This window comes from Acidovorax sp. FJL06 (assembly GCF_003852545.1).
GTDB lineage: Bacteria > Pseudomonadota > Gammaproteobacteria > Burkholderiales > Burkholderiaceae_C > Acidovorax.
Genome location: NZ_QAJR01000029.1, coordinates 110,862 through 217,102, shown reverse-complemented (window position 1 = coordinate 217,102; position 106,241 = coordinate 110,862). Strand labels below are relative to the sequence as shown.

Sequence of the window (106,241 nt, the reverse complement as noted above, 5' to 3'; positions counted from 1 at the left end):
GGTAAGTCGCTAATCAGGTGTTTTTATTCATATTCCCCCTTGTAGCGCGGCACCGGCGCCTGCTTGGCTTTCCGCGCGCCACCGGCCCTTCCCCACTCGCCCGAGAACCCACGCAATAAGCCGGTGAACCCGCTTCTTTTTGGGTTTTAGTTCTGGCCCTGGCCCACCACAATGGATGCCATGAAAGCCTTGTCCCACTCCCGTCTGCCGCGCCCCGCGCGCGCGCTGTGGCTGCTGCTGGCCCTGGTGGCGGTCGGCCTGGCCCTGCCCGCCCAGGCCCTGCGCATCAAGGAAGTGGCGGCCGTGCAGGGTGTGCGCACCAACCAGCTGACCGGCTACGGCCTGGTGGTGGGGCTGGATGGCACAGGGGACCAGACCACCCAGATGCCCTACACCACGCAGGCCATGTCCAACTACCTGCAGCAGATGGGCATCAGCCTGCCGCCCAGCGCGGCGGGCCAGTTGCAGCTCAAGAACGTGGCGGCTGTGATCGTCACGGCCCAGCTCCCTGCCTTTGCGCAGCCGGGCCAGCAGATCGACGTGAACGTGTCCTCCATGGGCAATGCCAAGTCCCTCAAGGGCGGCACCCTGATCGTCACGCCCCTGCGCGGCGCCGACGGCGAAATCTATGCGCTGGCACAGGGCAACATGGTGGTGGGCGGCGCCGGGGCCTCGGCGGGGGGCAGCAAGGTGCAGATCAACCACCTGAGCGCGGGCCGCATCCCGCTCGGTGCACAGGTCGAACGGGCCGTTCCCACGCCGCTCAACGAGGGCGACACCATCAACCTCGGGCTCAACGCCTCTGACTTCCAGACCGCCCGCCGCGTGGCGCAGGTGATCAACGCCAAGCTGGGCAGCGGCCTGGCCACGGCACTGGATGGCCGCACGGTGCAGGTGCGCGCGCCGATGGACCCCGGCGCCCGCGTGGGCTTCATCGCCGACCTGGAAGAGCTGCCGCTGGAGTCGTCCGCGCCCTCGGCCAAGGTGGTCATCAATGCCCGCACGGGATCGGTGGTGCTCAACCAGTCGGTCACGCTGGGGCCCTGCGCCATCGCGCACGGCAACCTGTCGATCACCATCAGCTCCACCCCCGTCATCAGCCAGCCCGCTCCGTTCTCGCAAGGGCAGACGGTGGTCACGCAAAAGAGCGACATCACCATCAACCAGGAGCCGGGCAATGTCATCCAGATGCCCGCCTCGCCGCAGCTCGCAGACGTGGTCAAGGCACTGAACTCGCTGGGTGCCACGCCGGGCGACCTGCTGGCCATCCTGCAGGCCATCAAGGCCGCCGGCGCGCTCAATGCCGAGCTGGAAGTGATCTGACCGGAGGCGCACCCATGGCCCTCACCCTGCCTTCTTCGTCCAACGCCAGCAGCACCCCGAATGCGCTGGCGGCCGACATCCGCTCGCTCAACACCCTCAAGTACGACGCGGGCACGGTCAACAACGCGCAGACCACGCGCGAGGTGGCCAAGCAATTTGAATCGCTGTTCATGCGCGAGCTGATCAAGAGCATGCGCGACGCCACCATGAAGTCGGGCCTGATGGAAGGCGGCGGCGCCGACCTGGGGCAGGACATGCTGGACCAGCAGCTGTCGGTGAACATGTCGGGCCAGCAGGGCGGCCTGTCCGAGGCCATTGCACGCCAGCTCTCGCGCCAGATGGGCGGCGCCGACACCAACTTCTCGGTGCCCTCCACGCTGAGCCTGCAAAAAGCCATGCCGCGCGTGGCCGCAGCCACATCGCCCGCCGCCGAGAGCACCCTCCCCGCCCCCAAGGGCCGCGATGGCTTCGTGCAGCACCTGAGCAGCACGGCCGAACGCGTCTCGCAGGAAAGCGGCATCCCCGCCAGCTTCATGCTGGGCCAGGCCGGCCATGAGACCGGCTGGGGCAAGAGCGAGATCAAGAATGCCGATGGCTCCAACTCCTTCAACCTGTTCGGCATCAAGGCCGGCAAGGGCTGGACGGGCAAGGTCGCTGAAGTGACCACCACCGAATACATCAACGGCACCCCGCGCAAGGTGGTGGCCAAGTTCCGTGCCTACGACTCGTACGAGGACTCGTTCCGCGACTACGCGCGCCTGATCAACGAGAGCCCGCGCTACGAAAAGGCCCAGGCCACCGCCCGGACCGGCTCGGCCGTGGCCTACGCGGCCGAGCTGCAAAAGGCCGGCTACGCCACCGACCCCGAGTACGCCAAGAAACTCAGCGGCGCCATCAACAGCGCGCTGCGCGTACAGCGGGCCCAGGCATGACGCGCGGGAAGAACCGAGGTAAGCCATGAGTCTGCTCAACGTCGGCGCCCGCGCCCTGCTGGCCAACCAGGTGGCCCTGCAGACCGCAGGCCACAACATCGCCAATGTCAACACGCCCGGCTATTCGCGCCAGACCGTGGTGCTGCAGACCGTGCAGGGCCAGTTCACGGGCGGTGGCTACATCGGCCAAGGGGTGGATGTGCAGACCATCCTGCGCAACCAGAGCGAGCTGCTCACGCGCCAGTCGGCCGCTGCGGGCTCGACGCAGGCCGCCGACGCCGTGCGCGCCGAGCGCCTGAGCCAGCTGCAGGAGGTGTTCAGTGGCGGCACCGAGGGCCTGGGCGCCGCCATCAATGACATGATGAACGCGTTCTCGGACGTGGTCAGCGCCCCCACCGACATCACGGCGCGCACGGTGGTGCTCACGCGGCTGGACGAGACCGCTGCGCGCATGCGCACGGCCGCCGACCGCCTCAACGAGATCCAGTACACCGTCACCGAACAGCTGCAAAGCAGCGTCACGGCCATCAACAGCCTGGCCACGCAGATGGCCAGCATCAACGAGCAGATTGCGCGCGCCAAGGGCAACGGCCAGACGCCCAACGACCTGCTGGACCAGCGCGACCAGATCATCCGCAACATCAACCAGTACGTGCAGACCACGCAGATCCCGGCCGACGATGGCACCGTGGGCCTGTTCGTGGCCGGCAGCCAGCCGCTGGTGCTGGGCACCACGGCCACCAGCCTGTCCATCGACGATGCCACCCAGTTCCCCGCCAGCGGGCAGACCAAGCTGTTCTTCAACCGCCCCGGCGCCTCGCCGGTCGAGATGGACGAGAACGTGCTGGGCGGTGGCTCGATCTCGGGCCTGCTGCGCTTCAACAACAACGACCTGACCGAAGGGCGCAACCTGCTGGGCCGCATGGCGCTGGCCATCGGCATGACGATGAACGACCAGCAGAACCTGGGCCTCACGCTCGATGGCGTGCCCGGCAAGGACCTGTTCGCGCTGCCCACCAGCATGCCGGGCTCGACCAACGGCGCCGGCGTGGGCACCGTGTCGTTCACCGGCCCCACGCAGTTCGCGGCCTCGGACTACGAGATCCGCTTCACCGTCGGCACCGCCGGCCAGGTCGTGCGCCTGTCGGATGGCAAGTCCACCGCGTTCACCAGCGCCGCCAACCTGGCCACGCTGCAGATCGACGGCCTGAACTTCAACCTGACCACGCCCGGCAACCCGGGCGAGCGCATGCTGTTCAAGCCGTTCAGCACGGCGGCCAACAACATCCAGGCGCTGGTGTACTCACCGCGCGACCTGGCCGTGGCCAACCCCATCAACGCGGCCATGGGCACGGCCAACGGCGGCACCATGCAGCTGGCCGGGCTCAAGGCCACGGGCCTGCCCAACCCGCCCGGACTGGTGCTGCCGGCCAATGCCAACCCCGCCGCCCTCCCGCCCATCCTGGGGGGGGTGCAGCTGCAGTTCACCGCAGGCCCGCCCACCACCTATGACGTGCTCGACCGGGGCACGGCGCCGCCCACCGTGCTGGCCGCCGCACAGCCCTACACCTCAGGCGCGCCGATTTCCATCAACGGGTGGGAGATCAAGCTGCAGGGCAGCCCCAAGACCGGCGACACGGTCGTCATCGGCAATGCGCTGGACCCGCAGTACGGCGACGCCTACACCCGCAACTCGGGCAACGCCAACGCGTTGATGAGCCTGCGCGATGTGAAGATGTTCGACGAATCCACGCTGAGCGACGGCTACGCCGGTGCCATTGCCCAGGTGGGCACGCGCACGCAGAGCGCCAAGTTCGCGGCAGACCTGTCCACCACCATTGCCTCCAACCTGGAGCGCGACCGCACGGCCGTCTCGGGGGTGAACCTGGACGAGGAGGCCGCCCGGCTGATCCAGTACCAGCAGGCCTACCAGGCTTCGTCCAAAATGATCCAGATTGCGCAGAACATCTTTGACTCGCTGATCCAAGGCATGGGCCGCTGACCGCGCACCCGCGCGAGGAGTTCGACATGAGCACAAACATCTACCGCCTTGGCACGGCCAACATGTACGACAACGCCCTGCGCAACCTGGGCGCACGGCAGACCAGCCTGTCCAACCTGCAGGAGAACCTCACCTCAGGCAAGCGCGTGGTGCGGGCCAGCGACGACCCGGTGTCGGCCGCCCAGGCCGAGCGCGCGCTCAACCGCCTGTCGCGCATCCAGACCGAGCAGCGCGCGCTGGAGACCCAGCGCAACGCCATCGCCCAGGGCGAATCGTCACTGGGCGACGCCGTGAACCTGATCCAGAACTTCCGCGAGCTGGTGGTCAGCGCGGGCGATGCCAGCATGACGCCCAACGACCGCGCCACCGTGGCCCACCAACTGCAGGGCCTGCGCGAACAGCTGCTGGAGGTTGCCAACCGCAAGGACACCAACGGCATCCCGCTGCTGAGCGCGCTGGGCAGTGCGCTGGCCCCCTTCCTGGGCCCGCTGAGCAGCTCGCCCGACTACAGCTTCCAGGGCCAGCCTGGCCAGACGGCGAGCACGGGCGTGACCGTGCCCGGCACGCTCGACGGCGACTCGGCCTTCATGTTCGACCCCAACCGCGACGGCGTCTACACCGCCGGCGTGAGCGCCATCCCGGTCGGCCGGCAGCTCACGACCACGGCGGTCACGCCCACCAACCTGGCCCTGGTGACGGGCGACAACTACAGCATCACCTTCAGCGCCGTGGGCCCGGGCGCCACCGCCGGCACCAGCACGGCCACCTACACCCTCACCAACACCACGACTGGCGCCGTGTCCGCCCCCGTGGTGGTGCCCGACTACCCCACCGACAAGCCGGTCACCATTGCCGTCGCGGGCATTCCGGGGCTCGCCTTCGACATCAAGGGCAACCCCGCCAACGGCGACACCGTCACCCTGCAGCCCAGCGCCAGCATGTTCAGCACGCTGGACAGCGCGATCAACGGCATCCGCAATGCCCCCAACAACAACGCAGCCATCCAGGCCGTGGGGCAGGCGCTGGCCAACATCGACACCGGGCTGGAGCGGGTGCACAACATGCGCAGCTACGCCGGCGAGCTGCTCAACCGCGCCGACCGCATCACGGGCGACCAGGACAAGCGCTCCATCCAGCTTGAAGGCGACCGCTCGCGCGCCGAGGATCTCGATATGATCAAGGGCATTTCGGACTTCCAGAACCAGCAGGTGGGCTACGAGGCAGCGCTCAAGTCCTATGCCCAGGTTCAGAAGTTGTCGCTGTTCAATTTCATCAGTTAAAGCGGGTTTTCCCACGCCGCACAGCCCAGGCGGGGAGAGCCCCCAACGACGAGACAACGCCTGAGAGCACATGGTCCAATCTGTCCTTGGCAGCCTGATTCTGGGCTACCGCCCTTTGTGGAACCGGGCCCGCAAGCTCGCGGGCATCCAGCTGTATGCGCACAACGAGGCAACGGCCGTGGTCGATGCCGGCCACCTGCTGCGCACCCTGCAGGAGCTGTGGTCCGCCAGCTCGCCGCCCCTGCTGATCTCCGCCCAGACGCGCCAGCTGCTGTGCGACCTGCTGGAACACGCGCCGCGCGGCGCCCCCTGGATCGAGGTGCGCGGCGACTGGCTGTCAGACTCGGCCATCTATTCGCGCGTGAAGGCTGCCCACCAGCGCGGGTTGCGGCTGGTGTGGCGCGGCGACGCCGGCAAGCTCCCGGAGCCCGAGGTGGCGCGCTGCTTTGACAACAGCCTGCTGACCCTGCGCCCCGAAGATGCCGTGGCAGCCCTGCAGGCAACCCCCGCGCGCCTCGGGGCCCCTGCCGCGCCAGCCCGCGCGGCCAGCCCCGTGCTGGCCGGGCAGATGTACGAAAACGTGGCCAGCCGCGCACTGATGGAGCACTGCCTGGACCACGGCAACGCCATGGCCCTGGCGGGCTGGCCGTCGGAAGACGTGCTGTACAGCCAGCGCCACCACCCGCAGCAGCCGTCCCACGCCGTGATCTTCAAGCTCATGAAGGCCATCGACGCCGAGCAGTCGCTGGAGACGTTCGAAGACATCATGGGCGAAGACCCGCTGCTCGCGTACCGCTTCATGGTCTACACCAACTCGGCCGCGTTGGGCCTGCGCACCGGCATCGACTCGCTGCGCCGGGGCCTGGTGATGATGGGCTACAGCTCCATCAAGCGCTGGCTGTCCGACCAGTTGCCCCACGCCAGCACCGACCCCAACATGCTGCCCGTGCGTGCCGCCATGCTGATCCGCGCCCAGCTCACCGCCCACCTGCTGGACGCAGGCATCGAAAACGACCTGCGCCGCGAGATCTACCTGTGCGGCCTGTTCTCGCAGCTGGACGAGCTGCTGGGCGAGCCCCTGGGCACCATCCTGCGCCGCCTGCCGCTGTCCGAGCGCATCTACGACGCCACCGTGCTGCGCACCGGCCCCTACGCCAGCGGCCTGCAGATGGCCTGCGCGCTGGAGACCGACGACGCCAGCGCGATCCGCCAGCTGTGCGAGACCTACGAGCTGGACCTGGAAGAGGTCAACCGCGCGCTGCTGCGGGTGCTGGCCGATCTGGAAGTGGAACGCCCTCCCGCCGGGCGCTGAGCGCCCCTACTCACCGCCCCTGCTCCGCCCGCACGCGCTCGAAGATGCGCCAGAACGCCGCGTCCTGCGTGGTCGCAAAGTTGATGCGCATCAGCGTGCTGGGCTTGCGCTCGGCATGGAACAGCGCACCGGGCGCGAGCAAGTAGCCCTCGTCCAGCATGCGCTGCGACAGCGCATCGGTGTCCACCCCCGTCTCCACCCAGCCAAACAGGCCCACGGGCTCGGCGGCAAACGTGCAACCCGCGCCCAGCGCCAGCTTGACGCTGCGCGCGCGCGCCGCATCCAGCCGGGTGCGGATGCGCTCGGCGTGGCGGCGCAGCTGGCCCTGCTCGATGCACAGCGCCAGGGCCTTTTCCAGCAGCGCGGGGGTGGTGAGCGTGGCCAGCAGCTTGGTGTCGAGCAATTGCTCCACCAGCGTGGGCGGTGCGGCCAGGTAGCCGATGCGCCAGTTGGGCGCGAGGATCTTGGCAAAACCGCTCACGTAGATGGTGCGCTGCAGGCCATCGAGCGCCGTGAGGCGCGTGGCGTGCTCGGGCGCGATGTGGCTGTAGGTGTCGTCCTCCACCACATGGAAGTTGTGCTGGTTGGCCAGCTGCAGGATGCGGTGCGCGCTGCCCGGTGTGAGGCAGTAGCCCGTGGGGTTGTGGAACACGCTCACGCTCACGTAGAGCTTGGGCTTGTGCACCTCGCAGTATTTGGCCATCACCTCCAGGTCGGGCCCGTCGGCGCGGCGCGGCACGGGCAGGATGTGCATGCCCAGGGCGGCCAGGCGCGCAAATTCCACCGCCCAGCCGGGCTCCTCCACCATCACCGGGTCGCCCGGGCGCAGCAGGGTGCGGCTCACGATGTCGAGCGCATGCGTGGCCCCCACGGTGGTGATGATGTGCTCGGGCGCGGTGTGCACATTGAGCGTGGCCAGCTTCTTGGCCAGCAGGCGGCGCAGGCCGGCGTCGCCCAGCGGCTCGCCGTACTGCAGCGAAAAATCCTGCAGGGCGCGCGAGCTGGTCACCTTGCGCACGGCCGCAGGCATGAAGGTGGACTCCAGCCAGTCCGGCGGAAACACGCCCATGCCGGGCTGCGGCTTGTCGCTGACCTTGTGGAACATGCCCCGGATCAGCGCCGTGGCATTGACGGGCGACACCCCGCGCGCACCCCGCCCGGCGGCGCGCGCAGCAAACCAGTGGGCCGTGCTCCAGTTGGCCGCAGCACTCTCCAGCGCCGGGTCCACAGGGAGGGCGCCCTCGTCTTCGGCCGCGCTGGCGGCACGGCCACTTTCGCGCACAAAAAAGCCCCGGTTCTTGCGCGCCTCCACCAGCCCCTGCGCCAGCAGCTGGTCATAGGCCGCCACCACGGTGGACGGGCTCACCCCGTTTTGCTGCGCGCACTGGCGCACCGACGGCAGGCGCGCGCCGGGCGCCAGCAGGCGGTTGCGGATGCGCTCGGAGATCCGGGCCGATAACTGCTCGGTGAGCGACTGGGTGGAGGATTTCATCAGCATGGCAAAGGCCCCGGGCGGTGTATTGTCTTCGCAACCAATACAGATTCAGCACTGCGCTGACTGACTGTACTGGTGATGTATTGGTTTGCAAGATTACATTGAACCCACGCAACCCACAAGTCCGCCCCGAACACTCCCCACCATGAGCGCCGCCGAACTCACCACCCTGCTGCTGTTTTGCACCGCCATGAGCTTTTCGCCGGGGCCCAACACCACCTTGTCCACCGCGCTGGCCGCCAACCTGGGCCTGCAGCGCGCCCTGCGCTTTTGCCTGGCCGTGCCGGCCGGCTGGACGCTGCTGATGCTGGGCAGCGGCCTGGGCCTGGGCGCCCTCATCACCGGCGTGCCCGCGCTGCGCTGGGCCGTCACACTGCTGGGCGTGGCCTACATGCTCTGGCTGGCGTTCAAGCTCAGCCGTGCGGGCCAGATGACAGCCATCGACACCTCGCGCCTGAACGTGACCTTCTGGCAGGGCGTGGGCCTGCAGTTCGTGAACATCAAGGCCTGGATGCTGGCGCTCACGCTCAGCGCCGGCTGGGTGGTCAATGCCGCCGGGCAGCCCGCCACCAACCCGGGCGAGCGCCTGGCCATCATCTGCGGCGTGATGGTGGTGTTTGCGTTCACCAGCAACTTTGTCTATGCCCTGGTCGGATCGCTGCTGCGCCAGTGGCTGGCCCAGGGCCAGCGCCTGCTGTGGTTCAACCGTGCCCTGGCGCTCGTGCTGGTGCTCACCGCCTATTGGATGCTCACGCTATGAACCGTGCCCAGGAAAAAGAAGCCCTGCTCTGGGGCCTGGTCGGCGTCACGCTGTTTGCCGCCACCCTGCCCATGACCAGGCTGGCGGTGGGCTCCACCGATGCGCCCCAGCTCTCGCCCTGGTTCGTCACTTTTGGCCGTGCCGCCGTGGCGGGGCTGCTGTCCATCGGCTACCTGCTGTGGCAGCACGCGCAGGGGCGGCTGAACCGGCCGGCCCGGGCCGAGTGGCCCCTGCTGGGCATCACGGCCTTTGGCGTGATCGTGGGGTTCCCGCTGTTCCTGGCGCTGGCGCTGCGCCATGTGCCCAGCACCCACGGCGCCGTGGTCACGGCCCTGCTGCCGCTGTCCACCGCCTTGCTCGGCGCGCTGTGGTATCGGCAGCGGCCCTCGGCCGGCTTCTGGGCCTGCGCGGTGCTGGGCAGCGGGCTGGTGCTGGGTTTCATGGTGTGGCGGGCAGGCGGCCTGTACCTGGGCGCGGCCAACATCTACCTGCTCATTGCCATGACCACGGGCGCCCTGGGCTACATCGGCGGGGCCCGCCTCACGCCCCGCCTGGGGGCCGAGCAGGTCATCTGCTGGGTGCTGGTGTGCAGCCTGCCGCTCACGCTGCCGGTGGCCTGGTGGTTTGCCCCGGCCGTGCCATCCCGCATCGCGGCCATGAGCTGGGCGGGCTTCCTGTACGTGGCGCTGTTCTCGATGTGGATCGGTTTCTTCGCGTGGTACCGCGCCCTGGCGCTGGGCGCCGTGCGGGTCAGCCAAATCCAGCTCATCCAGCCCTTCCTGAGCCTGCTGTTTGCCGTGCCGCTGCTGGGCGAGCACCTCGATGCCGTCACCCTGGTGTTCGCCGTTGCCGTGATTGCCACGGTGTTCATTGGCAAGAGAATGCCCGTCCACACCGCACAAAGGCCCGCCACATGAAGATGCACAACATTCCTTTTGCCACCACCGACTGGGCCGCCGTGCCACGCGAAGAAAAATCCGCCCAGGCCGGCCAGGCGTTCTGGCGCACCCAGCAGTTTGGCGATGTGCGCGTGCGCATGGTCGAGTACACGCCGGGCTACGTGTCAGACCACTGGTGCGTCAAAGGCCATGTGCTGCTGTGCCTGAGCGGCGCGCTGCACACCGAGCTGGCCGACGGCCGCCAGTTCACCCTGACAGCGGGCATGAGTTACCAGGTGGCGGACAATGCAGAACCCCATCGGTCCACATCGCCACAGGGCGCCACCCTGTTCATCGTGGACTAAGAAGGTGTGAACGAACCCGCCATGACCGCTCGTCCCGCTAAAACGCACCCCCTCGGCGTTGCCAATACTCGCCATGGCCCGAGCTATGGCTGCGCTTTGCGCCTTGATGGGGCACGTTTTAGCGGCTCGCTCGGCCACGCCGGACTCATTCACACCTTCTGCCGCAGCGCCCACCAGGGCTGCTGCACACCCATTTTTTGACGACAACTTTGCAACCGTAGCGGCCCAGGCGGCCGCCCGCAGGAGACGAGAGTGAAACTGAACGACCTTCCATCCACCAGCAGCTGGACCCTGGCCCGCCGTGCCGAGCGCATGAACCCCTCGGTCATCCGCGAAATCCTCAAGGTCACCGAGAAGCCCGGCATCATCAGCCTGGCGGGTGGCCTGCCCTCGCCCAAGACCTTCCCGGTGTCGGCCTTTGCCGCCGCCTCGGCCGCCGTGCTGGCCAACGACGGCACCGGCGCACTGCAATACGCAGCGAGCGAAGGCTACGGCCCGCTGCGCCAGGCGATTGCCGACTTTTTGCCCTGGGACGTGGACGCCGACCAGATCCTGATCACCACCGGCTCGCAGCAGGCGCTGGACCTGATCGCCAAGGTGCTGATCGACGAAAACAGCCGCGTGCTGGTCGAAACCCCCACCTACCTGGGCGCGCTGCAGGCCTTCACGCCCATGGAGCCCAGCGTGGTGGCCGTGGCCAGCGACGACGAAGGTGTGCTCATTGACGACCTGAAAGCCAAGGTGGGCACCGGTGCCGACAAGGCGCGCTTCCTGTACGTGCTGCCCAACTTCCAGAACCCCACGGGCCGCACCATGAGCGAAGCCCGCCGCGCCGCGCTGGTGAAGGCCGCTGCCGAGCTGAACCTGCCCCTGGTGGAAGACAACCCCTACGGCGACCTGTGGTTCGACAACCCGCCGCCCAAGCCGCTCACGGCCCGCAACCCTGACGGCTGCATCTACATGGGCTCGTTCTCCAAGGTGCTGGCCCCCGGCCTGCGCCTGGGCTTTGTGGTGGCCCCCAAGGCCGTGTACCCCAAGCTGCTGCAGGCCAAGCAGGCCGCCGACCTGCACACCCCCGGCTACAACCAGCGCCTGGTGGCCGAGGTGATGAAGGACGGCTTCCTGGACCGCCATGTGCCCACCATCCGCGCGCTGTACAAAGAGCAGTGCGAGGCCATGCTGGCCGCGTTGACGAAGGAAATGCAGGGCCTGGACGTGCACTGGAACCGCCCCGACGGCGGCATGTTCCTGTGGGTGCGCCTGCCCGAAGGCATGAGCGCCATCGAGCTGCTGCCCCAGGCCGTGGAGCGCAACGTGGCGTTTGTGCCCGGCGCGGCCTTCTATGCCGACAACGCCGACCCGCGCACGCTGCGCCTGTCGTTCGTGACCTCGACGGTTGAGCAGATCGCCACCGGCATCGCGGCGCTGGCCGCCGCCATCCGCAGCCACAAGGGCTGATCCGGCATGCTGAGGCTCTGGGGCCGCCTGTCGTCCATCAACGTGCGCAAGGTCGTGTGGGCCGCGCAGGAGCTGGGCATCACGCTGCAGCGCACCGACGCGGGCGGCAAGTTCGGCATCGTGCGCGAGGCCCGCTACCTGGGCCTCAACCCCAATGGCCTGGTGCCGCTGATCGAGGATGAGGACACGGGCGTGGCGCTGTGGGAGTCCAACCCCATCGTGCGCTACCTGTGCGCCCGGCATGCGCCGGGCGGCCTGTACCCCGAAGACCTGCCCACGCGCTTTGCCGCCGAGCAGTGGATGGACTGGCAGCAGACCACGCTCAACCCCGCCGGGCGCGATGCCTTCCTGCAGTGGATCCGCACGCCCGCCGCGCAGCGCAATGACGCACTCATCGCCGCCTCGGTCGCCCTGACCGAGCCGCTGATGGCGATGCTGGACGCCCACCTGGCGCGCCAGCCCTTCATGGCGGGCGAGCGCTTCACCATGGCCGACATCCCCGTGGGCTGCGAAATCCACCGCTGGTGGGGCCTGCCGCAAGACCGCGCCGCACGTCCCCACCTGGAGCGGTGGTACAACCTGGTCAGCACCCGCCCCGGCGCACGCGGGGTACTGGACCAACCCCTCTCCTGACCGCATACCGCCATGCACCAGCGCCCCTTCAAGCAGATCGACGTCTTCAGCGACCGCCCCGGCTACGGCAACCCCGTGGCCGTGGTGCTGGATGCCGAAGGCCTGAGCGACAGCGACATGCGCCGCTTTGCCGCCTGGACCAACCTGTCGGAAACCACCTTTTTGCAGCCCCCCACCGAGGCCGGGCGCGCGGCCGGGGCCGACTACCGCCTGCGCATCTTCAGCCCCAACGGCGAGCTGCCCTTTGCGGGTCACCCCACGCTGGGTACTTGCCACGCCTGGCTCCAGACCGGCAACGCGCCACGCCAGAGTGGCATGGTGATCCAGGAATGCGCGCTGGGCATGGTGCGCATCGCGCAGGCAGATGGCACCCTGGCGTTTGCCGCGCCGCCGCTCAAGCGCAGCGCACCCAGCCCGGCCCTGGTGCCGCTGATCGCCAGCGCCCTGGGCCTGCGCCCGCAGCAGATTCTGGGCGCACAGCTGCTCGACAACGGCCCCGTGTGGCTGGGCCTGCTGCTGGACAGCGCCGACACCGTGCTGGGCCTGCACCCCGACCACGCGCGCCTCAAGGACCTGGGCCAGGACGTGGGCGTGATCCACGTCAGCCCCACGGCCAGCAACACCCGCCAGCCGGGCGCCGTGGTGCGGGCCTTTGCCGCGCCCATGGGCAACCCCGAAGACCCGGTGACCGGCACCCTCAATGCCGGCCTGGCCGAGTGGCTGATTGCCGACGGCCTGGCCCCCCGCAGCTACCTGGTGGCCCAGGGCGAATGCCTGGGCCGCGCGGGCCGCGTGCACATCCGCCAGGACGACAGCCACCAGCTGTGGGTGGGTGGCCGCGCCGTCACCTGCATCGAAGGCACGGTGCTGCTATGAGCCCGCGCCGCCCCGCACCACGCCCCAGCGGCTGATTTTTCTCCTCGGCCTCGCCAGAGCGCCGGGCCACAACAACCCCTTGGCACACCGGGCCACACCCCGGTGAGCCCCCGGCGTGCCCGGCCGCCGCCTTCACCACATTGTTTGACCCCCAGGACTGTGACCACCATGCACCAACGCCCCTTCCAGCAAGTCGATGTTTTCACCGCCACCCCCTACCGCGGCAACCCGCTCGCCGTGGTGCTGGACGGCTCCGGCCTGTCCACCGAGGCCATGCAGGCGTACACCAACTGGACCAACCTGTCCGAGGCCACCTTCCTGCTCCCGCCCACCGCCGAAGGCCGCGCCGCCGGGGCCGACTACCGCGTGCGCATCTTCTGCCCCGGGCGCGAGCTGCCCTTCGCGGGCCACCCCACGCTGGGCAGCTGCCATGCGTGGCTGAAGGCCGGCGGCCAACCGCAGGTGGCGGGCCAGGTGGTGCAGGAATGCGGCGTGGGCCTGGTCACGCTGCGCCAGGACGGCGATCGCCTGGCCTTCGCCGCGCCGCCCCTGATAAAAAACGGCCCACTGGCCGAAGACGATGTAGCGCTGATCGCACGCGGCCTGGGCGTGGCGCGCTCCGACATCCTGCACCACGCCTGGTGCGACAACGGCCCCAACTGGCGCGGCGTGATGCTGGCGAGCAGCGCACAGGTGCTGGCCCTGAAGCCCGACGCCAGCCTCCTCGGCCAACTCGATGTGGGCGTGGTCGGACCGCGCGGCAAGGTCGGCGTGATCGGCAGCACCGATGCCGACGGCATCGCCTTTGAAGTGCGCGCCTTCTTCCCCGGCAACAACGGCCTGGCCGAAGACCCCGTGACCGGCAGCCTGAACGCCGCGCTGGCGCAATGGCTCATCGGCGCAGGCCTCGCCCCCGCGCAGTACGTGGCCAGCCAGGGCACCTGCCTGGGCCGCGCCGGGCGCGTGTTTGTGGAGCAGGACGGCGGCACGATCTGGGTCGGCGGCAGCAGCGTGACCTGCATGGCCGGCGAGGTGCTGCTGTGACGCGCATCGCCAACGCCCCCTGCGTGGACCACCTCGTCGTGCTCGCGGCCGACCTGGCCAGCGGCGTGGCCTGGTGTGAGCGCACGCTGGGGGTCACGCCCACGGCGGGTGGCGAGCACCCGCTGATGGGCACGCACAACCGCATCTTCAACGTCTCCAGCCCGGCGCATCCTCGCGCTTACCTGGAGATCATTGCTATCAACCCAGGAGCATCCAAGGCAATATCCACTAGCGCAAGGCGCTGGTTTGACATGGATGACGCCAATTTGCAGGGCCATGTGGCGCAACACGGCCCCCAGCTCATTCACTGGGTGGCCAGCGTGCCCGACGTGGCTGCCGCGTGCACCGCGTTGTCAGCGCTGGACATTGATCGCGGCGCCGTCGTCACCGCCAGCCGCCCCACGCCCCATGGCGTGCTGCAATGGCAGATCACCGTGCGGGACGACGGCCTGCGCCTGATGGACGGCTGCCTGCCCACCCTTATCCAGTGGGGCCCGGCGCACCCCTGCGACAGCCTGCCTGCCAGCGGCGTGCAACTGGAGCAGCTTGCACTGCAGCACCCGCAAGCCGCCACATTGCAGGCCGCGTGCACCGCCGTGGGCGTGGCCGCTTCCGTCCTCGCCACGCCGGGCACCGCACCGCGCCTCTCCGCCCAGCTCCGCACGCCACGGGGCCCCGTCACCCTCACCTCAGTCACCTCTCAGGAGTAAACCGCCATGCTGTTTTCGTTGCAGGAACTGCTGCTCTTCGCACTCGCCGCCCTGGTGCTGGTGCTCACGCCGGGCCCCAACATGGTGTATTGCGTCTCGCGCAGCCTCACCCAGGGGCCGCGTGCCGGGCTCATTTCGCTGGCCGGCGTGGTGCTGGGCTTTGGCGTGCACCTGCTGGCGGCGGCGCTGGGCCTCACCGCCTTGCTCGCCGCCGTGCCGCTGGCGTTCGATGCCATCCGCTACGCCGGCGCCGCCTACCTGCTGTGGATGGCCTGGCAGGCCGTCAGGCCTGGTGGCGCGGCGCCGTTCGAGGCACGCAACCTGCCGCACGACCGCCCGCGCACGCTGTTCCTCATGGGCTTCATGACCAACCTGCTCAACCCCAAGGTGGCCATGTTCTACCTGTCGTTCTTCCCGCAGTTCCTGCACCCCGAGCGCGGCCAGCTGCTGCTGCAAAGCCTGACGCTGGGCGGCGTGCAGATCGCCACCAGCGCGGCCGTGAATGCGCTGCTCATCCTGTTCGCCGCCCGCGTGGCGCTGTTCCTCAACCGCAATGCCGCATGGATGCGCGCCCAGCGCTACTTCATGGGCACCGTGCTCGGTCTGCTCGCCCTCAAACTGTTGACTGAAAAGAAAGCCGCCGCATGAACACCCGCCTCGACCCCGCCACCCTGCTGCCCACCCTGGGCGACATCGAAGCCGCCGCCCAGGTGGTGTACCGCGACTTTGCCGCCACGCCCCAGTACCGCTGGGCGCTGCTCAGCGAACGCCTGGGCACCGACTGCTGGCTCAAGCACGAGAACCACACGCCCGTGGGCGCGTTCAAGATCCGGGGCGGCCTGACCTACTTTGACCAACTGGCCCAGCGCGGCGCGCTGCCCGCCGAGGTGATCAGCGCCACACGCGGCAACCACGGCCAGAGCATGGGCTGGGCCGCGCGCCGCCACGGCGTGGCCTGCACCATCGTCGTGCCGCGTGGCAACTCGGTCGAAAAGAACGCCGCCATGCGCGCCCTGGGCGTCACGCTCATCGAGCATGGCGACGACTTCCAGGAAGCCCGCGAGCACGCTATTCAACTGGCGGCCCAGCGCGGCGCCCACATGGTGCCCAGCTTTCACCCCGACCTGCTGCGGGGCGTGAGCACCTACTGGTGGGAATTTTTGCGCGCCGTGCCGCAGCTGGACGTGGTGTACGTGCCCATCGGCCAGGGCTCGGGCGCGTGCTCGGCCATCGCCGCCAAGCGGGCGCTGCAGCACCCCGTGCGCGTGGTCGGTGTGGTCAGCCGCCACGCCACCACCTATGCCGATTCGCTGGCAGCAGGACGCGTCGTGGAGGCACCGGTGACCACCCAGCTCGCCGACGGCATGGCCTGCCGCGTGGCCGACCCCGAGGCCCTGGCCGTGATGGCGCCACACATCGACCACATCGTGCAGGTGAGCGACGCCGAAGTGGCCGCCGCCATGCGCGCGCTGTTCACCGACACGCACAACGTGGCCGAGGGCGCGGGCGCCGCCGCTCTGGCGGCCGCCCTGCAGGAGCGCGATGCCCTGAAGGGCCAGAACGTGGGCCTGGCGTTGACGGGCGGCAACGTCGATGCGCCCATGTTTGCAAACACCCTCGCCAAGCACTGACAGTCTGCTGGACAATGCCCCTCGCACGGCCGCCGCCACGGCGGCCGTGACATAACAAATCCGTTGAGGGAGTGTCCATGGCAAGCCAAGCACCGTCCGGCTACCGCTGGGGCCTGCGCGCGGTCATCGCGTTGCAGTGCCTGCTGATTCTCGCGTTCGTCTACCGGGGCGTGTCCGCCCCCGGCCCCTTCGGACCCCGGCTGCCCGCCGTGCAGGGCGAGACACTGTGGCTCGAAAGCCACGGCGCGCTCCACCAGTTCGATGCCGCGGGCCGGCGGCTGCAGCAGATCCCCCTGGCCGCACTGAAACTGTCCGACAGCCCGACCAGCCTGCAGTTCACGCAGGAGCATGTGGCCTGGGTGCATGACGACAGCCGCGTGCACCGGTGCGACCTGCGGCAACGCCTGTGCCTGCCCGTGGAGCTGGCCGAGCTGGACAGCCGCCGGGGCTACCGCTGGGTGCGGGTGAGTGACGACGAATCGGAAATCATCGTCTCCGACGCCTCCCACCACCGGGTGCTGGTGTACCGGCGCGATGCGATCACGGACCGCTACGCCCTCGCGCGCACCGAGGCCGAGGGCATGCGCTTTCCCAACCAGACCCTGCAGGTCAAAGACGCGATGTGGGTGGCCAACACCAACCGCCACGAAATCCTGCAGCTGCGCGCCGGCCCGGACGGCAAGACGGTGCGGCAGCAGCACCCCATCGCCCACCCCGACCTGCGGCCCGGGCGCGCGTTCCCATTTGCCATGGCGCAGGACCCGCGCGGGCAGCTGTGGGTGCTGGTGGCCGGCACCAGCATGCAGAACGCCGACCTGCTGCTCATGAGCCCGCAGCTCCAGCCCGACCGCGTGATTCCGCTCGCCGCCAAGCAGGACCCGAACGCCATCGCCCTGTTCCAGCAGCACATGCTGCTCACCGACATGACCCACTTCCTGGTGCGCCGGCTGGACCTGTACGGCCGCGTGCTCGGGCCGTTTGGCGATGCCGGCTTCCAGGCCGAGCTGGAGGCGGCGCGCAACCAGGCCCAGTGGGCGGGCCGCTTGCCCACGCTGCTGCTGTCCGGCATGGGCCTGCTGATGCTGGTGGGCGTGTGGCTGGCCTGGAAGGCGGGCGAATTGCGGCAGCTGCGCGGCACGGCGTGGCGCAACGACCCCGCCGAAACCATTCTGGAGGATGGCGACCCGGCCCCCGCCCCGACCACAACCACACCCCCGTCGCCCACCGCCGAGCGCGGCCGCGTGACGATGGTGAAGGCGCTGCCCGGCAGCACCCGCACGCGCCGCCGCATGCTGCTGGTCACCGAGGCCATAGCGCTGGTGGCCGTGGGGGTCATGCTGTACTGGATATGGCCTCAGTTCTACCAACAGGACTGCGCGCCAGGCAAAGCGTGCCCCGCATGGTTGCCCTACGCTCTTTCCGCGCTGGCCCTGCTGCCGCTGGCCATGTCCGTGGCCGCACGGCGCAGGCTGAAGGCACTGGAGGGCATCCGCATTGGCACCGACGGCGAACAGGTGCAGGCCCGGGTGGGCAAGAAACACTACCAGGCCCCGGCCCACCAGGTCACCTGCACGCGCCAGCAGCTGCTGATCGGCCTGGGCGCCGTGCCGCTGCGCCTGAACGGCGAGGCCCTGTTCGACGAAGAAGCGCTGCGCCGCGACATCATCCGCCGCCTGCCCCAGATGCACATGCATGACAGCGCCTGGGACCAGGGCTGGCTGGGCCACTACTGGAAACGCGGCGGCTGGCAAGGGCGCGCCATCGTGATCGGCCTGGGCGCCCTGTGCGGGCTGTCGGTGTGGCTGATGCTGCTGCGTTAGCGGGCATTCCACTGCTGCAGTGCAGCATCAAAACTCCCGAATTGATAGCACCGGTCGCAAGTGCGACAAGCGCCACGCGCGGGGGTCATCACAATCCGCCGCATGGGAACCCTCTACCTCGTGCGCCATGGCCAGGCCTCGTTTGGCGCAGAAAACTACGACCAGCTCAGCCCCACCGGCCACCAGCAGGCGGTGCGGCTGGGCCAGTTCTGGCGCGAGCGCGGCCAGTGCTTTGACGCCGTGATCACCGGCACGCTGCAGCGCCATGTGCAGACGCTGGACGGCATTGTGGAAGGCCTGGGCGCCGCCCCCGAGGCACTGCGCCTGCCCGGCCTCAACGAGTACGACAGCCACGCGCTCATCGCCGCCATCCACCCCCAACCGCTGGGCAAGGCCGACACGCCCGAGCTGTACCGCCAGCATTTCCGCATCCTGTGCGACGCGCTGGCGCAGTGGATGGCCGGGGTCATCAGCCCCCAGGGCATGCCCAGCTGGAACGAATTTGCGGCCGGCGTGCGCGCCGCGCTCGACCATGTGCGCCACCACCATGCGGGCCAGAATGTGCTGCTGGTGAGCAGCGGCGGCCCCATCTCCGCCGCCGTGGGCGAGGTGCTGGGCACCGCGCCCGAGGTGACGATTGCGCTGAACATGCGCATCCGCAACAGCGCGGTGACCGAGTTCTCGGTCTCGCCCAAGCGGCTGATGCTGCAGACCTTCAACACCTTGCCGCACCTGAACGATGCGGAGCATGCAGGGTGGATAACGCATGCGTGAGCGAAACATCAAGCCTTCTTGGCACCTAGCGCCCGCTGGATAAGCGCAAACAGCTATCCAATTGATAGCATATTCACTGTGATGCCCCGGCACGTACCGAGGCCCGGCCCTTGGGAGCCCCCAACGTGAGCCTCAGCGCGGCTCCTGCTGCGTGGTGCAGTGGATGCCCCCGCCGCCTGCGGCTATGGCGTCGATGTCGAGCTGCACCACCTCGCGCTGCGGGAACAGCTCGCGCAGCAGCGCGCGGGCATTGCCGTCGGCGCGCGCATCGCCAAACTGCGGCGCGATGACGGCACCATTGCACACGTAGAAATTGACGTAGCCCGCCGCAAATTCGTCCGACTCGAAGCGCCTGCGCACCCGGCTGGGCGCCTTGAGCACCTCCACGCGCAGCGCCTGGCCGCGCGCGTCGGTGGCCTTGCGCAGGATCTCCAGGTGGCGGCGCGTCACGGCGCTGTCGTACGAGTCCGGGTCTTCGTCCAGCCCCGCCACCACCACGCCGGGCGCGGCGAAGCGCGCGTAGAAGTCGGTGTGCCCGTCGGTGATGTCGCGGCCCGCGATGCCCGGCAGCCAGATGATCTTGCGCAGGCCCAGCAGCCGCGACAGCTCGGCCTCGCAGGCGGCCTTGCTGAGGCCGGGGTTGCGGTTGGCGTTGAGCACGCAGCTCTCGGCGATGATGGCCGTGCCCTGCCCGTCCACCTCGATGCCGCCGCCCTCCAGCACCAGCCGGGTGCGCAGCCGCCGCGCCTCTGCGGCCTCGGTCACATACGCGGCCACCCCGGCATCGCGCGCATGGGCCTGCTTGCCGCCCCAGCCGTTGAAGTTGAAGTCGATGCCGCCCCACTGGCCCGCCGCGTTGCGCACAAACACCGGGCCGGTGTCGCGCATCCAGAGGTCGTCCACCGGCTGCACCTCCAGCTGCACGCGGCTGCCACACAGGCGGCTGGCCAGGTCGTATTCGTCCTCGCGCACCAGCATGTGCACGGGCTCGAACGCGGCAATGCTGCGCGCGATGCCGGCCAGTTGCTCGCGCACCGGTGCCAGCAGGCGCCGGCCCCAGACCTTTTCGCTGGCGCCGAAGGACATCCAGGTGGCCTGGTGCGGGTCGCCCTCGTCGGGCATGCGCCAGGTGTCCTGCGCCCCGGCGGGGGTTGCATCCGCCACGGACGCAGACGCGGCCCAGCCCCAGGGCGCCAGGCCCAGGCTCAGGCCGCCCAGCAGGTGGCGGCGGGTGGGGGAAAAAAGCATAGGGGTCACGCTCCTCATGAAGATCCGGGCAGGTCCGGGGAAATCCGCACGGATCAGGCGGGCTCTTGCTGGGTGGTGCAGTGGATGCCGCCCCCGCCCGCCGCGATGGCGTCGATGTTGAGCTGCACGATCTGGTGCTGGGGCAGCTCGGCCGCCAGCGCGGCGCGGGCGGCCTGGTCGGCCACGGCATCGCCAAACTGGGGCAGGAACAGCGCCTTGTCCGTGAGCAGGAAATTCACGTAGCCCGCCGCAAACTCCTTGCCAGCATACGCCGGGCGCACCTGGTTCGGTGTTTCCAGGGCCACGATCCGCAGGGCCCGCCCGCGCGCGTCGGTGGCCTGGCGCAGCAGCTCCAGGTGGCGCCGGGTCACTGCATGGTCAAAGGAACGGCTGTCGTTGTCCAGCGCCGCAGCCACCACGCCCGGCTTGAGAAAGCGCGCATAGAAATCGGTGTGGCCGTCGGTGATGTCGCGGCCGACAATGCCCGGCAGCCAGACGATCTTCTGCAGACCAAGCAGGCGCTTGAGTTCGTCCTCGGCCGCTGCCTTGCTCACGCCGGGGTTGCGATTCTCGTTGAGCACGCAGCTCTCGGTGATGAGGGCGGTGCCCTGCCCATCGACCTCGATGCCGCCGCCTTCCAGCACCAGGCGGCTGCGCAGCAGGGGCACGCCCGCCAGTTCGGCCATGCGGGCGGCCACCGTGGCGTCGCGGGCATGGGGCTGCTTGTTGCCCCAGCCGTTGAAGTTGAAGCCCACGGCGGCCCGCTCGCCCCGGGCGTTGCGCACAAAGACGCAGCCCGTGTCCCGCATCCAGAGGTCGTCGATGGCGTGCTCGATCAGCTGCACATTGGAGCCGCACAGCTGCCGGGCCGTGGCCGCGTCGGCCGGGTTCACCAGCATCTTGACCGGGGTGTAGACGCTGATGGCATTGGCAATGCGCGCCAGCGCCTGGTGCACCGGCGTGCGCAGCTCGCCCGACCAGATGAACTCGCGGGCCGCAAACGCCATCCAGATGGCGCGCTGGGCGCTGCCTTCGTCCGGCATCTGCCAGGAAGTGCCGGGCGCAGGCGGCGGGGCAGGCGTGGGCAGGGGCACGGAAGGGTCCGAAGGGTCATCGCCGCCGCCACAGCCGCTCAAAAGTCCATTGAAAAGTCCCAGGCCACCCAGGCCGAGGAGAGTGCGTCGAGTTGTCATGCAAACCAGGGTTACGAAACAAAGAAACCCGATTTTGCGGAGCGCCAACCATCCACACAACTGATGTTTTTTAACGAAATTGATCCATGCAGCTCATGTATTAGCAAAATCAGCGGACGCACGGCCCCCCTGGGCAAACTGCAGCAGGCTGTCGAACACCTCGCGCACCAGGGGCAGGCGCGGCGCGCCTTCGGTGCATGAGATCCACACGGTGCCCAGCGGCAGGGCTGGGTACTGCGCCAGAGGCACGAGCTGCCCCCTGCGCAACGCCTCGTCGGCCAGCAGCCGCGACACCAGCGCCACGCCCCGGCCGCGCAGCGCCGCGTCCAGCACGAGGCGCGGGTCGTCGTAGATGGCGGTCTTGCGCAGGTGGCCCCAGTGCGCGCGGATGAAGGGGCCGATCCGGTCGCTGGTGAGGTCTTCCTCCAGGCACAGCAGGCCGGCGCCGTCGGCCAGCCCCGGTGCGGCCACGGCCACCAGCGCGTCGGTGAGCAGCGGCATGTCCAGCACGCCGCTTTGGCGCAACGGCTCGCGGGTGATCGCGATGTCCACGTCCAGCTCGTCGATGAAACGGGCGCTTTCGTCGACGGAGATGATCGGGCACAGCGCGGGGTGCGCCTGCAGCAGCAGGTCCAGGCGCGGCTGCAGCCAGCCGCTGGCAATCGGCGCGGGGCAGACCAGCGTGACAAGGCCTTCGTCCAGGTAGGTGTCGATGCGGCTGAGCCCGTTGCGGATCTGCTCCAGCGACTTGCCCACGCTGTCCTGCAGCAGGCTGCCCGCCACGGTCAGCTCCACGCCCCGCCCCTTGCGCCGGAACAGCGGCTGGCCGATCTGCTGCTCCAGCTGTGCAATCTGGTGGCTGACGGCGGACTGCGAGACGCACAGCTCCTCGGCCGCGCGCGAGTAGCTGCCCAGCCGCGCCGCCGCCTCGAAACCGATCAGGAACTTGAAGGAAGGCAGCTTGGTGTTGGACATGGGGCGCACGCGGGCTAGAGCGGCCCCACGCCATCCACCAGGGTCGACAGCGGCAGCGCCTGCAGCTCCTGCAGCAGCGCCACCAATTGCCCCGCCGCTGCCTGCACCACCGCCTGCCCCTTGCCGGCTGTGGCGGCGGCGGCATCGCCCACCGCGCCTGCCGGGTGGTAGTCCTGCATCTGCCAGCCCAGCTTGGCGGTTTTGCCGTTGCCCAGGATGGCGTAACGCTCCGACCGGTCCTGCGAGGTGGAGCGGAAGTTTTGCGCATGCGCCATGTGCACCGTGCCGGGCGCCAGGTGCAGCATCATCGAGGTCTCGATCTCGCCCGCGTGGATGCCAAAGCGGTGCTCCTGCGCGCTGAACTGCCCGGCTACCGCATCGGGCAGCGGCAGGCTGAACCAGCTGGCGCTGTAGACGATGAGGTTGCAGCGCGTGCGCAGCTCGCGCGCCACGATGTCCATCACGCTCACCTGGCCGCCATGGCCGTTGAACAGCAGCAGCTTTTTGACGCCCGCGCGGGCCACGCATTCGCCGATCTCGGTCCACAGCGCGATCACCGTGGCGGGCGAGAGCGTGAGCGTGCCGGGAAAGCGGATGTGCTCCGGGCTCAGGCCCACGTTCTGCGGGGGCAAAAACAGCACCGGCAGGCCGGCGGGCAGCAGGGGCAGCGCGGCGTCGATCACGCCCTGCAGCAGCGTGGCATCCACCGACAGTGGCAGGTGCGGGCCATGCTGCTCGACGGCCGCCACGGGCAGCACGGCCACCACCTGGTCGGCCTGGCCCGCGCTGTGCAGCGCGGCAAAGTCGCGGGTGGACAGGTCGGCCCAGAAGCGCGAGGGCAACACGGGCAAAGCGGAGGGGGGCACGGCGGCAGCGGTCATGGCGTGATGGTAGTCGCAGCGGCGACGGAGCGCGCCCATGCGCCCACGCGCTGACCGAAGCGCCGCGGCGCCCGGCCCGCTACCATCGCCGCATGACCCACGACCTCTTCCGCCAAGACGCCTACCTGCGCGAATGCAGCGCCCACATCACCGCCGTGACCGACGCCGGCATCGTGCTGGACCGCACGGTGTTCTACCCCCTGGGCGGCGGCCAGGCGGGCGACAGCGGCGTGCTGGTGCTGGAGGGCGGCACCGCGATCACCGTCGCCGACACGCGCAAGGGCAAGGATGCCGACGGCAACCCCACCAGCGCCATCGTGCATGTCCCCGCCCCCGGACAGGAAGACCGCGTGGCGCAGCTTACGGCGGGCACCGCCGTCACCGCCCGCATCGACTGGGAACGCCGCCACCGCATGATGCGCCTGCACACCACCTCGCACCTGCTGTGCCATGTGGTGCCGCAGCTGGTCAACGGCTGCTCCATCACACCCGACTATGCGCGGCTCGATTTTGCGATGACCGACCCGCTGGACAAGGAGCAGCTCACCGCTGCCATCGCTACCCTGGCGGCCGCCGCGCACCCGCTCACGGTGGCCTCGATTAGCGACGAGGAACTGGACGCCAACCCCGCCCTCGTCAAGAGCATGAGCGTGCAGCCCCCCCGCGGCACGGGCCGCATCCGCACCATCCGCATCGGGGGCGAGGGGGATGCCCCGCTGGTCGACCTGCAGCCCTGCGGCGGCACGCATGTGGCCAACACATCGGAAATCGGGGACATTGTGGTGACGAAAATCGAGAAGAAGAGCGCCACCACCCGCCGGGTGGTGCTGGGCTTTGCCCTGTAAGCAAAGCAACAGGCGTCTGCCCTCACTGTCAACAATCGTGAACCGCCATCCCCCGCCTGTTGCAATGGCTTACCCCGGCTGACGCACAAGGCGGACAATAGGCGGCTCGCGCGCGCGGCCTCTCTGGTGTTTCGCCAGCCCCCCAGGACCGCGGCGCCCACCTTTGCCTGCCGCCATGCCGATCTCCCTGCGCTCCGTCTCCTTTGCCTCCTTGCGCCAGCACCGCTGGTTTCGCCCTGCTGTCCGCGCCCTGGCGGGCCTGATCGGGCTGTGGCTGCTCACCTGGCTGGCCGTCCCGCCGCTGCTCAAAGGCCCGCTGGAGCGCATCGCCTCCGAACAACTGGGCCGCCCGGTGACGGTGGGAGGCATTGACTTCCAGCCCTGGAGCCTGGAATTCGCACTGCGTGACGTGGCCGTGGCGGGCGCCAACGGTGCGCCCCCGCAGCTGACCATTGGCCGGATCTATGCCGATGGCGAGCTGCAGTCGCTGCTGCGCCTGGCGCCCGTGGTGGACGCGTTCACCATCGAGAACCCCGTGCTGCGCATCACGCACCAGGGTGATGGCCGCTACGACGTGGACGACATCATTGCCAAGGTCACGGCGCCCACGGGCGAACCCGACACCGGCCCCGCGCGCCTGGCGCTGTACAACCTGGCGCTCACGGGCGGCAGCATCGACTTCATCGACAACACCGTGGGTGCCACCCACACGGTGCGCGACCTGACCCTCAAGGTGCCCTTCATCAGCACCCTGCCCTCGCAGCGCGAGGTCAAGGTGGAGCCCCACCTGGCGTTCGCGCTGGATGGCAGCCGGTTCGACTCGTCCGCCCAGGGCACCCCGTTTGCGCAAACCGGCCAGGCCGACGCGCAGATCCGCCTGGACGGGCTGAACCTGGCGCCCTACCTGGGCTATCTGCCAGCCAACCTGCCCGTCAAGGTGCAGGGCGCAACGCTGGATGCGGACGTGAAAGTGGCCTTTGAACAGCACCCGCGCATGGCCGTGAAGCTGACCGGCACCGTGCAGGCCAGCGGCGTGCGCATCGCAGACCGCCAAGGTGCCGACCTGCTGAGCTACGAGCGCCTGAAGATCGACATGGCCGATGTGCGCCCGCTGGAGCAGGTGGTGCGCCTGCAGCATGTGGAGCTGACCGCGCCCGTGGTCACCGCCACGCGCGATGCGGCAGGGCAGATCAACCTGGCGCAACTGGCACCGCCAGCGCAGCCTTCAACGCCCGCCAAGGGCAAAGCCACTGCGCCTGCAGCGCCCGCATCTGTTGCTGAACCTGCTTCGTCGCCTGTGGTTGGCGCCAGCACAGCCTCCGCCCCAGCGTCCTCCGCCTCCACGGGCAAAGCCAAAGCCAAGGCAGCCGCCCCCGCCTGGACGTTCGAAGTGGCCACCGCCGCCGTGCGCGGCGGCACCCTGCGCTGGGCCGACGCCACCACGCGCCCCGCAGCCGCCCTGCAGGCCACCGAGCTCACGCTGGACGCCGCCGACCTCGCCCTGCCTTTCGCTCAAGAGAACGCCAAGCCCGTCACCTTCAAAGGCGGGCTCCAACTGCAGGGCAGCACACTCAGCTTCACCGGCGAAGCCACCGACCAGAAGGCCCAGGTCAACACCACCCTGAACGCGCTGGCACTGCAGCTGGCCGCCCCCTACCTGGCCCAGGCGTTGGAGCCCACGGTGACCGGCCAGCTCAGCGGCGATGTGGGTGTGCTGTGGCAAGCCCCCACAGCAGCAGCCGCGCAGGCCGGCGCCACCGGCGTCACGCTCACGGCCGGCCCTCTGGCGCTGGAGCAACTGGCCGTCAAGCAGGGCAAGACCCTGCTCGCCAGCCTGGGCAAGCTCGAACTGGCCGGGGTGCAGGTGCCCCTGGATGCGCGCACCGCCACCCTGGAGCGCCTGGCCCTCAGCCAGCCCCAGGCCACGGTGGAGCGCGGCGCCGATGGGCGCTGGATGTTCGAGCGCTGGCTCAAAACCCCGCCCGCCACCGACGCCCCCTCCGCCGCCTCCACGGCCAGCAGCCCCCCGCCCTGGAAGCTGCGCGTGGCCGATTTCTCGCTGCAGGGCGGCACCGTTGCGTTCGCCGACAACGCCCAGCCGCGCCCCGTGTCGCTGGAAGTGAGCGCGCTGGGCATCACCGCGCGCAACCTGGCCAGCGACGGCAGCAAGCCCGAGGCCTTCACGCTCACGGCCCGTGCGGCCGCGCCGGGCAAGGGCAACGCCAAGGCCGCGCCCGGCAAGATCGACTACCAGGGCACGCTGGCCCTGCAACCCCTGGCCACCCAGGGCAAGCTCGAGGCCACGCGCCTGCCCCTGCATGCGCTGGACGGCTACCTGGCCAGCCAGCTGTCGGTGGAGCTGCTGCGCGCCGACGTGGGCTACCGGGGCCAGGTGGCCGTGGCGCAGTCGGACAAGGGAGTCAGCCTGCGCCTGGCGGGTGATGCGGTGGTCGAAGACCTCAAGGCCAACAGCACGGCGGCCTTCACCCCCAAGACCGAAGCCCAGGTGGGCGAGGAACTGTTGGCCTGGAAGAGCCTGAACCTGCGCGGCCTGGCCGTGGCCACGGCCCCCGGCACCGCACCGCGTGTGGAGGTCAAGGAGACCAGCCTGGTGGACTTCTTTGCGCGCATCACCGTGAACGAGGCCGGCCGCATCAACCTGAGCGACATCGCCAAGACGCCCGAAGAGGCCCGCGCCGCCAACGCGGCCAGCGCCACGGCCAACACCGCATCCGCGGCCGCCCCCCCGCAGGCGGCAGCCGCCGCGCCTGCGGCGTCTGCCCCCGCTCCAGCCGCCGTGGCCCAGGCCAACCCGCTGGCGCCGGTGGTGCAGTTCGGCCCCGTGAGCCTGGTCAACGGCAAGGTGCTGTTCTCCGACTTTTTCATCAAGCCCAACTACTCGGCCGACCTGTCCGAGCTGACCGGCAAATTGAGCGCGTTCTCGTCCGAAGCCCCCGGGGGCGAGCCCGTGCTGGCCGACCTGGAACTGCGCGGCCGCGCCGAGGGCTCGGCCTCGCTGGAGATCATCGGCAAGCTCAACCCCCTGGCCCAGCCGCTGGCGCTCGACATCGCCGGCAAGGTGCGCGACCTGGAGCTGCCCCCGCTCACGCCCTACTCGGTGAAGTACGCGGGCCATGGCATCGAGCGCGGCAAGCTCAGCGTGGACGTGAACTACAAGGTGCTGCCCAATGGCCAGCTCACGGCCAGCAACCGGCTGGTGCTGCACCAGCTGACCTTTGGCGAGGCCGTGGAGGGCGCGCCCAACAGCCTGCCCGTGAAACTGGCCGTGGCCCTGCTGGCCGACCGCCAGGGCGTGATCGACCTGGACCTGCCCATCAGCGGCTCGCTGAACGACCCGCAGTTCCGCGTCGGCCCCGTGATCTTCAAGATCATCGTCAACCTCATCGGCAAGGCGCTGACCGCCCCGTTCAGCCTGCTGGCGAGCGCCTTCGGCGGTGGCGACGAAATGAGCCAAGTGCCCTTCGCCCCCGGCAGCGCCACCCTCACGCCCGAGGCGCAGCAGAACCTGGGCAAGGTGGTCAAGGCCCTGGCCGACCGCCCCAGCCTCAAGATCACCGTGACCGGCACGGCCAGCCTGCAGGACGAGCGCGAAGGCATGCAGCGCGAAAGCCTGCAGCAGCGGGTGCTGGCCGAAAAGCGCCGCGCCAACCCGGCAGACACCGCCCCGGTTTCGGCCGCCGAATACCCCGCCCTGCTCAAGGAGGTGTATCGCCGCGCCGACATGCCCAAGCCGCGCAACCTGGTCGGCCTGGCCAAGGAGCTCACCGTGCCCGAGATGGAAGCCCTGCTGCTGGCCCACCAGAGCGCGACCGAGGCCACGGCCACCGAGCTGGCCACCCAGCGCGGCCAGGCCATCCGCGCCTACCTGGTGGCGCAGAACCTGCCCGCCGAACGGCTCTTCGTGGCGGCGCCCAAGGCGGGCAAGCAGCCTGACAAGTGGACGCCCCGGGCGGAATTGAGCCTGAACACCCAGTAGCCGGGCAACAACCGCCCCGTGATGCCCATTCACGGTCCATAGACCCAAGCCGTTCGGGCAAAGGCCCCTGCCAGCGTGCCCAAGCCCTGCGCGGCGCCGGTTTCACGGGCGGTGGGCAGCGCGCAGCACAATGGCGCATTGATTGAAATGGAGCAGCCCGGCACCGGAACCAACGGCGCCGCGCCTGCTCCCACACAGCAACCATGCCTTCACGCCTGCTCCCCCGCCTCGCAGTTACTCTGCTTTTGATAGCTGCCAGCGCTTTATGGACAAGCGCAAACGCCCAATTCAGCACCAAAACCACCGGCCAGGGCACCAGCGTGGTCACCACGCCCTATGTGCGCGCCGAGCTGCTGGCCCATGCGCCCCAGGGCGTGGCGCCCGGGCAACCGCTGTGGCTGGGCCTGCAGATCACCCACCAGCCCGAGTGGCACACCTACTGGAAGAACCCCGGTGACTCCGGCCTGCCCACCGACCTGGCCTGGACGCTGCCCGCCGGCCTGGACGCGGGCGAGATCGCCTGGCCCCTGCCCAAGAAGATCCCCATCGGCACGCTGGCCAACTACGGCTATGAAGGCACGGTGCTGCTGCCCGTGCCCGTCACGGTGGCCAGCAGTTTTGCGCCCGGCCCGCTGGCCAAGGACGCCACCATCAAGCTGCGCGCCTCGTGGCTGGTGTGCCGCAAGGAATGCATCCCCGAAGAGGGCGAATTCACGCTGCAACTGCCCATCCAGAGCACCACCGCATTGAGCGGCGCCGCGTTCGAGGCCGCCGCCCAAGCCCACCCCCGGCCGGTGCTGGCGGGCACCACCGGCATCGTGCCCGACAGCCAGGCGCAGCTGGCCGCCGAGGGCCACACCCTGAACATCAGCGTGCAGGGCCTGCCCGTGGCGCTGCGCGGCAAAACCCTGGACCTATTCCCCGAAACCGCCGAAGTCATCGACAACGCCGCGCAGTGGAAGCAGGCCTGGAATGGCAGTGTCTGGACCGCCCAAATTCCCGTGTCTGCCCAGCGCAGCGCCAGCCCCCACCTGATGCCCGTGGTGCTGGCCGAGCAGTCGCCCGCACATGCCGCCGGCCCCGACACCCGCACCGGCTACCGCGCCGAGCTGAAGGTGCTGGGCACCTGGCCGCAAGGCGCTTCAGTCGCTGCGGTGTCACCCGCGCTGGAGGCCGCGCTCAAGGCGAATGCGGCGCAGGCAGGGGGGGCGACAACACCGGCTGCGGGCTCCGGCGCCTCGTCCCTCACCCTCACCGCCGCGCTGCTGGGCGCCTTGCTCGGGGGCCTCATCCTCAACCTCATGCCCTGCGTGTTCCCGGTGCTGGCGATCAAGGTCGTGGGCTTCACCCAGCATGCGCAGGATCGCCGTGCACACCGCGTGAGTGGCATGGCCTACACGGCGGGCGTGGTGCTGTCCTTCATCGCGCTGGGCGCGCTCATGCTCGGCCTGCGCGCGGCGGGCGAGGCGATTGGCTGGGGCTTTCAACTGCAGTCGCCCGCCGTGGTGGCCTCGCTGGCGGCGCTGTTCACGCTGATTGCGCTCAACCTGGCGGGCGTGTTCGAGTTCGGGCATTTCCTGCCGCCCTCGGTGGCCAGCCTGCAGGCACGCCACCCGGTGGCCGACAGCTTCCTCACCGGCGTGCTGGCCGTGGCCGTGGCTTCGCCCTGCACCGCGCCGTTCATGGGTGCATCCCTGGGCCTCACGGCCACGCTGCCCGCACCGCAGGCGCTGGCCGTGTTTGCGGCGCTGGGCCTGGGGCTGGCACTCCCCTATCTGGCCGCGAGCTGTGTGCCCGCCGTGGCCCGCGCCCTGCCACGGCCCGGCGCATGGATGGACCACTTCCGCAAGTTCATGGCCTTCCCCATGTTCGCCACCGTGGTGTGGCTGGTATGGGTGCTGGGCCAGCAAAGTGGCATTGATGGCGCGGGCGCGCTGCTGATCCTGCTGGTGGGCCTGTCGCTGGTGGTGTGGGCGCTGTCGCTGGCAGGCCGTGCACGGGTGTGGATGGCCAGCGCGTCCCTGGCGGCCATGGCCTTGCTGGCCTGGGCCTTTGGCCCCCACATCACCAACATGCCCGCCCCACAGGCCTCTGCGCCATCGACGCAGGCGGCCGCCAACGGCTGGCAACCCTGGGCGCCCGGTACGGCCGAACAGATCGTTGCCAGCGGCCGCCCCGTGTTTGTGGACTTCACCGCCGCCTGGTGCGTGACCTGCCAATACAACAAGAAAACCACCTTGGCCCATGCCGACGTGATCGCCGACCTGCAGGCCAAGAACGTGGCCCTGCTGCGCGCCGACTGGACGCGCCGCGACCCCTCCATCACCGCCGCCCTGGCCGCGTTGGGCCGCAGCGGCGTGCCCGTGTACGTTTTCTACCAGCCCGGCAAACCGCCCGTGGTGCTGACCGAGGTGCTGAGCGTGCAGGAGGTGCGCGCCACCATTGCGGCGTTGTAGGTGTGCCTGCACAAGACGCCCTTTCGCCCCTTTGAACCCGCTGGAGGACTCGCCATGAAGCTGCTTCGCCGCACCTTGATTGCCACCGCCGCCCTGATCGCGCTGGGCGCCCAGGCCACCACCACCGTGGGCCAGCCCGCGCCGGACTTCGCACTGAAAGACACCAGCGGCAAGACCGTGCGCCTGTCGGACTTCAAGGGCAAACACGTCGTGCTGGAATGGACCAACCCCGGCTGCCCCTTCGTGAAAAAGCATTACGACAGCGGCAACATGTCAGCAACGCAAAAGGACGCCACAGGCCAGGGCGTGGTGTGGCTGTCCATCAACTCCACCGAAAAAGCCAGCAGCGACTACCTGGAGCCCGCCCAACTGCAGGTCTGGGCGCAGACGCGCAAGGCCGCCCCCACCGCCATGCTGATGGACGAGGAAGGCACCGTGGGCCAACGCTACGGCGCCCGCACCACGCCGCACCTGTACATCGTCAACCCGCAGGGCGTGCTGGTGTACGCAGGCGGCATCGACAGCATCCCCTCGGCCCGCCCGGCCGACATCGAAAAGGCCACCAACTATGTGAAGGTGGGGCTGGCCGAAGCGCTGGCGGGCAAGCCGATTTCGGCGGCGACAACGGCGCCGTATGGGTGCAGCATCAAGTACAAGTCGCCCGCCTGACCCATCCCTTGGGGGCGCAAGGCCCCCCGCACCGCATGCGTACACTGTTTGCATGCTCCGCACCCCCGACACCATCAGCACCCTGCGCCACCTGCTCACCGCCTGCCGCACCATCGCGGTGGTGGGCCTCTCGCCCCAATGGCACCGCCCCAGCTACTTTGCCGCCAAGTACATGCAGGCGCATGGCTACCGCATCGTGCCGGTCAACCCCCTGGTCGCACGCGAGGGCGGGCAGATCCTGGGCGAGACGGCCTACGCCAGCGTGACCGAAGCGGCGGCGGCGCTGGCGGCGCAGGGGCAGAAGATCGACATTGTGGACTGCTTTCGCAAGAGCGAGGACATCCCGCCGCTGGCCGAGGAGGCCGCGGCCATCGGCGCCCCATGCCTGTGGCTGCAGCTGGGCGTGTTCAACGAGGTCGCAGGCCAGCGCGCCGAAGCCGCCGGGCTGCAGGTGATCCAGAACCGCTGCGTGAAGATCGAACACGCGCGGCTGTTTGGTGGCCTGGGCTGGATGGGCGTGAACACCAAGGTCATCAGCGCCAAGCGCTTGCGGCAACTACCTTACTAGCAAATTCATAGCTGCTTGCGCTTACCCCCAAAGCCCTACCGGCCTATTTGATTCAAACCCATGCCCACCAACCCACCCTCCGGCGCCGACCGCGCCTTTGGCTTTGGCACCCGCGCCATCCACGCCGGTGCTCAGCCCGACCCGGTGACCGGCGCGCGCGCCACGCCCATCCACCAGACGACCAGCTTTGTGTTCGACAACGCCGAACACGCGAGCAGCCTGTTCAACCTGCAGACCTTTGGCAATGTCTACAGCCGCATCAGCAACCCCACCGTGGCGGTGTTCGAGGAGCGCATTGCGAGCCTCGAAAACGGCCGCGCCGCCCTGGCCTGCGCCAGCGGCATGGCCGCGCAGATGGCGGCGCTGCTGGCCATTCTGAAAACCGGCGACCACATCGTGGCGGCCAGCACGCTCTACGGCGGCACGGTGGGGCAGCTGGGCGTGGGCTTTTCGCGTCTGGGCATCGAGACCACGTTTGTGGACCCGGCCGACCCCGAGAACTTTGCGCGCGCCATGCGCCCCAACACCCGCGCCGTGTATGGCGAAACCATCGGCAACCCGCTGGTCAACGTGCTCGACATCGCAGCCGTGGCCGGGGTGGCGCATGCACACGGCGTGCCGCTCGTCATCGACAACACGGTGGCCAGCCCCTACCTGTGCAACCCCCTGGCGCTCGGTGCCGACATCGTGGTGCACAGCGCCACCAAGTACATCGGCGGCCACGGCACGACCATGGGCGGTGTGGTGGTGGAGGGTGGCAAGTTTCCGTGGGACAACGGCCAATTCCCCGAGATGGTGGAGCCCAGCCGCGCCTACCACGGCGTGAAGTTCTACGAGACCTTTGGCGACTTTGGCTACACGATGAAGGCGCGCATGGAGGTCAACCGCACCTTTGGCGGCGTGCTCTCACCCATGAACGCGTGGCAGCTGCTGCAGGGCGCCGAAACGCTGCACCTGCGCATGCGCGAGCACTGCCGCAATGCGCTGGCCGTGGCGAAATTTTTGCAAAGCCACCCGCAGGTGGCGTGGGTCAACTACCCAGGCCTGGCGGATTCGCCGTATTTCGATCTGGCGCAAAAGCAGTTCCGCGTGGTGGACGGCACGCCCGGCGCCTCGGGCATCCTCACGTTTGGCGTCAAGGGCGGCGCGGCGGCGGGCGAAAAGTTCATCGACGCCTGCGAGTTTTTGAGCCACCTGGCCAACATCGGCGACGCCAAGACGCTGGTGATCCACCCCGCATCGACCACCCACCGCCAACTCAATGACGAAGAGCTGGCCCGCGCGGGGGTGCGCGCGGACATGGTGCGGCTGTCGGTGGGGATTGAGGACTTGGGCGACATCCTGTGGGATGTGGACCAGGCGCTCGCCCGCGCGGCCTAGGCCGGCGCATCAGGCGCGCGCTGCGCCCTGGGCGGCGCCCAGCCGCAACGACAGGCCCCGCGCAGCCTCACGCAGATGGCCAGCAGCGGCGCTGTCTGGCCCCGTCTGCAACGTGGCGCTGGGCCCGATCACCGCCAGGCACAGCACCAGCTGTCCAAACCCGTCGAACACCGGCGTCGCCAGCGCGCTGATGCCGGGCAGGAGTTGGTCCGTCACCTGCGCCACCTGGTGCGTGCGCACCGCGTCCAGCTCGGCCGCAAACGCGGGTTCATCCAAAGCCCCCGCAAACCCTTCGGCCGCCAAAGCAGCGGCGGCGCGTTCGCGCGACCCAAAGGCCGCAAACACCTTGCCCGTGGCCGTGTGGCGCACCGAGGCCGTGGTGCCGTGGCGCATGGCCACGTACACGGCCGTGGGGCCTTCTTCGACGCGAATGATGGTGGGGCCGTTGTCGCCCCAGACCGAGGCCGACACGGTGTAGCCGATGCGCTGGGCCAGCGCGGGCAGCTCGGCAATGGCCAGGCGCACCGGGTCCACCTGCTGCAGGCTGATCAGGCCCAGCTGCATGGCCAGCGGGCCCAGGCCGTAGTGGCCACTCACGGCGTCCTGCTCGATGAGGCCCAGCTTGCCAAAACTCACCAGGTAGGGATGGGCCTTGGCGGCCGTCATGTCGGCCGCGCGGGCCAGGTCCTTGAGCGCCATGCGGCGGCCGGTGCGCGCCAGCACTTTCAGCAACTGGCCGCCCACCTCCACGCTCTGGATGCCGCGCGGGCTGCGGGGCGTGTCTTCGTCGTCGGTGGGGGGCAGGTCGGGAGTCGTGGTGGCCATGCGGCGATTGTCCACGCAGCGCGACGCCGCTCACCCCTTCGGGTTTACACCTAAACAAATGCGTTAGACATAAACAAATTTCTTGCCTAACATCAACACATTCCGTTTAGATAAACGCATTCACCATTAACAAATCACCACCATGAGCACCGTCAAAACCTTTGCCTCCGCCGCCGACCTCGAAGTGAAGAAGGTGAGCTTCGACAAGCTCTCCGACCACGCCTATGCCTACACGGCCGAGGGCGACCCCAACACCGGCATCATCATTGGCGATGACGCGGTGATGGTCATCGACACCCAGGCCACCCCCGTGATGGCGCAGGACGTGATCCGCCGCATCCGCGAAGTCACCGACAAGCCCATCAAGTACGTGCTGCTGAGCCACTATCACGCGGTGCGCGTGCTGGGCGCCAGCGCCTATGGCGCGGAGCACGTCATCGCCAGCGAGGACACGCGCGACCTCATCGTGGAGCGCGGCCAGTTCGACAAGGACAGCGAGATCGGCCGCTTCCCGCGCCTGTTCCAGAACGTCGAAAGCGTGCCCGACGGCCTGACCTGGCCCACGATGACCTTCAACAAGAAGATGACCCTGTGGCTGGGCAGCGTGGAAGTGCAGATCCTTCAGCTGGGCCGGGGCCACACCAAGGGCGACACGGTGGCCTGGCTGCCGCAGGAAAAGATCCTGTTCAGCGGCGACCTGGTGGAGTTCGACGCCACGCCGTATGCGGGCGATGCGTACTTCCAGGACTGGCCGCAAACGCTGGACAACATCGCGGCACTGAAGCCCGAAAAGCTGGTGCCCGGGCGCGGCGCGGCGCTGCAGACGCCCGAGCAGGTGCAGGCGGGCCTGGCCGGCACGCGCGCCTTCATCAGCGACCTGTACGAGAGCGTGAAAGCCAGTGCGGCCAAGGGCGAAGACCTGCGCAAGGTCTACGAAGCCACCTTTGCCCAACTGCAGCCCAAGTATGGGCACTGGGTGATCTTCAACCACTGCATGCCGTTTGACGTGACCCGCGCCTACGACGAGGCCACGCAATACCCCGACCCGCGCATCTGGACCGCCGAGCGCGACATTCAGATGTGGAAGGCATTGGAAGGCTGAATAGAGAACAACCCCCTGAGGCGCTGCGCGCCTTCCCCCTTCTCTCGCACCGCTGCGCGCTGCGGGAAGGGGGACGACGCCCTCGCTGCGGGGCGGCCCTTGCTTGGCGTCCCTCGCTTGGGGCGCGCCAGTTGCAAAGGTCAGCTCTCTACATCAGGCAATCGATCAAAACACAAAGGTCGTAGAACATGAACCCCAGAGACATTCCCGCCGAAGCCTTCCACGCCAGTGGCGCCGAGGTGCAGGCCATCGATTTCGGCTACGTGCGCTCGCCCGACCAGGACAGCGCCCAACCCGCGCAGCACCCCATCGTGGTCATCGGCGCGGGCCCTGTGGGCCTGTCGCTGGCCATCGACCTGGCCCAGCGCGGGCAGCGTGTGGTGGTGCTGGACAACGACCACAAGCTCTCCATCGGCTCGCGCGCCATCTGTTTTGCCAAGCGCACGCTCGAAATCTGGGACCGCCTGGGCGTGGGCCAGCCCATGGTGGACAAGGGCGTGTCGTGGAACCTGGGCAAGGTGTTCCTGAAAGACGAACAGCTCTACGAATTCAACCTGCTGCCCGAAGAGGGCCACGAGCGCCCGGCCTTCATCAACCTGCAGCAGTACTACGCCGAGGCCTACCTGGTGGAGCGCGCGCTGCAGTTGCCGGGCATCGACATCCGCTGGCACAACAAGGTGGCGGCCGTAGCTGCGCGGGACGATGGCGCGTTGCTCAGCATTGACACACCGGATGGCGCGTACCAGATCGACGCCCAGTGGCTGGTGGCCTGCGACGGATCGCGCTCGCCCACGCGGCAGATGCTGGGGCTGGAAAGCAAGGGCCGCATCTTCCAGGACCGCTTCCTGATCGCCGACGTGAAGCTGGCGGGCGATGCAGACTTTCCGACCGAGCGCTGGTTCTGGTTCGACCCGCCCTTTCATCCCAACCAAAGCGTGCTGCTGCATCGCCAGCCCGACAACGTGTGGCGCATCGACTTCCAGCTGGGCTGGGATGCCGACCCCGAGGAGGAGAAAAAACCCGAGAACATCCTCCCGCGCGTGAAGGCGCTGCTGGGTGCGGAGGCACAGTTCGAGCTGGACTGGGCCAGCGTCTACACCTTTGCCTGCCTGCGCATGGACCAGTTCGTGCACGGCCGCGTGGTGTTTGCGGGCGACAGCGCACACGGGGTGTCGCCCTTTGGAGCCCGCGGCGCCAACAGCGGCGTGCAGGATGCCGAGAACCTGGCCTGGAAGCTCGACTGGGTGCTCCAGGGCCGCGCCGGCCCCGCCCTGCTCGCCACCTATGGGCCTGAGCGCGAATACGCAGCCGACGAGAACCTGTGCAACTCCACCCGCGCCACCGACTTCATCACGCCCAAGAGCGAGGTGAGCCGCCTGTTCCGCGACGCCGCGCTGCACCTGGCGCGCGAGCATGCGTTTGCGCGGCGCATCGTCAACAGCGGACGCCTGTCGGTGCCGGCCACGCTGTGCGAATCGCCGCTGAACACCCCCGACACCGATACCTTTGCCGGCACGCAGGTGCCCGGCGCCGTGCTGCTGGACGCACCGTTGACCCAGCAAGGCCAGCCCACCTGGCTGCTGCGCGCGCTGGGGCCGGACTTCACGCTCATCACCTTTGGCGCGGCACCCGCCTGGGCCCAGGCGCTTTCGCCCCAGGTGCAGGTCCTGCAAATTGGCGTGGACGTGCAGGACGCCCAGGGCCTGGCCAAAGAGCGGCTGAACGCCCAGCCCGGCACCGCTTACCTGGTGCGCCCCGACCAGCATGTGTGCGCACGCTGGCGCGCGCCCACCGACGCCGCCGTGCGCCAGGCCCTGGCCCGCGCGCTCGCCGCATGACAAGGAACACGCCAACATGCTGAACACCCAACCGAACCTGCAGGCCTGCGACGATTTTTATGAAGCGCTGATCGCTGCGCACCAGGGCCTCTCGACCCCCGAGAGCCACGCGATGAACGCGCGCCTGGTGCTGCTGCTGGCCAACCACATCGGTGACCAGGCCACCCTGCAACACGCCCTGCAGCTGGCGCGCGGCAGCGCCCTGCCCATGGCAGACCGGCGCACCACCCCGGCCATCACACCGGTGGTACCCACCCACGCGGTGGCGGCCTAGCCCCCGCACCCCTTCCCCCCCACGGCTTCAGCACCGCGCAGACGGTGCCAGGCCCGGGCTTTGCCTTGATTTTTTGACAACACCTCGGAGACAACCCCATGCAGCGCAAACATTTCCTCGCCACCCTGGCCGGGCTGGCCCTGGCCACCGCCCTCCCCCTGGCCCATGCCCAGGACCCCAAGCCGCTGGAGTGGGTGGTGGGCTATGCCGCCGGCGGCGGCTCGGACATCGTGGCGCGCACGATTTCCGAATCCATGTCGGCCACGCTGGGCCGCCCCATCATCATCAACAACAAGCCCGGCGCGGGCACCAACATCGCCGCCGAATACAGCGCACGCAACAAGGACTACGGCAACCTGATCTTCTCGGCCGACTTCGCCACGCTGGCGGCCAACCCCTTCTTGTTCAGCAAGCTCGCCTACAACGCCGAGAAGGACTTCCAGCCCGTGGGCCTGCTGGTGCGCTTCCCGATGTTCCTGGTGGTGTCCAACAGCGTGCCGGCCAAGAGCCTCAAGGAGTTCACGGCCTGGGCCAAGGGCCAGCCCGACGGCGTGAACTGGGCATCGGCCGGGCCGGGCAGCCCGCACCACCTGGTGGGCGAGCTGTTCCGCGAGCAAAGCGGCCTCAAGCTCACGCATGTGCCCTACCGGGGTGCCGCACCCGCCATCCAGGACGTGATCGGCGGCCAGGTGTCGGCCATGTGGATCGACAGCGCCACGGTGTACCCGTTCCTCGCGGGCCACAAGGTGCGCGCCATTGGCGTAGCCAGCCCGCAGCGCGTGGCCACCATGCCCGATGTGCCCACCATTGCCGAACAGGGCCTGCAGGGCTTCGAGGGCTATGCCTGGCAGGGCATCGTGGCACCCACGGGCGCATCGGCCGAGGTGGTGGCGAATTTCAGCCGGGCCCTGCAGACCGCGCTGGCCGACACCCGCACCAAGGCCCGCCTGCAGGCGCTGGGCGTGGAGCCCATGCCCGGCACCGCAGCGCAGATGGGCAGCTTTGCGCGCACAGAGCGCGAGAAGTGGGGCCGGGTGATCACCAAGGTGGGCGTCAAGCTGGATTGAGCCCCCTGAGCGGCTGCGCCGCTTCCCCCTCAGGGGGACGCCACCCGTGGCCTGGCAAAGCCAGCTCCACGGTGGCGCTGGCGGGCGCTGCGCCCACATGCTGCGCCCCTTGCGCGGAACGGCGCTCAGCGGCTGCGTGCCAGGCGCCGCTTGCGCTGCAGGGCCGGCGCCAGCCACAGCAGCTGCACCGTGGCATAACCCAACGCCGCGAGCAGCAGGCCCAAGGTGGGCAAGCCCACCAGCAGCGGCGTGCCCAGGGCCTGCATCCAGGCGCCCAGCGCCTGCACCGACAGGTCGCCACCCGGCGCCACGCTGCCCCAGGCGGGCAGCACCTGCTCGCCGGGCATCACCAACGCGCCCAGGTAGAAGGCCAGCACATACAGCGGCACGGTGGTGAGCGGGTTGGTGTAGAACGTGGCCGCACCGCCGGCCACGATGTTGCCGCGCAGCCAGGCGCACACCAGCAGCGTGCCAGGGATCTGCAGCGGGCCGGGGATCAGCCCGCAGAACATGCCCGCCGCCACCCCGCGCGCCAGCGGCTGGCGCTGGAAGCGGAACAGCGCGCGCCGCTCCATCCAGGGGTGGTAGCGCGACAGCCAGCCGCGCTCCAGGTAGACCCGTGCGCGGGGCTCCAGCCCGCGCAGCCAGCGGCGCACAGTGCACAGCATGGGCATCACCACCGGGTCAGACCCAGGCCAGGGCAGCGGCCGTGCCGGCGCCCCACAGGGCCGACAGCGAGAGCAGCAGCCCCACATCGCGCCGCTCGTTGCCCGCGCGGTGGGCCACGAACGTGGCCGCCAGCAGGCCGAACAGCACGCACAGCATCACGGAGTCGAGAAGGTCCATGGCCTGGCTCCTCAGTCCTTGCGGGGTTGTGCGGGAGCGCCATGGGCGCTTTCGCCCGAGCTGCGCAGCGACAGGAAGATGGAGCCGGCAATCAGCCCGGCCGTCACCAGCAGCGCATAGCCGATCGGGATCTTCACCAGATCGATCAGCAGCATCTTGCCGCCGATGAACACCAGCACCAGGGCCAGGCCATAGGCCAGCAGGTGGAAGCGGTTGGCCAGGTCCGCCAGCAGGAAGTACAGCGCGCGCAGGCCCAGGATGGCGAACACGTTGGCCGTGAGCACGATGAACGGGTCGCTGGTGATCGCGAAGATGGCCGGGATGCTGTCCACCGCGAAGATGATGTCGGTGGTGCCGATGAGCACCAGCACCACGAACAGCGGGGTGTAGTGCTTCACGCCGTTGATCAGCGTACTGAGCTTTTCGCCATCGAACTGGTCGGTGATGCGGATGCGCTTCTTCAGCAGCGTGAGCACCGGGTTGGTGGCGATGTCGGGCTCCTGCCCGGCGGCAAACCACATCTTCACGCCCGTGACCACCAGGAACGCGCCAAACACATACAGCAGCCAGTGGAAGGTGGCCAGCAGCCAGGCGCCCGCCAGGATCAGCAGCGTGCGCAGCACGATGGCGCCGATGATGCCGATGATGAGTGCGCGCTTTTGGTACTGCGGCGGCACGGCGAAGTAGCTGAACAGCATCAGGAACACGAAGATGTTGTCGATGGACAGGCTCTTCTCCACCAGGTAGCCGGTGATGAACTGCATGGACACGGTGTTGGCCACCTCTCGGCCCTGGCTGCCATCCAGGTACCACCACAGCAGGCCCACGAACACAAAGGCCAGCGAGAACCACAGCAGGCTCCAGCGCACGGCCTCTTTCATCGTGACCTTGTGCGCGCCCTGGCGCTCCATCACCAACAGGTCGATGGCAATGGCCACCACCACAAAGACGGCAAAGCCCGCCCACATCCACCAGGTTCCTATCGTTTCCATGATTTTCTTTCTCCAAAGGGGAAATCTGTACTTGTACTGCCGGGCACCCGCCCCGGCAACAGCCCCGCACTGTAGGGATGGAATAGATTCTTAAAAACCTGTCATATTGATAGCATTGGTTCGGTTTTTACGAACCAAATGGATTTCACCCCTCGAAAGCCCCCCATGAGCCAGACCTTCAACTACCGCCATCTTTTCTACTTCTGGGTGGTGGCCAAGGAAGGCGGCATCGCGCGCGCCGCCGAGCGGCTGGACATGGCCGTGCAGACCATCAGCGCCCAGGTGCGCGAGCTGGAGAAAGCCTTGGGCGTCGCCCTGCTGCGCACCGAGGGCCGCAACCTGGTGCTCACCGACGCCGGCGTGGCCGCGCTGCACGAGGCGGACCACATCTTTGCGCTGGGCGAGCTGCTGCCCGTGCGCGTGCGCGAGGCCGCCACCGGCCAGACGCTGCGCCTCAACCTGGGCATCTCCGACGGCATCGCCAAGCTGGCCGTGCACCGGCTGCTGACGCCCGTGCTGGACGAGCCCCACCTGCGCCTGCTGTGCCACGAGGGCGAGTTCCAGCCGCTGCTGGGCGAACTGGCGCTGCACAAGCTCGACGCGGTGCTGGCCGACCGCGCAGCGCCCCCCAACCGCGCGCTGCGCACCACCAGCCAACTGCTGGGCACGAGTGCCATCGCCTGGTACGCGCCGCCACTGTGGGCCGAGGCGGCAGCCCAGGACTTCCCGCACAGCCTGGCCGTGGTGCCCGTGCTGCTGCCCACCGACCACGCGGCCATGCGCGCGCGCATCGACCACTGGCTGGAGCGCGAGCGCATCCGCCCGCACATCGCCGGGGAGTTCGAGGACAGCGCCCTGCTCAGCACCTTTGCCGCCACCGGCATGGGCGTGATGCCCGCGCCCGTGTCGCTGGGCGAGCACCTGGCGCACACCCACGGCCTGGTGCAGGTGGGCACCACGCCCGATGTGCAGGAGCAGTTCCACCTGATCTACAGCGCCCGCAAAGTGATGCACCCGCTGCTCACGCGGCTGCTGGAGGCGGGGAAAAGCGGGACGCTATTAAATCAATAGCTGGTAGCGCTTATCCATCAATCGGTAGAGCCCCAAAATACCAAAATCCCGCAGCCACGGGGCCTGCCATGCCCCGACCTCCGTAACGGGCACTCCGCAGCCCAGGGACGCCGAGCAAGGGCCGCCCCGCAGCAAGGGCGTCGTCCCCCTTCCAGGGGGAAGGCGCGCAGCGCCTCAGGGGGTGCTCCACATCAGTCCCGCCCCGCCCGCTCGATGCTGGCCGCCGCCAGCGCCGGGTCGGTAAAGCAGATCTCGTGGCTGCCCGGGCATTCCACCAGGCGGAACAGGCCCAGGCGCTCCGACAGGCGCGGGTGCCAGGGCAGGCTGTGGGGCAGCGCAGTGTCCTGCTGCGCATTCAGGTAGCTCTTGCCGATCTCCAGCGCCGCCAGCGGCACGGGCAGTTGCGCCGGCTCGGTGAAGGTGCGGTAGGGGTGCGGGTTGAGCAGCGCATAGCTGCTTTTCGCCAGGGCCTCGTCGGCATCGTTGATGAAGGCCTCGCGCCAGATCGGGTAGGGCAGCATCACCGCATTGCCGCTGGCCGCCGCGACCTCGTCGAACAGCGCGCGGTAGTGCGGCGGCACCAGGTCATTGAGGCATTCGCCCTGCTGCGGCACAAAGGCATTCCAGTACACCAGCCGGCGGATGCGCCCCGGCAGCCGCGCGGGCATGTGGCTGATGGCCATGCCGCCATAGCTGTGGCCCACCAGGCGCACGTCGGTGAGGCCCTGGCCCTCGATGAAGGCCGCAAGCGAATCCACCGCATCGGCCAGGCCCGTGGCCGCGCGGTCGTCGCCCGGCCGGTTGCCGGCCAGGGTGGGGCACAGCACGGTGTGGCCGCGTGCGCGCAGGTGGCCGGCCGTGGCCTCCATCTCGGCGCCGGTGTGCCAGGCGCCATGGACCAGGACATAGGTATCCGCCATGCTTGTCTCCTTCGGTAGTTTTTTGCCAGGCCGGGCGACATGCCCGGCCCTGGCGCTACCTTACGAAGAAGACCTGGGCGAGGATGGTCTGGGCGTGCCAGAGCGCTGTGCTGCGCGTGCCAGCGGTTCAGCCGCCGCGCCGCCACTGCGCGGGCGGCACGCCCATGGCGCGCTGAAAGGCCCGCGCGAAGTGCGAGGCATCGGCAAAGCCGCAACGCCGCCCGATCTCGGCCACCGCCACGTGCGTCAACTGGGGCCGGCGCAGCAACTCGCCCGCACGCACCAGCCGCATCTGGCGCAGCGTGCCCGCAAAGGTCTGGCCCTGCGCCGCAAACGCGCGGTGCAGGGTGCGCAGGGAGACACCGGCCTCCTGCGCCAGGGCCGGGGCCGAGACGCCGGGCTGGTCGATGCGGGCGCGCAGCAGGCCGCACAGATGGGCGTGCAGCCCCTGCGCCGCAGAAGGGACGGGCGCCCGGGGCGGCTCCAGCGCGGCGCCCAGCAGCGCCCCCAGGTGGTCCGACAGCAGCGCGCCCGGCAGGGCCTGTGCCGAGGCCGGGTCGCGTGCGAGCTGCACGGCCAGCGCCCCCAGGCTCTGGCCCCAGCCCTGGTCGCGCCAGGCCACACGGGGTCCGCGCGCCTCGGCCTGCGCCAGCCACTGGCCCACCCAGGCACGCGGCAGCTGCAGCGACACACAGTTCACCCCGTCCGGGAAATGCAATTCATACGGCCGGGCCGAGTCCACCAGCGCCACATCGCCCGGGCGCAGGTGGGCCACCTGGCCGTCCTGGCGCAGATGCCACGCGGTCTCGGACTGGCCGATCAGGTAGAACGGCAGCTGCTGGCTGCGCGCGATGCCGGCCGGCGTGCGGTACACGTCCTGCATGGAGGCGCGCACCTGGTTGACCGACAGGGCCGCGAGCGGCAGGCTCTGCAGCACGCCCCCGAAGGTCGGCGCCTCGCGCGAACTGCAGTCCATCTCCAGGAAGGCCTCGCAAATGGCGCCCACCCAGAAGTCCAGGCGCGCGGCCGGCGCGACCACATCGGTCGTCCACTGGCGCAGGGGCGGCGGGGTCAGTACAGGGGCGGCGGGCATGGCGCCAATCTAGCGGCAAGCCCTGCCGGCGGGCAACAGGGCTTGCCCGCCCTCCCGGGGACGCGGACGTGCAGCCGCCTCAGAGCGGCTACCAAAACCCAGCGAAGCGGTTCTGGCCAGGCGCTGCGTCGCAGGCAGTACGACGCAGTACGACAAGACGCGGCAACGACGCCAGAAGCGCTTTGTGAGCCGCTCTCAGCGCTGCGGCATGTCCTTGGCCGAATAGCCCAGGCTCACCGTCGCATCCTCCGGGATCGCGGGCATGGACGCATTCCACGCCTCCCACGCCGCGCGCAGGGCCTGCAGGCGTTCCGGCTCCACGCCCGCGCGGTTGGCGCGCTCGCGCTCGTCCTGCGCCAGGTTGAAGAGGTAGTCGTTGCCGTCCACGCGCAGGTACTTCCAGTCGCCCTGGCGCATCGCGCGCTGGCCCCGGTGGTTCATGCGCCAGAACAACGCGGGCTCGTCGTGCACGGCGGCATCGCGCAGCAGGGGCATGAGCGAGCGGCCGTCCAGCGGGTAGTCCGGCGCAGCGGGCACACCGGCCGCATCGAGCATCGTGGCCGACCAGTCCATGGTCATGCAGGTCTGCGCGCTCACGCCGCCGGGGGCGATCACGGCAGGCCAGTGGGCAATCCAGGGCACGCGGATGCCGCCTTCGGTCAAATCCATCTTGCCGCCCACCAGGGGCCAGCTGTCCGAGAAGCGCTCGCCGCCGTTGTCGCTGGTGAAGACCACCAGCGTGTCGCGGTCGATGCCGTGGCGCTGCAGCGCGGCCATGAGGCGGCCGATGCCCTCGTCCATGTGGTGGATCATGCGGCGGTAGGTGTCGATGTTGCCGCCGTGCAGGTGGAACAGGTTGGTCTTCACCTCCTGCGCCAGCGCCTCGTCGTCGCGCGTCTCCCACGGCCAGTGGGGCGCCGTGTAGTGCAGGCTCAAGAAGAACGGCGTGCCGGCCTGCGCGCCCGGCGCCATGCGCTCCACATAGTCGAGCGCGTGGTCGGTGATGAGGTCGGTGAGGTAGCCGTCCTGCTGCTTTTCTTCTTCGCCCAGGTACAGGTCGTGCTGTCCGCCCGAGCTGCAGTGCGTGAAGTAATCCACCCCGCCCGACATGGGGCCGAAAAATTCTTCGTAGCCCGAGCGCTGCGGCCCGAAGGCCGGTGGGTAGCCCAGGTGCCACTTGCCCATGAGCGCCGTGCGGTAGCCCGCTGCGCGCAGCAGCGAGGGCAGCGTGGGGTGCTCGGGCGGCAGGCCGAGCGTGGTGCTACCGCGGCTTTTGCTGTTGATGGGCTCTTCGGCCGCGCCGCGCAGGCGGTACTGGTAGCGCGCGGTCATCAGCGCAAAGCGCGTGGGCGAGCACACCGGCGAATTGGAATAGCCCTGCGTAAGCTGGAGGCCGTTGGCGGCCAGGCCGTCGAGCACGGGCGACACCGGGCCAAAGGCCGCCTCGCGCCCGCCGTAGCAGCCCAGGTCGGCATAGCCGAGGTCGTCGGCGACGATGAAGATGATGTTGGGACGGGGTTTGATGGTCATCTCGAAGTCCAGTGTCTCTAGGCTTGGCTCACGGTCTCTGCGACGGGCAGGACCGCTGCGAGGGGCGGCTAGCAAGGGCCGCCCCGCAGCAAGGCCGCCGTCCCCCTCGAGGGGGAAGCGGCCAAGCCGCTCAGGGGGTGCTTCCTGTCAAGGCTTGAAACCCGAGCGCTGCACCACCGGCGCCCACTGCGCGCGGTAGGCCTTGAGCATCGCTTCCGTCTGCGCCATCGTCGCCACCACGGGCTCCATCTTGGCGGCCTCGAACTTGCGCTGGGTGTCCGGGTCCTTCATCACCTCGTGGATCAGCCCGGCCAGGCGCTCGGCCTGGGCCTTGGGCATGCCCATGGGGGCAAAGAAGGTGTTCCAGCCCGTGGCGGCCAGGTCCATGCCGCTTTCCTTGAAGGTGGGGATCTTTCCGTCCAGCGGGCTGCGCTTGGCGCTCGACACCGCCAGGATGCGGATCTTGCCGGATTCGTGCTGGGGCAGCAGGGTGTCAAACGTGTCGAACGCCACGGGCACCTGGCCGCCCAGCAGGTCGTTGAGCAACGGCGCCGAGCCCCGGTAGCCCACCACCTCGGCGCGCACCTTGGCGGCGTCGCCCACCATCAGGCCGAAGAAATGCGGCAGGCTGCCCGTGGCGGGCACACCGAAGTTGGCCTTGTCGGGGTTGGCACGCAGCCAGGCCATGAGGTGCGGCAGTTCCTTCACGGGCACAGCGGTCGAGACGGCCACGCCGAACTCGTAGTTGTTCACATGGCTCACGGGGCGGAAGTCGCGCTCGGGGTCGTAGCCCGCATCCGGGAACACCAGGGGCGCCACCAGCATCACGGCCGGGTTGGCCAGCAGCAGCGTGGGCTGGTTGGCGGGCGCGGCCTTCACGGCCTGGGCCGAGAGGCGGCCGCCCGCGCCGGTCTTGTTCTCCACGATCACGGGCGTGCCGAGCTTGGTGCCGAGCTTGTCGGCCACGATGCGGGCCACGCGGTCGGTGGCGCCGCCGGGGGCATAGCCCACCACGATGCGCAGCGGCACGTCCTGGGTCTGCGGCTGCGCCTGGGCCAGGGTAGCGCACAGGGCCAGCGTGGCGGTCAGCACGGAGGTGGCAAGGGGTTTCCACATGGTCGGGGGTCTCCTGGATCGGTGGTGGGCACGCCGGGGGTGCGCGCAGGTTGAAGGCCGCACTGTATTGGCCACACAATCAATTGATCTAATCAATTCTTGCCCGGAAATACCCTGATGCCTGCGCCTGCCCCGCCCGGCCACCGCCTGACCCACCCGCAGGCCGCCAACGACTTGCTGATGTACCGCCTGAACCGCCTGCTGGCGGTGGCGGGCAGCCTGGTGGTGCGGCTGTGCGAGGGCGGCTACGGCATCACCCGGCGCGAGTGGGGCCTGCTCATGGTGCTGGCCCAGCACCCCGGCATGCCCCCGGCCGAGCTGGCGCTGCGCCTGGGCCTGGACCGCGCGCGCACCTCGCGCGCCATCACCTCGCTGCTGGCCAAGAAGCTGCTCACGCGCGACGCCATGCCCGGCGACCGGCGCCAGGCCGTGCTGTCACTCACGCCCGCAGGCCAGGCGGTGCACGACGGCCTGTTCCCACAGGTGAAGGCGCTCAACCAGGAGCTGCTGGCCGGGCTGGATGCGCAGGCGGTGCAGGCCCTGGACCAGGCGCTCACCGGCATGCAGCAGCGCGCCGAGGCGCTGGTCGCCACCCGCACCGATGTGCCGCGCACCTACCGGCTGCGGGGCGGGCGGCACGTGGATTGAGGGACATCGCGGCGCGCCACACCCAAAGCGGCCATCCGGCGATATCCTCAAACCTGCCCTGGGCCACCCGCCCAGGGGCAAACCCGCGCTCCCCCGTCCGACCACGACCTACGCCCCCATCGCCCAACCCTCCATGTCCCAGCCCTCAACCTCTTTGTGGAGCCCCTTGCGCCAACCCGCGTTCCGGGGCCTGTGGATTTGTGGCGGGGTCTTTTTTGTGGGCAACGGCATGCAGACCATGGCGGCCGCCTGGCTCATGGTGGAGCTCACGGGCTCGTCGTTCCTGGCCGCGCTGGTGCAGACCGCCGTGTTCATGCCCATGTTTTTGCTGGCGCTGCCCGCCGGGGTGCTGGCCGACACCACCGACCGGCGCCGCCTGGTCTCGGGTGCGCTGCTGGCGCAGGTGGGGTCCAGCGCGCTGCTCACCTTGCTGGTGCTCTCTGGCTGGGGTGGACCGGCGGCGGTGCTGTTCCTGGTGTTCATCTGCGGCTGCTGCACGGCCGTGCTCACGCCCGCGTGGAACTCGTCGGTCATCGACCCCGTGCCGCGCGATGAATGGCCCCAGGCCATCACCGCCGTGAGCATTGCCTACAACGCCGCGCGCGCCGTGGGCCCCACGCTGGCCGGGCTGATCTTTGCCCAACTGGGCGCGGGCTGGGTGTTTGCCGTCACGGTGACCACCACGCTGGTGATGTGGGAGTCCATCCGCCGCTGGCCGCCCAAGGCGCACCCGCCCTCCAAGTTGCCCGCCGAGCGCCTGTGGGGCGGCACCCTGAGCGGCCTGCGTTTTGCCTGGCACTCGCGCATGATCCTGGCGCAGTTGGTGCGGGTGATGGCCTTCAGCGCGGCGGGCTCGGCGCTGTGGGCGCTGCTGCCCGTGATTGCCCAGCGCCTGGGCACGGGCGCCCCGGGCTTTGGCCTGCTGATGGGCTGCCTGGGCACGGGGGCCGTGGCCGTGGGCCTGGTGCTGGGGCGGCTGCGCGCACGCTTTGGCATGGAGGCCATCGTGGGCACGGGCGGCGTCGTGTTCGGCGCGGCCATGCTGGTGGCGGCCCTCACCAAGATTACGGGGGTGGTCTACATCGCCATGCTGTTTGCGGGCGCGGCCTGGATGTCGGCCATGTCCACCTTCAACACCGCCACGCAGGCCAGCGCGCCGCAGTGGGTGCGCTCGCGCGCGGTGGCCATGCACATGGTGGCGGCGCTGGGCGCGTTTGCGATGGGCTCGGCGTTCTGGGGCGCGGCGTCGGACCTCCTGGGCCTCACGCCCACGCTGTGCGTGGCCGCCGCGCTCATGGGCGTGGGCCTGCTGCTGGCGCGCCCCATGCCGCTGCGCATGGGCGCGCTGCACGAGGTGACGCAGGCCACGCCCTGGGACGAGCTTTTCATCGAGGCCGAGCCCCTGCCCGAGGCCGGCCCCGTGGCGGTGGAGGTGGGCTACCGCATCGCGCCCGGCACCGACGCCGCGTTCCTCGACACCATCAGCCGCATGAAGGCCCCGCGCCGCCGCGACGGCGCCACCTTCTGGCGCATCTACAAAGACCTGGGCGAGCCCTCGCGCTACGTGGAGCGCTTCATCGTCGAATCCTGGGCCGACTACCTGCACCAGCGCGCCCGCGCCACCATGGCCGACCAGGCGCTGGAGACCGAAGTGCGGGCGTTCTTGGCGCCCGGCGAAGTCGTGCGGATGTCGCACTACATCGCGGAAAGATGAAGCCCCCCTGAGCGGCTGCGCCGCTTCGCCCGAAGGGGGACACACCTGGCGGCCCAGCAAAGCCGGTTCCGCAGGTGCACTGGCTTGATGCGCGTCAATTGCTGCCGCCAAGCCGGGTGCCGAGGCTGGCGGTCGGCCTGCGACAATCGCGCAATGACCTTCGCCCCCCTTGCCAACGACACCTGCCTGCGTGCCTGCCGCCGCCAGGCCACCGACTACACCCCCCTGTGGCTGATGCGCCAGGCGGGCCGCTACCTGCCTGAATACAAGGCCACGCGCGCCCAGGCGGGCAGCTTCATGGGGCTGGCCACCAATGTGGACTACGCCACCGAGGTCACGCTGCAGCCGCTGGAGCGTTTCCCGCTCGATGCGGCCATTCTGTTCAGCGACATCCTCACCGTACCCGACGCGATGGGCCTGGGCCTGTCGTTTGCCGAGGGCGAAGGCCCGCGTTTTGCCAAAGTGGTGCGCGACGAAGCCGCCGTGGCCGAACTGGCCGTGCCCGACATGGACAAGCTGCGCTACGTGTTCGATGCGGTGACCAGCATCCGCAAGGCGCTCAATGGCCGGGTGCCCCTTATCGGCTTCTCGGGCAGCCCCTGGACGCTGGCCTGCTACATGGTCGAAGGCAAGGGCAGCGACGACTACCGCCTGGTCAAGAGCCTGATGTACGCCCGCCCCGACCTGATGCACCGCATCCTGGCCATCAACGCCGACAGCGTGGCGGCTTACCTCAACGCCCAGATCGACGCGGGCGCCCAGGCCGTGATGGTTTTTGACAGCTGGGGCGGCGTGCTGGCCGATGGCGCGTTCCAGGAATTCAGCCTGGCCTACACCAAGCGGGTGCTGGCCCAATTGAAGCGCACCGGCGTGGACGGCACCGACGTGCCGCGCATCGTTTTCACCAAGGGTGGCGGCATCTGGCTGCCGGACATGAAGGACCTGGACTGCGAAGTGCTGGGCCTGGACTGGACGGCCAACCTGGGCCAGGCGCGCGCCATCGTCGGCGGCGCCGTGGGCGGCCCCGGCAAGGCGCTGCAGGGCAACATCGACCCCAACGTGCTGTTTGCGCCCCCCGCGCAGATCGAACAACAGGTGCGCCACGTGCTCGACAGCTTTGGCACGCCCCACACCGACAAGACCACCACCGGCCCCACGCACATCTTCAACCTGGGCCACGGCATCAGCCAGTTCACCCCGCCCGAGCATGTGGCCGCGCTGGTCGAGGCCGTGCACGGCTACTCGCGGGCGCAGCGCCAGGGGTAAAAAAGGGGGGGGCGGGTCCAAGCGCCCCCCCGTCCGCCGCCTGGAAGCGGGCTTGGGCTTCTCCGCGCCCTCCGGGGCACCTCTTCTGCAACGGAAGAAAAAAAGCCGCGCATGCTGCCCAGCGGCAATACCCCAGCGGCCCGAAGGGCCTACTTATGCACAAAACTGGCGCAGCACCGGCCTCCACGCAGCCCCGGTGCCCACAAAGCAGGCAGCGCCGGAAATATTCTCATCCAGAACGTAAGCCATTGATTTCAAAGGATTTCACTCTGCTGCTTTTTTGGCAGGCATTCCAGCCAAAGCACGGCCCGTCAAGGACTTGCGTGGCAAACACAGGGGATATCAACAAAGTTATCCACAGGAATTTTGGATTTCTTGCAAAACCCCATTCAAATCAAGCACTTGCAGCCCATATCGCAGAAAAGTCTGAGCTTGCGGGGCCATCACTAACACAAATTAAGGGTTTTCCCGGCCATTGACGTCCTGCGTGCTGCCCGACTTATGCACAAAAATCTTGATGCGACGCAACATCCCCCCCGCGCCAGGCCTTAGCACAGAAAATACACCCAAAATTCTTCAGATGATTGATTCATAAGGATTTTTTGCTGCTGCCAGTTTTGTGGGCATTCTGTTCCAGGCCAGTATTCATGCGGGTTGGCGGGGTGTGGAAGCAGGATGTCAACAAAGTTATCCACAGAAAGACGGGATTACTCACATGGCACGCCAAATCAAGCACTTAGCCGCAAAACCTCCACACCACCTCCACAAGCCCCTGTAACTCGCCATAGGCCGTGTCTATCCCTTCCGCCATCGTCCACGTTGCATTGCACACCCCCTCGCACAGCGGCGTGGGGGATCTGCTCAGCTACGCCAGCGCGCAGCCCCTGCCCCCGGGCACGCTGGTGCGGGTGCCACTGGGCAAACGCGAGGTGCTGGGCGTGGTGTGGGACGCCGTCGACGCCACGGGCGAGTTGCCCGAGGGCGCGGCCATGCGGCCCATTGCGGGGGTGCTGGAGGGGGTGGCGCCGCTCGCCCCGCCCTGGCGCCGTCTGGTGGCCTTTGCCGCGCGCTACTACCAGCGCGCGCTGGGCGAGGTGGCGCTGGCCGCCCTGCCGCCCCAGCTGCGCGACCTGCAGCCCGACCAGTTGGCCCGCCGGCTCAAGCGCCCCGCCCAGGCGCAGGGCGCCACCGAAGACGCTATCCAAACAATAGCGCTTACCGCAGAACAGGAAAGCGCCAGGGCCCGGATTGCCTCAGAAACCGGCCCCTTCCTGCTGTTCGGCAGCACGGGCAGCGGCAAGACCGAGGTCTACCTGCGCTGCGTGCAGGAGGCGCTGGAGGCCGACCCCAGCGCGCAGGCGCTGGTGATGGTGCCCGAGATCAACCTCACCCCCCAGCTCGAAGAGCGCTTTTCCACCCGCTTCGCCCCGCGCTTTGGCAGCCAGGCCGTGGTCTCGCTGCACAGCGGCATGACCAACCCGCAGCGCCTCAAAAGCTGGCTGGCTGCGCACAGCGGTGCCGCGCGCATTGTGCTGGGCACGCGCATGGCGGTGTTCGCCAGCCTGCCGGGGCTCAGGATCATCGTGGTGGACGAGGAGCACGACCCCAGCTACAAGCAGCAGGAAGGCGCCCGCTACTCGGCGCGCGACCTGGCCATCTGGCGCGGGCGCGAGCAAGGCGCCAAGGTGCTGCTGGGCTCGGCCACGCCCTCGCTGGAGAGCTGGCACGCCAGCGACCCGGCCATGGGCCGCTATGTACGGCTGGCCATGCCCAGCCGCATCGGCGCCGGGGCCTTGGCCCGCGTGCGCCGCGTGGACATGAACCAGCAGCCGCGCCGCGCCATCTTCAGCGCACCGCTGCTGGCCGCCATCACCGAGCGCGTGGCGCGCGGCGAGCAGAGCATGGTGCTGCTCAACCGCCGGGGCTACGCCCCCGTGCTGCACTGCGCCGACTGCGGCTGGAAGAGCGACTGCCCCCACTGCAGCGCACACCAGGTGTTCCACAAGGCCGACCGCACCCTGCGCTGCCACCACTGCGGCTACACCGTGCGCGTGCCCCGCGCCTGCCCCACCTGCGGCAGCCCGGACATCCACTCCATGGGCCGGGGCACCGAGCAGCTTGAAGAACAGCTCGGCGCCCTGCTGTCCGAAGTGCTGCGGCCCGACCGCACGCCCGCGCGCATCGCCCGCATCGACGCCGATACCACCAAGGCCAAGGGCTCGCTCGAGGCGCAGCTGGCCCAGGTGCATGCAGGCGAGGTGGACGTGCTGGTGGGCACGCAGATGATTGCCAAGGGACATGACTTTCGGCGCATCACGCTGGTGGCGGCCGTGCAGCCCGATGGGGCGCTGTTCAGCAGCGACTTCCGCGCGCCCGAGCGGCTGTTTGCGCTGCTCATGCAGGCCGCGGGCCGCGCGGGGCGTGACGCGGCCTACATGGCGGCCCAGGGTTCGCAGTGCGAGATGTGGGTGCAGACCTTCCACCCCCAGCACACCGTGTACGAGGCGCTGCGCAAACACGACTACGAGGCTTTCGCCGCCCAGCAGCTGAAAGAGCGCGAAGAGGCCGCCATGCCCCCGTTTGCCTACCAGGCCCTGGTGCGCGCCGATGCGCGCACACAGGAGGTGGCCCAGGGCTTTTTGACCGCCGCCACGGCCGCCGCCCACGCTGCGGGCCTGCCGGGGCTGGAGATGGTCACGCTGTTCCCCCCGGTGCCGCTGACCATCCAGCGCGTGGCCAATGTGGAACGCGCCCAGATGCTGATGGAAAGCCCGAGCCGCGCCGCCCTGCAGCGTTTTCTGGCCGCCTGGCAGCCCGTGCTGCAGACCACGCGCAGCGCGCCCGAGCACAAGGGGCTGGTGCGCTGGCTGGTGGATGTGGACCCGCTGGTGATTTGAGGCATGTTTTGGCCTCAGTGCCCGGTGGAAGGGCCAGCAGAGCCCCAAAGCATGCCATTTTTAAAACTCAAAAGAATAATAATTTGAGTTTAAATACAAATATCAATATAATTCAGGCCATTGCGGTCACGGCGCCTCGTTCGGGCAGTCACCGCAACGTCTGCTCCGGAATGCCTTCCGCCCCTGCAGACGCTCCCCCTTGCGACCTTTGTCGCCCAGTGGACCTGTAGAGCTGCAGCCCACCGCGTCCCTCGATGCTCACGCAGGCCCCCTTTGCGGCCCGCGATCCTGATTGACCCAGATTTCACAGACTGCCATCTCCATGGGCCCCTACGTCGTTTCGCCCGCGACACACCCGACCGACTGCGGCCGCTTCCGCGCCTCCTTCTCGGTCCATCGCTCCCTGGGCAACGGCAGCTACTGTCGCGTGTTCCGCTTTGACAAAGCCTTTGCCTCGCGCGAAGCCGCACGGCTCTTTGCCATCACCCAGGGCTGGCTGCAAACCAGCATGCAGCACCCGCCCCAATGCTGATGGCCGGCCCCGCGCACGTGCCATCCACCTCGCCCCCGCTGCGGATTCCCCCTCCGCAAAACAGAACCCCAACGGTGCGCTGATCGTTGCGCGCCATTTTCAGAAAGGCTCTTCCATGAGCAGCAAAATCTATGTGGGCAACCTGCCCTATTCCGTGACCGATGCCAGCCTGCACAGCAACTTTGCCGAGTTTGGCGGCGTGTCGTCTGCCAAGGTCATGATGGACCGCGACACGGGTCGCTCCAAAGGCTTCGGCTTTGTGGAGATGGCCAACGCGGACGCGGCCCAGGCCGCCATCAAAGCGCTGCACGGCATGTCCGTGGACGGCCGCTCGATCGTGGTGAACCTGGCCCGCCCGCGCGAAGAGCGCAGTGACGCGGGTGGCTACACCGCCAGCAAGCGCTCGGACGTTGGCTACGGCACGGGTGGCCACGGTGGCGGTCGCTACTGAACCCGGTAGCCTCAACAAAAAAACCGGCTCGCCTGAGCCGGTTTTTTTTCGCCCCGGCGCAGAAGGTTCGTCTTTTTTGGCCTCTGGCGCCCATGGCAAAGCGCTACCAGCTACAAAATCAGTAGCATTCAGGTCAGCAGCGCCACCGCCGCCGAAAAGCTCAAAAACGCCAGTGCGGTGGACACCAGGATGATGCGCGCCACGCGCCCGTTGTTGGCGCCGAACTTCTCGGCCAGCAGCGAGACGTTGCTGGCGCTGGGCAGCGCAGCCAGCAGCACCAGCACCGTGAGCGCAAACGGCGTGAGCGGCACGCCCATCGCCATGGCCGCCCGGCCCACGCTCCACACCAGCAGCGGGTGCACCAAGAGCTTGGCCAGGGCCACGGGCACGTAGTCGCGGGCGGGCACCTGTTCGTGCTGGTTCATCTGCGAGCGGGCCAGCACCGCGCCAATGGTGAACAGCGCCACGGGCGAGGCCGCATCGGCCAGCATGGCGATGGTCTTGTCCACCGGGCCGGGCAGCTGGAACTGCAGGGCCGAGGCCAGCGCCCCCAGCGCAATCGACCAAGGCATGGGGTTGGTCGCCATGCCCTTGAAGGCACTGCGCAGCGCCACACCCACGCCGTGGGTGCCCGCGCCGTCCAGGCGCGACAGCGCGATGCACAGCGAGCTGGTGACGACCATGTCCACCACGATGGTCACGATGGCCGGGCCCGCGCTCTGCGCGCCCAGCAGCGCCACCAGCAGCGGCACGCCCATGAAGCCAGTGTTGGGGAAGGCGGCCACCAGCGCGCCAAAGGCCGCGTCGTTCCAGCCGATGTGGGCCTTGCGCGTGAGCGCCACCGTGGCCCCCACCATCACCAGCGCGCACAGCCCATACACGCCCGCCACGGCCGGGTCCAGCAGCTGGGCGATGGGCGTGCTGGCGCCAAAGCGGTACAGCATGCAGGGCAGCGCGAAGTACAGCACGAAGGCATTGAGCCCCGGGATGGCCGGTTGCGGCAGCACGCCACGCCGCGCGGCCAGGTAGCCGCAAAGCACGAGGGCGAAGAAGGGGAAGGTGACGAGGAGGACGGAGAACACGGAAGCTATTGTCGGGCGGCCTGCGCCATGCCGGGCCGCACCGTCAGCGCAGAGTCAGACGGGGGTCATCGCACACAACGCATGCGGCAGAAGCAAAAAGCACCTCGGCATCTCCACGGATTTGCATTCAATCGGATAACTAGGCGGGGAGCCGCAGACAGTGCTGTAGCACGGCAAGGCTCCCTCCACACCCAAGAAGGACGTTAGCCGGTTGAAGGCAAAACCGTCTCACTGCTTGCGCTGGATGATCAGGTTGCGCTTGGCATCCTCGGGGTAGGCAAAGGTGATGGCGCCGTTCTTGACCATGCCCATGACCAGCATGTTGCGCGTGATCGCGTCCTTGTCCTGTGCGCTGAAGGGCTTGTCGTAGGTGGTGACCACGCCGTAGTAGGTCTTCATCTTGCCCTCCAGCGACTCCTTGATGGCCTTGCCGTTCAGGTTGCCGTCGCGGATGCCGAGGAAGGAGTACATCAGCAGATAAGTGGCGTCGTAGGCATTGGCCGCCGCCATGGGCACGGCCACCTTGCCCTGGTATTTGCGGGTGTAGCCCGACAGGAAGGACGCGCGGCGCTCGTTGCTGGGCTCGGCGATGAAGGTCTGCACCATGAGCGCGCCCTCGGCCGCATCCTTGGCGCCCTCGAGGAAGAAAGGGAAGGACAGCGGCCAGGGCCCCACCTGCGGCACCTTCCAGCCAAGCGCCTTCTTGCCGTTGGCGATGGCCGCGTTCTCCGGCCCCACGGTGTAGCTGTAGACCACGTTGGCGCCCGCGCTGCGCGCGGCGGTGAGTTCGGCCGTGAGGTCCTTCACCCCCAAGTCAAAGCGAGCCACGTACACGGGCTTGAGGTTCTTGGCCGCCAGCGCGGCCACCACGTCGTTGTAGCCGCCTTCGCCGTAGCCGGTCTTGTCGGCAAAGATGGCAACCTTGTCCCAGCCGCGTTTGACGATGTCGTCCACCAGGAAGGGCGCCTGGATCGCATCGCGCGCCTGCACGCGAAAGATGTAGCTGTCGGCGGCCGGGTATTTGGCCGTCACGGCCGTGCCCGTGGCGCAGGGCACGATGAGCGGGCTCTTGGCGTCCTGGAACAGGTCGATGGCCTTGAGCGCCACGCCGGTGTTGCAAAAGCCGATGGTGGCGACGACCTTGTCGGCCAGCAGCTCCTGCGAGGCCTTGCGGCCCTGGTCGGGGTTGGCCGTGTCGTCCTTGATGACCAGCTCCAGCGGCCGGCCCAGGTAGCCGCCCACGGCGTTGATCTCGTCCACCGCCAGCTTGATGCCGTTGAGCATGGGCACGCCAAAGTCGGCCGAGGGCCCGGTGAAGGGCCCCACCACGCCGATGCGCACGGGCGTGGTGCTGCCGATCTGGGCCTGTGCGGACGGCACCGCCGCGCAGGCCAGCACCCCGGCGGCAACAACGGCGCCACCCCAGGCTTTGCACCAGGAAACAAGGCTGTGCGCCCCCGCGGCGGCGGCGGCAGGAGAAAGGGGAGAGACAAGAGGAATCATGGGGGGCTTATTTTTTTGCGTACCTCGCGCATGCCGCCACTGCCTTGCAGGCGGGACATCCAGCGCGCGTTCGTGGTCATGGGGTCCGTGGGGCCACCCTGCCCCGCAGGCAGGGATGAACGAGTATCAAATTGTGAAAACGAAGCCCCTAGCGGGGTTTCCCGGAGCGCAGCTCCCCAAGGCCCGTTCCCGTCCCCTGCCGTCAGCCGAGCGTCAGCACACCGTCAGCCCCGTGGAAGGATGGGCCCGCCCCGGCGCCCACCGGGCGCGCCGGTATCATTGCGCGCTTTGCGGCAGGGCCTGCGCCTGCTGCCGCCGTTCCGGTCCTCCCCCGATTTCCGTCCTCTTTCTGCGTTTCGCGCCCCCCTGCCCCCATGTCTGCCGGTCTCAATCTCGCCCAGCTCCAGGCTGTCCACTACACCGACGGGGCCTGCCTGGTGCTGGCGGGCGCGGGCTCGGGCAAGACGCGGGTGATCACCATGAAGATCGCTCACATGATCGAAAAAGGCATGGACCCCAAGCGCATTGCGGCCATCACCTTCACGAACAAGGCGGCGTCGGAAATGCGCGAGCGCGCCCAGCACCTGATCGGCCGCCGCGCCAAGGAGGTGCTGGTGTGCACCTTCCACGCCCTGGGCGTGCGCATGGTGCGCGAGGACGGCAACGTGCTGGGCCTCAAGCCCCAGTTCAGCATCCTGGACGCCGACGATGTGACGGGCATCCTGAAGGAGGCCTCGGGTGGCACCACCGACATGGCCACGGCGCGCCAGTGGCAGTGGGTCATCAGCAAGTGGAAGAACATGGGCCTGACTTCGGCCGAGGCCCTGGCGCAGGCGGCGGACGACAACGAACGCACCATCGCCACGCTGATGGTGCGCTACGAGGAGCGCCTGGCGGCCTACCAGAGCGTGGACTTTGACGACCTGATCGGCATGCCGCTGCGCCTGCTGCGCGACTTCCCGGAAGTGCGCGCCAAGTGGCAGGCGGCGCTCTCGCATGTGCTGGTGGACGAATACCAGGACACCAACGCCACGCAGTACGAGCTGCTCAAACTGCTGGTGGGCCAAAACGGCCACTTCACGGCCGTGGGCGACGATGACCAGAGCATCTATGGCTGGCGCGGCGCGACGCTGGACAACCTCAAGAAGCTGCCCATCGACTACCCGCACCTCAAGGTCATCAAGCTGGAGCAGAACTACCGCTCCACCAGCGCCATCCTGCGCGCGGCCAACAACGTGATCGGGCCCAACCCCAAGCTCTTTCCCAAGACGCTGTTCAGCGAGCTGGGCGAGGGCGAGCCCGTGCGCGTGATCGACGCCGACAACGAAGAGCACGAGGCCGAGCGCGCCGTGGCCCGCATCCAGAGCCTGCGCGCGGCCAGCAACCCGCCGCCGGACTGGAAGAACTTCGCCATCCTGTACCGCGCCAACCACCAGGCCAAGCCGTTTGAAAAAGCGCTGCGCAAGGCCAACATCCCCTACAAGGTGTCGGGCGGCACCAGCTTTTTCGACCGCGCCGAAATCAAGGACCTGTGCGCCTGGTTCCGGCTGTGGATCAACAACGACGACGACCCCGCATTTCTGCGCGCCATCACCACCCCCAAGCGCGGCATTGGCCACACCACACTCGCGGCCCTGGGCGCGTTTGCCACGCAGCACAAGCAAAGCATGTTCGGCGCACTGTTCAACGGCATGCTGCCCGCCGCCGTGCCCAAGCGCGCCATGGACGGTCTGCACGAGTTCGGCCGCTACATCAATTACCTGGAATACAGCGCGCGCCGCGTGCATGGCGCCGAGGAGTCGCGCACCTTCCTGAACGACTGGCTCAAGGAAATCGGCTACGAGCAGCACCTCTACGACAACGAGGACAGCGAGAAGGTGGCCGCCGCCCGTTGGAGCAATGTGATGGAGTTCTGCGACTGGATGGCCCAGCGCGCGGGCGGGCAGATTGATGACACCGCAGGCGCCGTGGTGGCCAAGGAGACCAAGAGCCTGCTGGAGGTGTCGCAGACCATTGCGCTGCTCTCCACCATCAGCGAGCGCGAGAAGGAGCAGGACATGGTTGTGCTCTCCACCCTGCACGCGAGCAAGGGGCTGGAGTGGCCCCATGTGGTGCTGGTGGGCGTGACCGAGGGCATGCTGCCCTTCAAGCTCGACGACGACGAAGGCCGCCAGCAGAAGGTGAGCGACGACACGCTGCAGCGCCTGCAGGAAGAGCGCCGCCTGATGTACGTGGGCATCACCCGCGCCCAGCGCACCCTGGGCGTGAGCTGGACCAAGCGGCGCAAGAAGGGCCGCGAGATGGTGGCGGCCCAGCCCAGCCGCTTCATCGCCGAGATGGGCCTGGACAAGACCACGGCCCGCGAAGACCCACGCGAAAAGCTCAAGGCCCTGCGCGCCGAGTTTGCCGCCAAGAAGGCGCTGGCCGCCGGCACGCCCCCTGCCGCCTGACGGGCCCTGCGCCCCCCTGACATGAACGCCTGCATGCCCCGCATCCCCCCGCACTTCGGGCCGCTGGCCGCTTTGATTTTGATAGCTGCTAGCGCATATCCCATAAGCGCCAGCAGCCAAAACAAGCCCACACCCAACACCAACACCAACGCCGCCAGCGCCGCCTGCCCGGCTGCGGCCGACATGGGCCACCAGCACCTGCAAGGCCGCTGGCAGGCCGAGCTGCGGGCCCCGGCCACCGAAGGCCCCACCCCGCCGCCGCCCGCCACGGCCCTGCTGCAACTGGGCCCGCACCCCGAGCTGGCGCAGAGCGTGCGCGGCACCGTGCAGCGCGCGGGCAGCCAGGCCCAGGTCAGCGGCGATGTGGACGACGGCGACCTGACTCTGGAAGAATCGACCAACGGCACCAACATCAGCGCCACCTGGACAGGCCGGGTGGTGGATGGAAGTTGCGGCAAGGAAATACGCGGAACATGGAACAACGCCCACCCCACGCCCCCGGCTCCCGCAGCCATCCCGTTTGTGATGCGCCGGCAGGCGGGGTGGCAGTGATGTCCGCCCAGGCCCCCACCACCTTCACGCCCCTGCTCCACACGGCGGCGCTGGTGCTGGCCGCCCTGGCCCCTGCTGGCGCCGCACTCGCGCAGGCCACGCCCGCAGCGGCCACCGGTGCCGACAGCGCCTGGCGCCGGTGCACCGCGCTGCCGGGCGACAACCAGGCGCGCCTGGCCTGCTTTGACCAGTGGGCGGCCGAGCAGGCCTGGAACGCCCCCGGCGCCTCTGCCGCCGATGCCGCCGTGCCCGCCCCCGTGGACACCACGCTGCCCGCCACCCGCATCATCGAGGTGGCGCGCACCGAAGGCTGCCGCGACCCGCAGTACAGTGACCTCTCGCGCTTCTGGGAGCTGGAGTCGGGCAGCGACTGCGGCACGTTCAGCTTCCGGGGCTACCGGCCGATCACGGTGTCGGTGGTGGCAGGCAGCAACGTGAACCGCCAGCCCACCTCGGACGCGGCCGGCCATTCGGCCACCGAATCCACGCCCTACCGCCGCACCGAGAACCGCATCCAGCTGTCGGTGCGCACCAAGCTGGCCCAGGGCCTGCTCACGCAGGGCCACCCTACGCTCAAGGATTCGGTGTGGTTCGGCTACACCCAGCAGTCGTACTGGCAGCTGTTCACGCCCGAGATCTCGCGCCCCTTCCGCGCCACCGACCACGAACCGGAGGTCATGTACGTCTACCCCACCACGGCGCAGCTGCCGTTGGGCTGGAAGTGGCGCTACAGCGGCATCGGCCTGGTGCACCAGTCCAACGGCCAGAGCAACCCGCTGTCGCGCAGTTGGAACCGCGCCTACCTGATGACCGGCATGGAGCTGGACAACCGCTTCAGCGTGCGGGCGCGCCTGTGGAAGCGCATCCCTGAAAGCGCGGGCAGCGACGACAACCCCGGCATCAGCGACTACATCGGCCGGGGCGAGCTTGCGGCGTCCTGGAACATCGACAAGGACAACACCCTGGGCGCCACCGTGCGCCACTCGCTGGCCCGCAGCGACCGGGGCTCGGTGCGGCTGGAGTGGATGCAGACCCTGGGCAGCGGCCTGTGGGGTGGCAAGAGCAACCTGCGCCTGCACACCGCACTGTTCAGCGGCTATGGCGACAGCATGATCGACTACAACCGCAAGCGCACGGTGTTCAGCGTGGGGCTGAGCCTGGTGGATTTTTAGCAGGTACATCCCCCTGAGGCGCTGCGCGCCTTCACCCCTTCTCTCGAATGGCTGCGCCATTCGGGAAGGGGGACGCAGCCCTCGCTGCGGGGCGGCCCTTGCTCGGCTGCCCTGGTATGGGCCGTGCCAGTTGCATACGCCTTGGAGAAACACTGGCCAACTGCAAACCAAGGCCAGGCTGGGGGCGCTCACAACTCGTTACGACATCGTTCTCAAGTTTTCAGGAATAGCGCCGACGTGCCGCCACAATGGAATGCGCACCGACACCAGCATGGCGCCCTTGCCACGCACCCGATAAGCGCGGCTTTTTGGCCGCAATACCAGCCATTGCCCTGTGCGTGCACCCTCGAAAATGCCAACAGAGAGGAACACACCCATGGACATGCAATACCAGCTCAAGGCAGGCAGCTACTACCTGTATGACATGCGCGAGGCGCCCAGCGCCGTCACGGGTGAACGCCGCTTCAAGCTCAAGACCGACACCGTCGCCATTGCGTTCGACAAGCACACGGGCGAGGTGCACCAGCATGGCAGCCCCACGCGCATCCAGTCCTGGGCCAACAACACGCGCCGCCGCCTGCGCGCCGCCGGGGCGCAAGACGTGGCCAATGACATCGTCGTGGTGTCGGGCCCGCTGCCCGTGGACGAACTCAACAAATGCCTGTGGGTGCGCGGCTACGTGCGCCGCATGTTTTCGCGCCTGGCCACCCTGCCCCATGGCAAGCTGCAGCGGCCTGCGGAGCCGTTTCGCAAGGCGGCCTGACCAGGGGCACGCCCTTCACACTCTCCGCCAGGGCCGCACGCAGCGGCCCTTGTCTTTTGGGCATGCCCCGGACAGAACTCAGGCTTCCGAGCCCTCCGCCATGCCGTTTTCCAGCGCCTCCAACACCTCGGCATGCTTGACGATGGTCACCGGCACCGGGCTGGCATGCGCCACCTCCTGCGACACCGAGCCCAGCAGCGCGCTGCTGATCGCGCCCTGGCCCTTGGCACCGATCACGACCATGTCGCAACCCGAGCGCTCGATCATGTCCACCAGCGTGTGCGCCACGTCGCCCACCCCCACGTCGGTTTCATAGGCCACCCCGGCGGCCTCCAGCAGGACACGCGCCGACGCCATGAGATGGTCACCCGCCTCCAGGCTGGCGGCAGCAATCAGGTTCGGGTCGCGCGTGGTCACCAGTTCGTACAGCGTGGCGGGTTCCTGCACGTTGGCCAGCACCACGGTGGCCTGAAGCCCCTGGCGCACCAGCGCCAGCGCGTGGTGCACGCCGTCCAGGGAGAGTTCGGAGCCATCCACGGCAATGAGGATCTTGAGCATGTTGTTCTCCTTGCAATACGGTAAGGCCAGTGTAGCGACGGCCTGCGCGAGCGCCAGTCCATAACCTTGAACCAGATCAGGCAAGCCCGTCTGGGACAATGCGCCCCATCATGCTGCAGTTTGACCTTCTCACCACCGACCCCACCAGCCACGCACGCCGTGGCCAGCTCACGCTCAACCACGGCGTGGTGCAAACCCCCATCTTCATGCCCGTGGGCACCTACGGCACCGTCAAGGGCGTGATGCCACGCAGCCTGCACGACATGGGCGCACAGATCATCCTCGGGAACACCTTCCATCTGTGGATGCGCCCGGGCCTGGATGTGATGCAGAGCTTTGGCGGCCTGCACGGCTTTGAAAAGTGGGACAAGCCCATCCTCACCGACTCGGGCGGCTTCCAGGTCTGGAGCCTGGGCGCGATGCGCAAGATCACCGAAGAGGGCGTGACCTTCGCCAGCCCCGTGAACGGCGACAAGCTCTTCATGTCGCCCGAGGTGAGCATGCAGATCCAGACCACGCTCAACTCCGACATCGTGATGCAGCTCGACGAGTGCACGCCGTATGAGACCAAGGGCCACAAGACCACCGAGGCCGAGGCGCGTAAGAGCATGGAGATGAGCCTGCGCTGGGCCCAACGCAGCCAGGACGAGTTCCACCGCCTGAACAACCCCAACGCGCTGTTCGGCATCGTGCAGGGCGGCATGTTCAAGAACCTGCGCCAGGAGTCGCTGGAGCGCCTGGTCGAGATGGACTTCCCCGGCTACGCCGTGGGCGGCGTGAGCGTGGGCGAGCCCAAGGACGAGATGCTGGACATCATGGCCCACACCCCGCACCGCCTGCCCGCCCACAAGCCCCGCTACCTGATGGGCGTGGGCACGCCCGAAGACCTGGTGCAGGGCGTGGCCGACGGCGTGGACATGTTCGACTGCGTGATGCCCACGCGCAATGCGCGCAACGGCACACTGTTCACGCGCTATGGCGACCTCAAGATCCGCAACGCGCGCCACAAGGCCGACCACCAGCCGCTCGACACCAGCTGCACCTGCTACGCCTGCGCGGGCAGCACGGGCGTGGCCTGGGACGACGGCGGGCGCGAGGGCTTCAGCCGCGCCTACCTGCACCACCTGGACCGCTGCGGCGAGATGCTGGGCCCCATGCTCACCACCGTGCACAACCTGCACTACTACCTGAACCTGATGCGCGAAGTGCGCGAGGCGCTGGACGCGGGCGCCTTTACACAGTTCCGCGCACAGTTCAAGGCGGACCGGGCGCGCGGGGTGTGACCGCAGCCACCGGCATCAAATGCTACATATTTGATAGCAAATAGCACTTGATCCGATTGCCCCAGGAGCCAGAATCATCCACAAGCTACTGCACCACCTGCTGCGCTGGCCCGGCCGCGTGATGGCGGGCCTGGCCAGCGGCCTGCTGGCGCTCATCATCCTGTTCGAGGAATGGGGCTGGGTGCCGCTGCAGCAGCTGCTGGCCCGCATCGGCCGCTGGCCCGGGCTGCGCTGGATCGAGGGCTGGGTGCGCAGCCTGCCACCCTGGGCGGCCGTGGCGCTGTTCGCGCTGCCCACGCTGCTGCTGTTGCCGGTGAAGCTGCTGGCGCTGTGGGCCATCGGGCACGGGCATGTGGTGCTGGGCATGCTGGTGATCCTGCTGGCCAAGGTGGTGGGCACGGCCGTGGTGGCGCGGCTGTTCACCCTCACCCAGCCCGCGCTCCTGCAGCTGCGCTGGTTCGCCTGGGCCTACAGCCGCTGGACCCACTTCAAGCACGCCGTGCTGGAGCGCGCCCGCGCCTCCTGGGCCTGGCGCGTGGCCCGCGTGATTCAGCGCCAGTGGCGGCAGCGCTGGCGCCGGCGGTGACCTGACAGCCGGCGCGATGGACCGCGCTGCAGGCGCCGGTTGATGCTCTTTTTTAAGAGCAACCTATCCGATCCCGACAGCCCCCAGAGCTCCAAAAAACACCGCCCGCCCCCCAACGCGCAAGGGTGCCTGTAGCGCCGGGCTATTGGAGATTGTCAACAAATGTTTCAATGCTCCCTGCGGCCCCGCGGCCAGCCCACCGGCTGCGGGGACAATCGGGGGCTGCCCATTGCCCCCGCCCACCCACCATGCTCCGCCCCCTCGCACCCACCCGGCCCCTGGCGCCTGCGTTCGCCTGGCTGGGCCTGGGGCTGCTGATTTTCGGCGCCTGCCTGGTGGGCATCTTTGCGCGGCCCATTGGCTTCCTGTCGGCGTTCTGGCCCGCCAACGCGCTGCTGCTGGGCCTGCTGGTGCGCTACCCCCACCTGGCCCGCCCTCCCGCCTGGGTGGCCGCCGCCGTGGGCTATGTGGTGGCCGACCTGGCCACGGGCAGCGCCTGGGGCATGGCGCTGTGGCTCAACGCCGCCAACCTTCTGGGTGCCACGGCCGGCTGGCTGGTGCTGCGCCGGCTGGACGAAAGCATCCGGCGCCTGCAGCGCACGGTGTCGGCGCTGTACCTGCTGCTGGCGGCGCTGGCCGCGAGCGCCGTGGGCGCGCTGGCGGGCTGCGGCGCCGCGCCCGTGTACTTCAACGCCCCCTGGACAGACCTGCTCTCGCTGTGGTTCAGCACCGAGCTGATGAACTACATGCTCATCGTGCCCGTGGTGCTGGCCGCACCGCGCGCTGACGCCCCCCCCCTGGCCACACAGGGCACCCAGGGCGTCTCGTGGCTCTGGCGCGTGGCGCCCGTGAGCTCGCTGCTGCTGGCCGAGGGCATCCGCACCGTGATCGGCGGGCCGGGCATGCTGGCCTTTGTGGTGCCGGGGTTGCTGTGGTGCGCGCTGAGCTACAGCCCGTTCGTCTCCAGCCTGCTGTCGCTGGTGGTGTGCCTGTGGACCACGGCGGGCGTGGCCATGGGCGTGCTCAATTTCACACCCGCGCATGCGGGCGACGTGTTCTCGCTGCGCGTGGGCGTCACGCTGCTGGCGCTGGGACCGCTGGCCGTGGCCTGCGCCAGCGCCGCACGCGCCGAGGCCCTGCGCCGCCTGGACCACGCCGTGCGCCACGACGACCTGACCGGCGTGCTGGCGCGCCGCGCGCTGCTCAAGCAGGGCGCGCGGTTGCTGGCCAGCCACCAGCATGGGTCCGCCGGGGCGGCCGTGCTGATGCTGGACGTGGACCATTTCAAGCAGGTCAACGACCAGTTGGGGCATGGCGCAGGCGACCAGCTGCTCATCGGCATCGCCCGGACCATGGCCAGCACGCTGCGCCCCCAGGACCTGCTGGGCCGCCTGGGCGGCGAAGAGTTTGCGGCGGTGCTGCCCGGCGTGTCGCCCGCCGAGGCCCACGCCATGGCCGAGCGCCTGCGCAGCGCGGTGGCGCAGCAACCCTTTGCCACCGCCCCCGGCGGCCAGGGCACGCCACAGCATGCCACCGTGAGCATCGGTGTCGTGCACAGCGCCACCATGGGCAGCGATGCCGACATGGATGTGCTGCTGCTGGCGGCCGATGCCGCGCTCTACCGGGCCAAGGCCGAGGGGCGCGACCAGGTGGTGGTGGGGTAGGCGCCCTCCCCCTGGGCGGCAGGGCAGCCCTTGCACGGCGGCCCTCGACGGGGCCACGCCCGTTGTACGCGCCCTTGGCAAAGGGCAGATCAGGCCCGCCCAGCGCCGGGGAGATGGATCACTCCTGCGCCAACTTGACCCCCGCCCCCGTGCCACAGGCGTGGCAGAAGCGCGCAAACGCGCTCTTGCGGGTGCTGCACTGGCCGCAGTGGTCGAACAGGCCGATGCCGCAGTGCGGGCAGAAGTCGATCTTCTCGTTCTTGAGGTCCACCGGGCGCTCGCAACCAGGGCACACGCTCTTGGCCAGGCGCGCCAGGGCCACGTCGTAGCTCAGCTCCTTGCGGCGCTCCTGGTCGGGCAGCGCCTCGGCCAGCTTCTGGCGCTCCAGGTAGCGGTTGAGCGCCTGGATGGCATAGCGCCCCACCACGGCCGTCACGGCAATGCCCACCACGTAGCGCACATAGCCGCCGTAGCTGGGCAGGTAGGGCACCAGCTCCACGAAGAACGCGAACAGCGCGAAGAAGATGAAGCCCCACACAAACGGCCAGTAGGTGCTCTTGCGCTGCTTGACGAACAGCCAGCCCGCAATCGCCAGCAGCGGCAGGGTGAGCGCCAGGCGGTACAGGAACACGCGCAGCTCGACCTTGCGGCGCTCGGCGGACAGTTTGTCGTAGCCATCGGCCTCCAACCGGCCCAGCCGCTCCTGCGCAGCCGCTGCGCCCTGGCGGGCGTCCAGCGCGGCCTGCTGCTGCGCCTCGACCGCCTGCTGGGCCTTGCGCTCCACGAGCTTGAGCGCATCAAGCGCCTGGGTGCGCGCGATGACCTCGGGGTCCTGGTCGGCACGCTGGGTCACGCTGCGCGTGGACAGCCAGTTGGTGAAGCTCTCGCGCTCGGCCTGGCTCTCGCTGCGGACCTTGCTGCGCTGCAGCTGCGCCTGCTCCAATGCAGCCTGCGCGTCCTGCTCGGCCTGGCGTGCGGTCTTGACCTCGGCGCGCAGCTTGTCGGCGGCGGCCTTGTCCAGGAAGTCATCCACCCGCAGCGGGGTCTCGACCTTGGGCAGATCGCCCACGATGGTGCCGCCCAGCCCGATAAGAAAGCTGGCAAACACCAGCGCCACCAGCCACAGGCCGCGGCGGAACCACTTCTCGGACAGTCGCAGGGATTTGCTCATGCTCTTCTCCTCGGGGGCACAGGGCCCGGTTTGAATGCTCCGCTATTGATAGCTTGTCGCGCGCATCTGCCGTGCGCTTTCCGGCATTTTGATTCAGTTCTTCAGCGCCAGCACCACCGGCGCCGATGCCAGCTGCGCCCGCTGCAGCCAGGCCAGCACCGAATCGACCGTGACGGTTTCGATCCGGTCCGAGAAGCGTTTTTCGTTCGGATGGTCGTCGAACGCAATGTTGGCCGAACCCACGCGCCCGCCCATGCGCGTGAGCGGCCCGAGCTTGAGCGTGGTGGGTTCGTAGCCCTTGAACTGCAGCCAGGCCTGTGCCTGCTCGCGCGTGCGCACGGTGGCGGGCTCCATGGCCAGGGCCAGGGTCTCCAGCGCCCACTGGTTGGACTGCTGGTATTTGCGGCCCCACGCGTAGCTGACCATGCTGTAGGGCGGGTGCTGCAGCGTCTTGGTACGGCCCTTGTCCTGCAACACGGCCAGCAGGCGTTGTTGCACCTCGGGCACGGGCACGGTGTACACGGCTTCGTAGCGCCACAGGTCGTCCAGGAAGAACTCGCCCAGCCCCTGGCGGTACAGGTGGCCCACGGCCGTGCCGCATTCATTGAGCTTGTGCGCCACGCGCCACGGCCCCTCGGGCGTCTTGTAGGCCCAGCCGAAGTGCGAATAGCGCAGGCTGTACTTGCTCAGGTCCTGCCCTGCGCGGGCCAGGGCCACCACCTGCGCCCCCGACTTGGCATGCTCGGCATCCAGCGCAGCGGATGTTTGCTCGGCCAGCTTCATGCCGCGCTCGATGACCTGTGGCGGCACGGGCTTGCGCGACTCGCACGAGCGGCCGGCGTGCGCAGGCGCCGTTCCCGCTATCGCGAGAACAGCTGTCAGTACCGCGAGCCCATGGCCGATGAAACTGGCACGGCCCCAGCCAGGGATGCCGAACAAGGGCCGCCTCGCAGTGAGGGCATCGTCCCCCTTCCCGTAGCGCGCAGCGCGTAGAGAGAAGGGGGAAGCCGCATCGCGGCTCAGGGGGTTGTACCTCATGATCACAGGCGCTCGTTGTGCAGCAGCGCACGGCCGATGGCGTTGGGCACAAAGGCAATGGCCTCGCCCGCGGCCGACAGGATCACGCCGGTGCCGATCACGCTGCAGCTCACCACCGTGCCCACGGCATAGGCCGAGCCGGCCACGCCACGGCCGGCCACCTCCACACTCACCTGGGCGCCGTCCGAGGCACGCTCCAGCAGGTACACCGTGCCCACGGCGGAGGCTTCGACCGCCCGTACCGTCAGCACCGCACCGCCCACCGACAAGGCGGCAGGCACCGCCACCACGGCACCCGCAGCGGCCGATGCCACCGAGGCCGTGCCCACCACCGAGGCCACGGGCAGCAGCGACAGGGCGGCCGACACCTCGCTCTGGGCATGGGCCGGAGCCGCCGCCAGGGCCGCGCACAACACACCCGCCGCCATCAGGGCACGAGACAGGCGGACCTGGCCCCACGAAGAAAACACCGTCTTCATCATCATTCACTCCTCAGGGTGCGGCCCCTGCGCGCATCCAGGGCGCCGGGTGGACCGGGTCGGAAGACCAGACAAGAAAAATCACCAGCAGGGCGGCGGGTTGCCGCCTGCACACATCCGATGCGCTCAGTTCGCGCTGTTGCCATGGGCCGCCGCCTGCGCAGCTTCGCGGCGGCCTTGCAGGCGGGCTTCGATCAGATCGGCCTCGTGGCGGTCGCGCAGCATCTTGGCCAGTGTGAAGGCCGTGGTGATGAGGTACAGCCAGCTCACCCCCAGAAAGGCCTTGTAGGTCACATTGATGCCCATGCTCAGCAGGCCCCAGCCCGTCAGGCCCATGGCCACCGCAAAACCGCCCCACACCACCAGCTTCCACATGGGGGTGTCCCCTCCGCCACGGCGCGTGGCGCTCTCGTTGTCCCGCACGAACTTGGCCAGCACAAACGCGGCCGAGAGGCAGAACACATAGCCCATCACCATGAAGGCCTGCTCCAGCTGCTCGCCAGGCAACCAGGCCAGGCCCACGGCACACAGAAAAACCGCGATGCCGAACGAAACCCACACCTGCAGCTGCCAGGCCTTGGTGTCACGCTGAACAACGATGGGAGAAGAAGACATTGCCGTGGTGCCCTGGGGGCGTTGGTTGAACACGGGACGGATGGTGCCCAGACGTAACTTGCGTGTCTGCATTCAACCGTAACAGTGGCCACCCGCAGCCTGCAAAGTATCGTTTGGCGGTACTTTTTCTCGAAAACCCCGTTGTTTACACCCTACGCAGGCCATGCAGCGCACCTGCGCGACAGAGCCCGCCGGCCCTGCCAAAGAGAATGGCACGCACCCCGGCACGGCACCACCAGCGGCCTGCGCCGGCCTGTTTGATTGACGGAGACCCCACCATGACCCCACCTTTTGACCTCGTCGTCCACGGCGCCACCGGCTTCACAGGCCGCCTGGTGGTGGAATACCTGCTGCAACGCTACCCCGCAGGCAGCGGCCTGCGCTGGGCCATGGGCGGGCGCAGCGCCGACAAGCTGGCCGCCGTGCGCGACGAGCTGGGCGCCCCGGCCGACACCCCGCTGGTCGTGACCGACACCAGCAACCCCGCCAGCCTGCAGGCGCTGATGGCCCAGACCCGCCTGGTGCTGACCACCGTGGGCCCCTACCAGCTGTATGGCAACGAACTGGTGGCCGCCTGCGCCGCCAGCGGCGTGGACTACGTGGACCTGTGCGGCGAGCCCGCCTGGATGCGCCAGATGATCGACGCGCACGAGGCCACGGCGAAGGCCAGCGGCGCACGCATCGTGTTCTCGTGCGGGTTCGACTCCATCCCGTTCGATTTGGGCGTGTTTCTGCTGCAAAAGGAATTTGCCCAGCGCTTCGGCCACCCCGCCCCCCGCGTGCGCGGCCGGGTGCGCAAGATGAAGGGCACCTTCTCGGGCGGCACGGCCGCGAGCCTGAAGGCCACCATGGCCGCAGCCGCCACCCACCCTGCGGTGCTGGACCTGCTGAAGAACCCGTTCTCGCTCACGCCCGGCTTCGAAGGCCCGCGCCAGCCCTCGGGCCACAAGCCCATGGTGGACGAGGCCCTGGGCGACGGCATCTGGGTGGCCCCGTTCGTGATGGCGGCCATCAACACGCGCAATGTGCACCGCTCCAACTTCTTGCTGCAGCACGCCTACGGCACCGACTTCGTGTACGACGAAATGCTCATCACCGGCCCCGGTGAAAAGGGCGAGGCCATCGCCAACGCCGTGGCGGGCGACAAGTCGCTGGGCTCGGACAAGGGCCCCCAACCGGGCGAAGGCCCTTCGCGCGAGGAGCGCGAGAACGGGTTTTATGACGTGTTGTTCCTGGGCTCCGACGACGCAGGCAACACCCTGCGCGTGGGCGTGAAGGGCGACCGCGACCCGGGCTATGGCTCCACCTCCAAGATGATCACCGAGGCGGCGGTGTGCCTGCTGCAGGATGCCACCGCGACTCCGGGCGGCATCTGGACCACTGCCCCCGCGCTGGGCGACAAGCTGATCGCGCGGCTGCAGGCCCACGCGGGGCTGAGCTTCACCGTCGAACCGGCGTAACGGCCTGGACCACCCCCGGGGCTTGTCCGTTTTCGCACCAGGCAGGTCCTGAAACGCACGGCCACCGGTCCGCCAGGGGCCCGAAAATGCAGAGCATGTACTCTGCCCTGCGCCCCCGTGACCTGGCCCTCGCCCTGCTTGTCATCGTCGTCTGGGGGCTGAACTTTGCCGTGATCAAGGTGGGGGTGGCCGATGTGCCGCCCCTGCTGCTGGGCGCGCTGCGCTACCTGCTGGCGGCGTTTCCGGCGCTGCTGTTCGTCAAGCCGCCCAAGGTGCCGCTGCGGCTCTATCTGCTGTACGGCATGACCATGGCCGTGGGCCAGTTTGCGCTGCTGTTCACCGCCATCCACATCGGCATGCCGTCGGGCCTGGCCTCGCTGGTGCTGCAGGCGCAGTCGTTCTTTACGCTGCTGCTGGCGGCCTGGTGGCTGCGCGAGAAATGGCAGGGCAACCAGGTGGCGGGCCTGGCGCTGGCGGGCTGCGGGCTGGTGCTGATTGGCAGTGCGCATGGTGCCGCGATGCCGCTGGCAGGCTTTGCGCTGACCGTGGCGGCCGCTGCGCTGTGGGGCTGCGGCAACATCGTCACGCGCGCCGTGGGGCGCTATGGGCCGATGAACCAGTTTGCCTTCATCGTCTGGTCCAGTGTGGTGGCGCCGCTGCCGTTTGTGGCGCTGTCCCTGCTGCTGGACGGGCCCGCCACCGTGTGGGCCGCTGTGCAGCACCTGTCGTTCCAATCCATGGCTGCCGTGGCCTACATCGCGTGGATCTCGACCCTGCTGGGCTTTGGGCTGTGGACCTACCTCATGTCACGCTACCCCGTGAACCGGGTGGCGCCCTTCACGCTGCTGGTGCCGGTGGTGGGCCTGACCACGGGCTGGGTGGTGTTTGGCGAGCAGTTGCTGCCCGTGCACTTTGCAGGCGCGGGGCTGCTGATGGCGGGCCTGGTGGTCAACCTGTTTGGCGGCCCGGCCTGGGCAGCCGTGGTGGGGCGGCTGCGCGGCGCCCCGTGATCCCCTCCAGGGCCGCTACAAGGCCATCGGCAGCTCGGTGGTCGACAGCACATTGCGCAGCACCATGAACGAGCGCACCTGCCGCACCCCGGGCAGGTAGATGAGCTGCTCGGCATGCAGGCGGTTGAAGCTGTCGTTGTCGCGCGTGCGCACCAGCATGAAGTAGTCGAACTCGCCGGTGACCACATGGCATTCCATGCAGCCGGAGATCTTGGCGGCGGCCTTTTCAAACTCGGCAAACGACTCGGGCGTGGAGCGGTCCAGCACCACGCCAATCATCACCAGCATGCCCGCGCCCACGGCCTTGGGGTTGAGCAGTGCCACCACCTTGTCGATGAGCCCCAGGCGCTTGAGCCGCTCCACGCGGCGCAGGCAGGCGGGCGGGCTCAGGTGCACCTTCTCGGCCAGGGCCACATTGGACAGCGAGGCATCGCGCTGCAGCTGGCGCAGGATGGCTTTGTCGGTGCGGTCCAGCTCGGCCGACACATCGGCCTGCTGCACATTCTTGGCACGAACTTTTGTTGCGCACATGGTTGATTTGGAGAAATTTTTGTCTTCACTATTCTGCGGCAGAAAACCATAACGCTGAAATCAATTCCAAATTTGCAACCACGTGACGCGCGTGTTTTTCTACGATGAAGGCACTGCAAGCCCTCTCTTGCACCACCCCTTGATCGACCGGAAAACCGCCATGAACCTGCAGAAATTTGCCCGCCACCCGCTCACCTTCGGCCCCTCGCCCATCACGCCGCTGCCGCGCCTGTCGGCCCACCTGGGCGGCAAGGTGCACCTGTATGCCAAGCGCGAGGACTGCAACTCGGGCCTCGCCTTCGGCGGCAACAAGACGCGCAAGCTCGAATACCTGATCCCCGAAGCCATCGCAGGTGGCTACGACACGCTGGTGTCGATTGGCGGCATCCAGTCCAACCAGACGCGCCAGGTGGCCGCCGTGGCCGCCCACCTGGGCATGAAGTGCGTGCTGGTGCAGGAGAACTGGGTGAACTACTCCGACGCGGTGTACGACCGCGTGGGCAACATCGAGATGAGCCGCATCATGGGCGCCGACGTGCGCCTGGATGCGGCGGGCTTTGACATCGGCATCCGCCCCAGCTGGGAGCAGGCCATGGACGACGTGAAGAAGGCGGGCGGCAAACCCTTCCCCATCCCCGCGGGCTGCTCCGAGCACCCGTACGGCGGCCTGGGCTTTGTGGGCTTTGCCGAAGAAGTGCGCCAGCAGGAAAAAGAGCTGGGCTTTGCGTTCGACTACATCGTCGTGTGCTCGGTGACCGGCAGCACGCAGGCCGGCATGGTGGTGGGCTTTGCGGCCGATGGCCGCGCGCGCAAGGTGATCGGCATCGACGCCTCGGCCAAACCCGCGCAGACGCACGCGCAGATCCTGCGCATTGCCCAGAACACCGCGAAGCTCGTCGAACTGGGCCAGGACATCACCGCCGAGGACGTGGTGCTGGACACGCGCTACGGCGGCCCCGAATACGGCCTGCCCAACGAAGGCACGCTCGAAGCCATCCGCCTGTGCGCACGCCAGGAGGGCATGCTGACCGACCCGGTGTACGAAGGCAAGTCCATGCACGGCATGATCGACATGGTGCGCAAGGGCGAATTCCCCGAAGGTTCCCGCGTGCTCTATGCGCACCTGGGAGGGGTGCCGGCGCTCAACGCCTACAGCTTTCTTTTTCGCAACGGCTGATCATTCATCCACCGCGCGCGAGGAGCGCGAGCGCCTGGCCCGGCTGGCTGGGCTCTCGCTGATCTGAGTGGCAGCTCAAGCTGCCAGCAGCTTTTGCACCCGCTCACGCAGCAAGGTGGGCTGCACCTCGGCCGGGGCCACGGCAGAGCCCACATTCAGGCCCACGCGGCTGTAGAAGCCCCGGCGGAACGGCCGCACCATGGCGCCGCCCTGCTCGATGCGGCTGAAGTACGAGCCCCACAGGTTGGTGAGCGCCATGGGGATCACCGGGGCCTCGATGCCCTCGGCGCGTGCGCGTTCGATGATCTTCATGATGCCGCCCTTGAACTCCTGCAGCTGCCCGTCCTTGGTGATGCCGCCCTCGGGGAAGATGGCCAGCAGGTCGCCTTCGCGCAGCACCTGCGCGGCGCGCTCGAAAGCCGCTTCGTAGGTCTTCGGGTCTTCCTTGTACGGCGCGATGGGGATGGCCTTGGCCAGGCGGAACAGCCAGCCCAGCACCGGCACGCGGAAGATGCGGTGGTCCATCACGAAGTAGATGGGCCGGGGGCTGGCGGCCATGAGCAGCACGGCATCGACAAAGCTCACGTGGTTGCAGGCCAGGATGGCCGCGCCCGCCGAGGGCAGGTGCTCGTCGCCCTGTACCTTGAAGCGGTACACGAAGCGCGAGGACACCCAGGCCACAAAGCGCAGCAGGTACTCGGGCACCAGCATGAAGATGTAGAACGCCACCACCGCATTCGCCAGGCCGGTGAACAAGAAGATCTGTGGCACGGTGAAGCCCGCGCCCAGCAGCGCGCCCGCGATGAGCGAGCTGGCGATCATGAACAGGGCGTTGAGGATGTTGTTGGCCGCGATGATGCGCGCGCGGTGCGTGGGCTGGCTGCGCATCTGGATCAGCGCGTACATGGGCACGCTGTACAGGCCGGCGAACAGGCTGAGCAGCGCCAGGTCCAGCATCACGCGCCAGTGCGCGCCCTGGGCCATGAAGGCCGCCAGGCCCATGATCTCCGACGGCGGCAGGCTGCGCGAGGCGAAGTACAGGTCGATGGAGAACACGCTCATGCCGATGGCGCCGAGCGGCACCAGGCCGATCTCGACATGGCGGCGCGAGAGCACCTCGCACAGCAGCGAGCCGATGCCGATGCCGATGGAGAACACCACCAGCAGCAGCGAGGCCACCTGCTCGTTGCCATGCAGCACGTTCTTGGCCAGGCTCGGAAACTGCGACAGGAACACCGCGCCGAAGAACCACATCCAGCTGATGCCCAAGAGCGAGCGGAACACCACGATGTTGCCGTGCGCGAGCTTGAGGTTGCGCCAGGTTTCGGTGAAGGGGTTCCAGTTGATGGTCAGGCCCGGGTCGGTGGCGGGCACCGAGGGGATGAACTGCGCCACCGCGCGCCCGATGAGCGCGGCCACCACGCAGGCGATCGCCACCGTGGTGTGGCCAATGCCGGGGATGGCCACCAGCAGGCCGCCCGCCACGTTGCCCAGCAGGATGGCCACAAAGGTGCCCATCTCAACCATGCCGTTGCCCCCCGTGAGCTCGCGCTCGCTGAGCACCTGGGGCATGTAGGCAAACTTGACGGGCCCGAACAGCGTGGAGTGCACGCCCATCAGGAAGGTGCACAGCAGCAAGATGGACACATTGCCCGCGATGAACCCGGTTGCCGCCACCAGCATGATGGCGATCTCCAGGTTCTTCACGAAGCGGATCATCTTCGTCTTGTCGTACTTGTCGGTGAGCTGGCCCGAGGTGGCCGAAAACAGCAAGAACGGCAGGATGAACAGGGCGCCAATCACCAGCCCCGCCATCGCGGGCGGCAGCCAGTCCACGCTGAGCTGGTAGGTCACCATCACCGTGAACGCGAACTTGAACAGGTTGTCGTTGGCCGCACCGGAGAACTGCGTCCAGAAGAACGGCGCAAACCGCCGCTGGCGCAACAGGGCAAACTGGTTCGGGTCCTCGTGCGCAGGTATTGAGGTTGGTGCCACGCTGGCGGACGGGGTCTCGGGGTGCATGCGTTTCTCCTCGTTTCCGATGGGTTGGCTTTTGGGAATGTTGGTCTTTGCGGTGCCCACGCATCAGGCGCGTGATCGGCGGGCGCCACCCACGGTGTGGGCGCCATTCTGCCCGGATGGCGTGGCGCGCGGCGCGCCCTGGGCGACGCTGTTGCGCAATGCCGCCAGTGCCGACAGCACCGGCCAGGCGGCGCCCGCCGCCAGCAGGTGCTTGAGGGTGTGGCCCGACACCCATTGCGCCGTGGCCTCGAACACCGGGTGGTCGGCGGCTTCGAAGAGCTTGGCCAGCGCATACAGCGCCATCACCGCGCCCAGGTGCAGCGCCAGTGCGCCCTCGCGGCGGGGCAGGCAGGCCAGGGCCAGCACCACCAGCATGCCGCCCAGCTGCACCACGGCCCAGGGCAGCAGGTTGCCGCTGCGCGACCATCCCACCACGGCCACGCACCCCGCCAGCAGCACGGTGGCGGCCAGCGCCGCTCCAGAGCGCAGGCTCACCCGGCTGGCGGCGGCCAGGCCCATCAGGCCCGCAAACGGCAGCACCATGCCCATGCGGTCCCACAGCAGGCCCCCATCCTGCGGCTGCCAGTGGTAGAGCATGGAGCCCCCGGCCGTGCACAGCAGGCCCACGAAAAACAGCGCCGCCAGGGCCTGCGTGGGGGCATCCAGCGCCCCCTGCGGCACCCGGCGCAGCAGCGCCAGGCCCCACAGGCCCGCCATGGCAAAGGGCAGGTTGCTCAACACGTCCAGCGCGCAGGGCATGCCCCACAGCGCCCGCTGGTCGGCAAAGGCATGCTGGTGTGCGCTGGCAGGCAGCACCGGCCCGAACAGGGCCAGCGCCAGCAGCGCGGCCACGGCCAGCAGCAGGCCGGTTTCTGCGCGGGTCAAGGCCTGGCGGCGCGCAGGGCAAGGGGATACGGCAAAGGTCATGGTCGTGGCATCCGGGAGTGAGTGGTCGATGCCGCGCAGTGTGGGCAGCGCCCCGCCGCGCGCTGGCCAAAAAGTCGCGCGAAGGGCTACCCATGGCACCCCGGGTATTGATAATCGATACCCATGAGCACCACCGCCGACCTCGTCACCGCCCTGAAAAAGGAACTCAAGGCCGCCCAGATGACCTATGCCGACCTGGCGCAGCAGCTGGGCATGGCCGAGTCCAGCGTCAAGCGCATGCTGGCCAAGGGCGACATGCCGCTGTCGCGCATCGACGCCATCTGCCGCGCGCTGGCGCTGGACTTTGCCGACCTGGCGCGGCGCGTGGCCGAGAGCCAGCCCCTGCTCAAGGAGCTGAGCCAGGAGCAGGAGCGCGCCGTGGTGGCCGACAAGCGGCTTTTGCTCATGGCCATCTGCGTGCTCAGCCAGTGGACGCTGGAGCAGGTGACCACCACCTACCGCCTCACCGAGGCCGAGGGCATCAAGTACCTGGCGCAGCTCGACCGCATCGGCATCATCGAGCTGCGCCCCCTGAACCGCTACCGCCTCAAGCTGGCCAAGACCTTCCGCTGGCGGCCCCATGGCCCGGTGATGAACTACTTCCGCGAGCACGCGCTGCTCGACTACTTTGCCGGGGGCTTCGACGGCGCGGGCGAAGGCGTGCTGCTGGTGCACGGCACCATCAGCCGCAGCCTGGCGCCCGCCTTCATGGAGCGCATGCAGCGCGTGGCCCAGGACTTTGCCCAGCAGCACCTGGCCGACCAGAAGCTGCCGCCGCGCGAGCTGGAGGGCTACACCCTGCTGCTGGCCCTGCGCAGCTGGGAGTTCGAGGCCTTCACGGGCATGCGGCGGCTGCCCCCCTGAGCCGCTGCGCGCGCGGCACCGCGAAGGCGGGCCAGCGGTTACTACATTTTTGATAGCTGCTTGCGCTTTCCCCATAAGCGATAGAGGCAGAAAAGCCCACAGCCCCTCCCCCCGTTCTGTGCACTGCACCCCAAGAAGTCAAAGAAACTTGACACTCCCAAACGCCTTGGACCACAATTTATCAAACAAACTTTACTTTTGAGGACGGCGTGCCATGAACGAATTTCCTTCTCCCGTGGAACAGATCAGCTACCTGGCCAAGGTGCTGGTCGGGCTGCTGGTGGTGATCCTGCTGGGCCTGGCCAGCCTGGAGCTGTCGCACCTGCCGGGCGCCCCCGGCAAATGGGCGGCAGGGCTGCTGGCCGGCGCATGTGCGCTGCTGGCCTGGGCGGGCCACCGCCGCTACCGGCGGCTGGATGAACTGCAGCGCCAGATGCATGGCCGCGCCTGCCAGTGGGCGGTGGGCCTGGTGCTGGCCAGCCTGCTCGCGGTGTCGGCGCTGCAAGCGCTGGGGCTGGCTTCGTCGGTGCACCCGCTGGCCGTGGCCGCAGGGCTGATCGCCGCCTGGGGCCTGGGCCTGTGCATCACCCACCACCGGCTGGACTGAGAGGCCGAAGCAAGCCCCATGCGCAACCACCTCCGAACCCTGCGGCAGGACCGCGGCATGACCCAACAGGCCCTGGCCGATGCCCTGGGCGTGAGCCGCCAGACCGTGCACTCCATCGAGGCCGGCAAGTACGACCCCAGCCTGCCGCTGGCCTTCAAGATCGCGCGGCTGCTGGGGCGGGCCATCGAACAGGTTTTCGAGCCCGAGGACTGAGCCTCCGCCGCCCCCCGTGGCCCCCGCGCACGGCCTGTCGCCCGCAGGGTTTTGGCAGGCCTGTTGACGCTACAATGAAAATTTACTATTCTTTAAATCATTGATTAATTCGATTTAAAGATAGCAAATTGAAAACCACCCGCCAACAGCAAGACGCCACCCGCCGCCAGATCGTGGCCAGCGCGGTGGACCTGATGACCCGCCAGGGCTTCGACGGCACGACGATGAAGGACATCGCGCGCGCCGCCGGCATTGGCGATGCCACGATCTACAAATACTTCCCGACCAAGGACCGCATCGTGCTCGGCTACCTGGACGAGGTCGTGCACCAGGCCCTGGCCGACACGCTGCAGGCCCCCTGCTTCACCGACTACACCCTGCAAGAGAAGCTGCAGCGCCTGACGGATGCGGTGCTGGAGCAGCTGCTGGCCGACCGCGAATTCGTGGCCCAGCTGCGCAGCCTGGCGCGGCGCTCGCCGCTGTCGATGCTGGCCGAGCCCCTGGCCGCGCGGCAAAGCCTGCGCGAGGCCGTGGCCAGCTTTCTGGAAGCGGCCGAGGCCAGCGGCGAGATCGAGCCCTGCGACTTCAAGGGCCTGGCAGGCGGGCTGTACACCGACTACCTGGCCGGGGTGGTGAGCTACTGGCTGGCCGATACCTCGGATGAATTTGCCGACACCACGCAGCTGGTGGACCTGTCGCTCGGGGTGCTGGTGCAGGCGCTGCGCAGTGGGCTCGTCAACCGCGTGCTGCAGCTCGGCGGCTTTGTGCTGCGCAGCCAGATGGCCCGCATGGCGCAGCATGGCAGTGGCCTGCTGGGCATGCTGCAGCTGGCCAGGCAGGCCATGGCCAGCGCGCCCTCCGGCCCCGCCAAGGCACCACCCGACACGGCCCGGCCCGCAGAGCCCGCCCCCCAGCGCACGCCCCGCACCGCCCGCGCCCACCCCGAGGCCGCAGCGCCCGCCAAAGCCCCCGGCGCCGCCCGCAAAAGGAAGTCCGCATGACCCCTCACCCCGCCCACGCCCCCGCCGTGCGCGAGATCCCGGTGCCCTCGGGCACCGCCATCCACGCCACCCTGCCCGGCGCGCAGTTCTTCGACGCCTACGAAGTGGCCGACCCAGAGCCCACCCGCAGCGCCCTGCAGGCCTGGCTGGACGTGGTGGCCCGCACACCGCGCTGGACGCAGCAGCTCATGGCGCTGCGCAACCGGCTGGTGCGCCTGGTGGGCCTGAAAGACCTGGGGCAGCTGCACGACGGCCACCCGCCCGCCAGCGGCCGCTCCCTGCGGGACGCGCGCAGCTACCAGGTGGGCGACCGCGTGGGCATCTTCCTCATCCGCCACCTGAGCGACACCGAGGTGGTGATGGGCCAGGACGACAAGCACCTCAACGTGCAGGTCTCGCTGTCCAAGCACGGCCCGGGCAGCGGCCCGGCCACGGTGGCGATCAGCACCGTGGTGCACATCCACAACGCCCTGGGCCATGCGTACATGGCCGTGGTCACGCCGTTTCATCGGCGCATTGCGCGGGCCATGGTGCAGCGCCTGGCCGACCATGGGTAGCGCCCGCGCCCCCCGCACGGGCCGGCTCGCGCGCGGCACCATCACGGGCCTGGCCGCAGCGCGCATCGGCATGGCCCAGCTGGGGCACCGCGTGCGCACGCCCTCGGTAGCGGCCCAAGCCGAGCACGAGGCCGCGCTGGGGCGCATCCTGTTTGGCGCGCTGGGCCAGCTGCGCGGCTCCGCACTCAAGGTGTCGCAGCTGCTCAGCATGCACCCCGGCCTGCTGCCCGATGGCGTGCGGCAGGAGCTGGCACGCGCCCACCACCAGGCGCCGCCGCTCAACCGCGCGCTGGTGGGGCGGGTGTTCCGCCAGGCTTTCGGGCAGGAGCCAGAGGCGCTCTTCGACCACTTCGAGCCCACCGCGTTTGCCGCCGCCAGCCTGGGCCAGGTGCACCGCGCGCAACTCGCGGGCCATGGCACCGTGGCCGTGAAGGTGCAGTACCCCGGCATCGCCGCCACCATTGCCAGCGACATGCAGCTGATGCGCACCGCGCTGCGCGCCCTGGCCCACACCGACCTGCCGCTGCCCGCCGACGCGGTGGTGAACGGCGTGATGCACGAGATCGAGGCCACACTGCTGCGCGAAGTGGACTACCTGCAGGAGGCCGAGCAGCTGCAGTGGTTTGCACAGCACGCCGCGCGGCCCGGCGTGGCAATGGCCCGGCCCCTCCTGTCGCACACGCGGGCCCAGGTGCTCACGCAGCAGCACCTGCCGGGCCAGCACCTGCAGGCCTGGCTGGCCACGCAGCCCCCGCAGGCGCAGCGCGACCAGGCCGGGCAGCACCTGTGGGACTGGTTCATGCACTGCATCTTTGCGCTGGGCCGGGTGCATGCCGACCCGCACCCCGGCAACTTCCTTTTTTCGGCAGATGGCACGGTGGGCGTGCTGGACTTTGGCTGCACGCGCAGCCTGTCCGGCGGCTTTCGGCACCAGGTGACACAGGCCTGGTCGGCCTTGCTGCGGCCGGCCGCCGACCCACTGCGCGACGCGCAGGTGCTGCAGGCCTACCAGGCCCTGGGGCTGGCCCGTGCCGACCTGGACCTGGCCACCTACACCCACGCCCTTGCGCCCGCGCTGGCCGAGATGCAGGCCTGGCAGATCGAGCCCTTCACGCAGGCGGTGTTCGACTTTGGCCGCAAGACCCCGCCGCCCCTCACCGCCCCCCAGCACCAGCGCATGCTGGGCCGCCACCTGGCGCAGGTGCCCGGCGAGATGCCCGCGTTCGAGCGCATGTGGATGGGCCTCATGCACCTGCTCACCCAATTGGGTGCGCGGGTGCGTACCTCCAGCCCCCTCTTCCCCCGCGGCACCGCCGCCACCCGGAACCCCTGACCATGCTGCCCCCCCACACCACCCCATCGCCCCGCCGCCACCCCACGCCTTTTCGTGCCTCCTGGAAAGGCGGGTGGCTGCTGGCCGTGGCAGCGGTGCACACGGCGTTTGCCGCTGTCGTGTTCCTGCCCCAATTGCAGGAGATCGCCCGGCGCGGCGTTTTTGACAGCGTCGGCACCGACCCGATGGTGGGCGCCGTCGCCTGGTTTGTGTTGTTTGGCGGCGTGCTCGCGCTGCTGGGCTGGGCCGTCCTGCTCCTCGAGCGCCATGCGGTCCTGGCGCCCGTTCCGTTGCGTCCGCTGGGCATGGGGGTGCTGGCCCTCACGGTGCTGGGCATCGTGCTCATGCCGGCCTCGGGCTTCTGGCTGGCCCTGCCCCCCGCGCTGGCCCTGTGCCGGCGCCCACGGCGGTGAATGCAGGCCCCGGTACGCCACGGCCTTCTTGAAGAATCCACGGAAAACCTGTCCATGAACACTGCCTTGGTACTGGCCGCCGGGGGCCTGGCGCTGATCGGCCTGGCCCATTCCGTTCTGGGCGAAGTCCTGCTGTTCCGCCGGTTGCGCACGCAGGGCGTGGTGCCCACGGGCGGCCACCCCGTGCTGCGCGAGCGGCAGGTGCGCATCCTGTGGGGCTCGTGGCACCTGGTCACGGTGCTGGGCTGGGCCCTGGCCGCAGTGCTGTGGCGCCTGGGCACGGTGCCGGTGGATGCAGCCCTAGGCGCCTGGGTGGCCGATGTGGCGGGTGCCGCCACGCTGGCCAGCGGGCTGCTGGTGTTCTATGCCACGGACGGCCGGCACCCCGCCTGGGCAGCGCTGCTGGTGGTGGCCACCCTGGTGTGGTGGCGCTGACGGACACACAACTTCACAAGACTTCGCAATCGGCCTACACCGGCTTGACGCACCGCCTGCACGATGCAGTCTCCCGGTTCCACCCGGGGCCTTTTTTGAGGAGACCACCATGACCCCCATGGCCCGCCATGCCTGCGCCGCGGCTTCCATCGCCCTGCTGTCACTGGGCACCGCCACAGCGACCCGCGCGCAGCACACCAACGCCACCGTTGTCATCGGCACCAGCACGCCCACCTACCGGGTCCCCGCGCCCGTGCTGGTGCAGTACCAGGCGCCGCCACCGCCCCGCCACGAGGCCATGCCCCACCCGCGCCGGGGCATGGTGTGGGTGCCCGGCCACTGGGAGTGGCGCGGCCACCGCCATGTCTGGCAATCCGGCTACTGGGTGAAGGCCCGCCCCGGCTACCACTACCGCGAACCGCGCTGGGTTGAAAACGGTGGCCGCTGGAGCATGCAGCCCGGCGGCTGGGACCGGGACGGCGACGGGGTCCCGAACCGCTACGACCGTGACCGCGATGGCGACGGCGTGCCCAACCGCCACGACCGCCGCCCCGACAACCCCTACCGCCGCTGACGCGCCAGCCCCGCAGCAGGAGCGGCTGCGGGATCAGTCGAACGCCAGCTCCGCCCGGCCCAGGCCGGGGAAGTCCGCCACCACCCGCGTGCCCGGCGCCACCAGCACGGTGCCGGTGCACGAGCCCGTGGTCACCCACTGGCCCGCGCGCAGCCCGCCCAGGCTGTGTGCGCCTGTGTTGGCCAGCCAGGCCAGCAGCCGCAGCGGGTCGCCCGCCGGGTTGCCCCAGGTGGCGTGCTGCACGGCCACCGATCCGTTCACCGACAGCCCCACCCCTTGCGCCAGGGGCTGCACCCCCGCCACGTTGGCCGTCCCTGTGCCCACCACCAGGGCGCCGTGGCAGGCCTGGTCGGCCAGGCGGCTCCACTCGCCCTGCCGGGCCCAGGCGGCAAAACGGGTATCGCACACCTCGATGCCAGCGCGCACCGACACCAGGGCCGCGCGCACCTCGGCAAGGCTGTAGGGCGTTTCGCGCGGGGACAGGTCCGCGCCCAGTTCATAGACCAGCTCCGCCTCCACCCCCAACACCGCAAAACCGGCAGCGGACAGGTGCACGGCGGCCTGCCCGGCGTGCGGGGCCTGCGCCACCCAGACCGAATCGCGTGTGAGCGCCGCGCGCGCGGGCTCGGCATCGGGTGCGGCGGCGCCCACCTTCCAGCCCGCAATCTCGCCGCGCTCGCGCACCACGGCGTCCTGCACGGCATAGGCCTGGGCTGCGTTCTGCGGGCGCAACGCGGCGGGCAGGTCCAGCGGGCGGGGCGTGCGCCCCTGGCGGGCCAGGGTGAGCACGGCGGCGCTGGTCTGCGGATCAAAGGCGGTATCGGTATCGGGCATGGGGCGGGTCCAAGGGGCGGGAGATCGGCGGATTATGGCCAGCGGCAGCCCCGGCCAGCGGCCCCAGCATCAGCAACGATTGCGGTCCATTAGCGCCAGGAGGCCGCTTTTTGCGCACCGGGCGCTCCTAGAATGGCCCCCGCAGGAGAGCACAGCGGCACCACCCGCCGTGCACCGAAGGCGCAAACTCCCATACACGCTCAGGTTCCGTACTGCACCATTCAATACAGCCGTCTGGAGAGCCGCCACGCCATGTGGCGCACCGAAGGAGCAAGCCGCAGCCCGGGTGGGAGGGCGGTGAATCTCTCAGGTACCAAGGACAGGGGGAGCGGCAGCTTGGTGGGCCTGTGCCCGGCCCCGGCTGCGCTCGCTATTGAAACAATAGCTGATACCGCACATCCACCAAGCGCTAGAACCTCCAAAGGCTCTTATATGCGCGTGATCGTTCTCGGCGCCGGCTTGCTCGGCGTGACCTCGGCTTATTTCCTCTCGCAACGCGGCCACGATGTGACCGTCATCGACCGCCAGGGCGCGCCCGGCGCCGAAACCAGCTTTGCCAACGGCGGCCAGATCTCGGTGAGCCATGCCGAGCCCTGGGCCAACCCCAGCGCGCCGCTCAAGGTGCTGCAGTGGCTGGGCCAGGAGGACGCGCCCCTGCTGTTCCGCCTGCGCGCCGACATGCGCCAGTGGCTGTGGGGCCTTTCCTTCCTGCGCAACTGCACCCCGGGGCGCACGCGCCACAACATCGAGCAGATCGTGCGCCTGGGCACCTACAGCCGCGACACGCTGCAGCAGCTGCGCGCGGCCACCGGCCTCCAGTACGACCAGCGCACGCAGGGCATCCTGCACTTCTATACCAACCAAAAGGAATTTGACGGCGCGCTGGCCCCGGCCGAGCAGATGCGCGCGCTGGGCTGCGAGCGCCAGGTCATCAGTGCCGACGAGGCGGTGCGCCTTGAGCCCGCGCTGGCCCACATCCGCCCGCAGCTCGCGGGCGCCACGTTCACGGCCGAGGACGAATCGGGCGACGCCAACCAGTTCACGCGCGAGCTGGCCAAGCTGTGCGAGGCGGCGGGCGTGCAGTTCCGCATGGGCCACCACATCACTGCGCTGCGCACCGTGGGCGGCAGCATCGACCATGTGGAGGTGACCAACGCCGAAGGCCGCTTTGAGCGCGTGCGCGGCGATGCCTTTGTGCTGGCCATGGGCTCGTTCAGCCCGCTGCTCGCGCAGCCGCTGGGCATCCACCTGCCCATCTACCCGGCCAAGGGCTACTCGGTGACCATGCCCGTCAAGGACGCATCCAAAGCGCACCAGGTGAGCCTCACGGACGACGAGTTCAAGCTCGTGTTCTCGCGCTACACCAGCGAACGCGGCGGTGATCGTTTGCGCATTGCGGGCACGGCCGAACTGAACGGCTATGACCGCCACCTGAACCAAGTGCGCTGCGAGGCCATCGTGCGGCGCGTGGAGCAGCTCTTCCCCGGCGCGGGCGACACCAGCCAGGCCCAGTTCTGGACCGGCCTGCGCCCCGCCACCCCCAGCAACGTGCCGCTGATCGGCAAGACGAAAGTGGGCAACCTGTTCCTCAACACCGGCCACGGCACGCTGGGCTGGACGCATGCCTGCGGCTCGGGCAAGGCCCTGGCCGACATCGTGAGCGGCCGGGTGCCCGAGGTGGACTTCGCGTTCCAGGGCGTGCAGGGGCGCGCAACGGCAGCGGCGCTGGTGCCCTCACGCACGGCGGCATGAAGTAGAACGCGGTTGCAGCGAAGCAGCGCTGCAACCGATGCGCCCGGCCGCGCCTACTTGGCCGCGCCCGTGGCATGCGCCACAAACTGCGCCACGGCCTGCATGTCCTTCTCGCTCATGCGCTCGGCATACGAGGGCATCACGCCGATGCCCGCCTTCAGCGCGCGCAGCACGCGGCCCGCGTCGGGCTTGAGTTCATCCAGCACCGGGCCCACCTGCCCTTCGGCACCGGCGGCCTGCAGCGTGTGGCACACGGCGCAGGCGGGCTGGACCTTGGTGAACAGCTCCTTGCCGCGCGCCAGCTCAGCCGGGTCGGCAGCCCAGGCCGCCGCACAGGTGCCGACTGCAGACAACGCCACCCCGAGGTGGCGCACCCGGTTCAACCACCCCATGTCAGGCGACGGCCACTGTGACAGCATGGTCGCGCCAGCTCGCGTTGTTGTAGCCGCCCAGGTTCTCCTCGCGCTGCTCGGCCTGCACATGGCCTGCCGTGTCGGTGGCGCGGCTGGCCAGCACATGGGTGCCCGCCTCCAGGCGCACGGGCAGCACAAACTGCCGCCACGCAAAGGGGCCCAGGTCCGGGCCAATGAGCTTGGCCGCCTGCCAGGTCTTGCCGCCATCCACCGACACTTCCACGCCCTTGATGCCGCGCGTGCCGCCAAAGGCCACGCCGTGCACCTGCACCGGGCCGGGCTTGAGCGCGCCCTTGTCGGGCAGCGGGCCGTTGATCCAGGACTTGACGCCCATCTCCCACACCGACGGCTGGTCGGGACTGGCCTTGCTGCCCGGCGGCGACATGCGGTAGCCGTGCGACATGATGCGCGCCTGCGACTGTGCGCCGGTAAACGCCACGCGCTTGACGTACTTGATGTTGTTCACGCCCTGGTAGCCCGGCACCACCAGGCGCAGCGGCCCGCCGTGCGCCAGCGACAGCGGCTCGCCATTCATCTCCCAGGCCAGGAGCGCGTCGTCCAGCGCCTTCACGGGCACCGAGCGCTCCACCAGCACCGACAACGGGTCCACGCCCTCGGGCAGTTTTTCGCCGCCCGTGCCGGTCAGGTAGGCGGCACCGTCGGCCAGCCCGCCCAGGGCCGCCACCACGTTGCGCAGCGGCACGCCGCTCCAGACCACACAACCTGCTGCGCCCACCTGCCAGGGTGTGCCGCTGGGCTTGCTGGGGAAGAAGCCCCGGCCATTGCCCGAGCACTGCAGCACGGTGGCCACGGTTTCCACGCCCAGGGTCTTGAGTTCGGCCAGCGTAAGGCTGCGCGGGCTCTTCACACCTTCGATGGCCACGCTCCAGGCCTCGCGGTTGTCCAGAATGGCCGCATCGGGTGCGGGCAGGTTGTTGCGCACATAAAGCTGGTTGGAGGGCGTGATGACGCTGGTGCCAAACGCCGCGCGCCGTGTCTCCAGCGTGCTGCTGCTGTGCACGATCAGCGCATCGGGGGACTTCCAGCCCGCATAGGCCGGCAGCGGCTTGGCAGCAGGGGCGGCCGCCTGCTGGGCCCGGGCACCGCCGGCCCACCCGGCCAGGCCCAGCGCGCCCAGGGCGGCAGCGCTTCCGGCCAACAGGTGGCGGCGCGGCAAGGTCGTGGAATCTGTCATGGGAACGTCTCCGAAAAGGTGGGGGGGGGGGAAGGAACCGGCAGGCGAAGCCAGCCCGCATTCTGTGCGGCAGCCCCTCCCCTGCGCGCGCAACAATGCGTTAACAAAAGTAACAAACACAAAACATTCGAAACATCCGTACGCATATGGGCTGGCATGGGCATATTCGCGCTGTCTTCGAGATCGAGAGAAAGGGCGACGCCATGAACACCTATAAAAAAACCACAGTCTCCCGCGCTGGCATCCGGCTGGCGGTGCTGCTGGGCTGGGGCCTGGCCTGCGGCTCGGCACTGGCCCAGCTCACGGCCATGGTGGCCGTGGAGCCCACCGCGCGCAAGGCCGCCCATTCCATCCTGCGCACGGCCGCCGAATCGGGCCTGTCCAAGGCCGCCGGCCAAACCGTGGCCCTGACCACCAGCGACGACCTGGCCGACGTGATGCGCGCCACCCGCAGCGCGGGCTACGACATCTTCATCGGCCCGGCCCAGGTGGCGGCCTCGGCCCTGCAGCGGGGCTACGAGCTGGTGGGCGCCACGCACAAATCCGACAAGTACCTGCTGGTGGGGCTGGCGCAGATCGACGCCGTGCCCGCGATGAAGGGCCGCCGCCTCTACCTGCCGCAGCAGGACTCGATCTACACCTACATGGCGCGCGGCATGCTCAACGAGGCCGGGCTGTCGTTCCAGGACCTGCGTGCCGTGCAGTACGAGAAGTTTCCCCAGGCCGGCCTCACGGCCCTGACCCTGGGCACGGCCGACGCCACCGTGGTGCGCGAGGACGACTGGGCCGAGTGGTCGGCCGCGCACCCCAACGCCGCGCGCGTGCTGGCCACCTCGCAGCCCGTGCCCGGCGGCTTCTCGGTGGTGGTGAAGAAGGACCTGCCCGCCGATGCGCGCAACCGGCTGGCCCAGTGGTTTGGCGCCACGCCGCCCGCCACCGGGCTGCCGCCCGTCGCCCTGCGCCCCGAGGCCACCGAATACCGCCGCGTGGCGGAGCTGGGCCTCTTCACCCCCACCAGCCTGCCCGGGGTGAGCCGTATCACCGCGCGCGAGGCGCAAACCCTGATCCAGGCGCAGGGCGCCACGCTGGTGGACACGCGCACCGAGAAGGAATTCAAGGCCAAGCGCATCCGGGGCGCCGTGTTCGCAGCCTATGTGGAGAAAAGCCTCAAGGACGTGGCCTTCAACGCCGCGCAGGATGATTTCCAGGCGCTGGACAAGCTGCCGGGCCTGGACAAGGCCAAGCCCGTGATCTTTGCCTGCAACGGCGCCGAATGCTGGAAGTCCTACAAGGCGGCCAAGGTGGCGGCCGCCAAGGGCTTCAAGTCGGTGTACTGGCTGCGCGGGGGGCTGCCCGAATGGGATGCCACCGGCCTGCCCACCGAGGGCGGCTGAGCCCCTGCGCTGGGAGAAACGGGGCCCACCGCCCCCCTTCCGTACAATCGCTTGCAACTCAACACCCAAGGGCGCGCAAGGCGCCCTTTGTATGGAAATAGCAATACTGTTCGCCCTCATCTGTCTCAACGGCCTGTTTGCCATGTCCGAGATTGCTCTGGTCACGGCCCGCAAGGTGCGGTTGCAAAAGCTGATTGATGAGGGCGATAGCGGTGCCGCCGCTGCCGTGAAGCTGGGCGAAGACCCCACGCGTTTTCTCTCCACCATCCAGATCGGCATCACGTCGATCGGTGTGCTCAACGGTATCGTGGGCGAGGCCGCACTGGCCGCCCCGCTGGCCGCCTGGCTGGAACGCATGGGCGTGCCGGTGCAGGTCGGCAGCTACGCGGCCACCGGCCTGGTGGTGGTGCTGATCACCTACTTCTCCATCGTGGTGGGCGAGCTGGTGCCCAAGCGCATCGGCCAGTCTTACCCCGAAACCTTCGCCCGCCTGGTGGCCCGGCCCATCAACTTTCTGGCCCTGGCGACCAAGCCCTTTGTACTGCTGCTGTCCACCTCCACACGCACCCTGCTGCGCCTCTTGGGCGTGAAGGAAACCAGCGGCAGCCCCGTGACCGAAGAAGAGATCCACGCCATGCTGGTGGAGGGCACCACCGCCGGCGTGATCGAGTCGCACGAGCACACCATGGTGCGCAATGTGTTCCGGCTGGACGACCGCCAGATCGGCTCGCTGATGGTGCCGCGCGGCGACGTGGTGTGCCTGGACATCGACGCGCCGTTTGAAGGCACGCTGCAGCGCATCGAAGAATCGGACCACGCGCGCTTCCCGGTGGTGCGGGGCGGCATGGACAACATCCTGGGCGTGATCAACGCCCGCCAGTGGATGGCGCGCGCGCTGCGCGACCGCGCCCAGGGCCTGACCCCGCAGATGCTGCAGACCGCGCTGTACGTGCCCGAGACCATCACCGGCATGGAACTGCTGGACAACTTCCGCCTGTCGGACGTGCACATGGCCTTCGTGATCGACGAGTACGGCGAAGTGCAGGGCATCGTCACGCTGCAGGACCTGATCGAGGCGATCACGGGCGAGTTCCAGCCGCGCGACCCCGAGACCTCGTGGGCGCTGCAGCGCGAAGACGGCAGCTGGCTGCTGGACGGCCACATCCCCGTGCCCGAGCTGAAAGACCGCCTGAACCTGGACGCCGTGCCCGAAGAAGAGCGCGGCCGCTACCACACGCTGAGCGGCATGATCATGCTGCTCACGGGCCGCCTGCCCAAGGTGACCGACACGGTGCAGTGGGAGGACTGGAAGCTCGAGGTGGTGGACATGGATGGCAAGACCATCGACAAGATCCTGGCCACCCGCCTCACGCCCGAAGAACGGGCCGAGGCCGAAGACAGCCCGGCCCTCTGATCCGGTCAGCCCTGCGGCACGTTGTCCACAAACACGGTGAGCACCCCGGTGTAGCCGTAAAGGTGGTGGTGGGCGATCTCGCCGCCCGCAAAAAACCCGGCCAGCGGCACATCCCCCAGCGCATGGCGCACGATCTGCAGCTCGGCGCTGGCTCCGCCAAAATGCGGCCCACCCCGGCCCGAGCAACTCACATAGATCGCGCCGCAGATGCGCCGCCCCGTCTGCGGCAACACCCCGGCCCCGGGCGTTCCGGGCGCAGGGGCGGGCCCGCCCCGCGCTGCCGATGACGATTCGAGCGGCGCGGGCTCCAGCTCCTCGGGCGACAGTTCTTCACGGATTTCAGCGCAGATGCGCATCAGGTCGGCACGCGCCGCCGCCACGTTGCGCTGGCAGAACGCCAGGTGCATGCCCGGCTCCACCTGGTCGGCCAGGGCCACGCCCCGGCGACTGCCATCGAGCCCCACGATGTGCCGCACACGCGTGTCGGTGCCGAAGTGGCCCGTGCGGCGCTGCCCCTGGGGTTGTTCGCCCGCACTCACCAGCCCGGCCAGCGTGGCGCGCACCTTGCGCAGCGCGGGCTGCGGGTCGCCGCCATCGAGCGACACCTGCAGCGTGTCCAGCAGCACATCGAGCGCGGGCTCGCCATCGAGCGCGAGCACCACGTTGTCCTGCGCCGCGGTGATGGTGTGCAGCGCGCCCACGGGCTGGCAGCCCTGGGTGACGCGCGAGACCAGTGCCACCCCGGCATCAAACGCCACGCCCGACAGGCCGCCGTCAAACACCCCGCTGGCCCCGCCCTGCCCGGCCATGTTGCCGTCGCCGCCCACGGCAAACTGCACACTGGCCGTGCGGCTGGCGCTGAGGCCGCCAAACAGGTAGCCGGACTCGGTGCGCGCGGCCATCTCAGCCAGCAGCCCGGCCAGCTCGGGCGTGTGGCCATCGGCGTGCACCAGGGCCGTGTGCGCCACAAAACCGCTGCCCGGCCGGGGCGCATGGGCGGGCAGCGGTGCCACGCCCGAAAACACGCGGTACTGGTCGGCCGGCACATCCAGCAGCATCACCGACAGCGCGGGCTCGTCAAAGTATTCGGCGTTGTTGGCCGACACGCCCACGCCCACGGTGCCACTCCAGTCGGTCACCTCGGGCAGCTCACCGCTCAGGTGGTCGAGCAGGGCCTGGGCGTCGCTCGCGTAGTGGTCGGTGATGTAGAGCAGGCCCAGCGTGGGCGCTGTCGCGTATTCGGGCAGCGCCATCTGGGCGCGCAGTTGCGCCAGCACCAGTGCGGCCGCCATGCGCCACTGCGGGTGGGTGGCATGGCCGGTGGGAAAGAGTTTCATGGTGGAGGTCTCCGTACCAGGGCAGGGGTGGGCCGGTGTTGCGCCCCCTGCGGGTGGCCCTGCCCGCCTGCGTCGGCGTGAGCGTCAGCCCGTTCGCTTGCGGGCGGCCGCAGTGCGGGTGCTGCTGGTCTTCTTGGCTGCGGGTTTGGCGGCGGCCTTGCGCGCCGCGGGCTTCTTGGCGGCGGGGGCCTTTTTGGCAGCGGCGCCGGAGGCGCTAGCCCGCTTGGCGCCGCCCTGCATGGTCTGCATGCCCTTGGCGGCAAACTGGCTGGCCATGCCGGTGGCCGTCTTGAGGGCCTCCTTGGCGAGGCCCGTGGCCATGTTCTTGGTGGTGTCAATGGCCGTCTGCTTGGCCGCGTCCTTCATGGCATTGGCGGCAATCTGCTGGAACTGGCTGGTGAGCGCGCCCCACCACTGCATCGGGTCCACCACGGCGGGCTCGGCCGCGGCCGATGCCTTGCCTTTGGCCTGGGGCTTGGCCTTTGCAGCGGGTGCGGGCTCAGCATCGGCCTCGTCCGGGGTTTCCTCTTCGGCGGTTGCGCGGCCCGTCACGCGGGCGGCGGCGCTGGTCACGGCTTCGGCGGCGCCGGTGACGGTGTCGGCCGCCTTCTGCACGCCGCTCATCACGGTGTCGGCGGTCTTGAGCTTGAAGGCATTGGCCACGTCGCCCATGCTGAAGTTCATGCCCTTGAGCGTGGCCAGGGTCATCTTCTGCACCTCCAGCGCCTGGATGGTGGCGGCCAGCGCGCGCGAGTTCTGCTCCAGCCAGAACTGCACGGCCTTGAGTTCGTCGATGCGCTTTTCCAGCTCTTCCACGCTGATGGTGGGAGCCACCCAGTTGGAGAGGTTGGGCAACTGCGGAATGCTGGTGGACGCCCCCTTGGCCAGACTTTGGAGAAAGTCAAAACCGGGGACGAATTTGCCGAAACCGAAGTTGTTGGATGTGTCGCTCATGGCCGCTCCGCAAGAGGTGGACGAGGTGGGTCTGTGGTGGGGACACAGCTTACCCCAATGCGTTGCGGCCGCGAAGGCGGCCGTGCGGGCCTGTTCCTCAGTGTTTGTGCTCATGCGCCTTGGCGGCGCCGGGCGCGGCGGTGCCCACGGGCACGCTCAACTCCAGCTTGCTTTCTGCACCCTTGGCGTCCTGGAACACCAGGGTGAGGGGCACCGCGCTGTCCTTGGCCAGCGGCGCCTTCAGGTCCAGCAGCATGACGTGGTAGCCCCCGGGCTTGAGTTCCACGGTCTTGCCCGCAGGCAGGTCCAGCGCGGGCAGGGCGCGCATCTTCATGATGTCGCCTTCCATCTTCATCTCGTGCACCTCGGCCAGGCCGGCGGCGGGCGACTCGACGCGCACCAGGCGGGCGCCGTCCTGGGCGGTGAGGCGCATGAAGGCACCCGTGGCTTTCTGGCCCTGCACGCTGGCGCGGGCCCAGGCGCCTTCGACCTTGACGGCGGCGGTCTGTGCCCAGGCAGGGGCGCTGGCCAAGGCGGCGGCCAGCGTGGCAAGCAGGGTGGCGGTGTGGAGCAGTTTTTTCATGAATGTCTTTCGGTTATCCAGGGGGGGAACAGGTTCTGATATCCGGTCAGTGATTGTGGGCCGCCGCGCCACCGGTGGGCAGAATCTCCAGCGCCGCCGCAGGGGACTTCAGGTCCGAGAGCTTTTGCCCGGCCTGGGGCACTTCGACCCAGTCGTTGCGGCCTTCGACGCACACCTGGCGCACGGGCCAGTACACGGTGCCGGCCTGCTCGGGCGCCTGGGCCACGAGCACGAACTCGTCGTAGTGGGCGCTGGCCAGCATGTCGTCCGGCGTCCGGGCCGTCCAGGTGATGCGCACCACGTCTTCGGTGACACTGCGGCCGTGGCTGGTGTAGGGCTGGGCGAGCTTGTCGCGCTGCACATCGAGCGTCCAGCCGGCCTTGGGCATGGGGCGCGCGCCGCGCATGCCGGCCGGGATGTCCACCACCACCTGCCGCGTGGGCGATGCGCCGCAGCCATGGCCGACCTTGAAGCTGGCCTTGTAGCTGGCGCCCGCCGGGGCCACTTGGTATTCGAGCACCACATGGGCGGATGCTGCAGAGCCAAAAATGCATCCAGCGCCCAGCAGCAAAGCGGTAGCAGCTATCTTTTTCATAGTATTCATATTCAGACCTTTTCAACAATAGATGATTTCGAAAACTGGCGCGCGCCAAAGCCAGTGCCCCCGCGCAAGGGCCGCCCCGCCGCGCCGGGGGCGTCCCCCTGGGGGGATGCGGCGCAGCCGCTCAGGGGGGCTTACAAATCCACTTTCAGCTCAGCCATGTAGGTGCGCTGCGGGTAGGGGTGGAAGTTCCAGAACTGGTAGTTGTTGAGGTTGTCGATGCCCACGGCGGCGCTGACCTGCTTGGTGATCTGGTAGCGCACGCGCACGTCGGTGGTGAAGTAGCGGCTCGTGCCCTGGTAGGCGAAGCCGTTCACGTCGGTGTTGTCGAGCGTGCCGTACTGCTTGCCGCTGTAACGGGCGCCCAGGGTGTACGACCATTTGTCGTCCGGCCGGTAGGTGGCCACGGCGCTCGCGCGCCACTGCGGGATGCGCGGCTGCCACTTGCCCACGCTGGCGGGGAACTTGTCGTTCTTCGTGATCTTGGAGTCCGTCCAGGTGAGGCTGCTGCCCAGGTCCAGGCCCCGCAGGAATACATTGGCCGCCTGGTACGACAGCTCGATGCCCTGGGTGCGGATCGCGTCCACGTTCTGGATGTTGGTCACGTTGGGCGTGACGAGCACGTTGGTCTGCGAATACAGCGCGTCCCGGGTGCGCTCGAAGAAGGCCGTGAGACGCAGCAGCCCATTGCCCAAGTCCCGCTCGGCCGTCAGCTCGGTGGTCCAGCTCTTTTCGGGTTTCAGGTTCGGGTCGTTGTTGATGAGCGTGCCGCTGCCGCTGATGCCGCCCTGGTACAGCTCGGCCACGGTGGGCATGCGCACCGCGCGGCCGGTAGAGGCCTTGAGCACCCACAGGTCGCTGGCCTGCCACGCCACGGCGGCCTTGGGCGACACCGAAGTCTCGTTGCGCTCGGGGTGGTTCAGGGTGGTGGTGGCATTGCCGGTCTGGCCGTTGCTGGCGCTCCAGCGCTCGGCGCGGGCACCCAGCACGGCCTTCCACTGCGGCGCAATCTTCCAGGTGTCCTGGGCCCACAAACCGGTGAGTTGCGTGTCGCCGTTGAAGGCCTGGTTGCGGGCTCCGGCTGCGCCACCGATCCAGTCCGTGGTGGCGTTCTCGACCGTGCGCAGCTGGTAGCTGTCGCGCTGCAGGCCGAAGTCCACGATGTGCGTGCCCTGCACACCACCCGGCCGCCAGGTGCCTTTGGCCGCCAGCGTGTTCCAGCCCGTGCCTTTGTTGTTGACGATGCGGCCCGCGCCGCCGTTCAGTGCCGCAGGCAGCGCCACGGTGGCGGCGCGCAGGGTGTCGGTCTGGTAGTCGTAGCGGCTGGCGGCCACTTCCCAGTCGAACGCCCCCTGGGTGTGGCTCTTGACCGAGAGCCCGTGCATGAAGTGGGTGAGGCTTTCGTTGGACGCATTGAAGTCGGTGGGCGCCAGCGTGTACGAGCGGCCGTTGATGTTGACCATGCCGCTGTACACCGCGTTGCCGTTGGCATCGCGCAGGTAGCTGGCGGGGCGCCCTTCGGACTCGTTGTGCCACCAGCCGAAGGTGTAGGCCGCGCGCACGGTGGGTGAAATGTCGTAGGCGATCTTGGCCTTGATGTGGTCCTGCTGCGTGTGGTACTGCGTGGCGGTGCCCAGCAGAACCCACGGCTGGTTGCTGCGGTTGTTGCCCAGCACCGCGCCCGTGACCGGCGTGCCCGCGCTGCCCACGGCACCGGCCGACACCAGGCGCGTGGGGAAGGTGAGCGGCTGGCCTTCGCTGTCGGTCTTGTTGAAGTTGAGGAACCACGACCAGTCGCCGTTTTTGTTGCCCACCGAGGCGCTCACCTGCTTGCCCGCATAGGTGGCGTTGGTGCCATACAGGTCAAACGGCTGGTGCTGATAACTGACCTGGCCGTGCGCCTCGAACTTTGTGGGCATGCGCGTGACGTAGTCCACCACAGCGCCCACCGAGTTGCCCGCATAGGCGGCCGAGAACGGGCCGTAGAGCACGTCCACGCGCTCGATCTCCTCGGGGGTGACCAGCATCCAGCGCGGCGCGTTGGTGGGGCCGTTGCCCAGGTAGTTGCTCAGCAAGATGCCGTCGGCAAACACCATGGACCGCGCCGGGTTGCCCGTGCCCGAGGCGCGGGTGGACAGCACGGCGTGGTTGTAGTCGCCGATGTAGCGCTTGCGCACCAGCAGGCTGGGCAGGTACTTGAGCGCGTCTTCGCTGTCGGTGGCGTTGATCGAATGCTCGATCTGCTCGCGCGTCACGCCCTCGATGGTGGTGGGGATCTGCGTGGGCAGCGAGGTGGGCTGGCCGCCGGTGATGGTGACCACGCCCAGTTCCTTGACGGGGGCATTGCTGCTGCCGGTGCTGTCAGCGGTCTGCGCAAACGCGGGCACGGCGCCGATGCATGTGAAGGTGAGGACGAAAGGAAAGGCACTGGCCACGGCCAGCGCCATGCGGCTTTTGCGCATGGGAACTCCTGAATTTCAAGCCAAATAGGCCGTTTGCGCACAATGGGCGCGCGCAAGCAGCTATCAAACAAATAGCAGATTCAGGAGAGGGCCGGGGGCCCGCGCGGCGGCAACGGCGCGGCGGTGCGCGCAGCGATGTGCGCGGCGGGGATGGGGCGCAGGGCATGCGCCAGGGGGTGGACCACAGGCAGCTGGGCCTGCGACATGGGGGGTGGGGCACCCACATGCGCGCACAGCGGGCAGTCGAGCGTGTGGCCCTGCACCTCCTGCACGCCATCGTCGGTCTTGACCAGGAGCTTGATGGCACCCGAGCCCGAGCAGATCAACTCCATCGCCTGCGGGTTGACCAGGGGCGACGCCACGGCCACCCCGATGGACAACACAAACCACGCCAGCACCAGGCGGGCGAGCCAGCGAAGGCTGCGGAGGGTTTGCAGGGGGGACCACATGAGGGCCCGATTGTAGGGGGGGCCACCCGCCAGCCCTTGACCTGGGTCATCTGCGCGACGGACTGCGCCCCCGCCCGGGCCTAGGATGCGTGCTGCATTCACCACCATCACGGAGACGCCACCATGCTCACACTCTGCGGCTTTTCGGCCAGCAATTACTACAACAAGGTCAAGCTCGCCCTGCTCGAAAAGGGCCTGCCGTTCACCGAGGAACTGGCCTGGGTGGGCGAGGTCGACCGCAGCGCCAGCCCGCTGGGCAAGGTGCCCTACCTGCGCACGCCCCAGGGCCCGCTGTGCGAATCGGCCGTGATCGCCGACTACATCGAAGCCGCCCACCCCGGGCACGCGCTGGTCCCCGCCGACCCCTACCAGGCCGCCAAGGTGCGCGAGCTGATCACCTTTCTGGAGCTGCACCTGGAGCTGGTGGCGCGCAACCTGTACCCGCAGGCCTTCTTTGGCGGCACCGTGAGCGACACCGCCAAGGAAAAGGTGGGCGCGCAACTGGAGAAGAACATCGCCGCCTTCGCCCAGCTGGCGAAGTTCGGCCCCTATGTGGGCGGCGACAGCTTCACGATGGCCGACTGCGCCGCCATCGTGCACCTGCCGCTGGTCAGCTCGGCCACCAAGATCGTCTATGGCCGCGACTACCTGGCCGACCTGCCCGTGCGCGAGTACCTGGCCCGCATGGGCGAACGGCCCCACGTGCAGCGCGTGAATGCGGACCGCAAGACCAACACCGCTGACATGCTGGCGCGGCCGAAGAAGTAGCCCGCCGGTGCGGCCAAGCCGCGCCCCGCCCCACCACACCCCTTGACCCTGGTCAACGCATGGCCGGGCCCGCCAGCGCACCATGAAGGCATCCCAACGCCTTTCTGGAGCACAGCATGGACTCGACCCAAGCCGCCCCCTACCGCCAGCAGCTGCTGGCACAACAGGCCGCGCTGCTTGCGCAACTGGCCGACCAGCGCGGCGGCACCATCGGCCGGGCTGAGGCCGCCGCCGACCACTTTGGCCAGACCGAAGACCCACGCGCCCAGATAGCCACCGAACGTGAACTGGCGTTTGCACTGGACGAGCGTGAAACCGCCCACTTGGCCGCCGTGGAAGCAGCCCTGGCCCGCATGGAGGCGGGCACCTACGGCGAATGCACGGACTGCGGCACCTCCATCACCGCCGCCCGCCTGCATGCCACCCCCGAAGCCGCGCGCTGCGTGCATTGCCAAGAGAAGGCCGAGCAGCACCGCCGGGCGGCCTGAGCGCCTGTTGACGGTCTCGCCGCAAGGCCCCGGCTGCTATCCTTTGCGGGATGCGCAGCCTCTTTCACCTCGCCTTTCACGTCACCGACCTCGATGCCGCCCGCCGCTTTTACGGCGGCGTGCTGGGCTGCCAGGAGGGCCGGAGCACCGACACCTGGGTGGACTTTGACTTCTTCGGCCACCAGATCTCGCTGCACCTGGGCACGCCCTTCGCCAGCGCCCGCACCGGCCATGTGGGCGACCACCTGGTGCCCATGCCCCATTTCGGCGCCATCCTGGAGCTGCCCGACTGGCATGCACTGGCCGCGCGCCTGCAGGCGGCGGGCACGGCCTTTGTGCTGCAGCCCCAGGTGCGCTTTGAAGGCCAGCCGGGCGAGCAGTGGACGATGTTCTTCCACGACCCCAGCGGCAACCCGATCGAGATCAAGGGCTTCCGCTCGCTGGACGCGGTGTACGCAGCGTGAGCGACACCTTCGCGTCGGCCACCATCCTGCGGCGGCCAGGGCCTGTCACCCTTCCATTCCCCCACGCGAAAGACAGCCAGGCCGAGCGCATCCTGCGCCTGGTGGGCGAGCGCGTGGTGATGGCGTTTGAGCGCCTGATGGGGCTGATCCTGGTCGCGATCGCGGTGGCAATGCGGGGCCGGGGCATCAAACGGCTCGCGCACCCGCTGTAGCCCGCAACCAGCGGGGCACACCGCCCCGGGGCCGGCTCAGCGCCGTTGCAAGAGGGGCATGGAGCCCAGCGCGAACACCGAGTTGGGCACGCCCACCCGGGCCATCAGGGGCCGGGGCTTGGGAGTGATCCGGGACTTGGCGGCTGCGGCGGGCGCGGCCTCTTCCAGCGCCACCCCTTTTTCGAGCTGCTGGGCCACCAGGTCCTGCAAGGTCACCGACTGCAGGTACTCCATCACGCGCAGGTTGAAGGTGGACCACAGCTCGCCGGTCATGGACTTGACCTGCGCAGCCTGGCTCGGGCCCAGGTTCTGCAGTTCGTCGGCCTTGAGGTTTTCGACCGCCAGGATGATCTCCGCCACCGACACCTGGTCGGCCCGGCGGGCCAGCGTGTAGCCGCCACCGGGCCCGCGCGTGCTGTCCACCAGCCCGGCACGGCGCAGGGCGCTGAACAGCTGCTCCAGGTACGAAAGGGACGTGCCCTGGCGCGAACTGATGGTGGACAGGGCCACCGGCCGCATCTTCTGGCGCAGGGCGAGGTCGGTCATGGCCGACACGGCAAGTTGTCCTCTGGTAGTGATACGCATCGTTGCTACTCCTTAGAACAGGTTCTTATGAACGCTGACAGTTCCTTCCCGGGCGCAGCGTGCCACGGAAAGGGGCCAAGCCTTCAATGTAGAGATTTTGACACTTCGCGTATATTCGTTTTATTGAGTTTTATTGCTCGTTTTTTTCGAAGTGTTTCACTGAGGCGCACCATGAACTTCAAGCACCTGCGCTATTTCTGGACCGTGGCCAAGGCCGGCGGCGTGATGCGGGCCGGCGAACAGCTGCACACCACCCCCCAAACGCTGTCCGGGCAGATCAAGCAGCTGGAGGAATGGCTGGGCCACGACCTGTTCAAGAAGCGCGGCCGGGGGCTGGAACTGACCAGCGAGGGCCGGGTGGCGCTGGGCTATGCCGAGCAGATCTTCGCGCTGGGGGACGAACTGGAAAAATCCATCCGACTGGCACGCGGGCAGTCTCGGCCGCTGGAGTTTCGTGTGGGCGTGGCGGATTCGGTGGCCAAGTCGGTCGCCTACCGCCTGCTGGAGCCGGCCCTGGGCCTGGCCGAGCAGGTGCACATGACCTGCCATGAAGGCAAGTTCCCCGAGCTGGTGGCACAGCTGAGCCTGCACCGGCTGGACCTGGTGCTGGCGGACGAGCCGGTCTCCAAAAAGATCGGCGTCAAGGCCTTCAACCATGCGCTGGGCAGCAGCGGCATGAGCTTTTTCTGCGCGCCGGCCCTGCGCCGCCAACTCGACGGGGCGTTCCCGAAATGCCTGCACGGCGCACCCATGCTGATCCAGGGGCCCCAGTCCTCGGTGCGCCAGCAGTTGGACCACTGGTTCAACAAGCACCAGCTGCAGCCGCGCCTGGTGGGCGAATTTGACGACAGCGCGCTGATGAACGCCTTCGGGCGCGAGGGGCGCGGGGTGTTCACCTCGCCCACGGTGCTGGAGGAGGAGACGCAGGCCCAGTTCGGCGTGGAGGTGATCGGCCGCTCGTCGGAGCTGGTGGAGGAGTTCTTCGCGATCTCAGTGGAGCGGCGCATCAGCCACCCCTGCGTGGCCGCGATCACCAAGGCCGCCCGGTCCGACCTGTTCGCGGCGTAATTGGCGGCCCCCTGAGTCGCCTTCGGCGCCTTCCCCCGGAGGGGGACGCCCCCAGCGCGGCGGGGCGGCCCTTGCGCGGGGGCTCTGGCCCGGGTCACGCCAGTTTCTCGACGCCGTGAGCAGCGCTGCCCTTGCCTTGCATCAAATCAAGACCTGCACCTGGCGCGCGTACGGCAGGGGCGCCACGGCGCCATAGCCTTGCACGGCCAGCGCAGCCGCCGCGTTGGCATAGCGCGCCGCGGTGAACACGTCGTCACCCTGGGCCAGGCGGGCCAGCAGGTTGCCGCAGAAGCAGTCGCCCGCGCCCGTGGCGTCCACGGGCGTGACGCGCAGGCCTGCAATGCGTTCCCTGCGCTGGCCGTCGCTGGCCAGGGCCCCCTCGGCACCGAGCTTGAGCACCACGGTGGCCGCGCCACGCGCATGGCCCCAGTTGACGATGGCCTCGGGATCGGACAGGCCGGTCAGCGCCTGCATGTCCTCCAGGCTGGGCAGGAAGATGTCGCACAGCGCAACCGCCTGCGCGATGCAGGCCTGGGCCCGCGCGAGCGGCCAGAGCTTGAGGCGCAGGTTGGAGTCGAAAGCCACCAGGGTGCCGGCCTCGCGCGCGAGAAGCATGGCCTCGAAGGCCGTGTCGCAGGCCTGCGGCGAGATGGCCAGCGAAATGCCCGACAGGTGCAGGATGCGCGCCGACTGCAGCACGGCCGCGGGCTCGCCGGCCAGCCACTGCGGCGCCATGCGGCTCGCGGCCGAGCCGGCGCGCAGGTAGCTGAACTCGTGCCCATTCGCCCCGTGCGTGACGAAGTAGATGCCCGTGGGGTGCTCGCCATCGCTCTGCACGCCGCGCACGTCCACGCCCTCGGTGCGCCACAGCGTGGCCAGGGCCTGGCCGAAGGTGTCCTGCCCGATGCGCGTGAGGTAGGCCACGCGGGCACCGGCGCGCGCCGCGGCGATGGCGGCATTGCTGGTGTCGCCGCCAAAGCCGCGCAGGTACTGCGGCTGGCCGGGGTGGACCTGGTTGAACTCGACCATGGCCTCGCCCAGCGCGGCCACGTCGAAGGTCTTGCCCACGGAGGTGGTGGAACGCTCAGGCACGGGGCTTGTAGGCGGTGACGTCGATCTCGACCTTGGCGTCGATCATGAGGCGCGACTCCACCGTGGAGCGGGCCGGCCGGTGCTCGCCAAAGCACTCCATGTAGACGCGGTTGAAGCTGCCGAAGTCGCGCGCATCGGCCAGCCAGACGCTGACCTTGGCCACGTCGGCCAGGGTGCAGTCGGCCAGGGCCAGGGCGTCCTTGACGCGCTGGAATACCTGGCGTGTCTGGGCCTCGATGCCGCCGACAATGACCTGGCCCTGGTCGTCCGTGGGCACCTGGCCCGAGACGAAGACGAAGTCGCCGGCGCGCGTGGCGGGCGACAGGGGTCGCGCCTGGCGGTCGGAGGCGATGGGGGACTGGCCCAGCAGTTCTACGTGGCTCATGGATCAAGCTCCTTGTGTAAATTATTTACATCAAACATCAGAAAAAACCCGTTTGACTTTCACAAATGGGTAATTTACGATGAATTTTGTAATGTTATTACTTATGGAGCCACGATGCAATCCTCATCCATCCGTGATTGGTTGACGCCCGGAAGGCCTGTCCAGGCCGCCAGGCGCAGTGTTCTGGGCCTGGCAGCAAGCGCTGCCGTGCTCGTGGCCCTGGGGTCGGGCCAGCCCGCCCTGGCCGCCCCCGCCAAGGGGGGCGCCGCCAACCTGGCCATGGTCGGCGAGCCCCAGGGGCTGGACCCCATGGTGAGCACAGCCGACCTGGTCGGCACCATCATGCAGCACGTCTACGAGCCGCTGTACACCTTCGACGCGAACTGGGCCGTGGCGCCCATGCTGGCCGAGGGCCTGCCCTCCGTGTCCAAGGACGGCCTGACCTACACCATCGCGCTGCGCAAGGAAGTGAAGCTGCACAACGGCCGCGACCTGAATGCCGAGGACGTGGTGGCCTCGCTGCAGCGCTGGATGGAGCTGTCGCCCCGCGGCAAGGCCGTGGGCAAGGAAGTGGCCTCGCTCACCGCCAAGGGCCCGCTGTCGGTGGAGCTCAAGCTCAAGGCGCCCTACGCACCGCTGCTGGCCCAGCTGGCCTTGCCCAGCGGCATGGCCGCCATCATGGCCAAGGAGAGCATCGCGCCGCAGCTCAAGGAATTCATCGGCACCGGCCCCTACAAGTTCAAGGAGCGCCGCCCCGACCAGTTCACGGTGCTGGTGCGCCACGACACCTACAGCGCCCGCAAGGAGGCCCCGAGCGGCTATGCCGGCCGCCGCGAGGCCCTGCTCGACGAGCTGCGCTTCGTGCCCGTGCCCAACGCCAACACCCGCGTGGAGGGCGCCCTGTCGGGCCAGTTCCAGTACGCCGACCTGCTGCCCGTGGAAGCGGCCAGCCGCATCGACAAGGGCGCCCCGGCCGTGGTGCCCATCGTGACCAAGAACTTCGGTTTCCCCTACATCGTCTTCAACACCAAGGAAGGCGTGCTGGCCGCGCAGCCGCTGCGCCGCGCGGTGCAGACCGCCGTGGGCTCGGGCGAGCTGCTGGCTGCGGGCTTTGGCGACAACCGCTTCTTCGCGGTGGAGCCCAACTTCTTCCCCAAGGGCACACCCTACTACTCGGATGCGGGCGGCAAGCTGTACAACGAGCGCAACCCGCAGGCTGCCAAGGACCAGGCGGCCAAGGCCGGCTACAGCGGCCAGCCGGTGCGCATCATGGCCAGCCGGCAGTACGAGTTCCACTACAACATGGCGCTGGTGATGGCCGAGCAGCTCAAGAAGGCCGGGTTCAAGACCGAACTGCAGGTGGTGGACTGGGCCACGCTGGTGCAGCGGCGCAACGACGCCAAGCTGTGGGACGTGTACTTCACGCATTCGGGCCTGTTCCCCGAGCCCATACTCTCGCCGCCGCAGCTGGGTGACGGCGCGCCGGGCTGGTGGGATTCGCCCGCCAAGAAGGCCACGCTCACGGCCTTCAACCAGGAGACCAATGTCGCCAAGCGCGGCCCGCTGTGGGGTGCCGTGCAGCAGGTGGTGTACGACGAAGTGCCCTTCATCGAGGTCGGCAAGTTCAACGGCCTCTCGGCGCGCTCGGCCAAGCTGGAAGGCTACACGCCGGCGATCTGGCCGTTCTTCTGGAACACGGGCCTGAAGAACTGACTCCCCCCGATGCGCCTGCGGCGCCTCCCCCTCCAGGGGGCGCCACCGGTGGCCCGGCAAAGCCGGTTCCACGGTGGCACAGGCCCAGGACCGGGGAGCATTTGTGTCGGCTCGCTTTTCGTAGAGACTCCAAATCATGCGTTTTCTGATGACCCGCCTGGGCGGCGCCCTGGTGGTGCTGGCCCTTGTCGCGGTGCTGGTGTTCGCGCTCACGCGCCTGGCCTCGGGCGACCCGGTGGCGCTGCTGCTGGGCGAGCAGGCCACGGCCGAGGACATCGCCGCGGCGCGCGTGCAGTACGGGCTGGACAAGCCCCTGCCCACGCAGTTCGTGCTCTGGGTTGGCGAGCTGCTGCAGGGCAACCTGGGCCAGTCCATCTTTCTGCAGCGCCCGGTGGCGCAGGCGCTGCTCGAGCGCGCCGAGCCCACGCTGTTCCTGGCGCTGTTCGCGGTGGGCATCGCGGCGCTGATCGGCATCCCCTGCGGCATGGCGGCCGCCATCTGGCGCGGCAGCCCCGGTGACCAGGCCCTGAGCGGCGTGGCCATGCTGGGCGCCAGCGTGCCCAGCTTCTGGCTCGGGCTGATCCTGATCCAGCTGTTCGCGGTCAAGCTCGGCTGGTTCCCGGCCTCGGGCTATGGCGACCCGGCCTCGCCGCTGGCCGAGCGCCTGTCGCACCTGCTGCTGCCGGCGCTGGTGCTGGGGCTGCTGAACTCGGCGCTGATCATCCGTTTCACGCGCGCCTCGATGCTCGACATCCTGGGCGAGGACTATGTGCGCACCGCGCGCGCCAAGGGCCTGGCCGAGCGCACGGTGATGGTCAAGCATGTGCTGCGCAACGCGCTGGTGCCCATCGTCACCGTGCTGGGCCTGACGCTGGCGCTGATGATCGGCGGCACCGTGGTGACGGAGACGGTGTTCAACCTGCCCGGCGTGGGCAACCTGGTGGTGCGCGCCGTGCTACGCCGCGACTACCCGGTGATCCAGGGCACGCTGCTGGTCATCGCAGCCATCTATGTGTTCATCAACCTGGCCATCGATTTTCTGTACACGCTGGTCGATCCACGCATCCGTCTGGAGGGCCAATGACATGGTGCAAGGCCTGATTCGCAATCTCCGGGACTACTGGCTGCCACTGGCGCGCCGCCTGTTCGCACGCAAGGTGGTGCTGGCCTCGGCCATCGTGCTGGCGCTGGTGGTCGCGGTGGCCACGGTGTTCCCCTGGGTGTCGGATGCCGACCCCAATGCCATATCGATCAGTGAGCGCCTGAACGCGCCCTCGGCCACGCACTGGGCCGGTACCGACGAGCTCGGGCGCGACGTGATGCTGCGCATCGTGCACGGCGCGCGCTATTCGCTGCTGATCGGCGGGCTCACCGCTGCGGGCGCCGTGCTGCTGGGCACACTGCTGGGCATGTTCGCGGGCTTCTTTCGGCGCCTGGATGCGCCGCTGATGCGCGTGGTGGACGCGATGATGTCCTTCCCCGACATCCTGCTGGGCATCGCGCTGGTGTCCATCCTGGGCGCCTCGCTGTGGAACGTGATGCTGGCGCTGGTGATCGTCTACACGCCGCGCGTGGCACGCGTGGTGCGCGCCAGCACCCTGGTGCTGCGCGAGCTGCTGTTCGTGGACGCGGCGCGCGCCCTGGGCGTGCGCACGCCGCGCATCCTGCTCAAGCACATCCTGCCCAACCTGGTCTCGCCCATCCTGGTGCAGGTGACCTTCATTTTTGCCTACGCCATCCTGGCCGAGGCGGGTCTGTCCTTCCTGGGCGTGGGCGTGCCGCCCGACATACCCACCTGGGGCACCATGATTGCGGGCAGCCTGGAGTCGGCCGACCGCGCGTTCTGGACCATCCTCTACCCGGGCCTGGCCATCGTGTTCACCGCCCTGTCGCTGCAGATGCTGGGCGACGGCGTGCGCGACCTGCTCGACCCCAAGCTCAAGAAGGCCGCATGAGCTTCTTTCACCGACCCACGCAAGCGCCCGCCCCTGGCGAGCGCGTTACGAAGGCAACCCACCCATGACCACCCCCACGGCTGCCCGGCTCGAAGTGCAGGGCCTGTCCACCTCGTTCGCCACCGACGCCGGCCGCATCCAGAGCGTGGCCGACGTGTCCTTTGCCATCCACCCGGGCCAGACGCTGGCGCTGGTCGGCGAGTCGGGCTCGGGCAAGTCCGTCACCAGCCTGTCGCTGATGGGCCTGCACGCCAAGACCTCGCAGGCGCAGGTGGGCGGCCAGGCCTGGTTCACCCGGCGCGATGGCCGGCGCGTGGACCTGCTGGCCCTGCCCGAATCCGAGCGCCGCGCGCTGCGCGGCAATGAGATCGCGATGGTCTTCCAGGAGCCCATGACCAGCCTGAACCCGGTGCTGACCGTGGGCGAGCAGATCGCCGAGTCGGTGCGCCTGCACCTCAAGCTGGACCGCAAAGCCGCGCTGGCCCACGCCCAGCGCATGCTGGAGCTGGTGGAGATACCGGCCGCGAAACAGCGCGTGCACGAGTACCCGCACCAGCTCTCGGGCGGCATGCGCCAGCGCGTGATGATTGCGCTGGCCATGGCCTGCAATCCCACGCTGCTGATCGCCGACGAGCCGACCACCGCGCTGGACGTGACCATCCAGGCGCAGATCCTGGCGCTGATGGGCCGGCTGCAGAAGGAAACGGGCATGGGCCTGCTGTTCGTGACCCACAACCTGGGCGTGGTGGCGCAGTACGCCGATGCCGTGGCCGTGATGTACGCGGGCCGCATCGTCGAATCGGCCCCCGTGCACGAATTGTTCGCGCAGCCCGAGCACCCCTACACGCGCGGCCTGCTGGCCTGCCTGCCCGGAGTGGCCCGGCGCCATGCCGTGGCGGTGGCCGGGCAGCGCCCGCGCCTGGTGGCCATACCGGGCCAGGTGTCGAGCCCGCTCGCGCCGCCGCCGGGCTGCGCCTTTGCGCCGCGCTGCGAGCGCCGCATCGCGGCCTGCGATGCGCGCATGCCGGCCCTGTCCGACGGCAGTGCCACCGAGGCCGGCCGGCGGGTGCGCTGCATCCGTATGGGCGAGACCAGCGTGCAGGAGGTGGCCGCATGAACGCCGTGGAAATCGCCCCCGTGCTCCCGGGCGCGGGTGAGAACCTCATCGAGGTGCGCGGACTGCGCAAGTACTTCGGCAGCGGCACGCACCCGGTGCGCGCGGTGGATGACGTGAGCTTTGCCATCCGGCGCGGCGAGACCCTGGGCCTGGTGGGCGAGTCGGGCTCGGGCAAGAGCACCATTGGCCGGCTGCTGACCCGGCTGGTGGACCCGACGGCGGGGCAGATGCTATACCACGGCGATGCAACCCAGGCCCAGGACCTGGCCGGCATGAGCCAGGGCCAGTTTCGCCCGCTGCGCTCCAAGATCCAGATCATCTTCCAGGACCCGTATGCCAGCCTGAACCCGCGCATGCGCATCCGCGAAGTGCTGGGTGAGGCACTGGACACGCACAGGCAGGCGCGCGGCGCGGCACGCCAGCCTCGCATCCAGGAGTTGCTCACGCAGGTCGGCCTCAGGCCCGAGCATGCGGACCGGTTTCCGCACGAGTTCTCGGGCGGGCAGCGCCAGCGCATCGGCATTGCGCGCGCGCTGGCGGTGCAGCCGAACTTCATCGTGGCGGACGAGCCGCTGTCGGCGCTGGACGTGTCGATCCAGGCGCAGGTGGTGAACCTGCTGGGCGACCTCAAGCAGCAACTGGGCCTGACCCTGCTGTTCATCTCGCACGACCTGGACGTGGTGGAGTACCTGTGCGACCGCGTGGTGGTGCTGTACCTGGGCCGCGTGATGGAGATCGCGCCCACCAGCGCGTTGTATGCGCAGCCGGCCCACCCCTATACGCGCGCCCTGCTCGCAGCGGCCCCCATCCCCGACCCGGCGCAGCGGCGTACCATTCCGCTGCTGCAGGGCGACCTGCCCAGCCCCGCCAACCCGCCCTCGGGCTGCGTGTTCCGCACACGCTGCCCCCACGCGGTGGCCGAATGCACCAGCGCCGACATGGCCATGCGCCCCGTGGGTGCCGAGCACTGGAAGGCCTGCTGGCGCGATGACATCTGACCGGCGCAGCCCCGCTGCGTCCCTCCAACATGACGAGACGACATGACGAACACCACCACTGACTTCACCCTGGACGCCACCAGCAAGAGCTTTCCCATCGCCGCAGCGCCCTGCCGCGCCAGCGAGATCGCCGCGCGCGGCTGGAACGTGCTGGCCGATGACCTGGCGTTCCCTCTGGCGGTGCTGAGCCGCACGGCGCTGGCGCACAACCTGGCCTGGATGCAGGATTTTGCGCAGCGCAAGGGCATCGCCCTGGCGCCGCACGGCAAGACCACCATGTC

Annotated in this window: 102 protein-coding genes, 1 pseudogene and 1 riboswitch (1 of these 104 only partly in view); of the genes and pseudogenes, 67 read left to right on the top strand and 36 right to left on the bottom strand. The window is 68.8% G+C overall.

The window, feature by feature from the left end; genetic code table 11:
• Positions 1 to 171 precede the first annotated feature (171 nt).
• The 5 genes from DBV10_RS17010 (at position 172) to DBV10_RS16990 (ending at position 6,849) form a co-directional block, all read left to right on the top strand.
• Positions 172 to 1,323, top strand: coding sequence for a flagellar basal body P-ring protein FlgI (locus tag DBV10_RS17010; protein ID WP_124514771.1), 1,152 nt, complete (start codon positions 172 to 174; stop codon positions 1,321 to 1,323).
• A 14-nt stretch (positions 1,324 to 1,337) separates the two neighbouring features.
• Positions 1,338 to 2,255 carry a flagellar assembly peptidoglycan hydrolase FlgJ gene (gene flgJ / locus DBV10_RS17005; RefSeq protein WP_124514770.1) on the top strand — a complete coding sequence of 306 codons (918 nt, stop codon included), beginning with the start codon at positions 1,338 to 1,340 and terminating at the stop codon, positions 2,253 to 2,255.
• 25 nt (positions 2,256 to 2,280) lie between these two features.
• Complete coding sequence (flgK, locus tag DBV10_RS17000; protein ID WP_124514769.1) at positions 2,281 to 4,257, top strand: flagellar hook-associated protein FlgK; 1,977 nt, start codon at positions 2,281 to 2,283, stop codon at positions 4,255 to 4,257.
• Positions 4,258 to 4,283: 26 nt separating this feature from the next.
• Entirely contained in the window at positions 4,284 to 5,537 is a 1,254-nt protein-coding gene (gene flgL, locus DBV10_RS16995; RefSeq protein ID WP_124514768.1) for a flagellar hook-associated protein FlgL, read from the top strand.
• Between the two features lie 70 nt (positions 5,538 to 5,607).
• Positions 5,608 to 6,849, top strand: a complete 1,242-nt coding sequence (locus tag DBV10_RS16990) for an HDOD domain-containing protein (RefSeq protein WP_124514767.1) — start codon at positions 5,608 to 5,610, stop codon at positions 6,847 to 6,849.
• A gap of 10 nt (positions 6,850 to 6,859) precedes the next feature.
• Here DBV10_RS16990 and DBV10_RS16985 read toward each other — a convergent pair whose 3' ends face one another.
• Positions 6,860 to 8,347, bottom strand: coding sequence for a PLP-dependent aminotransferase family protein (locus DBV10_RS16985; protein ID WP_124514766.1), 1,488 nt, complete (start codon positions 8,345 to 8,347; stop codon positions 6,860 to 6,862).
• Between the two features lie 142 nt (positions 8,348 to 8,489).
• Between DBV10_RS16985 and DBV10_RS16980 the strand changes: the two genes are divergently transcribed.
• The 12 genes from DBV10_RS16980 to DBV10_RS16925 all read left to right on the top strand — a co-directional run bounded on the left by DBV10_RS16980 (position 8,490) and on the right by DBV10_RS16925 (position 19,293).
• Positions 8,490 to 9,104 (top strand): LysE family translocator, encoded by a 615-nt coding sequence (locus tag DBV10_RS16980; RefSeq protein ID WP_124514765.1) that lies wholly within the window; start codon positions 8,490 to 8,492, stop codon positions 9,102 to 9,104.
• A complete protein-coding gene (locus tag DBV10_RS16975; RefSeq protein ID WP_124514764.1) occupies positions 9,101 to 10,021 on the top strand; it encodes a DMT family transporter in 921 nt (306 codons plus the stop codon). Before DBV10_RS16980 ends, DBV10_RS16975 begins: the two co-directional genes overlap by 4 nt.
• On the top strand, positions 10,018 to 10,347 hold the full coding sequence (locus tag DBV10_RS16970; protein WP_124514763.1) for a DHCW motif cupin fold protein: 330 nt from the start codon (positions 10,018 to 10,020) through the stop codon (positions 10,345 to 10,347). Before DBV10_RS16975 ends, DBV10_RS16970 begins: the two co-directional genes overlap by 4 nt.
• A gap of 252 nt (positions 10,348 to 10,599) precedes the next feature.
• The gene (locus DBV10_RS16965; RefSeq protein ID WP_124514762.1) at positions 10,600 to 11,805 is read left to right on the top strand and encodes a PLP-dependent aminotransferase family protein; all 1,206 of its coding nucleotides are present in this window, start codon (positions 10,600 to 10,602) and stop codon (positions 11,803 to 11,805) included.
• Between the two features lie 6 nt (positions 11,806 to 11,811).
• Positions 11,812 to 12,438, top strand: coding sequence for a glutathione S-transferase C-terminal domain-containing protein (locus DBV10_RS16960; protein ID WP_124514761.1), 627 nt, complete (start codon positions 11,812 to 11,814; stop codon positions 12,436 to 12,438).
• A 12-nt stretch (positions 12,439 to 12,450) separates the two neighbouring features.
• On the top strand, positions 12,451 to 13,314 hold the full coding sequence (locus DBV10_RS16955) for a PhzF family phenazine biosynthesis protein (protein WP_124514760.1): 864 nt from the start codon (positions 12,451 to 12,453) through the stop codon (positions 13,312 to 13,314).
• A gap of 168 nt (positions 13,315 to 13,482) precedes the next feature.
• On the top strand, positions 13,483 to 14,358 hold the full coding sequence (locus DBV10_RS16950) for a PhzF family phenazine biosynthesis protein (protein WP_124514759.1): 876 nt from the start codon (positions 13,483 to 13,485) through the stop codon (positions 14,356 to 14,358).
• Positions 14,355 to 15,068, top strand: a complete 714-nt coding sequence (locus DBV10_RS16945; RefSeq protein WP_199740136.1) for a VOC family protein — start codon at positions 14,355 to 14,357, stop codon at positions 15,066 to 15,068. Before DBV10_RS16950 ends, DBV10_RS16945 begins: the two co-directional genes overlap by 4 nt.
• Before the next feature lie 6 nt (positions 15,069 to 15,074).
• Positions 15,075 to 15,716, top strand: coding sequence for a LysE family translocator (locus DBV10_RS16940; RefSeq protein WP_124514758.1), 642 nt, complete (start codon positions 15,075 to 15,077; stop codon positions 15,714 to 15,716).
• Positions 15,713 to 16,699 carry a threonine dehydratase gene (locus DBV10_RS16935; RefSeq protein ID WP_124514757.1) on the top strand — a complete coding sequence of 329 codons (987 nt, stop codon included), beginning with the start codon at positions 15,713 to 15,715 and terminating at the stop codon, positions 16,697 to 16,699. The genes DBV10_RS16940 and DBV10_RS16935 overlap by 4 nt, the downstream gene beginning before the upstream one ends.
• A gap of 77 nt (positions 16,700 to 16,776) precedes the next feature.
• Positions 16,777 to 18,519 carry a hypothetical protein gene (locus tag DBV10_RS16930; protein ID WP_124514756.1) on the top strand — a complete coding sequence of 581 codons (1,743 nt, stop codon included), beginning with the start codon at positions 16,777 to 16,779 and terminating at the stop codon, positions 18,517 to 18,519.
• Between the two features lie 102 nt (positions 18,520 to 18,621).
• Positions 18,622 to 19,293 carry a histidine phosphatase family protein gene (locus tag DBV10_RS16925; RefSeq protein ID WP_124514755.1) on the top strand — a complete coding sequence of 224 codons (672 nt, stop codon included), beginning with the start codon at positions 18,622 to 18,624 and terminating at the stop codon, positions 19,291 to 19,293.
• A 132-nt stretch (positions 19,294 to 19,425) separates the two neighbouring features.
• Here the strand turns inward: DBV10_RS16925 and DBV10_RS16920 are convergent, their stop codons facing one another.
• From DBV10_RS16920 to DBV10_RS16905, 4 genes are all read right to left on the bottom strand, one after another.
• Positions 19,426 to 20,541 (bottom strand): agmatine/peptidylarginine deiminase, encoded by a 1,116-nt coding sequence (locus DBV10_RS16920; protein WP_124514754.1) that lies wholly within the window; start codon positions 20,539 to 20,541, stop codon positions 19,426 to 19,428.
• Positions 20,542 to 20,594: 53 nt separating this feature from the next.
• Positions 20,595 to 21,635 (bottom strand): agmatine/peptidylarginine deiminase, encoded by a 1,041-nt coding sequence (locus DBV10_RS16915; protein ID WP_370451190.1) that lies wholly within the window; start codon positions 21,633 to 21,635, stop codon positions 20,595 to 20,597.
• A gap of 192 nt (positions 21,636 to 21,827) precedes the next feature.
• Complete coding sequence (locus DBV10_RS16910) at positions 21,828 to 22,709, bottom strand: LysR family transcriptional regulator (RefSeq protein ID WP_124514753.1); 882 nt, start codon at positions 22,707 to 22,709, stop codon at positions 21,828 to 21,830.
• 14 nt (positions 22,710 to 22,723) lie between these two features.
• Entirely contained in the window at positions 22,724 to 23,590 is an 867-nt protein-coding gene (locus tag DBV10_RS16905) for a creatininase family protein (protein WP_124514752.1), read from the bottom strand.
• Between the two features lie 92 nt (positions 23,591 to 23,682).
• Here DBV10_RS16905 and DBV10_RS16900 point away from each other — a divergent pair, with 92 nt between their 5' ends.
• From DBV10_RS16900 to DBV10_RS16875, 6 genes are all read left to right on the top strand, one after another.
• Positions 23,683 to 24,435 carry an alanyl-tRNA editing protein gene (locus DBV10_RS16900; protein WP_124514751.1) on the top strand — a complete coding sequence of 251 codons (753 nt, stop codon included), beginning with the start codon at positions 23,683 to 23,685 and terminating at the stop codon, positions 24,433 to 24,435.
• Positions 24,436 to 24,610: 175 nt separating this feature from the next.
• Positions 24,611 to 28,432 carry a DUF748 domain-containing protein gene (locus DBV10_RS16895; protein WP_124514750.1) on the top strand — a complete coding sequence of 1,274 codons (3,822 nt, stop codon included), beginning with the start codon at positions 24,611 to 24,613 and terminating at the stop codon, positions 28,430 to 28,432.
• A gap of 203 nt (positions 28,433 to 28,635) precedes the next feature.
• The gene (locus DBV10_RS16890) at positions 28,636 to 30,888 is read left to right on the top strand and encodes a protein-disulfide reductase DsbD (RefSeq protein WP_199740134.1); all 2,253 of its coding nucleotides are present in this window, start codon (positions 28,636 to 28,638) and stop codon (positions 30,886 to 30,888) included.
• A gap of 54 nt (positions 30,889 to 30,942) precedes the next feature.
• On the top strand, positions 30,943 to 31,557 hold the full coding sequence (locus DBV10_RS16885; protein WP_124514749.1) for a thioredoxin family protein: 615 nt from the start codon (positions 30,943 to 30,945) through the stop codon (positions 31,555 to 31,557).
• Positions 31,558 to 31,609: 52 nt separating this feature from the next.
• Positions 31,610 to 32,125 carry a CoA-binding protein gene (locus DBV10_RS16880; protein ID WP_124514748.1) on the top strand — a complete coding sequence of 172 codons (516 nt, stop codon included), beginning with the start codon at positions 31,610 to 31,612 and terminating at the stop codon, positions 32,123 to 32,125.
• Positions 32,126 to 32,185: 60 nt separating this feature from the next.
• Positions 32,186 to 33,505, top strand: a complete 1,320-nt coding sequence (locus DBV10_RS16875; protein ID WP_124514747.1) for an O-acetylhomoserine aminocarboxypropyltransferase/cysteine synthase family protein — start codon at positions 32,186 to 32,188, stop codon at positions 33,503 to 33,505.
• Between the two features lie 9 nt (positions 33,506 to 33,514).
• Here the strand turns inward: DBV10_RS16875 and DBV10_RS16870 are convergent, their stop codons facing one another.
• The gene (locus DBV10_RS16870; RefSeq protein WP_124514746.1) at positions 33,515 to 34,330 is read right to left on the bottom strand and encodes an IclR family transcriptional regulator; all 816 of its coding nucleotides are present in this window, start codon (positions 34,328 to 34,330) and stop codon (positions 33,515 to 33,517) included.
• Between the two features lie 142 nt (positions 34,331 to 34,472).
• Between DBV10_RS16870 and DBV10_RS16865 the strand changes: the two genes are divergently transcribed.
• The 4 genes from DBV10_RS16865 (at position 34,473) to DBV10_RS16850 (ending at position 38,611) form a co-directional block, all read left to right on the top strand.
• The gene (locus DBV10_RS16865; protein WP_124514745.1) at positions 34,473 to 35,432 is read left to right on the top strand and encodes an MBL fold metallo-hydrolase; all 960 of its coding nucleotides are present in this window, start codon (positions 34,473 to 34,475) and stop codon (positions 35,430 to 35,432) included.
• Between the two features lie 188 nt (positions 35,433 to 35,620).
• On the top strand, positions 35,621 to 37,270 hold the full coding sequence (locus tag DBV10_RS16860) for an FAD-dependent oxidoreductase (protein ID WP_124514744.1): 1,650 nt from the start codon (positions 35,621 to 35,623) through the stop codon (positions 37,268 to 37,270).
• A gap of 16 nt (positions 37,271 to 37,286) precedes the next feature.
• Positions 37,287 to 37,544 carry a DUF2783 domain-containing protein gene (locus tag DBV10_RS16855; RefSeq protein WP_124514743.1) on the top strand — a complete coding sequence of 86 codons (258 nt, stop codon included), beginning with the start codon at positions 37,287 to 37,289 and terminating at the stop codon, positions 37,542 to 37,544.
• Positions 37,545 to 37,642: 98 nt separating this feature from the next.
• Positions 37,643 to 38,611 (top strand): tripartite tricarboxylate transporter substrate binding protein, encoded by a 969-nt coding sequence (locus DBV10_RS16850; protein ID WP_124514742.1) that lies wholly within the window; start codon positions 37,643 to 37,645, stop codon positions 38,609 to 38,611.
• Positions 38,612 to 38,736: 125 nt separating this feature from the next.
• Here the strand turns inward: DBV10_RS16850 and DBV10_RS16845 are convergent, their stop codons facing one another.
• Genes DBV10_RS16845 through DBV10_RS16840 form a run of 3 tightly spaced genes read right to left on the bottom strand, consistent with a single transcriptional unit; the run spans position 38,737 to position 40,449 of the window.
• Complete coding sequence (locus DBV10_RS16845; RefSeq protein WP_124514741.1) at positions 38,737 to 39,279, bottom strand: DUF2062 domain-containing protein; 543 nt, start codon at positions 39,277 to 39,279, stop codon at positions 38,737 to 38,739.
• A 16-nt stretch (positions 39,280 to 39,295) separates the two neighbouring features.
• Positions 39,296 to 39,457: a hypothetical protein gene (locus DBV10_RS22920; RefSeq protein WP_199740132.1), complete on the bottom strand. Its 162-nt coding sequence runs from the start codon at positions 39,455 to 39,457 to the stop codon at positions 39,296 to 39,298.
• A gap of 11 nt (positions 39,458 to 39,468) precedes the next feature.
• Complete coding sequence (locus DBV10_RS16840; RefSeq protein WP_124514740.1) at positions 39,469 to 40,449, bottom strand: TerC family protein; 981 nt, start codon at positions 40,447 to 40,449, stop codon at positions 39,469 to 39,471.
• 165 nt (positions 40,450 to 40,614) lie between these two features.
• Here DBV10_RS16840 and DBV10_RS16835 point away from each other — a divergent pair, with 165 nt between their 5' ends.
• Complete coding sequence (locus tag DBV10_RS16835; protein WP_124514739.1) at positions 40,615 to 41,520, top strand: LysR family transcriptional regulator; 906 nt, start codon at positions 40,615 to 40,617, stop codon at positions 41,518 to 41,520.
• 191 nt (positions 41,521 to 41,711) lie between these two features.
• On the opposite strand, the gene DBV10_RS16825 is transcribed toward DBV10_RS16835, so the two are convergent.
• The 4 genes from DBV10_RS16825 to DBV10_RS16810 form a co-directional block, all read right to left on the bottom strand.
• Positions 41,712 to 42,440 carry an alpha/beta fold hydrolase gene (locus DBV10_RS16825; RefSeq protein WP_124514737.1) on the bottom strand — a complete coding sequence of 243 codons (729 nt, stop codon included), beginning with the start codon at positions 42,438 to 42,440 and terminating at the stop codon, positions 41,712 to 41,714.
• Between the two features lie 127 nt (positions 42,441 to 42,567).
• Positions 42,568 to 43,533 (bottom strand): helix-turn-helix domain-containing protein, encoded by a 966-nt coding sequence (locus DBV10_RS16820; protein ID WP_124514736.1) that lies wholly within the window; start codon positions 43,531 to 43,533, stop codon positions 42,568 to 42,570.
• 195 nt (positions 43,534 to 43,728) lie between these two features.
• Positions 43,729 to 45,063, bottom strand: a complete 1,335-nt coding sequence (locus DBV10_RS16815; protein WP_124514735.1) for a sulfatase — start codon at positions 45,061 to 45,063, stop codon at positions 43,729 to 43,731.
• Positions 45,064 to 45,210: 147 nt separating this feature from the next.
• Positions 45,211 to 46,179 (bottom strand): tripartite tricarboxylate transporter substrate-binding protein, encoded by a 969-nt coding sequence (locus DBV10_RS16810; RefSeq protein WP_124514734.1) that lies wholly within the window; start codon positions 46,177 to 46,179, stop codon positions 45,211 to 45,213.
• Between the two features lie 117 nt (positions 46,180 to 46,296).
• On the opposite strand from DBV10_RS16810, the gene DBV10_RS16805 reads away from it, so the two are divergent.
• The 6 genes from DBV10_RS16805 (at position 46,297) to DBV10_RS16780 (ending at position 53,687) form a co-directional block, all read left to right on the top strand.
• The gene (locus tag DBV10_RS16805; protein ID WP_124514733.1) at positions 46,297 to 46,827 is read left to right on the top strand and encodes a MarR family winged helix-turn-helix transcriptional regulator; all 531 of its coding nucleotides are present in this window, start codon (positions 46,297 to 46,299) and stop codon (positions 46,825 to 46,827) included.
• 133 nt (positions 46,828 to 46,960) lie between these two features.
• Entirely contained in the window at positions 46,961 to 48,541 is a 1,581-nt protein-coding gene (locus DBV10_RS16800; RefSeq protein WP_124514732.1) for an MFS transporter, read from the top strand.
• Positions 48,542 to 48,694: 153 nt separating this feature from the next.
• Positions 48,695 to 49,807: a uroporphyrinogen decarboxylase gene (gene hemE / locus DBV10_RS16795; RefSeq protein WP_124514731.1), complete on the top strand. Its 1,113-nt coding sequence runs from the start codon at positions 48,695 to 48,697 to the stop codon at positions 49,805 to 49,807.
• A gap of 797 nt (positions 49,808 to 50,604) precedes the next feature.
• Complete coding sequence (priA, locus tag DBV10_RS16790; RefSeq protein WP_370451192.1) at positions 50,605 to 52,704, top strand: primosomal protein N'; 2,100 nt, start codon at positions 50,605 to 50,607, stop codon at positions 52,702 to 52,704.
• Between the two features lie 322 nt (positions 52,705 to 53,026).
• Positions 53,027 to 53,236, top strand: coding sequence for a hypothetical protein (locus DBV10_RS16785; protein WP_124514729.1), 210 nt, complete (start codon positions 53,027 to 53,029; stop codon positions 53,234 to 53,236).
• 115 nt (positions 53,237 to 53,351) lie between these two features.
• Positions 53,352 to 53,687 carry an RNA-binding protein gene (locus tag DBV10_RS16780; RefSeq protein ID WP_124514728.1) on the top strand — a complete coding sequence of 112 codons (336 nt, stop codon included), beginning with the start codon at positions 53,352 to 53,354 and terminating at the stop codon, positions 53,685 to 53,687.
• A gap of 128 nt (positions 53,688 to 53,815) precedes the next feature.
• Here the strand turns inward: DBV10_RS16780 and DBV10_RS16775 are convergent, their stop codons facing one another.
• A complete protein-coding gene (locus tag DBV10_RS16775; protein WP_124514727.1) occupies positions 53,816 to 54,769 on the bottom strand; it encodes an AEC family transporter in 954 nt (317 codons plus the stop codon).
• Between the two features lie 228 nt (positions 54,770 to 54,997).
• Positions 54,998 to 56,272, bottom strand: coding sequence for an ABC transporter substrate-binding protein (locus DBV10_RS16770; RefSeq protein WP_370451188.1), 1,275 nt, complete (start codon positions 56,270 to 56,272; stop codon positions 54,998 to 55,000).
• 374 nt (positions 56,273 to 56,646) lie between these two features.
• Here DBV10_RS16770 and DBV10_RS16765 point away from each other — a divergent pair, with 374 nt between their 5' ends.
• From DBV10_RS16765 to DBV10_RS16755, 3 genes are read left to right on the top strand one after another with little or no spacing between them, the layout of a single operon-like run.
• Positions 56,647 to 58,722: an ATP-dependent helicase gene (locus DBV10_RS16765; RefSeq protein ID WP_124514726.1), complete on the top strand. Its 2,076-nt coding sequence runs from the start codon at positions 56,647 to 56,649 to the stop codon at positions 58,720 to 58,722.
• 33 nt (positions 58,723 to 58,755) lie between these two features.
• Complete coding sequence (locus tag DBV10_RS16760) at positions 58,756 to 59,274, top strand: hypothetical protein (RefSeq protein WP_124514725.1); 519 nt, start codon at positions 58,756 to 58,758, stop codon at positions 59,272 to 59,274.
• Complete coding sequence (locus DBV10_RS16755) at positions 59,274 to 60,446, top strand: phospholipase A (RefSeq protein WP_124514724.1); 1,173 nt, start codon at positions 59,274 to 59,276, stop codon at positions 60,444 to 60,446. The genes DBV10_RS16760 and DBV10_RS16755 overlap by 1 nt, the downstream gene beginning before the upstream one ends.
• A 198-nt stretch (positions 60,447 to 60,644) precedes the next feature.
• Here DBV10_RS16755 and DBV10_RS16750 read toward each other — a convergent pair whose 3' ends face one another.
• Positions 60,645 to 60,830 carry a hypothetical protein gene (locus DBV10_RS16750; protein ID WP_124514723.1) on the bottom strand — a complete coding sequence of 62 codons (186 nt, stop codon included), beginning with the start codon at positions 60,828 to 60,830 and terminating at the stop codon, positions 60,645 to 60,647.
• On the opposite strand from DBV10_RS16750, the gene DBV10_RS16745 reads away from it, so the two are divergent.
• Complete coding sequence (locus DBV10_RS16745) at positions 60,823 to 61,209, top strand: hypothetical protein (RefSeq protein ID WP_108625920.1); 387 nt, start codon at positions 60,823 to 60,825, stop codon at positions 61,207 to 61,209. The two genes, DBV10_RS16750 and DBV10_RS16745, sit on opposite strands and share 8 nt — an antisense overlap.
• A gap of 78 nt (positions 61,210 to 61,287) precedes the next feature.
• Here the strand turns inward: DBV10_RS16745 and DBV10_RS16740 are convergent, their stop codons facing one another.
• On the bottom strand, positions 61,288 to 61,767 hold the full coding sequence (locus tag DBV10_RS16740; protein ID WP_124514722.1) for a universal stress protein: 480 nt from the start codon (positions 61,765 to 61,767) through the stop codon (positions 61,288 to 61,290).
• A gap of 110 nt (positions 61,768 to 61,877) precedes the next feature.
• Between DBV10_RS16740 and tgt the strand changes: the two genes are divergently transcribed.
• The 3 genes from tgt to DBV10_RS16725 all read left to right on the top strand — a co-directional run bounded on the left by tgt (position 61,878) and on the right by DBV10_RS16725 (position 65,300).
• On the top strand, positions 61,878 to 63,050 hold the full coding sequence (gene tgt / locus DBV10_RS16735) for a tRNA guanosine(34) transglycosylase Tgt (RefSeq protein WP_124514721.1): 1,173 nt from the start codon (positions 61,878 to 61,880) through the stop codon (positions 63,048 to 63,050).
• 121 nt (positions 63,051 to 63,171) lie between these two features.
• Complete coding sequence (locus DBV10_RS16730; protein ID WP_233589958.1) at positions 63,172 to 63,636, top strand: hypothetical protein; 465 nt, start codon at positions 63,172 to 63,174, stop codon at positions 63,634 to 63,636.
• 248 nt (positions 63,637 to 63,884) lie between these two features.
• On the top strand, positions 63,885 to 65,300 hold the full coding sequence (locus tag DBV10_RS16725; protein ID WP_124514720.1) for a diguanylate cyclase: 1,416 nt from the start codon (positions 63,885 to 63,887) through the stop codon (positions 65,298 to 65,300).
• A gap of 118 nt (positions 65,301 to 65,418) precedes the next feature.
• On the opposite strand, the gene DBV10_RS16720 is transcribed toward DBV10_RS16725, so the two are convergent.
• From DBV10_RS16720 to DBV10_RS16705, 4 genes are all read right to left on the bottom strand, one after another.
• Positions 65,419 to 66,471, bottom strand: a complete 1,053-nt coding sequence (locus tag DBV10_RS16720) for a zinc ribbon domain-containing protein (RefSeq protein ID WP_124514719.1) — start codon at positions 66,469 to 66,471, stop codon at positions 65,419 to 65,421.
• A gap of 93 nt (positions 66,472 to 66,564) precedes the next feature.
• Positions 66,565 to 67,410 carry a DUF2145 domain-containing protein gene (locus tag DBV10_RS16715; RefSeq protein WP_233589957.1) on the bottom strand — a complete coding sequence of 282 codons (846 nt, stop codon included), beginning with the start codon at positions 67,408 to 67,410 and terminating at the stop codon, positions 66,565 to 66,567.
• A gap of 101 nt (positions 67,411 to 67,511) precedes the next feature.
• Positions 67,512 to 67,991 carry a hypothetical protein gene (locus tag DBV10_RS16710; protein ID WP_199740130.1) on the bottom strand — a complete coding sequence of 160 codons (480 nt, stop codon included), beginning with the start codon at positions 67,989 to 67,991 and terminating at the stop codon, positions 67,512 to 67,514.
• A gap of 123 nt (positions 67,992 to 68,114) precedes the next feature.
• Entirely contained in the window at positions 68,115 to 68,603 is a 489-nt protein-coding gene (locus DBV10_RS16705; protein WP_124514782.1) for a YiaA/YiaB family inner membrane protein, read from the bottom strand.
• 278 nt (positions 68,604 to 68,881) lie between these two features.
• Here DBV10_RS16705 and DBV10_RS16700 point away from each other — a divergent pair, with 278 nt between their 5' ends.
• Together DBV10_RS16700 and DBV10_RS16695 are read left to right on the top strand one after the other, a co-directional pair.
• Positions 68,882 to 70,063, top strand: a complete 1,182-nt coding sequence (locus tag DBV10_RS16700) for a trans-acting enoyl reductase family protein (RefSeq protein ID WP_124514717.1) — start codon at positions 68,882 to 68,884, stop codon at positions 70,061 to 70,063.
• 95 nt (positions 70,064 to 70,158) lie between these two features.
• Positions 70,159 to 71,073 (top strand): EamA family transporter, encoded by a 915-nt coding sequence (locus DBV10_RS16695; protein WP_124514716.1) that lies wholly within the window; start codon positions 70,159 to 70,161, stop codon positions 71,071 to 71,073.
• Positions 71,074 to 71,088: 15 nt separating this feature from the next.
• On the opposite strand, the gene DBV10_RS16690 is transcribed toward DBV10_RS16695, so the two are convergent.
• Positions 71,089 to 71,604 carry an Lrp/AsnC family transcriptional regulator gene (locus tag DBV10_RS16690; protein WP_124514715.1) on the bottom strand — a complete coding sequence of 172 codons (516 nt, stop codon included), beginning with the start codon at positions 71,602 to 71,604 and terminating at the stop codon, positions 71,089 to 71,091.
• Positions 71,605 to 71,764: 160 nt separating this feature from the next.
• Here DBV10_RS16690 and DBV10_RS16685 point away from each other — a divergent pair, with 160 nt between their 5' ends.
• Positions 71,765 to 72,781, top strand: coding sequence for a 1-aminocyclopropane-1-carboxylate deaminase (locus DBV10_RS16685; protein WP_124514714.1), 1,017 nt, complete (start codon positions 71,765 to 71,767; stop codon positions 72,779 to 72,781).
• Positions 72,782 to 72,856: 75 nt separating this feature from the next.
• On the opposite strand, the gene DBV10_RS16680 is transcribed toward DBV10_RS16685, so the two are convergent.
• The gene (locus DBV10_RS16680; RefSeq protein ID WP_124514713.1) at positions 72,857 to 74,803 is read right to left on the bottom strand and encodes an MFS transporter; all 1,947 of its coding nucleotides are present in this window, start codon (positions 74,801 to 74,803) and stop codon (positions 72,857 to 72,859) included.
• Positions 74,804 to 74,866: 63 nt separating this feature from the next.
• A complete protein-coding gene (locus DBV10_RS16675; RefSeq protein WP_124514712.1) occupies positions 74,867 to 75,730 on the bottom strand; it encodes a hypothetical protein in 864 nt (287 codons plus the stop codon).
• A 123-nt stretch (positions 75,731 to 75,853) separates the two neighbouring features.
• Here DBV10_RS16675 and DBV10_RS16670 point away from each other — a divergent pair, with 123 nt between their 5' ends.
• The 9 genes from DBV10_RS16670 to DBV10_RS16630 all read left to right on the top strand — a co-directional run bounded on the left by DBV10_RS16670 (position 75,854) and on the right by DBV10_RS16630 (position 81,727).
• Positions 75,854 to 76,594 (top strand): helix-turn-helix transcriptional regulator, encoded by a 741-nt coding sequence (locus tag DBV10_RS16670; RefSeq protein WP_124514711.1) that lies wholly within the window; start codon positions 75,854 to 75,856, stop codon positions 76,592 to 76,594.
• A gap of 214 nt (positions 76,595 to 76,808) precedes the next feature.
• Positions 76,809 to 77,201, top strand: a complete 393-nt coding sequence (locus tag DBV10_RS23340; RefSeq protein WP_124514710.1) for a hypothetical protein — start codon at positions 76,809 to 76,811, stop codon at positions 77,199 to 77,201.
• Between the two features lie 18 nt (positions 77,202 to 77,219).
• Positions 77,220 to 77,414 (top strand): helix-turn-helix transcriptional regulator, encoded by a 195-nt coding sequence (locus DBV10_RS16660; RefSeq protein ID WP_124514709.1) that lies wholly within the window; start codon positions 77,220 to 77,222, stop codon positions 77,412 to 77,414.
• Between the two features lie 128 nt (positions 77,415 to 77,542).
• A complete protein-coding gene (locus DBV10_RS16655) occupies positions 77,543 to 78,415 on the top strand; it encodes a TetR/AcrR family transcriptional regulator (protein ID WP_124514708.1) in 873 nt (290 codons plus the stop codon).
• Positions 78,412 to 78,972: a DUF2867 domain-containing protein gene (locus tag DBV10_RS16650; protein WP_124514707.1), complete on the top strand. Its 561-nt coding sequence runs from the start codon at positions 78,412 to 78,414 to the stop codon at positions 78,970 to 78,972. Before DBV10_RS16655 ends, DBV10_RS16650 begins: the two co-directional genes overlap by 4 nt.
• Positions 78,965 to 80,305 (top strand): AarF/ABC1/UbiB kinase family protein, encoded by a 1,341-nt coding sequence (locus DBV10_RS16645; RefSeq protein ID WP_124514706.1) that lies wholly within the window; start codon positions 78,965 to 78,967, stop codon positions 80,303 to 80,305. The genes DBV10_RS16650 and DBV10_RS16645 overlap by 8 nt, the downstream gene beginning before the upstream one ends.
• A 2-nt stretch (positions 80,306 to 80,307) precedes the next feature.
• Positions 80,308 to 80,718: a DUF6463 family protein gene (locus tag DBV10_RS16640; RefSeq protein WP_233589956.1), complete on the top strand. Its 411-nt coding sequence runs from the start codon at positions 80,308 to 80,310 to the stop codon at positions 80,716 to 80,718.
• 54 nt (positions 80,719 to 80,772) lie between these two features.
• Entirely contained in the window at positions 80,773 to 81,153 is a 381-nt protein-coding gene (locus tag DBV10_RS16635; protein WP_124514705.1) for a hypothetical protein, read from the top strand.
• A 118-nt stretch (positions 81,154 to 81,271) separates the two neighbouring features.
• Positions 81,272 to 81,727, top strand: coding sequence for a YXWGXW repeat-containing protein (locus tag DBV10_RS16630; RefSeq protein ID WP_124514780.1), 456 nt, complete (start codon positions 81,272 to 81,274; stop codon positions 81,725 to 81,727).
• A 33-nt stretch (positions 81,728 to 81,760) separates the two neighbouring features.
• On the opposite strand, the gene DBV10_RS16625 is transcribed toward DBV10_RS16630, so the two are convergent.
• The gene (locus tag DBV10_RS16625; RefSeq protein WP_124514704.1) at positions 81,761 to 82,561 is read right to left on the bottom strand and encodes a 2-keto-4-pentenoate hydratase; all 801 of its coding nucleotides are present in this window, start codon (positions 82,559 to 82,561) and stop codon (positions 81,761 to 81,763) included.
• A 224-nt stretch (positions 82,562 to 82,785) separates the two neighbouring features.
• Positions 82,786 to 82,894, top strand: a riboswitch (glycine riboswitch).
• Between the two features lie 99 nt (positions 82,895 to 82,993).
• Here DBV10_RS16625 and DBV10_RS16620 point away from each other — a divergent pair.
• Entirely contained in the window at positions 82,994 to 84,313 is a 1,320-nt protein-coding gene (locus tag DBV10_RS16620; protein ID WP_124514703.1) for a D-amino acid dehydrogenase, read from the top strand.
• 53 nt (positions 84,314 to 84,366) lie between these two features.
• On the opposite strand, the gene DBV10_RS16615 is transcribed toward DBV10_RS16620, so the two are convergent.
• Together DBV10_RS16615 and DBV10_RS16610 are read right to left on the bottom strand one after the other, a co-directional pair.
• On the bottom strand, positions 84,367 to 84,705 hold the full coding sequence (locus DBV10_RS16615; RefSeq protein ID WP_124514702.1) for a cytochrome c: 339 nt from the start codon (positions 84,703 to 84,705) through the stop codon (positions 84,367 to 84,369).
• A 1-nt stretch (position 84,706) separates the two neighbouring features.
• The gene (locus DBV10_RS16610) at positions 84,707 to 85,921 is read right to left on the bottom strand and encodes a sulfite oxidase (RefSeq protein WP_124514701.1); all 1,215 of its coding nucleotides are present in this window, start codon (positions 85,919 to 85,921) and stop codon (positions 84,707 to 84,709) included.
• A 203-nt stretch (positions 85,922 to 86,124) separates the two neighbouring features.
• On the opposite strand from DBV10_RS16610, the gene DBV10_RS16605 reads away from it, so the two are divergent.
• Together DBV10_RS16605 and DBV10_RS16600 are read left to right on the top strand one after the other, a co-directional pair.
• Positions 86,125 to 87,315: a rhodanese-like domain-containing protein gene (locus DBV10_RS16605; RefSeq protein WP_124514700.1), complete on the top strand. Its 1,191-nt coding sequence runs from the start codon at positions 86,125 to 86,127 to the stop codon at positions 87,313 to 87,315.
• Positions 87,316 to 87,406: 91 nt separating this feature from the next.
• Positions 87,407 to 88,729, top strand: coding sequence for a hemolysin family protein (locus tag DBV10_RS16600; protein WP_124514699.1), 1,323 nt, complete (start codon positions 87,407 to 87,409; stop codon positions 88,727 to 88,729).
• A 5-nt stretch (positions 88,730 to 88,734) separates the two neighbouring features.
• Here DBV10_RS16600 and DBV10_RS16595 read toward each other — a convergent pair whose 3' ends face one another.
• The 6 genes from DBV10_RS16595 to DBV10_RS16570 form a co-directional block, all read right to left on the bottom strand.
• On the bottom strand, positions 88,735 to 90,066 hold the full coding sequence (locus DBV10_RS16595) for an FIST N-terminal domain-containing protein (RefSeq protein WP_124514698.1): 1,332 nt from the start codon (positions 90,064 to 90,066) through the stop codon (positions 88,735 to 88,737).
• A gap of 84 nt (positions 90,067 to 90,150) precedes the next feature.
• Complete coding sequence (locus tag DBV10_RS16590) at positions 90,151 to 91,020, bottom strand: PhaM family polyhydroxyalkanoate granule multifunctional regulatory protein (RefSeq protein ID WP_124514697.1); 870 nt, start codon at positions 91,018 to 91,020, stop codon at positions 90,151 to 90,153.
• A gap of 97 nt (positions 91,021 to 91,117) precedes the next feature.
• Positions 91,118 to 91,603 carry a copper chaperone PCu(A)C gene (locus DBV10_RS16585; protein WP_124514696.1) on the bottom strand — a complete coding sequence of 162 codons (486 nt, stop codon included), beginning with the start codon at positions 91,601 to 91,603 and terminating at the stop codon, positions 91,118 to 91,120.
• Between the two features lie 46 nt (positions 91,604 to 91,649).
• Complete coding sequence (locus DBV10_RS16580) at positions 91,650 to 92,198, bottom strand: YcnI family protein (protein ID WP_370451191.1); 549 nt, start codon at positions 92,196 to 92,198, stop codon at positions 91,650 to 91,652.
• Between the two features lie 140 nt (positions 92,199 to 92,338).
• On the bottom strand, positions 92,339 to 94,666 hold the full coding sequence (locus DBV10_RS16575) for a TonB-dependent receptor (RefSeq protein WP_124514695.1): 2,328 nt from the start codon (positions 94,664 to 94,666) through the stop codon (positions 92,339 to 92,341).
• 80 nt (positions 94,667 to 94,746) lie between these two features.
• Complete coding sequence (locus DBV10_RS16570) at positions 94,747 to 95,115, bottom strand: DUF2946 family protein (RefSeq protein ID WP_124514694.1); 369 nt, start codon at positions 95,113 to 95,115, stop codon at positions 94,747 to 94,749.
• Positions 95,116 to 95,238: 123 nt separating this feature from the next.
• Between DBV10_RS16570 and DBV10_RS16565 the strand changes: the two genes are divergently transcribed.
• The 4 genes and pseudogenes from DBV10_RS16565 to DBV10_RS16550 all read left to right on the top strand — a co-directional run.
• Positions 95,239 to 95,883, top strand: coding sequence for a glutathione S-transferase (locus DBV10_RS16565; protein WP_124514693.1), 645 nt, complete (start codon positions 95,239 to 95,241; stop codon positions 95,881 to 95,883).
• 116 nt (positions 95,884 to 95,999) lie between these two features.
• Positions 96,000 to 96,371 carry a TraR/DksA family transcriptional regulator gene (locus DBV10_RS16560; RefSeq protein WP_124514692.1) on the top strand — a complete coding sequence of 124 codons (372 nt, stop codon included), beginning with the start codon at positions 96,000 to 96,002 and terminating at the stop codon, positions 96,369 to 96,371.
• Positions 96,372 to 96,421: 50 nt separating this feature from the next.
• Entirely contained in the window at positions 96,422 to 96,835 is a 414-nt protein-coding gene (locus DBV10_RS16555) for a VOC family protein (RefSeq protein ID WP_124514691.1), read from the top strand.
• A gap of 80 nt (positions 96,836 to 96,915) precedes the next feature.
• Positions 96,916 to 97,047, top strand: a pseudogene (locus DBV10_RS16550) (MarC family protein); the annotation flags it as partial.
• 36 nt (positions 97,048 to 97,083) lie between these two features.
• Here the strand turns inward: DBV10_RS16550 and DBV10_RS16545 are convergent.
• Positions 97,084 to 97,632 (bottom strand): Rrf2 family transcriptional regulator, encoded by a 549-nt coding sequence (locus DBV10_RS16545; RefSeq protein WP_124514690.1) that lies wholly within the window; start codon positions 97,630 to 97,632, stop codon positions 97,084 to 97,086.
• A gap of 171 nt (positions 97,633 to 97,803) precedes the next feature.
• On the opposite strand from DBV10_RS16545, the gene nhaR reads away from it, so the two are divergent.
• Entirely contained in the window at positions 97,804 to 98,700 is an 897-nt protein-coding gene (nhaR, locus tag DBV10_RS16540) for a transcriptional activator NhaR (protein WP_124514689.1), read from the top strand.
• A 141-nt stretch (positions 98,701 to 98,841) separates the two neighbouring features.
• On the opposite strand, the gene DBV10_RS16535 is transcribed toward nhaR, so the two are convergent.
• Both DBV10_RS16535 and DBV10_RS16530 read right to left on the bottom strand, forming a co-directional pair.
• Entirely contained in the window at positions 98,842 to 99,792 is a 951-nt protein-coding gene (locus tag DBV10_RS16535; RefSeq protein WP_124514688.1) for a sugar kinase, read from the bottom strand.
• Entirely contained in the window at positions 99,785 to 100,177 is a 393-nt protein-coding gene (locus tag DBV10_RS16530) for a RidA family protein (RefSeq protein WP_007849612.1), read from the bottom strand. The genes DBV10_RS16535 and DBV10_RS16530 overlap by 8 nt, the downstream gene beginning before the upstream one ends.
• Before the next feature lie 114 nt (positions 100,178 to 100,291).
• On the opposite strand from DBV10_RS16530, the gene DBV10_RS16525 reads away from it, so the two are divergent.
• From DBV10_RS16525 to DBV10_RS16500, 6 genes are all read left to right on the top strand, one after another.
• A complete protein-coding gene (locus tag DBV10_RS16525) occupies positions 100,292 to 101,890 on the top strand; it encodes an ABC transporter substrate-binding protein (protein ID WP_124514687.1) in 1,599 nt (532 codons plus the stop codon).
• 136 nt (positions 101,891 to 102,026) lie between these two features.
• Positions 102,027 to 102,974: an ABC transporter permease gene (locus DBV10_RS16520; protein WP_370451186.1), complete on the top strand. Its 948-nt coding sequence runs from the start codon at positions 102,027 to 102,029 to the stop codon at positions 102,972 to 102,974.
• Position 102,975: 1 nt separating this feature from the next.
• Complete coding sequence (locus DBV10_RS16515) at positions 102,976 to 103,845, top strand: ABC transporter permease (protein ID WP_124514685.1); 870 nt, start codon at positions 102,976 to 102,978, stop codon at positions 103,843 to 103,845.
• A 64-nt stretch (positions 103,846 to 103,909) separates the two neighbouring features.
• Entirely contained in the window at positions 103,910 to 104,962 is a 1,053-nt protein-coding gene (locus tag DBV10_RS16510; protein ID WP_124514684.1) for an ABC transporter ATP-binding protein, read from the top strand.
• Positions 104,959 to 105,960: an ABC transporter ATP-binding protein gene (locus DBV10_RS16505; protein ID WP_124514683.1), complete on the top strand. Its 1,002-nt coding sequence runs from the start codon at positions 104,959 to 104,961 to the stop codon at positions 105,958 to 105,960. Before DBV10_RS16510 ends, DBV10_RS16505 begins: the two co-directional genes overlap by 4 nt.
• Before the next feature lie 42 nt (positions 105,961 to 106,002).
• Positions 106,003 to 106,241 carry the beginning of an amino acid deaminase gene (locus tag DBV10_RS16500; RefSeq protein ID WP_124514682.1) on the top strand. Its footprint extends 1,051 nt past the window's final position, so only the first 239 of its 1,290 coding nucleotides appear in the window; its start codon is at positions 106,003 to 106,005; the stop codon falls past the right edge of the window.

Bases quoted from the DNA above. Each gene is read 5' to 3' on its own strand.
- DBV10_RS17010 (WP_124514771.1), top strand. From the start codon at position 172: ATGGATGCCATGAAAGCCTTGTCCCACTCCCGTCTGCCGCGCCCCGCG.
- flgJ (WP_124514770.1), top strand. From the start codon at position 1,338: ATGGCCCTCACCCTGCCTTCTTCGTCCAACGCCAGCAGCACCCCGAAT.
- flgK (WP_124514769.1), top strand. From the start codon at position 2,281: ATGAGTCTGCTCAACGTCGGCGCCCGCGCCCTGCTGGCCAACCAGGTG.
- flgL (WP_124514768.1), top strand. From the start codon at position 4,284: ATGAGCACAAACATCTACCGCCTTGGCACGGCCAACATGTACGACAAC.
- DBV10_RS16990 (WP_124514767.1), top strand. From the start codon at position 5,608: ATGGTCCAATCTGTCCTTGGCAGCCTGATTCTGGGCTACCGCCCTTTG.
- DBV10_RS16985 (WP_124514766.1), bottom strand. From the start codon at position 8,347: ATGCTGATGAAATCCTCCACCCAGTCGCTCACCGAGCAGTTATCGGCC.
- DBV10_RS16980 (WP_124514765.1), top strand. From the start codon at position 8,490: ATGAGCGCCGCCGAACTCACCACCCTGCTGCTGTTTTGCACCGCCATG.
- DBV10_RS16975 (WP_124514764.1), top strand. From the start codon at position 9,101: ATGAACCGTGCCCAGGAAAAAGAAGCCCTGCTCTGGGGCCTGGTCGGC.
- DBV10_RS16970 (WP_124514763.1), top strand. From the start codon at position 10,018: ATGAAGATGCACAACATTCCTTTTGCCACCACCGACTGGGCCGCCGTG.
- DBV10_RS16960 (WP_124514761.1), top strand. From the start codon at position 11,812: ATGCTGAGGCTCTGGGGCCGCCTGTCGTCCATCAACGTGCGCAAGGTC.
- DBV10_RS16955 (WP_124514760.1), top strand. From the start codon at position 12,451: ATGCACCAGCGCCCCTTCAAGCAGATCGACGTCTTCAGCGACCGCCCC.
- DBV10_RS16950 (WP_124514759.1), top strand. From the start codon at position 13,483: ATGCACCAACGCCCCTTCCAGCAAGTCGATGTTTTCACCGCCACCCCC.
- DBV10_RS16940 (WP_124514758.1), top strand. From the start codon at position 15,075: ATGCTGTTTTCGTTGCAGGAACTGCTGCTCTTCGCACTCGCCGCCCTG.
- DBV10_RS16935 (WP_124514757.1), top strand. From the start codon at position 15,713: ATGAACACCCGCCTCGACCCCGCCACCCTGCTGCCCACCCTGGGCGAC.
- DBV10_RS16930 (WP_124514756.1), top strand. From the start codon at position 16,777: ATGGCAAGCCAAGCACCGTCCGGCTACCGCTGGGGCCTGCGCGCGGTC.
- DBV10_RS16925 (WP_124514755.1), top strand. From the start codon at position 18,622: ATGGGAACCCTCTACCTCGTGCGCCATGGCCAGGCCTCGTTTGGCGCA.
- DBV10_RS16920 (WP_124514754.1), bottom strand. From the start codon at position 20,541: ATGCTTTTTTCCCCCACCCGCCGCCACCTGCTGGGCGGCCTGAGCCTG.
- DBV10_RS16910 (WP_124514753.1), bottom strand. From the start codon at position 22,709: ATGTCCAACACCAAGCTGCCTTCCTTCAAGTTCCTGATCGGTTTCGAG.
- DBV10_RS16905 (WP_124514752.1), bottom strand. From the start codon at position 23,590: ATGACCGCTGCCGCCGTGCCCCCCTCCGCTTTGCCCGTGTTGCCCTCG.
- DBV10_RS16900 (WP_124514751.1), top strand. From the start codon at position 23,683: ATGACCCACGACCTCTTCCGCCAAGACGCCTACCTGCGCGAATGCAGC.
- DBV10_RS16895 (WP_124514750.1), top strand. From the start codon at position 24,611: ATGCCGATCTCCCTGCGCTCCGTCTCCTTTGCCTCCTTGCGCCAGCAC.
- DBV10_RS16890 (WP_199740134.1), top strand. From the start codon at position 28,636: ATGCCTTCACGCCTGCTCCCCCGCCTCGCAGTTACTCTGCTTTTGATA.
- DBV10_RS16885 (WP_124514749.1), top strand. From the start codon at position 30,943: ATGAAGCTGCTTCGCCGCACCTTGATTGCCACCGCCGCCCTGATCGCG.
- DBV10_RS16880 (WP_124514748.1), top strand. From the start codon at position 31,610: ATGCTCCGCACCCCCGACACCATCAGCACCCTGCGCCACCTGCTCACC.
- DBV10_RS16875 (WP_124514747.1), top strand. From the start codon at position 32,186: ATGCCCACCAACCCACCCTCCGGCGCCGACCGCGCCTTTGGCTTTGGC.
- DBV10_RS16870 (WP_124514746.1), bottom strand. From the start codon at position 34,330: ATGGCCACCACGACTCCCGACCTGCCCCCCACCGACGACGAAGACACG.
- DBV10_RS16865 (WP_124514745.1), top strand. From the start codon at position 34,473: ATGAGCACCGTCAAAACCTTTGCCTCCGCCGCCGACCTCGAAGTGAAG.
- DBV10_RS16860 (WP_124514744.1), top strand. From the start codon at position 35,621: ATGAACCCCAGAGACATTCCCGCCGAAGCCTTCCACGCCAGTGGCGCC.
- DBV10_RS16855 (WP_124514743.1), top strand. From the start codon at position 37,287: ATGCTGAACACCCAACCGAACCTGCAGGCCTGCGACGATTTTTATGAA.
- DBV10_RS16850 (WP_124514742.1), top strand. From the start codon at position 37,643: ATGCAGCGCAAACATTTCCTCGCCACCCTGGCCGGGCTGGCCCTGGCC.
- DBV10_RS16845 (WP_124514741.1), bottom strand. From the start codon at position 39,279: ATGCTGTGCACTGTGCGCCGCTGGCTGCGCGGGCTGGAGCCCCGCGCA.
- DBV10_RS22920 (WP_199740132.1), bottom strand. From the start codon at position 39,457: ATGGACCTTCTCGACTCCGTGATGCTGTGCGTGCTGTTCGGCCTGCTG.
- DBV10_RS16840 (WP_124514740.1), bottom strand. From the start codon at position 40,449: ATGGAAACGATAGGAACCTGGTGGATGTGGGCGGGCTTTGCCGTCTTT.
- DBV10_RS16835 (WP_124514739.1), top strand. From the start codon at position 40,615: ATGAGCCAGACCTTCAACTACCGCCATCTTTTCTACTTCTGGGTGGTG.
- DBV10_RS16825 (WP_124514737.1), bottom strand. From the start codon at position 42,440: ATGGCGGATACCTATGTCCTGGTCCATGGCGCCTGGCACACCGGCGCC.
- DBV10_RS16820 (WP_124514736.1), bottom strand. From the start codon at position 43,533: ATGCCCGCCGCCCCTGTACTGACCCCGCCGCCCCTGCGCCAGTGGACG.
- DBV10_RS16815 (WP_124514735.1), bottom strand. From the start codon at position 45,063: ATGACCATCAAACCCCGTCCCAACATCATCTTCATCGTCGCCGACGAC.
- DBV10_RS16810 (WP_124514734.1), bottom strand. From the start codon at position 46,179: ATGTGGAAACCCCTTGCCACCTCCGTGCTGACCGCCACGCTGGCCCTG.
- DBV10_RS16805 (WP_124514733.1), top strand. From the start codon at position 46,297: ATGCCTGCGCCTGCCCCGCCCGGCCACCGCCTGACCCACCCGCAGGCC.
- DBV10_RS16800 (WP_124514732.1), top strand. From the start codon at position 46,961: ATGTCCCAGCCCTCAACCTCTTTGTGGAGCCCCTTGCGCCAACCCGCG.
- hemE (WP_124514731.1), top strand. From the start codon at position 48,695: ATGACCTTCGCCCCCCTTGCCAACGACACCTGCCTGCGTGCCTGCCGC.
- DBV10_RS16785 (WP_124514729.1), top strand. From the start codon at position 53,027: ATGGGCCCCTACGTCGTTTCGCCCGCGACACACCCGACCGACTGCGGC.
- DBV10_RS16780 (WP_124514728.1), top strand. From the start codon at position 53,352: ATGAGCAGCAAAATCTATGTGGGCAACCTGCCCTATTCCGTGACCGAT.
- DBV10_RS16770 (WP_370451188.1), bottom strand. From the start codon at position 56,272: ATGATTCCTCTTGTCTCTCCCCTTTCTCCTGCCGCCGCCGCCGCGGGG.
- DBV10_RS16765 (WP_124514726.1), top strand. From the start codon at position 56,647: ATGTCTGCCGGTCTCAATCTCGCCCAGCTCCAGGCTGTCCACTACACC.
- DBV10_RS16760 (WP_124514725.1), top strand. From the start codon at position 58,756: ATGCCCCGCATCCCCCCGCACTTCGGGCCGCTGGCCGCTTTGATTTTG.
- DBV10_RS16755 (WP_124514724.1), top strand. From the start codon at position 59,274: ATGTCCGCCCAGGCCCCCACCACCTTCACGCCCCTGCTCCACACGGCG.
- DBV10_RS16745 (WP_108625920.1), top strand. From the start codon at position 60,823: ATGGACATGCAATACCAGCTCAAGGCAGGCAGCTACTACCTGTATGAC.
- DBV10_RS16750 (WP_124514723.1), bottom strand. From the start codon at position 60,830: ATGTCCATGGGTGTGTTCCTCTCTGTTGGCATTTTCGAGGGTGCACGC.
- DBV10_RS16740 (WP_124514722.1), bottom strand. From the start codon at position 61,767: ATGCTCAAGATCCTCATTGCCGTGGATGGCTCCGAACTCTCCCTGGAC.
- tgt (WP_124514721.1), top strand. From the start codon at position 61,878: ATGCTGCAGTTTGACCTTCTCACCACCGACCCCACCAGCCACGCACGC.
- DBV10_RS16730 (WP_233589958.1), top strand. From the start codon at position 63,172: ATGGCGGGCCTGGCCAGCGGCCTGCTGGCGCTCATCATCCTGTTCGAG.
- DBV10_RS16725 (WP_124514720.1), top strand. From the start codon at position 63,885: ATGCTCCGCCCCCTCGCACCCACCCGGCCCCTGGCGCCTGCGTTCGCC.
- DBV10_RS16720 (WP_124514719.1), bottom strand. From the start codon at position 66,471: ATGAGCAAATCCCTGCGACTGTCCGAGAAGTGGTTCCGCCGCGGCCTG.
- DBV10_RS16710 (WP_199740130.1), bottom strand. From the start codon at position 67,991: ATGATGAAGACGGTGTTTTCTTCGTGGGGCCAGGTCCGCCTGTCTCGT.
- DBV10_RS16705 (WP_124514782.1), bottom strand. From the start codon at position 68,603: ATGTCTTCTTCTCCCATCGTTGTTCAGCGTGACACCAAGGCCTGGCAG.
- DBV10_RS16700 (WP_124514717.1), top strand. From the start codon at position 68,882: ATGACCCCACCTTTTGACCTCGTCGTCCACGGCGCCACCGGCTTCACA.
- DBV10_RS16695 (WP_124514716.1), top strand. From the start codon at position 70,159: ATGTACTCTGCCCTGCGCCCCCGTGACCTGGCCCTCGCCCTGCTTGTC.
- DBV10_RS16690 (WP_124514715.1), bottom strand. From the start codon at position 71,604: ATGTGCGCAACAAAAGTTCGTGCCAAGAATGTGCAGCAGGCCGATGTG.
- DBV10_RS16685 (WP_124514714.1), top strand. From the start codon at position 71,765: ATGAACCTGCAGAAATTTGCCCGCCACCCGCTCACCTTCGGCCCCTCG.
- DBV10_RS16680 (WP_124514713.1), bottom strand. From the start codon at position 74,803: ATGCACCCCGAGACCCCGTCCGCCAGCGTGGCACCAACCTCAATACCT.
- DBV10_RS16675 (WP_124514712.1), bottom strand. From the start codon at position 75,730: ATGACCTTTGCCGTATCCCCTTGCCCTGCGCGCCGCCAGGCCTTGACC.
- DBV10_RS16670 (WP_124514711.1), top strand. From the start codon at position 75,854: ATGAGCACCACCGCCGACCTCGTCACCGCCCTGAAAAAGGAACTCAAG.
- DBV10_RS23340 (WP_124514710.1), top strand. From the start codon at position 76,809: ATGAACGAATTTCCTTCTCCCGTGGAACAGATCAGCTACCTGGCCAAG.
- DBV10_RS16660 (WP_124514709.1), top strand. From the start codon at position 77,220: ATGCGCAACCACCTCCGAACCCTGCGGCAGGACCGCGGCATGACCCAA.
- DBV10_RS16650 (WP_124514707.1), top strand. From the start codon at position 78,412: ATGACCCCTCACCCCGCCCACGCCCCCGCCGTGCGCGAGATCCCGGTG.
- DBV10_RS16645 (WP_124514706.1), top strand. From the start codon at position 78,965: ATGGGTAGCGCCCGCGCCCCCCGCACGGGCCGGCTCGCGCGCGGCACC.
- DBV10_RS16640 (WP_233589956.1), top strand. From the start codon at position 80,308: ATGCTGCCCCCCCACACCACCCCATCGCCCCGCCGCCACCCCACGCCT.
- DBV10_RS16635 (WP_124514705.1), top strand. From the start codon at position 80,773: ATGAACACTGCCTTGGTACTGGCCGCCGGGGGCCTGGCGCTGATCGGC.
- DBV10_RS16630 (WP_124514780.1), top strand. From the start codon at position 81,272: ATGGCCCGCCATGCCTGCGCCGCGGCTTCCATCGCCCTGCTGTCACTG.
- DBV10_RS16625 (WP_124514704.1), bottom strand. From the start codon at position 82,561: ATGCCCGATACCGATACCGCCTTTGATCCGCAGACCAGCGCCGCCGTG.
- DBV10_RS16620 (WP_124514703.1), top strand. From the start codon at position 82,994: ATGCGCGTGATCGTTCTCGGCGCCGGCTTGCTCGGCGTGACCTCGGCT.
- DBV10_RS16615 (WP_124514702.1), bottom strand. From the start codon at position 84,705: ATGGGGTGGTTGAACCGGGTGCGCCACCTCGGGGTGGCGTTGTCTGCA.
- DBV10_RS16610 (WP_124514701.1), bottom strand. From the start codon at position 85,921: ATGACAGATTCCACGACCTTGCCGCGCCGCCACCTGTTGGCCGGAAGC.
- DBV10_RS16605 (WP_124514700.1), top strand. From the start codon at position 86,125: ATGAACACCTATAAAAAAACCACAGTCTCCCGCGCTGGCATCCGGCTG.
- DBV10_RS16600 (WP_124514699.1), top strand. From the start codon at position 87,407: ATGGAAATAGCAATACTGTTCGCCCTCATCTGTCTCAACGGCCTGTTT.
- DBV10_RS16595 (WP_124514698.1), bottom strand. From the start codon at position 90,066: ATGAAACTCTTTCCCACCGGCCATGCCACCCACCCGCAGTGGCGCATG.
- DBV10_RS16590 (WP_124514697.1), bottom strand. From the start codon at position 91,020: ATGAGCGACACATCCAACAACTTCGGTTTCGGCAAATTCGTCCCCGGT.
- DBV10_RS16585 (WP_124514696.1), bottom strand. From the start codon at position 91,603: ATGAAAAAACTGCTCCACACCGCCACCCTGCTTGCCACGCTGGCCGCC.
- DBV10_RS16580 (WP_370451191.1), bottom strand. From the start codon at position 92,198: ATGAAAAAGATAGCTGCTACCGCTTTGCTGCTGGGCGCTGGATGCATT.
- DBV10_RS16575 (WP_124514695.1), bottom strand. From the start codon at position 94,666: ATGCGCAAAAGCCGCATGGCGCTGGCCGTGGCCAGTGCCTTTCCTTTC.
- DBV10_RS16570 (WP_124514694.1), bottom strand. From the start codon at position 95,115: ATGTGGTCCCCCCTGCAAACCCTCCGCAGCCTTCGCTGGCTCGCCCGC.
- DBV10_RS16565 (WP_124514693.1), top strand. From the start codon at position 95,239: ATGCTCACACTCTGCGGCTTTTCGGCCAGCAATTACTACAACAAGGTC.
- DBV10_RS16560 (WP_124514692.1), top strand. From the start codon at position 96,000: ATGGACTCGACCCAAGCCGCCCCCTACCGCCAGCAGCTGCTGGCACAA.
- DBV10_RS16555 (WP_124514691.1), top strand. From the start codon at position 96,422: ATGCGCAGCCTCTTTCACCTCGCCTTTCACGTCACCGACCTCGATGCC.
- DBV10_RS16545 (WP_124514690.1), bottom strand. From the start codon at position 97,632: ATGCGTATCACTACCAGAGGACAACTTGCCGTGTCGGCCATGACCGAC.
- nhaR (WP_124514689.1), top strand. From the start codon at position 97,804: ATGAACTTCAAGCACCTGCGCTATTTCTGGACCGTGGCCAAGGCCGGC.
- DBV10_RS16530 (WP_007849612.1), bottom strand. From the start codon at position 100,177: ATGAGCCACGTAGAACTGCTGGGCCAGTCCCCCATCGCCTCCGACCGC.
- DBV10_RS16525 (WP_124514687.1), top strand. From the start codon at position 100,292: ATGCAATCCTCATCCATCCGTGATTGGTTGACGCCCGGAAGGCCTGTC.
- DBV10_RS16520 (WP_370451186.1), top strand. From the start codon at position 102,027: ATGCGTTTTCTGATGACCCGCCTGGGCGGCGCCCTGGTGGTGCTGGCC.
- DBV10_RS16515 (WP_124514685.1), top strand. From the start codon at position 102,976: ATGGTGCAAGGCCTGATTCGCAATCTCCGGGACTACTGGCTGCCACTG.
- DBV10_RS16510 (WP_124514684.1), top strand. From the start codon at position 103,910: ATGACCACCCCCACGGCTGCCCGGCTCGAAGTGCAGGGCCTGTCCACC.
- DBV10_RS16505 (WP_124514683.1), top strand. From the start codon at position 104,959: ATGAACGCCGTGGAAATCGCCCCCGTGCTCCCGGGCGCGGGTGAGAAC.